112 protein-coding genes, 1 rRNA gene and 1 CRISPR repeat array (1 of these 114 running past the window's edge) are annotated in these 115,343 nt (G+C 30.0%); of the genes, 93 read left to right on the top strand and 20 right to left on the bottom strand.

All coding sequences use genetic code 11. From position 1 onward, the window contains the following. A protein-coding gene (locus tag BN2087_RS01030; RefSeq protein WP_004816177.1) for an ABC transporter permease crosses the window boundary here: on the top strand, positions 1-678 show its 3' portion. It extends 267 nt beyond the left edge of the window; 678 of the gene's 945 nt are visible here — the last part of the coding sequence; the start codon falls outside the window, past its left edge; its stop codon occupies positions 676-678. Positions 679-687: 9 nt separating this feature from the next. Then, complete coding sequence (gene rbsB, locus BN2087_RS01025; protein WP_049690047.1) at positions 688-1,623, top strand: ribose ABC transporter substrate-binding protein RbsB; 936 nt, start codon at positions 688-690, stop codon at positions 1,621-1,623. Positions 1,624-1,722: 99 nt separating this feature from the next. Here rbsB and BN2087_RS01020 read toward each other — a convergent pair whose 3' ends face one another. Both BN2087_RS01020 and BN2087_RS01015 read right to left on the bottom strand, forming a co-directional pair. Next, entirely contained in the window at positions 1,723-2,466 is a 744-nt protein-coding gene (locus BN2087_RS01020) for an SDR family NAD(P)-dependent oxidoreductase (protein ID WP_049690046.1), read from the bottom strand. Beyond that, positions 2,466-3,908, bottom strand: a complete 1,443-nt coding sequence (locus BN2087_RS01015; protein ID WP_049690045.1) for a nicotinate phosphoribosyltransferase — start codon at positions 3,906-3,908, stop codon at positions 2,466-2,468. Before BN2087_RS01015 ends, BN2087_RS01020 begins: the two co-directional genes overlap by 1 nt. A gap of 111 nt (positions 3,909-4,019) precedes the next feature. On the opposite strand from BN2087_RS01015, the gene BN2087_RS01010 reads away from it, so the two are divergent. The 3 genes from BN2087_RS01010 to sdaAA are packed head-to-tail and all read left to right on the top strand — an operon-like array spanning position 4,020 to position 6,208. Beyond that, the gene (locus tag BN2087_RS01010) at positions 4,020-4,667 is read left to right on the top strand and encodes an HAD family hydrolase (protein ID WP_049690044.1); all 648 of its coding nucleotides are present in this window, start codon (positions 4,020-4,022) and stop codon (positions 4,665-4,667) included. After that, positions 4,667-5,323, top strand: coding sequence for an L-serine ammonia-lyase, iron-sulfur-dependent subunit beta (gene sdaAB, locus BN2087_RS01005; protein WP_049690043.1), 657 nt, complete (start codon positions 4,667-4,669; stop codon positions 5,321-5,323). The genes BN2087_RS01010 and sdaAB overlap by 1 nt, the downstream gene beginning before the upstream one ends. A 3-nt stretch (positions 5,324-5,326) precedes the next feature. Further along, positions 5,327-6,208, top strand: a complete 882-nt coding sequence (sdaAA, locus tag BN2087_RS01000) for an L-serine ammonia-lyase, iron-sulfur-dependent, subunit alpha (protein ID WP_049690042.1) — start codon at positions 5,327-5,329, stop codon at positions 6,206-6,208. 508 nt (positions 6,209-6,716) lie between these two features. On the opposite strand, the gene BN2087_RS00995 is transcribed toward sdaAA, so the two are convergent. Continuing rightward, positions 6,717-7,088 carry a hypothetical protein gene (locus BN2087_RS00995; RefSeq protein WP_049690041.1) on the bottom strand — a complete coding sequence of 124 codons (372 nt, stop codon included), beginning with the start codon at positions 7,086-7,088 and terminating at the stop codon, positions 6,717-6,719. A gap of 144 nt (positions 7,089-7,232) precedes the next feature. Between BN2087_RS00995 and BN2087_RS00990 the strand changes: the two genes are divergently transcribed. The 10 genes from BN2087_RS00990 to BN2087_RS00945 all read left to right on the top strand — a co-directional run bounded on the left by BN2087_RS00990 (position 7,233) and on the right by BN2087_RS00945 (position 15,316). Then, the gene (locus BN2087_RS00990) at positions 7,233-8,396 is read left to right on the top strand and encodes a glycosyltransferase (protein ID WP_049690040.1); all 1,164 of its coding nucleotides are present in this window, start codon (positions 7,233-7,235) and stop codon (positions 8,394-8,396) included. Beyond that, positions 8,377-9,384: an LTA glycolipid anchor biosynthesis glycosyltransferase, IagA/BgsA family gene (locus BN2087_RS00985; protein ID WP_049690039.1), complete on the top strand. Its 1,008-nt coding sequence runs from the start codon at positions 8,377-8,379 to the stop codon at positions 9,382-9,384. The genes BN2087_RS00990 and BN2087_RS00985 overlap by 20 nt, the downstream gene beginning before the upstream one ends. Continuing rightward, positions 9,381-10,073, top strand: coding sequence for a hypothetical protein (locus tag BN2087_RS00980; RefSeq protein WP_049690038.1), 693 nt, complete (start codon positions 9,381-9,383; stop codon positions 10,071-10,073). Before BN2087_RS00985 ends, BN2087_RS00980 begins: the two co-directional genes overlap by 4 nt. A gap of 201 nt (positions 10,074-10,274) precedes the next feature. Next, positions 10,275-10,631 (top strand): DUF2089 domain-containing protein, encoded by a 357-nt coding sequence (locus BN2087_RS00975; RefSeq protein WP_049690037.1) that lies wholly within the window; start codon positions 10,275-10,277, stop codon positions 10,629-10,631. Continuing rightward, positions 10,624-11,697 (top strand): DUF4097 family beta strand repeat-containing protein, encoded by a 1,074-nt coding sequence (locus BN2087_RS00970; protein ID WP_049690036.1) that lies wholly within the window; start codon positions 10,624-10,626, stop codon positions 11,695-11,697. Before BN2087_RS00975 ends, BN2087_RS00970 begins: the two co-directional genes overlap by 8 nt. Positions 11,698-12,206: 509 nt before the next feature. Continuing rightward, on the top strand, positions 12,207-12,470 hold the full coding sequence (locus tag BN2087_RS00965) for a glycine zipper domain-containing protein (protein ID WP_049690035.1): 264 nt from the start codon (positions 12,207-12,209) through the stop codon (positions 12,468-12,470). Beyond that, entirely contained in the window at positions 12,471-12,830 is a 360-nt protein-coding gene (locus BN2087_RS00960) for a GntR family transcriptional regulator (protein WP_049690034.1), read from the top strand. Next, positions 12,830-13,519, top strand: a complete 690-nt coding sequence (locus tag BN2087_RS00955; protein WP_049690033.1) for an ABC transporter ATP-binding protein — start codon at positions 12,830-12,832, stop codon at positions 13,517-13,519. The genes BN2087_RS00960 and BN2087_RS00955 overlap by 1 nt, the downstream gene beginning before the upstream one ends. Continuing rightward, the gene (locus BN2087_RS00950; RefSeq protein WP_049690032.1) at positions 13,512-14,324 is read left to right on the top strand and encodes a hypothetical protein; all 813 of its coding nucleotides are present in this window, start codon (positions 13,512-13,514) and stop codon (positions 14,322-14,324) included. The genes BN2087_RS00955 and BN2087_RS00950 overlap by 8 nt, the downstream gene beginning before the upstream one ends. A gap of 65 nt (positions 14,325-14,389) precedes the next feature. Further along, on the top strand, positions 14,390-15,316 hold the full coding sequence (locus BN2087_RS00945) for a type I phosphomannose isomerase catalytic subunit (protein ID WP_049690031.1): 927 nt from the start codon (positions 14,390-14,392) through the stop codon (positions 15,314-15,316). 122 nt (positions 15,317-15,438) lie between these two features. Here BN2087_RS00945 and BN2087_RS00940 read toward each other — a convergent pair whose 3' ends face one another. Further along, complete coding sequence (locus BN2087_RS00940; protein WP_049690030.1) at positions 15,439-15,987, bottom strand: energy-coupled thiamine transporter ThiT; 549 nt, start codon at positions 15,985-15,987, stop codon at positions 15,439-15,441. 166 nt (positions 15,988-16,153) lie between these two features. On the opposite strand from BN2087_RS00940, the gene BN2087_RS00935 reads away from it, so the two are divergent. The 19 genes from BN2087_RS00935 (at position 16,154) to BN2087_RS00845 (ending at position 37,107) form a co-directional block, all read left to right on the top strand. After that, the gene (locus BN2087_RS00935; RefSeq protein ID WP_049690029.1) at positions 16,154-17,092 is read left to right on the top strand and encodes a diacylglycerol/lipid kinase family protein; all 939 of its coding nucleotides are present in this window, start codon (positions 16,154-16,156) and stop codon (positions 17,090-17,092) included. 81 nt (positions 17,093-17,173) lie between these two features. Further along, positions 17,174-17,653: a CarD family transcriptional regulator gene (locus tag BN2087_RS00930; protein WP_049690028.1), complete on the top strand. Its 480-nt coding sequence runs from the start codon at positions 17,174-17,176 to the stop codon at positions 17,651-17,653. Between the two features lie 17 nt (positions 17,654-17,670). Then, positions 17,671-18,771, top strand: coding sequence for a PIN/TRAM domain-containing protein (locus BN2087_RS00925; protein WP_049690027.1), 1,101 nt, complete (start codon positions 17,671-17,673; stop codon positions 18,769-18,771). A 1-nt stretch (position 18,772) separates the two neighbouring features. Continuing rightward, positions 18,773-19,462, top strand: a complete 690-nt coding sequence (gene ispD / locus BN2087_RS00920) for a 2-C-methyl-D-erythritol 4-phosphate cytidylyltransferase (protein WP_049690026.1) — start codon at positions 18,773-18,775, stop codon at positions 19,460-19,462. A gap of 1 nt (position 19,463) precedes the next feature. Then, positions 19,464-19,940, top strand: coding sequence for a 2-C-methyl-D-erythritol 2,4-cyclodiphosphate synthase (gene ispF, locus BN2087_RS00915; protein ID WP_049690025.1), 477 nt, complete (start codon positions 19,464-19,466; stop codon positions 19,938-19,940). Between the two features lie 37 nt (positions 19,941-19,977). Then, entirely contained in the window at positions 19,978-21,147 is a 1,170-nt protein-coding gene (metK, locus tag BN2087_RS00910) for a methionine adenosyltransferase (RefSeq protein WP_049690024.1), read from the top strand. Between the two features lie 8 nt (positions 21,148-21,155). Then, on the top strand, positions 21,156-22,205 hold the full coding sequence (gene mreB / locus BN2087_RS00905) for a rod shape-determining protein (protein ID WP_049690023.1): 1,050 nt from the start codon (positions 21,156-21,158) through the stop codon (positions 22,203-22,205). Further along, positions 22,205-22,894 (top strand): 2,3-diphosphoglycerate-dependent phosphoglycerate mutase, encoded by a 690-nt coding sequence (gene gpmA / locus BN2087_RS00900; RefSeq protein WP_049690022.1) that lies wholly within the window; start codon positions 22,205-22,207, stop codon positions 22,892-22,894. Before mreB ends, gpmA begins: the two co-directional genes overlap by 1 nt. A gap of 75 nt (positions 22,895-22,969) precedes the next feature. Beyond that, positions 22,970-23,827, top strand: a complete 858-nt coding sequence (locus tag BN2087_RS00895; RefSeq protein WP_049690021.1) for a DegV family protein — start codon at positions 22,970-22,972, stop codon at positions 23,825-23,827. A gap of 94 nt (positions 23,828-23,921) precedes the next feature. Then, entirely contained in the window at positions 23,922-24,650 is a 729-nt protein-coding gene (locus BN2087_RS00890; protein ID WP_162489897.1) for a DeoR/GlpR family DNA-binding transcription regulator, read from the top strand. An 18-nt stretch (positions 24,651-24,668) separates the two neighbouring features. Next, positions 24,669-25,949 carry a four-carbon acid sugar kinase family protein gene (locus tag BN2087_RS00885; RefSeq protein ID WP_049690019.1) on the top strand — a complete coding sequence of 427 codons (1,281 nt, stop codon included), beginning with the start codon at positions 24,669-24,671 and terminating at the stop codon, positions 25,947-25,949. Positions 25,950-25,951: 2 nt separating this feature from the next. After that, positions 25,952-26,944: a 4-hydroxythreonine-4-phosphate dehydrogenase PdxA gene (gene pdxA, locus BN2087_RS00880; protein ID WP_049690018.1), complete on the top strand. Its 993-nt coding sequence runs from the start codon at positions 25,952-25,954 to the stop codon at positions 26,942-26,944. 10 nt (positions 26,945-26,954) lie between these two features. After that, a complete protein-coding gene (locus tag BN2087_RS00875) occupies positions 26,955-28,334 on the top strand; it encodes a GntP family permease (RefSeq protein ID WP_049690017.1) in 1,380 nt (459 codons plus the stop codon). Between the two features lie 409 nt (positions 28,335-28,743). Further along, on the top strand, positions 28,744-29,295 hold the full coding sequence (locus BN2087_RS00870) for a fumarylacetoacetate hydrolase family protein (protein ID WP_342399197.1): 552 nt from the start codon (positions 28,744-28,746) through the stop codon (positions 29,293-29,295). Positions 29,296-29,572: 277 nt separating this feature from the next. After that, positions 29,573-30,937, top strand: coding sequence for a DUF438 domain-containing protein (locus BN2087_RS00865; RefSeq protein ID WP_049690016.1), 1,365 nt, complete (start codon positions 29,573-29,575; stop codon positions 30,935-30,937). A gap of 123 nt (positions 30,938-31,060) precedes the next feature. Continuing rightward, on the top strand, positions 31,061-32,710 hold the full coding sequence (locus tag BN2087_RS00860; protein ID WP_049690015.1) for a sigma-54-dependent Fis family transcriptional regulator: 1,650 nt from the start codon (positions 31,061-31,063) through the stop codon (positions 32,708-32,710). A 122-nt stretch (positions 32,711-32,832) separates the two neighbouring features. Then, the gene (locus BN2087_RS00855; protein ID WP_049690014.1) at positions 32,833-34,104 is read left to right on the top strand and encodes a GntP family permease; all 1,272 of its coding nucleotides are present in this window, start codon (positions 32,833-32,835) and stop codon (positions 34,102-34,104) included. 9 nt (positions 34,105-34,113) lie between these two features. Continuing rightward, positions 34,114-35,787 (top strand): dihydroxy-acid dehydratase, encoded by a 1,674-nt coding sequence (gene ilvD, locus BN2087_RS00850; protein WP_209320236.1) that lies wholly within the window; start codon positions 34,114-34,116, stop codon positions 35,785-35,787. Positions 35,788-35,886: 99 nt separating this feature from the next. Then, entirely contained in the window at positions 35,887-37,107 is a 1,221-nt protein-coding gene (locus tag BN2087_RS00845; protein ID WP_049690013.1) for a glycerate kinase type-2 family protein, read from the top strand. 43 nt (positions 37,108-37,150) lie between these two features. On the opposite strand, the gene BN2087_RS00840 is transcribed toward BN2087_RS00845, so the two are convergent. Genes BN2087_RS00840 through panD form a run of 3 tightly spaced genes read right to left on the bottom strand, consistent with a single transcriptional unit; the run spans position 37,151 to position 39,385 of the window. Further along, on the bottom strand, positions 37,151-38,107 hold the full coding sequence (locus tag BN2087_RS00840) for a bile acid:sodium symporter family protein (protein WP_049690012.1): 957 nt from the start codon (positions 38,105-38,107) through the stop codon (positions 37,151-37,153). A gap of 1 nt (position 38,108) precedes the next feature. Next, on the bottom strand, positions 38,109-38,948 hold the full coding sequence (gene panC / locus BN2087_RS00835; RefSeq protein ID WP_049690011.1) for a pantoate--beta-alanine ligase: 840 nt from the start codon (positions 38,946-38,948) through the stop codon (positions 38,109-38,111). A 53-nt stretch (positions 38,949-39,001) separates the two neighbouring features. After that, positions 39,002-39,385 carry an aspartate 1-decarboxylase gene (gene panD, locus BN2087_RS00830; RefSeq protein ID WP_049690010.1) on the bottom strand — a complete coding sequence of 128 codons (384 nt, stop codon included), beginning with the start codon at positions 39,383-39,385 and terminating at the stop codon, positions 39,002-39,004. Positions 39,386-39,846: 461 nt separating this feature from the next. Between panD and BN2087_RS00825 the strand changes: the two genes are divergently transcribed. From BN2087_RS00825 to cas2, 8 genes are read left to right on the top strand one after another with little or no spacing between them, the layout of a single operon-like run. Then, complete coding sequence (locus BN2087_RS00825) at positions 39,847-40,533, top strand: CRISPR-associated endoribonuclease Cas6 (RefSeq protein ID WP_049690009.1); 687 nt, start codon at positions 39,847-39,849, stop codon at positions 40,531-40,533. Positions 40,534-40,544: 11 nt separating this feature from the next. Then, complete coding sequence (locus BN2087_RS00820) at positions 40,545-42,317, top strand: hypothetical protein (protein WP_049690008.1); 1,773 nt, start codon at positions 40,545-40,547, stop codon at positions 42,315-42,317. After that, complete coding sequence (locus BN2087_RS00815; RefSeq protein ID WP_049690007.1) at positions 42,301-43,254, top strand: type I CRISPR-associated protein Cas7; 954 nt, start codon at positions 42,301-42,303, stop codon at positions 43,252-43,254. Before BN2087_RS00820 ends, BN2087_RS00815 begins: the two co-directional genes overlap by 17 nt. 1 nt (position 43,255) lies before the next feature. Further along, a complete protein-coding gene (gene cas5b, locus BN2087_RS00810) occupies positions 43,256-43,993 on the top strand; it encodes a type I-B CRISPR-associated protein Cas5b (RefSeq protein ID WP_049690006.1) in 738 nt (245 codons plus the stop codon). Next, positions 43,983-46,505 (top strand): CRISPR-associated helicase/endonuclease Cas3, encoded by a 2,523-nt coding sequence (locus BN2087_RS00805; protein ID WP_049690005.1) that lies wholly within the window; start codon positions 43,983-43,985, stop codon positions 46,503-46,505. The genes cas5b and BN2087_RS00805 overlap by 11 nt, the downstream gene beginning before the upstream one ends. Further along, the gene (cas4, locus tag BN2087_RS00800) at positions 46,502-46,987 is read left to right on the top strand and encodes a CRISPR-associated protein Cas4 (RefSeq protein WP_049690004.1); all 486 of its coding nucleotides are present in this window, start codon (positions 46,502-46,504) and stop codon (positions 46,985-46,987) included. Before BN2087_RS00805 ends, cas4 begins: the two co-directional genes overlap by 4 nt. A gap of 8 nt (positions 46,988-46,995) precedes the next feature. Beyond that, entirely contained in the window at positions 46,996-47,994 is a 999-nt protein-coding gene (cas1b, locus tag BN2087_RS00795; RefSeq protein ID WP_049690003.1) for a type I-B CRISPR-associated endonuclease Cas1b, read from the top strand. Then, positions 47,994-48,275 carry a CRISPR-associated endonuclease Cas2 gene (cas2, locus tag BN2087_RS00790; RefSeq protein WP_049690002.1) on the top strand — a complete coding sequence of 94 codons (282 nt, stop codon included), beginning with the start codon at positions 47,994-47,996 and terminating at the stop codon, positions 48,273-48,275. The genes cas1b and cas2 overlap by 1 nt, the downstream gene beginning before the upstream one ends. Positions 48,276-48,409: 134 nt before the next feature. Then, a CRISPR array of direct repeats spans positions 48,410-49,356; the repeat unit is 31 nt; unit sequence TGTTGATTACTAACATTAGATGTATTGAAAT. 349 nt (positions 49,357-49,705) lie between these two features. Here cas2 and BN2087_RS00785 read toward each other — a convergent pair. From BN2087_RS00785 to BN2087_RS00775, 3 genes are all read right to left on the bottom strand, one after another. Then, a complete protein-coding gene (locus tag BN2087_RS00785; RefSeq protein WP_049690001.1) occupies positions 49,706-50,485 on the bottom strand; it encodes a Cof-type HAD-IIB family hydrolase in 780 nt (259 codons plus the stop codon). 418 nt (positions 50,486-50,903) lie between these two features. Further along, positions 50,904-51,416 (bottom strand): nitroreductase family protein, encoded by a 513-nt coding sequence (locus BN2087_RS00780; protein WP_049690000.1) that lies wholly within the window; start codon positions 51,414-51,416, stop codon positions 50,904-50,906. 211 nt (positions 51,417-51,627) lie between these two features. Then, on the bottom strand, positions 51,628-52,674 hold the full coding sequence (locus BN2087_RS00775) for an endonuclease/exonuclease/phosphatase family protein (RefSeq protein ID WP_049689999.1): 1,047 nt from the start codon (positions 52,672-52,674) through the stop codon (positions 51,628-51,630). Between the two features lie 93 nt (positions 52,675-52,767). Between BN2087_RS00775 and BN2087_RS00770 the strand changes: the two genes are divergently transcribed. The 16 genes from BN2087_RS00770 to BN2087_RS00700 all read left to right on the top strand — a co-directional run bounded on the left by BN2087_RS00770 (position 52,768) and on the right by BN2087_RS00700 (position 69,505). Continuing rightward, positions 52,768-53,277, top strand: coding sequence for an AI-2E family transporter (locus tag BN2087_RS00770; protein WP_049689998.1), 510 nt, complete (start codon positions 52,768-52,770; stop codon positions 53,275-53,277). 113 nt (positions 53,278-53,390) lie between these two features. Further along, entirely contained in the window at positions 53,391-54,257 is an 867-nt protein-coding gene (locus tag BN2087_RS00765) for a DegV family protein (protein WP_049689997.1), read from the top strand. A gap of 644 nt (positions 54,258-54,901) precedes the next feature. After that, positions 54,902-55,120: a FeoA family protein gene (locus BN2087_RS00760; RefSeq protein WP_049689996.1), complete on the top strand. Its 219-nt coding sequence runs from the start codon at positions 54,902-54,904 to the stop codon at positions 55,118-55,120. A gap of 1 nt (position 55,121) precedes the next feature. Then, a complete protein-coding gene (locus BN2087_RS00755; RefSeq protein WP_049689995.1) occupies positions 55,122-55,346 on the top strand; it encodes a FeoA family protein in 225 nt (74 codons plus the stop codon). Beyond that, on the top strand, positions 55,347-57,497 hold the full coding sequence (feoB, locus tag BN2087_RS00750; protein ID WP_049689994.1) for a ferrous iron transport protein B: 2,151 nt from the start codon (positions 55,347-55,349) through the stop codon (positions 57,495-57,497). 24 nt (positions 57,498-57,521) lie between these two features. Beyond that, entirely contained in the window at positions 57,522-57,713 is a 192-nt protein-coding gene (locus tag BN2087_RS09055; RefSeq protein ID WP_102198204.1) for a hypothetical protein, read from the top strand. A 182-nt stretch (positions 57,714-57,895) separates the two neighbouring features. Continuing rightward, positions 57,896-58,237: a DUF6110 family protein gene (locus tag BN2087_RS00745; protein WP_049689993.1), complete on the top strand. Its 342-nt coding sequence runs from the start codon at positions 57,896-57,898 to the stop codon at positions 58,235-58,237. 1 nt (position 58,238) lies between these two features. Further along, complete coding sequence (locus BN2087_RS00740; protein ID WP_049689992.1) at positions 58,239-60,311, top strand: heavy metal translocating P-type ATPase; 2,073 nt, start codon at positions 58,239-58,241, stop codon at positions 60,309-60,311. 199 nt (positions 60,312-60,510) lie between these two features. Further along, the gene (locus BN2087_RS00735; RefSeq protein WP_049689991.1) at positions 60,511-61,521 is read left to right on the top strand and encodes a threonine aldolase family protein; all 1,011 of its coding nucleotides are present in this window, start codon (positions 60,511-60,513) and stop codon (positions 61,519-61,521) included. A gap of 4 nt (positions 61,522-61,525) precedes the next feature. Then, the gene (locus tag BN2087_RS00730; RefSeq protein WP_049689990.1) at positions 61,526-62,407 is read left to right on the top strand and encodes a radical SAM protein; all 882 of its coding nucleotides are present in this window, start codon (positions 61,526-61,528) and stop codon (positions 62,405-62,407) included. Positions 62,408-62,678: 271 nt separating this feature from the next. Beyond that, entirely contained in the window at positions 62,679-64,160 is a 1,482-nt protein-coding gene (gene gltX, locus BN2087_RS00725; protein WP_049689989.1) for a glutamate--tRNA ligase, read from the top strand. A 1-nt stretch (position 64,161) separates the two neighbouring features. Beyond that, on the top strand, positions 64,162-65,580 hold the full coding sequence (gene cysS / locus BN2087_RS00720) for a cysteine--tRNA ligase (RefSeq protein ID WP_049689988.1): 1,419 nt from the start codon (positions 64,162-64,164) through the stop codon (positions 65,578-65,580). Then, a complete protein-coding gene (gene rlmB / locus BN2087_RS00715) occupies positions 65,580-66,293 on the top strand; it encodes a 23S rRNA (guanosine(2251)-2'-O)-methyltransferase RlmB (protein ID WP_049689987.1) in 714 nt (237 codons plus the stop codon). Before cysS ends, rlmB begins: the two co-directional genes overlap by 1 nt. Then, positions 66,280-66,804, top strand: coding sequence for an NYN domain-containing protein (locus BN2087_RS00710; RefSeq protein WP_049689986.1), 525 nt, complete (start codon positions 66,280-66,282; stop codon positions 66,802-66,804). The genes rlmB and BN2087_RS00710 overlap by 14 nt, the downstream gene beginning before the upstream one ends. A 94-nt stretch (positions 66,805-66,898) precedes the next feature. Beyond that, complete coding sequence (locus tag BN2087_RS00705; RefSeq protein WP_049689985.1) at positions 66,899-67,909, top strand: sigma-70 family RNA polymerase sigma factor; 1,011 nt, start codon at positions 66,899-66,901, stop codon at positions 67,907-67,909. 372 nt (positions 67,910-68,281) lie between these two features. Then, on the top strand, positions 68,282-69,505 hold the full coding sequence (locus tag BN2087_RS00700; protein WP_049689984.1) for an IS110 family RNA-guided transposase: 1,224 nt from the start codon (positions 68,282-68,284) through the stop codon (positions 69,503-69,505). A gap of 387 nt (positions 69,506-69,892) precedes the next feature. Here the strand turns inward: BN2087_RS00700 and BN2087_RS00695 are convergent, their stop codons facing one another. Then, the gene (locus BN2087_RS00695; RefSeq protein ID WP_049689983.1) at positions 69,893-70,915 is read right to left on the bottom strand and encodes a PTS sugar transporter subunit IIC; all 1,023 of its coding nucleotides are present in this window, start codon (positions 70,913-70,915) and stop codon (positions 69,893-69,895) included. A 269-nt stretch (positions 70,916-71,184) separates the two neighbouring features. Between BN2087_RS00695 and BN2087_RS00690 the strand changes: the two genes are divergently transcribed. The 5 genes from BN2087_RS00690 (at position 71,185) to BN2087_RS00670 (ending at position 76,282) form a co-directional block, all read left to right on the top strand. After that, positions 71,185-72,348, top strand: a complete 1,164-nt coding sequence (locus BN2087_RS00690) for a M20 metallopeptidase family protein (protein ID WP_049689982.1) — start codon at positions 71,185-71,187, stop codon at positions 72,346-72,348. 183 nt (positions 72,349-72,531) lie between these two features. Continuing rightward, positions 72,532-73,392, top strand: a complete 861-nt coding sequence (locus tag BN2087_RS00685; RefSeq protein ID WP_049689981.1) for a nucleoside hydrolase — start codon at positions 72,532-72,534, stop codon at positions 73,390-73,392. Further along, complete coding sequence (locus tag BN2087_RS00680) at positions 73,389-73,907, top strand: FUSC family protein (protein WP_049689980.1); 519 nt, start codon at positions 73,389-73,391, stop codon at positions 73,905-73,907. Before BN2087_RS00685 ends, BN2087_RS00680 begins: the two co-directional genes overlap by 4 nt. A gap of 268 nt (positions 73,908-74,175) precedes the next feature. Next, complete coding sequence (locus BN2087_RS00675) at positions 74,176-75,066, top strand: ABC transporter ATP-binding protein (RefSeq protein ID WP_049689979.1); 891 nt, start codon at positions 74,176-74,178, stop codon at positions 75,064-75,066. Beyond that, positions 75,059-76,282, top strand: coding sequence for an ABC transporter permease (locus BN2087_RS00670; RefSeq protein ID WP_049689978.1), 1,224 nt, complete (start codon positions 75,059-75,061; stop codon positions 76,280-76,282). The genes BN2087_RS00675 and BN2087_RS00670 overlap by 8 nt, the downstream gene beginning before the upstream one ends. A gap of 168 nt (positions 76,283-76,450) precedes the next feature. Here the strand turns inward: BN2087_RS00670 and BN2087_RS00665 are convergent, their stop codons facing one another. Genes BN2087_RS00665 through BN2087_RS00655 form a run of 3 tightly spaced genes read right to left on the bottom strand, consistent with a single transcriptional unit; the run spans position 76,451 to position 78,067 of the window. Next, on the bottom strand, positions 76,451-76,738 hold the full coding sequence (locus BN2087_RS00665) for an AraC family ligand binding domain-containing protein (RefSeq protein WP_049689977.1): 288 nt from the start codon (positions 76,736-76,738) through the stop codon (positions 76,451-76,453). A gap of 47 nt (positions 76,739-76,785) precedes the next feature. Then, complete coding sequence (locus tag BN2087_RS00660) at positions 76,786-77,358, bottom strand: uracil-DNA glycosylase family protein (RefSeq protein ID WP_049689976.1); 573 nt, start codon at positions 77,356-77,358, stop codon at positions 76,786-76,788. Between the two features lie 52 nt (positions 77,359-77,410). Continuing rightward, entirely contained in the window at positions 77,411-78,067 is a 657-nt protein-coding gene (locus BN2087_RS00655; protein ID WP_049689975.1) for a hypothetical protein, read from the bottom strand. Positions 78,068-78,281: 214 nt separating this feature from the next. On the opposite strand from BN2087_RS00655, the gene BN2087_RS00650 reads away from it, so the two are divergent. From BN2087_RS00650 to BN2087_RS00635, 4 genes are all read left to right on the top strand, one after another. Further along, a complete protein-coding gene (locus BN2087_RS00650; RefSeq protein ID WP_049689974.1) occupies positions 78,282-78,824 on the top strand; it encodes an ECF transporter S component in 543 nt (180 codons plus the stop codon). A gap of 754 nt (positions 78,825-79,578) precedes the next feature. Beyond that, the gene (locus BN2087_RS00645; RefSeq protein ID WP_049689973.1) at positions 79,579-80,025 is read left to right on the top strand and encodes a PPC domain-containing DNA-binding protein; all 447 of its coding nucleotides are present in this window, start codon (positions 79,579-79,581) and stop codon (positions 80,023-80,025) included. A gap of 1 nt (position 80,026) precedes the next feature. Next, entirely contained in the window at positions 80,027-81,304 is a 1,278-nt protein-coding gene (locus BN2087_RS00640) for an HAD-IA family hydrolase (protein WP_049689972.1), read from the top strand. Beyond that, positions 81,301-82,599: a radical SAM protein gene (locus BN2087_RS00635; protein WP_049689971.1), complete on the top strand. Its 1,299-nt coding sequence runs from the start codon at positions 81,301-81,303 to the stop codon at positions 82,597-82,599. Before BN2087_RS00640 ends, BN2087_RS00635 begins: the two co-directional genes overlap by 4 nt. 109 nt (positions 82,600-82,708) lie before the next feature. On the opposite strand, the gene BN2087_RS00630 is transcribed toward BN2087_RS00635, so the two are convergent. Beyond that, on the bottom strand, positions 82,709-84,670 hold the full coding sequence (locus BN2087_RS00630; protein ID WP_049689970.1) for a sodium-translocating pyrophosphatase: 1,962 nt from the start codon (positions 84,668-84,670) through the stop codon (positions 82,709-82,711). Positions 84,671-84,915: 245 nt separating this feature from the next. Between BN2087_RS00630 and BN2087_RS00625 the strand changes: the two genes are divergently transcribed. From BN2087_RS00625 to BN2087_RS00555, 15 genes are all read left to right on the top strand, one after another. Continuing rightward, positions 84,916-85,731 carry a Cof-type HAD-IIB family hydrolase gene (locus BN2087_RS00625; RefSeq protein WP_049689969.1) on the top strand — a complete coding sequence of 272 codons (816 nt, stop codon included), beginning with the start codon at positions 84,916-84,918 and terminating at the stop codon, positions 85,729-85,731. A 111-nt stretch (positions 85,732-85,842) separates the two neighbouring features. Next, positions 85,843-86,634 carry an MBL fold metallo-hydrolase gene (locus tag BN2087_RS00620; RefSeq protein ID WP_049689968.1) on the top strand — a complete coding sequence of 264 codons (792 nt, stop codon included), beginning with the start codon at positions 85,843-85,845 and terminating at the stop codon, positions 86,632-86,634. Further along, on the top strand, positions 86,634-87,443 hold the full coding sequence (locus BN2087_RS00615) for a tRNA 2-thiocytidine biosynthesis TtcA family protein (protein ID WP_049689967.1): 810 nt from the start codon (positions 86,634-86,636) through the stop codon (positions 87,441-87,443). Before BN2087_RS00620 ends, BN2087_RS00615 begins: the two co-directional genes overlap by 1 nt. Next, entirely contained in the window at positions 87,440-88,324 is an 885-nt protein-coding gene (locus BN2087_RS00610; protein ID WP_049689966.1) for an undecaprenyl-diphosphate phosphatase, read from the top strand. Before BN2087_RS00615 ends, BN2087_RS00610 begins: the two co-directional genes overlap by 4 nt. 344 nt (positions 88,325-88,668) lie before the next feature. Next, a complete protein-coding gene (locus BN2087_RS00605) occupies positions 88,669-89,559 on the top strand; it encodes a YveK family protein (protein ID WP_049689965.1) in 891 nt (296 codons plus the stop codon). Next, a complete protein-coding gene (locus BN2087_RS00600; RefSeq protein WP_049689964.1) occupies positions 89,552-90,157 on the top strand; it encodes an AAA family ATPase in 606 nt (201 codons plus the stop codon). The genes BN2087_RS00605 and BN2087_RS00600 overlap by 8 nt, the downstream gene beginning before the upstream one ends. A 9-nt stretch (positions 90,158-90,166) precedes the next feature. Beyond that, positions 90,167-90,634 (top strand): SH3 domain-containing protein, encoded by a 468-nt coding sequence (locus tag BN2087_RS00595; protein WP_049689963.1) that lies wholly within the window; start codon positions 90,167-90,169, stop codon positions 90,632-90,634. Positions 90,635-91,059: 425 nt separating this feature from the next. Next, positions 91,060-92,100: an anaerobic sulfite reductase subunit AsrA gene (asrA, locus tag BN2087_RS00590; RefSeq protein ID WP_049689962.1), complete on the top strand. Its 1,041-nt coding sequence runs from the start codon at positions 91,060-91,062 to the stop codon at positions 92,098-92,100. Continuing rightward, positions 92,100-92,933, top strand: a complete 834-nt coding sequence (gene asrB / locus BN2087_RS00585) for an anaerobic sulfite reductase subunit AsrB (RefSeq protein WP_049689961.1) — start codon at positions 92,100-92,102, stop codon at positions 92,931-92,933. Before asrA ends, asrB begins: the two co-directional genes overlap by 1 nt. A 9-nt stretch (positions 92,934-92,942) precedes the next feature. Next, entirely contained in the window at positions 92,943-93,968 is a 1,026-nt protein-coding gene (asrC, locus tag BN2087_RS00580) for a sulfite reductase subunit C (protein WP_049689960.1), read from the top strand. Between the two features lie 9 nt (positions 93,969-93,977). Beyond that, positions 93,978-94,448 (top strand): ferritin-like domain-containing protein, encoded by a 471-nt coding sequence (locus BN2087_RS00575; RefSeq protein WP_049689959.1) that lies wholly within the window; start codon positions 93,978-93,980, stop codon positions 94,446-94,448. A gap of 134 nt (positions 94,449-94,582) precedes the next feature. After that, positions 94,583-94,960, top strand: coding sequence for a GntR family transcriptional regulator (locus tag BN2087_RS00570; RefSeq protein WP_049689958.1), 378 nt, complete (start codon positions 94,583-94,585; stop codon positions 94,958-94,960). Beyond that, a complete protein-coding gene (locus BN2087_RS00565; protein ID WP_049689957.1) occupies positions 94,953-95,819 on the top strand; it encodes an ABC transporter ATP-binding protein in 867 nt (288 codons plus the stop codon). Before BN2087_RS00570 ends, BN2087_RS00565 begins: the two co-directional genes overlap by 8 nt. Next, positions 95,800-96,432 carry an ABC-2 transporter permease gene (locus BN2087_RS00560; RefSeq protein ID WP_049689956.1) on the top strand — a complete coding sequence of 211 codons (633 nt, stop codon included), beginning with the start codon at positions 95,800-95,802 and terminating at the stop codon, positions 96,430-96,432. The genes BN2087_RS00565 and BN2087_RS00560 overlap by 20 nt, the downstream gene beginning before the upstream one ends. Positions 96,433-96,620: 188 nt before the next feature. Beyond that, on the top strand, positions 96,621-97,571 hold the full coding sequence (locus BN2087_RS00555; RefSeq protein ID WP_049689955.1) for a magnesium transporter CorA family protein: 951 nt from the start codon (positions 96,621-96,623) through the stop codon (positions 97,569-97,571). A 623-nt stretch (positions 97,572-98,194) separates the two neighbouring features. On the opposite strand, the gene BN2087_RS00550 is transcribed toward BN2087_RS00555, so the two are convergent. The 5 genes from BN2087_RS00550 to BN2087_RS00530 all read right to left on the bottom strand — a co-directional run bounded on the left by BN2087_RS00550 (position 98,195) and on the right by BN2087_RS00530 (position 104,095). Further along, positions 98,195-98,404 carry a TOBE domain-containing protein gene (locus tag BN2087_RS00550; RefSeq protein WP_019117063.1) on the bottom strand — a complete coding sequence of 70 codons (210 nt, stop codon included), beginning with the start codon at positions 98,402-98,404 and terminating at the stop codon, positions 98,195-98,197. Positions 98,405-98,636: 232 nt separating this feature from the next. After that, positions 98,637-98,897 carry a kinase to dihydroxyacetone kinase gene (locus BN2087_RS00545; RefSeq protein ID WP_049689954.1) on the bottom strand — a complete coding sequence of 87 codons (261 nt, stop codon included), beginning with the start codon at positions 98,895-98,897 and terminating at the stop codon, positions 98,637-98,639. A gap of 9 nt (positions 98,898-98,906) precedes the next feature. Continuing rightward, on the bottom strand, positions 98,907-100,013 hold the full coding sequence (locus BN2087_RS00540) for a toxic anion resistance protein (protein WP_049689953.1): 1,107 nt from the start codon (positions 100,011-100,013) through the stop codon (positions 98,907-98,909). After that, a complete protein-coding gene (locus BN2087_RS00535; RefSeq protein ID WP_049689952.1) occupies positions 100,006-101,124 on the bottom strand; it encodes a 5-bromo-4-chloroindolyl phosphate hydrolysis family protein in 1,119 nt (372 codons plus the stop codon). The genes BN2087_RS00540 and BN2087_RS00535 overlap by 8 nt, the downstream gene beginning before the upstream one ends. A 112-nt stretch (positions 101,125-101,236) precedes the next feature. Continuing rightward, a complete protein-coding gene (locus BN2087_RS00530) occupies positions 101,237-104,095 on the bottom strand; it encodes an insulinase family protein (RefSeq protein ID WP_049689951.1) in 2,859 nt (952 codons plus the stop codon). Positions 104,096-104,261: 166 nt separating this feature from the next. On the opposite strand from BN2087_RS00530, the gene BN2087_RS00525 reads away from it, so the two are divergent. The 11 genes from BN2087_RS00525 to BN2087_RS00475 all read left to right on the top strand — a co-directional run. Continuing rightward, the gene (locus BN2087_RS00525) at positions 104,262-105,263 is read left to right on the top strand and encodes a PTS sugar transporter subunit IIB (RefSeq protein WP_049689950.1); all 1,002 of its coding nucleotides are present in this window, start codon (positions 104,262-104,264) and stop codon (positions 105,261-105,263) included. 9 nt (positions 105,264-105,272) lie between these two features. Next, entirely contained in the window at positions 105,273-106,082 is an 810-nt protein-coding gene (locus BN2087_RS00520) for a PTS mannose/fructose/sorbose transporter subunit IIC (protein ID WP_049689949.1), read from the top strand. Between the two features lie 8 nt (positions 106,083-106,090). Beyond that, positions 106,091-107,020, top strand: a complete 930-nt coding sequence (locus tag BN2087_RS00515; protein ID WP_049689948.1) for a PTS system mannose/fructose/sorbose family transporter subunit IID — start codon at positions 106,091-106,093, stop codon at positions 107,018-107,020. Then, positions 107,020-107,388, top strand: coding sequence for a DUF956 family protein (locus BN2087_RS00510; protein WP_049689947.1), 369 nt, complete (start codon positions 107,020-107,022; stop codon positions 107,386-107,388). The genes BN2087_RS00515 and BN2087_RS00510 overlap by 1 nt, the downstream gene beginning before the upstream one ends. Before the next feature lie 476 nt (positions 107,389-107,864). Beyond that, complete coding sequence (gene fusA / locus BN2087_RS00505; protein WP_049689946.1) at positions 107,865-109,925, top strand: elongation factor G; 2,061 nt, start codon at positions 107,865-107,867, stop codon at positions 109,923-109,925. Positions 109,926-109,962: 37 nt separating this feature from the next. Further along, positions 109,963-111,954, top strand: a complete 1,992-nt coding sequence (locus BN2087_RS00500; RefSeq protein WP_049690100.1) for an alpha-amylase family glycosyl hydrolase — start codon at positions 109,963-109,965, stop codon at positions 111,952-111,954. After that, a complete protein-coding gene (locus BN2087_RS00495; protein ID WP_049689945.1) occupies positions 111,954-112,463 on the top strand; it encodes an SGNH/GDSL hydrolase family protein in 510 nt (169 codons plus the stop codon). The genes BN2087_RS00500 and BN2087_RS00495 overlap by 1 nt, the downstream gene beginning before the upstream one ends. Next, a complete protein-coding gene (locus tag BN2087_RS00490) occupies positions 112,464-113,339 on the top strand; it encodes a mechanosensitive ion channel family protein (RefSeq protein WP_049689944.1) in 876 nt (291 codons plus the stop codon). Beyond that, positions 113,326-113,550 (top strand): DUF951 domain-containing protein, encoded by a 225-nt coding sequence (locus tag BN2087_RS00485; protein WP_049689943.1) that lies wholly within the window; start codon positions 113,326-113,328, stop codon positions 113,548-113,550. Before BN2087_RS00490 ends, BN2087_RS00485 begins: the two co-directional genes overlap by 14 nt. Before the next feature lie 18 nt (positions 113,551-113,568). Next, on the top strand, positions 113,569-114,888 hold the full coding sequence (locus tag BN2087_RS00480; RefSeq protein WP_049689942.1) for a glutathionylspermidine synthase family protein: 1,320 nt from the start codon (positions 113,569-113,571) through the stop codon (positions 114,886-114,888). A gap of 378 nt (positions 114,889-115,266) precedes the next feature. Next, positions 115,267-115,343, top strand: a 16S ribosomal RNA gene (locus BN2087_RS00475); the annotation flags it as partial.

The raw sequence follows: 115,343 nt of genomic DNA, 5'->3' as shown, positions 1-115,343 counted from the left end.
AGCACAATATTTGCAATAATAGTTGCAATATTATTGGGAGTTTTATTGGGCTTAATAAATGGTTTACTAATAACCAAAGGAAAACTTGCACCATTTATAGTAACCCTTGCAACAATGACAATTTTTAGGGGTCTAACCTTAGTATTAATGGATGGAAGACCAATAGCTGGACAAAGAGATGACTTTGTATTTCAATTTTTAGGAAAGGGGCAAATTTTTGGAATTCCTTTCCAAGTAATTTTATTTATAATAGTCTATTTAATATTGTGGATGCTTTTGAATAAAACTTCTTACGGTAGAAAAATATTTGCCGTTGGAGGAAATGAAAAAGCAAGTTTCATATCAGGAATTAACATAGCAAAATCAAAAACTTTTGTATATATAATAAGTGCCTTGATGGCAGTTTTATCAGGACTTGTACTTACATCAAGACTAAACTCAGCCCAACCAACAGCAGGTTCTGCCTATGAAATGGATGCCATAGCAGCCGTTGTATTAGGTGGAACAAGTATGACAGGTGGAAGTGGATCATTAACAGGAACATTAATAGGAATTTTAATTTTAGGAGTCTTAAATAACGGACTAAACTTATTGGGAGTTTCAAGTTTTTATCAACAAATAGTAAAAGGAATAGTAATCTTGATTGCCGTTCTAATAGACAGAAAGAGAAATAAATAGGAGATAAACATGAAAAAATTTAGAAAATTATTGGCTGTTTTAGCCATAGCTATCTTTACATTTACAGCTTGTAGCATAGAAGGACAAGATACAAAAGATAATTCATCAAACACAAAAAAAGAAGAAAAAGCAAAAGATGGAAAATTAAAAGTAGGAGTTTCCCTATCAACATTAAACAATCCATTTTTCGTATCAATAAGAGAAGGGGTAGAAGAAGCTGCAAAAGACAAGGATGTTGAAACAGTTATAACAGATGCCCAAAACGATTCATCAACACAAAATAACCAAGTTGAAGATTTAATAACCCAAAAAGTAGATTTAATTATAATAAATCCAGTAGATTCAACAGCAATCTCATCATCAGTAAAAAAAGCAAACGAGGCAAATATTCCTGTAATTTGCGTAGACAGGGGATCAGATGAAGGAGAAATTGTAAGCTTTATTGCAAGTAACAACGTTGAAGGTGGAAAACTTGCTGGAGAATTTATTTTAGAAAAAGTAGGAAAAGATGCAAAAGTAATTCAACTAGAAGGAATTCCTGGAGCAAGTTCAACTCGTGAAAGAGGAGAAGGATTTAAAAAAGCAACAGATGGGAAAATTGACCTAGTAGCAAGCCAAACAGCAAACTTTGATAGGGCTGAAGGAATGACAGTAATGGAAAACTTACTCCAAGCTCAACCAGATGTAAAAGCAGTATTTTGCCAAAACGATGAAATGGCACTAGGAGCAAGCGAGGCTATAAAAGCAAGTGGCAAGGATATAGTTTTAGTTGGATTTGATGGAAACGAAGATGCAATAAATGCAGTAAAAGAAGGATCAATGGCAGCAACAGTTGCACAAAAACCAAAAGAAATGGGAAAAATCGCCCTAGAAACTGCAGTAAAATATCTAAAAGGTGAAAAAGTAGACGAAAAAGTTGACTCACCACTAGAATTAGTAAAATAAAAAAATAAAGCAATAAGATCCTAAAATTAAAAAAATATTAAAAATGAGCGAAGATTATTTTCTTCGCTCATTATTTTTTAAGCTATAAAATTTTTATAACTAATAGATCCCCAAAAATCCCTCAATCCACAAGATAAAAGAATGGGGTAGGATTTTTGAAATTATTAATAAAATTTTTGCGCTTGGGTGGGTGGTTATTAGGTCTTTTTTGCCCATTTTTTTTATAGTTTTTTCTACCATTTTTTCTAGATTTTCATTTCCCAAATTTTTTATTCCAGATGAATTATTGTTTGATTTTTTTAAAAATTCTGTTTGGACCCTGTTTGGACACAAAACTGAAATTTTTATATCTTTAAACTCGCGTCTTATAGCCCTTGAAAAAGACAAAACATAGGACTTACTTGCAGCATAAAGGGCAAATTTTCCTTGTGGAATAAAGGCTGCAGATGAGGAAATGTTTAAAATTATTCCGTCTCTTTTGAAAAAATCTAGGGAAATTTTTGTCATTGCTGTTAGGGCTTTTATATTTAAGTCCAAAGTTTTCATATCATTTTCTAACTTTGTATTTTTAAAATAATCATTTTCTCCCATACCGGCAGAATTTATCAAAAGTCCAATTTTTTTATTTGAATTTTCTAATTCTTTTTTTAAAATTTCAAAAGATTTTTCCTCACACAAATCAAGGGCAAATATTCTTGCCCTTGTTTGTAATTTTTCTGATAAATTTTGAAGTTTTTCGGCCCTTCTTCCGATTATCCAAATTTCTTCATAATTTTTTTTGTCAATTTGCCTTGCAAATTCATAGCCTATGCCTGAACTTGCTCCTGTAATTATGGCTATCATTATTTGCTCATAGCCTTCATTATTAGGTTTTGTTTTAAATTCCACAAATCGTGAGAAAGATCGACGTAATAATTGTGAGGTTGGTCAAATCTTTTTACCTCATCCCACAAAGATTTCACTTCGGATTTGCAATATTCGTTTATTTCTTCGATTTTTGGTGACTTGTAAACTTTTTTTCCATTTTTAAAGATTGGAACTTGCATTTTACGAAGTTCATAATTTTCCATTCTTTTCATCTTCCATGTAAAGTGTGGATCAAAAATTACAAGCGGTTTATTTTCATCAACAACTTCTTCTTTTAAAGTTATATAATCAGCTTCAGCCTTGCCGGTTTTTTTGTCGTATAATCTGTAAACTTCTTTTAGACCTGGTGTTGTAATTTTTTCTACATTTTCTGATACTTTTATTTTTGCAGTTTTGCCTTTTTCATCCTCAACTTGAACGAGTTTATAAACTCCACCAAAAACAGGATCAGATTTTGCAGTGATTAGTCTTTCTCCGATTCCAAATGAATCAATTTCTGCACCTTGTTGGAGAAGGGATTCTATTTTGTATTCATCAAGAGAATTGCTTGCGACAATTTTTGCATCCTTGTAGCCATTTTCATCCAAAATTTTTCTGGTTTCTTTTGTTAGGTAGGCAATATCTCCTGAATCTATCCTAACTCCTCCAGAAATTCCCAAAGGATCCAAAACTTCTTTGAAAACTTTCATAGCATTTGGCAAACCTTGTTTTAAAACATCGTAGGTGTCAATTAATAAAATGCAGTTATCTGGATATAATTTTGCGTAAGCCAAAAATGCCTCATATTCTGAATCAAATGATTGAACCCAGGAATGTGCCATAGTTCCTCCAGCAGGATAATCATACATTTGACTTGAAAGAGTATTTGATGTGATTGGAGCTCCAGCTATAAAGGCAGATCTTGCTCCTTTTACAGAAGCGTCAGGTCCTTGGGCGCGTCTTGCCCCAAATTCCATTACAGTTCTTCCCTTTGCAGCTCTTACAATCCTATTTGTTTTTGTAGCAACCAAAGATCCATAATTTAAAGATAAAAGCAAATAAGTTTCCAAAATTTGCGCTTCAATTATTGGAGCTCTTACAGTTACAATTGGTTCAGATGGAAACATTGCAGATCCTTCTGGAAAAGCCCAAATATCTCCGCTAAATTTAAAATTTTTCAAATAAGTTAAAAATTCTTCTGAAAATCTTGTGTTTTTTCTAAAATATTCAATATCTTCCTCGTCAAAATGAATATTTTCTACATAATCAATAATATCATCTAAGCCAGAAAAAATTGAAAATCCTCCCTCATCAGGATTTTTTCTATAAAACGCATCAAAAACTGCAATCGTATCTTTCATTCCACTTTCAAAATATCCATAAGCCATGGTGAATTCATAAAAATCACTGAGCATGGATAAATTTCTTCTTGTTTTCATATTTCCTTCCTCAAATTTTTCATTTTTTTCGCTTCAATATTGTTTTTATTATACCACTTATAAGAGGTATAGTAATAATGCTTTAAAAAAGCTAGGAAAAGGAGAATATAAATGTATATTTTTGACATAGATGGAACGCTTTTATATACAATTGATTCCATATCATTTAATATAAACCAAACTTTAAAAAAATTTGGTCTTAGCCAAGTTCCCACAGAAAAAATCAGGGAATTTGTAGGAAACGGCCCAAAAGTTTTGATTGAAAAAACTCTTGATTATATTGGATTTGAAAAATCTCGAAAAAGAGAAGAAATTTTAAATTCTTATAACAAAAGATATGACGACAATCCAACTTATCTTACAAGGCCCTATGATGGAATAGTAGAAGAGCTAGAAAAAATTAAAAAAAGAGGCGAAATTTTGGTTGCCTATTCAAACAAGCCAGATTCTACTTGCAAAAAAGTTATAGGGGAGATTTTTGGAGAAGGCTATTTTGATTTTATTTTAGGATACAGGGAAGATGTGAAAAGAAAGCCTTCACCTGAGGGTATGTATATTATAAAAGAAAGATTTGGAGTCGACTATTCAGATATTTTTTATTTTGGAGATAGCGAAGTCGACATGAAGTGCGGTAAAAATGCTGGAGTATTTACTGTAGGATGTGCTTGGGGTTTTAGGGAAAGAAAAATTCTTGAAAATTTAAAGCCAGATCTTATAATAGATAGTCCAAAAGAAATTTCAAAAATAAGGAGAGTATAATGGCAAATTTATCAGTATTTGATATTATTGGACCTGTAATGATAGGCCCATCATCATCCCACACTGCAGGAGCGAACAGAATTGCAAAAATTGCAAGAGATTTGGGCGGAGAAGGATTTACAAAAGTAGATTTTTATTTACACGGATCATTTGAAAAAACTTATCAAGGCCACGGAACAGATAGGGCTTTGGTTGGAGGAATTTTGGGTTTTGGTCCAGAAGATGAAAGATTAAGAAATTCTTTTGAATTGGCAGATAAAGCTGTAATAACTTATAATTTTATTCCACAAGATTTGGGAGATGTTCATCCAAACACAGTAAAAATTGTTCTTCACTATCCAGACGGCCACGATTTTAATTTGAGAGGCTCATCAATTGGTGGTGGAAATATTATGATAAATCAAATAATGGATAATGACGTAGAATATAACGGAAAAAATCCTACAATTATTTGCACCTATCCTGAACAAAAAGGAATGATAGCTTTCATTTCAAATGTTTTGTTTGACCACAATTATAATATTAAAAATATGAAAACTATAAACAAGGGAAACACAATCATGCTAATTGTAGAATTAGATCAAGATTTGGAAGAAGAAATTTACAAGGAAATTGAAGCTGGCAAGAATTTTGACTTTATTAAATATTTGGGGTAATTTATGAAAACAACAATGGAATATATTAAAAATAGATTAAAAGAAGAAAACAAGGAAGTTTGGGAGATAGCTCTTGAAGATGAAATGGAACTTACAAAAAAATCAAAAGAAGAAGTTTTTGCCTTACTACAAAAATCTCTTGATGTTATGAAAGATTCTTCACAAAAAGCACTCGATAAAAAATTAATGTCAATGACTAAGATGACTGGTGGAAATGCAAAATCAATGAATAATTATTTTCTATCAGAAGATACAATAATGGGAGATTTGCCAACAAAGGCTATGGCTATGGCTTTTTCAACATCAGAAGTTAATGCTTCAATGGGAAAAATTGTAGCAAGCCCAACAGCAGGATCTGCAGGAATTGTTCCAGCAAGTTTAATGGCTATGCGCGAAAAATATGGATATTCTGATGAAGAATTAATAAAAGCCATGCTGGTTGCAACAGAATTTGGACAAATTATTGCCGACAATGCAACTTTTGCGGGAGCTGAGGGCGGATGCCAAGCTGAATGTGGATCTGCAGCAGCCATGTGTGCAGCGGCAATTTGTTATTTAAGAGGATGTGACATTTATGTGATGGAAGATGCAGCATCAATTGCGCTTTTATCAATCATGGGTCTTGTTTGTGATCCAATCGGAGGAATGGTAGAATTTCCTTGCAATATTAGAAATGCATCAGGAGTTATAAACGCACTTTCTGCAGCTGATATGGCGATTGCAGGAGTAAAAGTTTTGGTAACATTTGATGAAGCGGTAGAAGCCTTAAAAGAAGTTGGAGATGCCCTTCCAGCAAGCCTAAGAGAAACAGGCGAAGGTGGAGTTGCAGCTTGCCCATCAGCTATAAGATTAAAAAGAAAATATATAGACAAAGAAGAAGATTAAATTTTTTAAAAATAAAAAGCTCAATGTAAACAAATCCTCAAGCATGAATATCGGACTTCAAAAATTGTTGATTTATAAATTTCAAAATTCTAAAATCGCAAACTCGCTAACGCGATGACAGATAAATAGATTAAAGTTGTGCCGGTGGCACGATTTTAATATTTATCCCTCGGAATAAAACGAAGAATTAAAATTTGATGGGATTTAAGTTATTTAATAAATAATCCTAGCTTTAAATTATAGAGTGCGATTTTTCACGAATTTTTAAATTTTAAATCAAATCAATTTTTTCCGTATGATATTCTTAGCGTGAGGATTTGACTACATTGCAAAAAAATAACCCATCTTGACCGACTGAAAGGAGTGGAGAGATCTCATGAGATTTCTCGACTCACTACGTACGATAAATCGGGATAAACAACCGAAATCAACGGTTGTTTATCTGCTCGAAATGGGTGTAAATTGAGCTTGTCGACAGTTTGAGCTATTTTACAAAAGTAAGATAGCTTTATTTTTTATCTTCATCATCTTTTTCATCTTTTAAATTAAATTTTTTTCTCATATGATATCTTAAAATTGTAAGCAAAAGTATAAAATAAAGGATGGTAAAAAGAATTAGAAGGATTACGCATATATTTCTTTTTATTTTGAAATATAAAATTATGGGATAGATTATGCCGAATAAAATTATTCCAAGAATTATTGAAAGATTTCCTGCAAAATTATTTCCGTATTCCCAACATTCTTTATTGTAACAAACTTCCCAAATGTGAAATCCTACTTTCATTTTTGGATAGTCTGTGTGAAATTTTTTGAAAAATATTCCTACATAAATTGAAAAGAATAATAAAAGAACATCACCAACTATTAAATTTCCCAAATCATCACCCTTTCTTTTAAATAATCTAGATAAAATATACCCCATTTGATATAAATTGAAAAATATTTACTTTTTGCATACAATATTAATAGACTTTATATGTTTATAATAAAAAAATGTTAAGCTAATAAAAGAGGTGATTATGTGAAAATTTTAATTACATCTGACTGGTACTATCCTGTCGTAAATGGTGTAGTAAGATCAATTTTAAATTTAAAATCATATCTTGAAAATAATGGATTTGATGTGAGGGTTTTGACTCTTTCAAATTCTACTGAAAGTTATAAAAAAGGAAATGTTTATTATATAGGAAGTCTTGGTGCTGGAAAAATTTATCCTGAAGCAAGAATTTCCGCAACTTTAAGAAATAAATATATTAGGGAAATAAAAAATTGGAAACCAGACATTGTTCATTCTCAATGTGAATTTTCTACTTTTATGATGGCGACAAAAATTGCAAAAAAAGCATCTTGCCCCCTAATCCACACCTATCATACAATTTATGAAGATTACACTCATTATTTTTCTCCATCAAAAAAAGTGGGCAAAAAAGTAATTTCGGTTTTTTCTAAGGCAATTGCTGATAGGGTTGATATGATTATTGGACCTAGCAAAAAAACTATGGAAATTTTAAAATCCTATGATATTGAAGATGAAAAAATAAAAATAATTCCAACAGGAATTGAAATGGCGGAAAAACTTGATGATAAATATAAATTAAGAGATTATTATGGCTTTGATGAGAATGATAAAATCATTTTATATTTGGGAAGGCTTGCTGAGGAGAAAAATATTGAGGAATTGATAGATTTTTACAATAGGCTTGATATGGAAAAACTCAAATTTATCCTTGTTGGCGGTGGTCCTTATTTGAAAAAATTAAAATCTTATGGGGAAAAAATTGACAAAAAAATCTATTTTACGGGCATGGTTAGGCCCGAGGAAGTAAATAATTATTACAGGATGGCGGATGCTTTTGTTTCTGCAAGCAAGTCTGAAACTCAAGGTCTTACTTATTATGAGGCTATGAGCAATGGGACTTTGGCGATTTGTAGGAAAGATACTTGCCTTGACGATGTAATAATTAATGATTTTAACGGCTATCAATATGAAGATTTTTATGATTTTAAAAAAGATTTAGAAATTATTTTTTCTGACAGAAAAAAAAGAGAGGAACTTTCAAAAAACGCGAGAGAATATGCTCTTGAGAATTTTTCTATTGATTCTTTTGGAAAAAAATGTGTAAATCTTTATCAAGAAGCAATAAAAATAAAAAAAGGCAGGATAAATGAAAATTCTTATTTATAACGAAGATTATGAAACTGTGAAGGAATCTGGTGTTGGAAAGGCAATTGACCACCAAAAAAAGGCCCTAGATCTTGCTGGGGTTTCCTATACTCTAGACCCAAATGATGATTATGATATTTGCCACATTAATACAGTTTTTCCCAAATCTGCATCCTTTGCGACTAAGGCAAAAAAAGAAGGGAAAAAAATTGTCTACCACGGTCATTCTACCAAGGAAGATTTTGAAAATTCTTTTATTTTATCAAACCAACTTGCACCACTTTTTAAAAAATGGCTTATTTATTGCTATAAAAAAGGAGATTTAATCCTAACTCCAACTGAATATTCTAAAAATATTTTAGAATCCTACCAAATTGGAAAAGAAATTAAAGTTGTTTCTAATGGAATTGATCTTGATTTTTGGAAGGGGAAAAAGGAAGATAGGAAAAATTTTTACCAAAGATATGGGCTTGATAAAAATAAAAAATCCATAATTTCTGTAGGTCTTTTTATTGAAAGAAAAGGGATTTTGGATTTTGTAGACCTTGCAAAAAGACTTCCCCAATACGAATTTGTTTGGTTTGGAGAATTAAATTTGACACTTGTGCCAGAAAAAATTAAAAAAGCTGTTCAAACAGATTTAAAAAATTTACATTTTCCAGGATATGTTAATCAAGAAGCGTTAAGAGAAGCCTATGCTGGTTCAGACTTATACATATTTCCAACTTTTGAAGAAACTGAGGGCATAGTTTTACTTGAGGCCCTTTCAACCAAGGCTGACATAATAATTAGGGATATAGAAATTTATGAAAATTTAAAAGATGGAAAAGAAATTTATAAGGCGAAAGATATTGAGGAATTTCACCAAAAAATTAAAGCAATTTTAGAAAAAAGCTTACCTTCTTTAAAAAACGAGGGATACAAAATTGCCCAAGAAAAATCTATAGAAAATGTTGGTAAAACTCTCAAAAAATATTACCAAGACCTTTTAAAAGGAGAAGATAAGTGAGAAGCATAGTAAAATTTTTATTATTTGCCCTTTTAATAATTGTTCTTCCAAGTTTTGTGATGCTTTTTGTTGCAAATTTGAGTACGAACAATTTTATTTTGGTATTTGCAGGGCAAATTTTAGTATTTTTAATTTTGATAGGCTTTTATTTTATTATTAGAAAAAAAATCATAAAATACGAAGATGAAACTCTTTCAAAAATTCAAAACGAAAAAAATATTGAAAATTTAAAAAAATTAAGAGAAGAAAGAATTTCCTTTAAATCAAAGGCAAATATTACAAAAAGAATAATTGACCTTGTTTATTCCAAAGAAGAATGCATGAATTTAAGAAAATTTTCATCAACTTATGATGAAATGATTTTTTATTATGCCGCATTAATAAAAAATGAAAGGGCAGAAAGGGAAATTTATAAGAAAAAAAGAGATAATTTTATAAAAAGATACAAAAATAGGCACTTTATTTTCCTAGATTACAAGGAAAATGTAAAAACTTCTATAAAATGGATGGGAGTATTTTTAATATTTTCCCTAATATCATTTTTAAATCCCTTTAAATTTATAAAAAGCGAGGACATTTACAAAATTTTACTTTTATTAAATTTCACCTTTAATCTTTCTATAGTTGTAAATACAATTATCTGGATACTAAGAAGCCTAAAAAGCCACTGGGCAAAAGACTTGGTTTAAAAAATATTATATAAATTTTGACAAAAGAATTTCTTTTGTCTTTTTTTATTGGAAAAATTTACAAAATCAATTTTTAAAATCATTTAATTAAAATAAAATATTAAATTAATTAAGATTTACAATTAAAATATTAAAAATATTAAAAAATAACTTTACAAAAATTAAAAAGCTGGTATACTTATTTTATAAAGGAGGCGGGTTTTGATTAATAAATGTCCTAATTGTGGTGGTGACTTGGTCATCACATCTTATAAATGTAATTCATGTTTAACTGAAGTTAGCGGAGAATTTGAAATGGGAAAATTCCAAAGGCTTGACGCGGAGGATTTGGAATTTATTGAACTTTTTTTACAAAAGCGTGGAAGTATAAAAGACGTTGGTGAAAGTTTGGGAATATCTTACCCGACTGTAAGAAATAAAATTGACAAGCTTGTTAAAAAACTTGGTGGAAAAATAGATAAGCAAGAATCTAGAATAGATATTTTGAACATGGTCAATAGCGGAGAGATTACTCCAGACCAAGCAAGTGAATTATTAAAGGAGCTAAAAGATGAATGAAGAAAAGAAAATGATTTTAGATATGTTAAAAGAAGGAAAAATTACTGTTGAACAAGCAAGTGATCTTTTGGAAGCTGTTGGAAAAGATAAGGCAAAAAACAACGAAGAAAGTTTTATCGACAAATTATCAACTTCTTTTGAAAAAGTTATGAAAAAAACTAGCGAAACTATTTCAAATTTTGATTTTGATTTAGACCTTGATAGTGTAAATATTCCAAATATTTATCACATCAATTCTCAAAAATCTGAAAATCAAACAAAGATTGACGATGAAATCAATGAAATTGAAATAAATCTTATAAATGGTTCTTTGGATATTGAAAGAGCTCAAGAAAATCACATTATGGTTGAAGAAAAAGTATTTTTCAAAAACAAAGAAGACCAAAAAAATGATTATCTAAATATTGAAGTTGTTGAAGATAAACTTCTAATAAACGTAAATGAAAATTATAGCTCTATTGATGCAAGTGCAAATGTAAAATTATATTTGGGCAAAAATATTTACGACAAACTTGATGTAAATATTATAAATGGCCAAGTTGAGATTTGTGATGTTGATTTTAAGGAAAATAATATTGAATCAACTAATGCAAGATTCACCCTTATAAATACTGCGGGAAACATTGACCTAAAAAATACAAACGGAAAAATTGAAATTAGAAATACTAATGGAGATCTTGAGGTTTCAAATGTAAATGGATCAGTTTATCTTACAAATGTTTCAGGTGAAAATGCAAATGTAGAAGTTGTAAATGGATCAATCAGAATTGATGGATTAAACATGGAAAATGTAGACCTAGCTTCAAAGGCTGGATCAATTAGAATTTTCAAAATTATTGATGCAAAAAATGTAAATATGGCAACTCAATTTGGATCAGTTGTTGTTGATACAAATGAATTTAATAAAAACATTAAAGCTTTAATTAAGTCATCATCTTATTCAATTGCAGAAAAATTTAAAAATAAATTGCAAACCAAAGATGGCTATCAAGTTTCAACTGACCCAGAAGAGTCAGATTTAGATTTAGATATAAAATCAGCATTTGGTAGAGTAAATCTTAGATAGATAATAAAAACAAAAAGGTCTTAGGAGAAATCCTAAGACCTTTTTTAAGTGGAGATTCTACAAAAAAGAGGCTTTTGAAAATATTTTTTGCAAAAGGCTATTTGTATTAAGAGAAGTTTACACTTCTTTTAATCTTACATTCCTGAATCAATGAAAGATTAAATATGAAATATTTGTTATTGAGGGATTAATTCAAATATTTCCAAAAGAAAAAAACAATTAATTAAGGAAGAGCACCAAAATATTTGGCGATATTTTTTTGTTTTTTCTTTCAATTAAATAATAAGAAAGTTTTGTTTAATAATTTGAAATTATTTGTAAAATTTAGGTAAAAATTATAAATTTTTAAATTTTTTTATTTAAAAATCATCTAAAAGCTTTTAAAATCAAGGATTTTTAAAATTTAAAAAATTTTTTTAAAAAGTCTTTACAAAAACAAAAAGAGGGGTTACAATATTATTGTATTAAGAGAGTGGTACAATAACACAGAAATACAAAAAGGAAAATGTATGGATATTTTAAAAATAATTTTGCCAATATTTTTATTAGGAATTTCTTTTATTTTTTTGATAAAAAAATTGGACAAAAATTATAAAAATGAAAAAGAAAAAAATCTAGAAAATAATGGAAATTATTTGGCGGAAGGAATAGGGCTTGGGATAGTTTTTGGAGCAGCTTTTGGAAGTATTTTCGATGATATAGGATATTGGATTTCTATTGGAATGCTTTTAGGTTTAACTATTGGCCAAGCGATTGAAAAAAAGGAGGCTTAAATGGAATTTGATAATGATAGACCTATTTATCTTCAAATTTTGGAAGATTTTAAGTCGAAAATTTCAAGTGGAATTTGGAGTCCTGGTGAAAAAATTGATTCTGTAAGAAATTTGGCAAAACTTTATGAGGTTAATCCAAATACTGTTCAAAGGGCTTTGGCTGAACTTGAGCGTGATGGTCTTTGTAAAAGTCAAAGAACTGCTGGAAGGTTTGTAACTGATGATGAGGAGTTGATAAAATCTTTATCAAAAAATGCTTTTGAAATAATTTGTGAAGATTTTATAAACAATGCAAAAAATTTAAAAATTTCAAAAGAAGATGCTCTTGATGGTCTTGATAAATTTTGGGAGGTGGACTAATGTTAGAGATTAAAAATTTGACAATATCTTATAAAAATAAAATTGTTATAGATAAGATGAATTTGTCACTAAAAAAAGGTGAAATTGTTGGACTTTTGGGACCGAATGGATCTGGGAAAACTACCCTACTTAGGATTCTTGCAGGTCTTGAAAAAAATTATGCTGGGGAGGTTAAAATTGGAGGAGAAGATCCAAATAATCTTACAAAATCTTTTGTATCCTATCAACCAGACCACCTTCCCTTGGATAAATCATATAATTTGGTAAAAATTTCGAATTTATATGCTGAATTTTTTGAAGATTTTTCCAAGGAAAAATTTGAAAAAATAATAAGAGATTTTAAGCTTGATATGAATATGAAAATAAAAAATATGTCAAAGGGAATGAAGGACAAGGTTCAAATTGCTCTTTCTCTTTCAAGAAAGTCCGATTTATATCTTTTGGATGAGCCGATGAGCGGGATTGATCCTGCAAGCAGGAAAAAAATTATGGATGTGATAATTGATAATTTTGATTCTGATGGCCTTATGATTATTTCGACCCATTTGATTAGTCAAATCGAAAGACTTTTGGATAAGGTTATTTTCATTTCAGATGGAAAAATCATTTTGGAAGAAAATATTGATGATTTGAGAGAAAAACACAAGATGGGAGTTGAAGAATATTTCGAGGAGGTTTTCAATGGCTAAATTATTAAAACACCAATTAAAAGAAAATATTAGGGACATCCTTCCTTGGATGGTAATTCCTTTAATTATATCAGTCGTATTAAACTTTATAAATTCATATCTTGATTCAGCGTTTTTGGATTTTATAACAGTTATTTCAATGTTAGTTATGTATTCATCCTTTGCGATTTCTATGATAATTGTAATTTTAAATGATTATAAAAAGTTTTATGGCGAAGAAGCTGCCTTTTATGATGTTCTTCCAGTAAAATCAAAAGATATAACTACATCAAGAATTTTAAATATAATGATTATTGCCTTACTTGCAGGCCTTGTATTTCTGATAGAATTTGTCGGATTCTTTTTCATTACAACAGGAGCAAGGGGAGAGGATATAAGCCAAATATTTAAGCAAATAAAAACAATTTTAGACCAAGTACCATCAAAAACTATACTTGTCTTTATAATTACAGTTTTAATTTCCCTTCTTGCAACTCTTACAAGAATTTTGGCATCAATAAGCATTGGATCAAGCAAAACTTTCAAAGATTTAGGAAAATTCGGGCCAGTTGTAGTCTTTATTTTGATAACAATAGTAATTTCAATTTTGGGACTTACATTTGGAGTGAAATTTTTAGAAACATTTTCAATAGATGCAGGAAGAAGCTCAGATCAAATACAAAATGGTTTCTATTTAAGCAATGTGGAAACTGTAGAAGAATTGACAAGAGTGATGGGACTAGGTACTATTTTAAACACAGTAGTAACAGCCGTACAAATATTTCTCACAAATTTCTTCCACAAAAATAAATTAACAGTAGCATAAAGAAAGGCCCAAGCTTTATCCTTGGGCTTTATTTTTTTCTTAGTATAATAAAAAAGAGGTGACTTATGGAAAAAATATTATTTTTAAAAGGAGAATTTGTAGAAAAAATTTGGGGAGGAGATAGGCTAAAAAAAGAATTTCCCTACCAATTTAAATCCGAAAATATAGGAGAATATTGGGCTATTTCTGCAATGAAAGACTTTCCTTCAAAAATTTTAAACGGAAAATATAAGGGAGAAAGTTTAGATTTATTATACCAAAACCACAAGGACCTTTTTGGAGATGAAAAAAAAGAAAACTTTCCCCTTTTAATAAAATTAATAGATGCAAATGATGACTTATCAATCCAAGTTCATCCGGATGATGAAATGGCAAAAAATGAAAATTCCTACGGAAAAAGCGAGTGCTGGTATATTTTAAATGAAAATCAAGCAAAAATAATCTACGGCTTAAAAACGAAGGGTAAAAAAGAGGCTCTTGATTTAATAGATAAGGAAAAATGGGATGATTTATTAAAAGAAGAAGATTCGAAAAAAGGAGATTTTTTTAAAGTTCCTGCCGGCATGGTCCACGCCATAAAAAAAGGAAGCCTGATTTTAGAAATTCAACAAGCATCAGATATAACCTACAGACTTTATGATTACGATAGAAAAGATAAAAATGGAAATAAAAGAGATTTACATCTTGATAGATCGAAAAAAGCCTTAAAATGTCTTGATACAGAGAAAATCCACGAAAATTTAGGGAAAAATACAGAAAATTTGTATGATAACGAATATTTTACAGTAAAAAAAATAAATGTAGAAAAAGAAATTTCATTTGAAAGAAAAGATCCTTATATTTTAGAAAGTGTAATAAAAGGTGAGGGAGAAATTATTGTAGATGATGAAAAATATCCTATAAAAAAAGGAGATTTTTTTATAATCACAAATTATTGTAAGTCTTATTCTTTTAAAGGAAATTTAGAAATTGTAGAATCAAGTTCAAACTAAGTATAAATAAAATAAAAACCATCTCGAGCGAAAGTTAAGAGATCTCATAAGACTTCTCAATTCATTACTTTTTTTCGAAATGGGTTTATTTTTTTCGGTAAGCTTAAAACAAAAATTCTATTTTAATTTTGTTTATTTAAATAAACTTTTAACCTATCAAAAATTAATAAGAATACTATTATCAAAATTAAAGCATCTACTGATAAGAATGAATAGTTGTATGCGAAAGCGTACAAGGTAAAATTATTAAATCCTGCAGCTTTTGCTGTAGTCATATCATTAAAAAAGATAAAAGCGCTAATAACATTGAAAGCACCGCTTACTAAATAAGAAATTATTATTGAAGGTATATAAGAAAATTTGCTTTTGCTTTTTCCAAAAGAAATTCCAGAAATGGCAATTGCTGAAAAGGATAGGATATAATCCAATAAAGCTTGGGCTGGATGGAGTATTGTTGTTGCAGTAAGTAAATTCAAAACTCCAAAAATCAAAGCTGCCCACAAGCCTTTTTTAAATCCCCATCTTATAGCAAAAATTACCAGAGGAAGTCTGGAAGCAAGGGTAACAGAACCTCCAAGAGGCATTTTAAATAAAACCACAAAAGAAAGTATAAAGGAAAGGGCGATTGACACTCCTCCTTCAACTATAAATCTTGTATTATTTTTCTCCATATTTTACTCCTTTTTTTCTGTTATATTTTACATAATAACAATTTTAAGTATATCACGTTAAGAAATAAAATTAAATAATATAAAATAATATAAGCAAAGAATACTTTAAAAATGAAGAAAAATTAGTAAAATGTAGATATATTATTTACAAAAATTGAGGAATAAAATGAAAAAAATATTATATATATATAACCCAATGAGTGGGCAAAGGACTATTGGAAATCATTTAAGCTCAATTGTTGAATATTTCTGCAAAAATTCATATTTTCCTACAGTCTACGCAACTCAAAAAGCAAATGATGCCAGGGAAAAGGTCAAAGAATTTGCCAAGGATTATGATGAAATTTTAGTAAGCGGAGGAGATGGAACCTTGGATGAGGTTGTATCTGGTTTATTAAAAGCAAAAGAAAATTCAATAATTGGATACATTCCAACAGGATCAACAAATGATTTTTCAAGATCATTAAAAATTCCTTCCGATATAAAAAAATCTACAAAATTTGCTATTAAAGGCGAGGTTATGGATGTGGATGTAGGAAAATTTAATTCTAAATTTTTCACCTACGTTGCAGCCTTTGGATCAATCGCCCAAGTTTCTTACGAAACTGACCAATCAATGAAAAATATTTTTGGAAGATTTGCCTATATTTTGGAAGGGGTAAAAACTGTTTCAAACTTAAAATCCTACAAGGCGAAAATAAAAATTGATGAGGAAGTCTTTGAAGGAGATTTTATCCATTTTATGGCGACAAATTCCGTTTCAGTTGGTGGTTTTAATAATTTTTATAATAAAAATATTGGTCTTGATGATGGGATTTTTGAAGCTGTTTTGATAAAAAAACCAAATGGACTTATTGAATTAAACCAAATCATTGATGGGCTAAGAAGTAAAAAAGAAAATGATAATATAATTTTTAGGTCAGGATCTGTTTTTAAAGTTGAAAGCGAAGAAAAAATTGACTGGACTTTGGACGGAGATTTTGGCGGATCTTACAAAAAAAGTGAAGTCAAAGTTTTAAACAGGGCAGTTAAATTTAGGACGGGATTTTCAAAAGATAGTAGAGAGTTAATTAATAATAAAAAATTAATTGACAAAAGAATATAGAGGTAGTATACTATAAAATTATTTGATTTTACTATTTTGCCAAAAAAGGTTATAATAATAGAGAGAACCTAGGAGGTCAAAATGTTTAAAATCGGTGATAAAATAGTTTATCCTATGCACGGAGCTGGGATAATAGATTCTGTACAAACCAAAGAATTTTTAGGCGAGGAAAAAGAATATTTTATACTCAAAATGCCTATAGGTAACATGGATATATCAATTCCAAAAGCAAATATTAACAAAATGAATATTAGGGATATTATATCCAAAAAAGAAGGAGAAGAGATACTTGCAATTCTAGAAGAAGACCCTGAGGAATTAAATTCAAATTGGAACCTAAGATATAGGGAAAACCAAGAAATTTTAAAAACTGGAGATATTTTCAAAATTGCAAATATGGTTAGAGACCTTGTTGCCTTGGATGATGACAAGGGACTTTCAACTACTGAAAAAAAGCTTTTGAATAGGGCTAGAAGAATTATGGCAAGTGAGCTAGTCTTGTCAGGCTCTCTTGAAAAAGATGAGGCCGAAAAAATGATTGATGAATCAATCGGTTTATAAAAAAATAGGAGAAGATAATGTTAAATAGAATATTTCGAATTATGTTTTCTGTAATCGGAGCTATTCTAGGCATATCTGTGTTAAAATTGGTACTATCTGTTGTGGATTTTACAATAGATAGTTCTGTTTTTTTCATTACACTTAATGTCCTAATAGCTTTAGCATTTGCAGGCATATTTTATTTTCTATCAGGTTTAATTTACAAAATGATGGAAGATGTATTTATGAAATTAGAAAAATATTTGGAGGATTTACCGCCTCTTAGTGTAGCAGTTGGAATAAGCGGAGTAATTGTAGGTTTACTTTTAGCCTTTCTCGCAACCAAACCATTAAGCTCTTTGTCATTACCAGTAGTTGGTAATTCGATTTTTGTGCTATTATCCATTATTATTTATTTGGGCTTTGGACTTTTGGGTTGGAGAATTGCATCAAAATATCCAGACAAATACCCTCAAATATTTCAAAAAGTAAAAGAAGTAAAAATATCAAACAGAAGAGAAAATAAAAAAGAAATCGCAAAAGATACATCCTTAAAATTAATCGACACATCAGTTTTAATTGATGGAAGAATTTTGGATATTATTAAGATAAATTTCATTGAAGGAAAACTAATAATACCAGAATTTGTTCTAGAAGAGCTCCAACACATAGCCGACAGTCCCGACGATTTAAAAAGAGAAAGGGGCAGACGTGGGCTAGATGTTGTAAAAGAGATCAAAAAAAATAAGGATATAAATCTTGAAATTAGCTCAAAAGATTTTCCAGAAATAAAAGAAGTAGATTCAAAACTTTTGAAATTTGCCCAAGAAAGTGGAGCAAAAATTTTCACCAATGACTACAACCTAAACAAGGTTGCAGATGTTCAAGGAATAACAGTTTTAAATATAAATGATTTGGCAAATGCAATGAAAACTAAGGTTTTACCTGGAGAGATAATGGAAATTGAAGTTATCAAAGAAGGAAAATCAAGAAACCAAGGAGTTGGTTATCTTGAAGATGGAACTATGGTTGTTGTAGAAGATGGAAAAGATTTGATTGGAAAGAAAATTAGTACAACAGTAACCAGTGTTTTACAAACATCGGCTGGAAAAATGATATTTGTAAGGGCAAAGGAATAATATGATAGATGACAAAAAAATATCAGCAGTAATTACAGCAGCAGGAAACGGACTTAGGATGAAATCCGACAAGGCCAAACCCTACATAGAAATTATGGGCAGAAAAATTCTAGAAATTAGCCTTGATACCATAGTAACTCTTGAAAAAATCGACCAAATAATTGTAGTAATAAGAAAAGAAGACGAAAATTATTTGAAAGATATTTTGAAAAAATATGATAAGAAAATTTCTTATGTTTTTGGAAAAGAAACAAGAGAGCTTTCAAGCTACGAGGGCCTAAAAGCTGTAGACGAAGATTCAAAATTGGTCTTAACCCACGATGGGGTAAGACCTTTTGCGAGCAAGGAATTATTTGAAAAAGTAATAGAAAATTTAAAAGAATACAAGGCTGTAATAAGTGCAGTAAAATCAAAAGATACGGTAAAAATTGTGGACGAAAATTCATTGGTTAAAACAACTCCACTAAGAAAAGAAGTTTACAATGTCCAAACTCCCCAAGCCTTTGACAAGGATATGATTTTGGATTTTTACCAAAAATATACACAAAGTAATTTTACAATAACAGATGATAGCCAGCTTTTTGAAATATTTAGTAAAGAAAAAATTAAGGTAGTCGAAGGCGAATATTCAAATATAAAAATGACTACACCAGAAGATTTGATATTTGCTAGAGGTTTTTTAGAGGATTAAAATGAGAATTGGAATAGGATATGATGTTCACAAATTGGTTGAAAATAGAAAACTAATTTTGGGTGGAGTAGAATTTCAATATGAAAAAGGACTTTTGGGACATTCGGATGCAGATGTTTTGGTTCACGCCATAATGGATGCAATTTTGGGAGCCCTAAACCTTCCAGATATTGGAAATTTATTTCCAGACAACGACGATGAGTTTAAAGATATTTACTCAATCAAACTTCTCGACAGGGTTGTAAAATTAATGGAAGAAAAATCCTATAAAATTGGAAATTTAGACACTGTAGTTATTTGTGAGTTTCCAAAAATTTCCCCAAAAAGAGAAGAAATTCAAAAAAAATTGGCAAAACATTTAAAAACAGACCCAGAAAATGTATCAATCAAGGCTTCAACTTCAGAAAAACTTTCTTTTACAGGACGAGGAGAAGGGATTGAAGCAAGAGCTGTGGTTTTATTAGAAAAAATAGATTAAAATTATTTTATATTTTAAATTATAGGAAGGATTAAAAATGAAAAAATTATTTACTTCAGAATCAGTAACAGAAGGGCATCCTGATAAAATTTGCGACCAAATTTCTGATGCAATTTTAGATGAATGTTTAAAACAAGATAAAAATTCAAGAGTAGCTTGCGAATGTATAACCACAACAGGACTTGTCCTAGTTGTGGGAGAGATTTCAACAAATGCCTATGCACCAATAGAAAGCATAGCAAGAGATACAATAAAAGAAATTGGTTATGACGATCCAAAATTAGGATTTGATTATCAAAACGTTGCAGTTTTAACTTCATTAATAGAACAATCTCCTGACATTGCCCAAGGTGTAAACGACTCAATGGATTTTAAATCTACAAATGATAAGTACGACAAAATCGGAGCAGGAGACCAAGGAATGGTTTTTGGTTATGCAGATGATGAAACAGAAGAATACCTTCCTTTATCAGTTGTTTATGCTCAAAAACTTGCACAAAGATTAACTTATGTAAGAAAAGAAAAAATTCTAGATTATTTAAGACCAGATGGGAAAAGTCAAGTTACAGTTGAATATGATGATGGAGAACTAAAAAGAGTAGATTCCGTAGTTATTTCAACCCAACACTCAGAAGATGTAAGTCTTGAACAAATCAAAAAAGATGTAATCGAAAAAGTTATAAAAGAAGTTATTGATACAAAATACATCGACGATGATACTAAATTTTATATAAATCCAACAGGAAAATTTGTAGTTGGTGGACCAAAAGGTGACTCAGGCCTTACAGGAAGAAAAATAATCGTAGACTCTTATGGTGGATATTCAAAATCTGGTGGTGGAGCATTTTCTGGAAAAGATGCTACAAAAGTTGATAGGTCTGCAGCTTACATGGCAAGATATGCAGCAAAAAATATGGTTGCAGCAGGTCTTTGTAAAAAATGTGAAATTGGAGTAGCTTATGCAATCGGAGTTGCAAAACCTCTATCAATTTATGTAGATAGTTTTGGAAGTGGAAAATATGAAGATGAAAAACTTGCAGAAATTGTAAAAGAAGTTTTTGATTTTAGACCTCAAGCAATAATTGATAAATTAGACTTACAAAGGCCAATTTTCAAAAAAACTGCAGCTTATGGACACTTTGGAAGAAATGATGAAGATTTTACTTGGGAAAAATTAGACCAAGTTGATAAATTGAAAAATAAATAGGAGAGACCATGTCAAGGTTTAGAAAAAGTGTCGCAATAGATTTGGGAACAGCCTCAGTCCTAGTTTTTGTAGAGGATAAGGGGATTTGCCTAGAAGAACCTTCAGTTATAGCCAAAGACACTCTTACTGGAAAAATTCTTTCGGTTGGAAAAGATGCAAAGAAAATTTTGGGAAGAACTCCAGGAAATGTAATCGCCTTAAAGCCTTTAAAAGATGGAGTTATTGCAGATTTTAATGCAACAGAAGAAATGCTAAAATATTTTTTAAAAAAATCCTTAAATAGGTCCTTGTTCAAACCAGATCTTTTGATTTGTGTTCCAAGTAAGGCTACTCAAATTGAAAAAAGAGCAGTCCTTCAAGCTGCAGAAAATGCAGGAGCTCACAGAGTTTATTTGATTGATGAGCCTCTTGCAGCAGCGATCGGAGCTGATATAGATATTACAGATGAAAAAGGAAATATGGTTATAGATATTGGAGGAGGAACTTCAGATATTGCCGTAGTTTCTATGGGACAAATTGTAACAAGCGATTCAATAGAAATTTCTGGAGATACTTTCGATAGTGATATAAAAGATCATATAAGAAAAAGATACAGGATGCTAATCGGCGATGCTAGTGCTGAGATGATAAAAATAAAAGCCCAAGAAGCTGACTACACAGATTCAATAGAAGTTGTTGGAAGACTTATGGATGACGGTCTTCCTTCAAAAATATATCTTCCAGTTGGAGAAATTTATTCATGTTTACTCCCATCAATTGATAAAATTATAAATGGAGTAAAAAATGTTTTAGAGCAAACTCCACCAGAATTAGCTGCAGATTTGTACGAAAGGGGTATATTTTTAACAGGAGGCGGAGCCTTAACATTGGGTCTTGCAAAAAGAATCAATGAAAGACTTCAAATTGATGCAAAAATTGCAGAAGATCCAAGAGAATGTGTAATCAAGGGAACAGCAAGCGCCCTTACCTGGATTGACAATATTGATGAAGAAAAAAATGAGTCAATGAAAGCCAAGCAAAAGCAACTTGAAAAAAAGGAAAAAATGAGGAGAAGATAATGACAAAAAAATTAGTTTTCGTAAGACATGGACAAAGTGAATGGAATCTTGCCAATAAATTTACAGGGTGGGTAGATGTAGATTTATCAGACAAGGGAGTTGAAGAGGCAAAAGAAGCTGGAAGAAAAATAAAAGATGCAGGAATAAAATTCGATATTGCTTATACTTCAATTTTAAAAAGAGCAATTAAAACTTGTAACTTTGCCCTTGAATATTCTGACCAAATGTATGTTCCAGTTGTAAAATCTTGGAGATTAAACGAACGTCACTATGGAGCACTTCAAGGATTAAATAAAAAAGAAACAGCAGAAAAATATGGAGATGAACAAGTTCATATTTGGAGAAGATCATACGATACACTTCCACCAGCTCTATCTGAAGAAGAAGCAAAAGCACAAGCAAGCGAGGATAGGTTTAAAGAATATCCACAAGATATAATTCCAGTTGCAGAAAACTTAAAAGTAACCCTCGAAAGATGTCTTCCATTTTATACAGATAATATTGCAAAAGACTTAATTGATGGAAAAACAGTTTTAGTAGCAGCACACGGAAATTCTCTAAGAGCTATGGCAAAACATTTAGAAAAAATTTCAGATGATGACATAATGGATTTAGAAATCCCAACAGGACAACCATTAGTTTACGAATTAGATGATAATCTAAATGTAATCAAAAAATATTATTTATAAAAAAAGACATAAGGCCTCAAAACTTTTTGTTTTGAGGCTGTTTTTTTTAAGAAAAAATAATTAAAAGAGGAAAAAATGGAAAAAATAAAGATAATAGTTGATTCGGGAAGTTCGATTAGTCCCAAAGAGGCGAAAAAATATAATATCGGGATTATTCCTTTTAAAATTCATATTGATGGTGAAACTTATACAGATCAAATTGATATTGATAGTGAAGAATTTTTTGGCAAACTTGGTAAAAGCGAGAGAAAAGTAACAACTTCAATTCCTGGAGTCGGAGAATTTACGGAAATGTTAAATGAGTATATAAATGAAGGTTATAATAAAATTCTTTGCTTTTCGATAGGATCATCGCTTTCTGGAATGAATAATATGATGAATTTGGCAAAAAATCACATAGAAAATAAAGATGTAAGTATTGATATTATTGATACAGAAATTGCATCCCTACCCATATATTTTATAGCTACTAAGGCCGCAAAATCTGCACTAGCTGGTAAAAGTTACCAAGAAATTTATAAGGATGCTATAGAAGATGTAAAAAAAGCAAATGTATTTGTAAGAGCAGATACACTCGACTACCTTGTAAAAGGAGGTAGATTGCCAAAATCTATTGGAAAAGTAGCAAGTATAATGAAATTTACACCGATTTTTACAATGAAAGATGGGGAAATTAAAATTGCCAAAAAAGTAATAGGTAAAAAGAAATCTTTCAAAGAAATGGCGAAAATTGTTAAGGAAAAAATCCAAGATAAAAAAGAATACATTTTAGCAATTGGTGGAGGGAACAGTCTTGAAGAAATAAAAATAATAAAAGAATTATTAAAAGACGAAATAAAAAACGCAAAACTATTCAAAGAAATGCCAGTCCCACCAGTTTTTGGAGTCCACCTAGGACCCAAATCTCTACTTGTAAGTGTTGTTGATTGCTAAAAAATACCAGGCCATGTATGGCTTGGTATTTTTTTGTAAAAATGTTTGCAAAAAATTTTTAAGTGTGGTATTATATAAAAGTAAACGAAAGGAAATGAAATTAAATAAAATGTTTTTAGAAGAAAGATTGAAATTTATCGAAAGTAAACTTAATAAAGATTACAGGGTTAATGTTTCCGATTTGGCAGATGATCTTAATGTTTCTGAAGTAACTATAAGAAAAGATTTGAAAGAGCTTGAAGAAAAAAATATTGCCAAAAGAACCCACGGTGGAGCTATTAAGATTCAAAAAAATATAAAAGAACTTGCGGTTGATAACAAGAAAACCATAAATATAGATTTAAAAAAATCTATAGCCTTAAAGGCAAGTAAGTTTTTAGAAGATGACATAGTTATATTCTTAGATTCTGGAACTACAACTTATATGCTTGTTGATTATATTAAAAAATATAAAAATATAGAAGTTATTACATATGATTTAGGAATAGCCTACATCTTATCGGATTTTGAAAATATAAAAACATATTTATTAGGTGGATATGTAGATACAAAAACAAGAACCTTATCTTCTATTGATGGACTTGAGAACTTATCAAGACTGCATGCAGACATTTGTTTTATGGGCACAGATGCCTATGATGAAAAGTTTGTTTACTCAACATCAGAAAAAAAAGGAAGGATAAAAAGAAAAATGATTGAAAATTCTAATTTATCCATAATGATGACAGATAGCAGTAAATTTGGGAAAACAGGTTTCTATTCTTTCAACAAGTGTGATGAATTTGATTATTTTATAACTGAAGATTTTAAATCTAACATTTAAAAATTCAAAGGAGGGATTATGAAAGAGGTTATGATAATAGCCGATGATTTGACGGGTGCCAATGCAAATTGTGCCTTGATGAAGGGGATAGGCTTAACAACTGCAAGTATCACTGGAAACGATATTAGTGATCTTCGTGGAGAAATTGATGTATTTGCTTTTACAACCGACTCTAGGGCTATGAGTTCAGCTCAAGCTTATAAAAGAGTTTTTGAAAAAGTTAATAAAGTTAAAAAAGATGAAGTGATTTTATATTCTAAAAGGATAGATTCTACCCTAAGAGGAAACCTAGGATCGGAACTTAAGGCTTATCAAGATGCTTTAGGAAATAAAAGCTTGGCTATTTGTGTTCCATCTTTTCCAGATTCTAAAAGAATTGTAGTAAACGATTTTATGTATGTAGATGGAATTCCCTTGATGAATACAGATGCAGGCAAGGATTCAAAAATATCAGCCGTATCTAACTTGGTTAGCGAGAATTTTAAAAAAGATTATGAAGGAAAAATCAAACATATATCTATAAATGATATTGAAAAGGGTCTTGAAAATATAAAAAAATTAATAATTGAAAATAAAGACTATGACCTTCTTATCTTTGATGCTATAACAAATGAGCAAATAAGAATGATTGCTAAAGCAAGTATAGAAAGCAAAGTAAACTTTATTAGCGTAGATCCAGGTCCATTTACAAAAGAAGTAACAAAAATTCTTTATAAGCAAAGTCACATTAGTACAAAGGCTTTAGCAGTAATCGGCTCAGTTACAAATGTGACAATTAATCAAATGAAACAATTATACAAAAATTTCAATTCTTTTAAACTTGAAGTAGATCCTATAAAACTAATAGACATAAATCTAGCTTTAGAAGAGATCGAAAGAGCAACAAATCTTGCAGAAAAAGAGTTAAAGGAAAGGAAATTAGTTATAATAACTACAACACCAGATGATATTGCAAAAAGACTTGATTTAAAATCAATCTCTGAAGAAAAAAATATGAGTATTGATGACCTATCTCTTATGATTTCTAGAGGACTTGCCAAAATTGCAAAAAAAATAATAGTTAAGGACAAGGCAATATCTGGGGCCTTTACTTCTGGAGGAGATGTAACAATAGCAGTAACAGAAGAGCTTGGCAGCCAAGGAATTGAAATAAGAGAAGAAATAGAACCTCTAGTTGCCTATGGAAGACTTATAGGTGGATGTGTAGATGGTTTAAAAATTGTAAGTAAGGGTGGCATGGTTGGAACAGACCAAATAATGGTAAAATGTATCGACAGATTATTAAGTAAAGGAGAATAAAAATGAAAAGAAGTAGAATAGCAGTAACATTAGGAGATCCAGCAGGAATAGGACCAGAGATAGTAGCAAAAACATTTAATGTAAAAGAATTGTATGACCAAGCTGATATAGTTTTGGTAGGAGATAAGAATGTTTTAGAAAAAGCCTTAAAAGTTACAGGCCTTGATTTAAAAATAAATATTATTGAACATGTAAACGAAGGAAAATATGAATTTGGAACAATAGATTTAATAGATTTAAAAAATATGCCAGAAGATTATGAATTTGGCGAGATAAGTGCAGCTTGTGGTAAGGCAGCTTATGAATATATTTTTAAAGCAGGTGAGCTTGCTATGAATGGAGAAGTAGAATCTGTTGCTACATCACCAATCAATAAAGAATCATTAAGGGCAGCTGATATACCATTTATAGGGCATACAGAAATGTTTGAAAAAATATCTGGAGTAAAAGATCCACTTACAATGTTTGAAGTAGAAGGACTGAGAGTGTTTTTCTTATCAAGACACCTTTCACTAAAAGATGCAATAGATCAAGTTAAATATGATAAGGTTTATGAATACATTGAAAGATGTACAGAAGCTATGAAGAGATTGGGAGTTGAAGGAACTCTTGCAGTTGCTGGATTAAATCCACACTCAGGCGAGCATGGTTTGTTTGGATATGAAGAAGTAGAAGAGATTAGTCCAGCAATAGAAGATGCTAAGAAAAAAGGATTTGATGTTGTAGGACCTGTAGGAGCTGATTCTGTATTTGCCCAAGGACTTCAAGGAAAATTTGGAGCAGTTTTGTCACTTTATCACGATCAAGGACACATTGCTACAAAAACATATAACTTTATGAAGACAATTTCACTTACAAATTCAATGCCATTTTTAAGAACTTCTGTAGACCATGGAACAGCCTTTGATGTTGCAGGAAAAAATATTGCATCAGAAGTAAGCATGGTAGAGGCTGTGAAACTTGCTGCAAAATATGGCCCACAATTTAGAAGATAGTAGGTAAAATATGTCAGATAATAGAATATTAATAGCCTTAATAGTAGGACTTGTCCTACTAATAGGGCTTATTGTAAAAACAAAAATACATACATTTTTAGCTCTTATTATTTCAGCTCTTTTTATAGGAGTAGCCGGCGGAATGCCTTATGAAGAAGTAATAAAAAGTGTAACGGATGGATTTGGAGGTACACTTGGAAGTATAGGAATAATAATTGGATTTGGGGTAATGATGGGGCAGCTTTTTGAAATTTCAAACGCTGCAAAGAGAATGGCCCTAACCTTTATAAAAATATTTGGTAAGGGTAGGGAAGATTTGGCCATGGCCATTACAGGATTTTTAGTTTCAATACCAATTTATTGTGACTCAGGCTTTATAATTTTATTTCCAGTGGCAAAGGCCCTATCAAAAAATACAAGAAAATCAGTTATTACATTAGGACTTGCCCTAGCATCAGGACTTGTAATAACCCATACCTTGGTTCCACCAACTCCAGGACCTGTAGGAGCTGCTGGAATTTTTGGAGCAAATGTAGGTGCTGTTATTTTGTGGGGTATAGTAATAGCAATACCGATGGTTGTAGCAACCTTATTATACGCTAGATACTATGGGAAAAAGGTTTACCAATTGCCAGATGAAAATGGAGATTGGATAAGACCAGAAATTCAAGAAGAAATTAAAATAGTTGATTATAGATTAGATGAAAATGAAAAAATGCCATCAGCAACAATAGCGTTTTTACCAATAATAGTTCCTATAATACTCATCTTAATAAATACAATAATAGGAGCTCTTTCAAAAGTAAAAGGATTTGAAATAAAAGGAATTTTAAGCGCTTTTGTATTTTTGGGAACACCTATAGTTGCTGTTGGAATAGGTTTAGTAATAGCGATTATTACCCTAACTAAAAATATGTCAAGAGATAAGGTGATAAAAGAGTTAGAAATAGGCATCCAGTCTGCAGGAATAATAATTCTTGTCACAGGTGGTGGAGGAGCCTTAGGAAAAGTTCTAACAGAATCTGGTGTTGGATCTGATATAGCAACTTCAATTTCAAAGATGAAAATAAATCCATTGTTGTTGCCATTTATAATATCAACATTAATTAGATTTATACAAGGATCAGGAACGGTTGCTATGTTAACATCAGCGTCAATTTCAGCTCCTATAGTTTTAGAGTTGGGAGTAGATCCAGTGTTTGCAACCCTATCAGCCTGTGTTGGATCATTATTTTTCTCATACTTTAATGATTCATTTTTCTGGGTTGTAAATAGGTCGCTAGGTTTAACAAAGGCCAAAGAGCAAATAAAGGGATATTCAATAATATCAACAATTGCTTGGGCTGTTGGATTTGTTTCAATAGTTATTTTAAACCTACTATTTGGTTAAAATTATAAAACTTCATGATAAATCCCATGGGTATTTATTGTGAAGTTTTTAATTTATGAATATTTCCTTGGATATAGATTATAAACGGAAAATTAAAAGGAGTAGGTATGAAAATTTTATATGTTGAAATAGAAAATAAGAAAAAGATTTTGATAGAAAAAATAAAAAAAGATATATTTTAAATAATCTAAAATATCAACTTTCTGATATAAATGATCTAATAGAAAAAGAAATAAACCCATTAAAGCTTGATCTTTCAAGTTTGGAGGAAGTGAGTGGACCTTATAAAATTTTAAGTCCAATAGAATATCCAAAACAAGATATAATTTGTATAGGGATGAATTATCTAGATCATAAAGATGAGCTTTAACTTGTTTCTAAAGAAGATTTTGCCAAAAATGTTGATACAATTTATTTTTCTAAGGGAGCAAATAAAATTCTTGGAAATGAAGAAAAGATTCTTTTAAATGAAAAAATAACCGATTGTCTTGATTATGAAATCGAACTTGGAGTGATTATTGGGAAAGATTGTAAAAATGTAAAGGCGAATGAGGCTAAAAATTATATATTTGGTTTTACAATTTTTAATGACCTTTCAGCAAGAGAACTTCAAACTAAATACAAACAATGGTACTATGGAAAAAGTTTTGATGGTTCGTCTGTAATGGGGCCTTGTATTTTGTTAAATGATGGAAGTTTTGATTATAATAATTTAAGGCTTAGAACAAAAATAAATGGAGAAATAAGGCAAGAAAATTCTACAAAATATATGATTTTATCTGTGGATAAAATGATTGAAAATTTGTCGGAAGCTATGACCTTAAAAAAAGGCACTATCATAGCAACAGGTACTCCATCTGGAGTTGGAATGGTCTTTGATCCTCCTAGATTTTTGAAAAAATATGATGAAATTGAAATGGAAATTGAAAAAATTGGTGTTTTAAAAAATAAAGTAGGATAAGATATAAAAAAGCAAGATACTTCTTGCTTCAGGTTGTTGACAAACTAAAAATATGCCCATTTCGACCGAACGTAGTGAGTGGAGAAATCTAGTGAGATTTCTCCATGCGTTCGTTTCACTCACTTAGTCGAGATGGTACGTAGCTTAATTTTTATTTTAAAATAAATTATTATCTACATTCATACTTTGGCTACGCTCTGATCAAGATACTTCTTGCTTTTTTTATGTAAATAATAGACATTATCAATTGAAGAGTATAATAATATTGGAGGATATTATGGCTAAAAAAATTGATATTAATAAGGCGATTTATGATTTAGTTAATCGTGATGATAAATTAAAAAAAGATCTTATAGGTCTTGGTTTTAAAAATCTTTCCAATCCTCTTATGCTTAAAACTATGGGCAAAAAAATGTCTATTAGACTCGGGGCAAAGATGGTTGGAATTGATAATGTTGACAAAAAGTTAGAAGATTTGGGTTATGAAATTATTAACTCTTATGATGATTTTGAAGTTAAAAATAGAAGAGAACTCATTAAATCTTATGTAAAAAGATTGTCAGAGGGTGAGGATCTTCAAAGTGTTAGAAAAGATTTTGTAAAAAATTTCGAAAATGTTTCATCTTCTGAAATTATGGATGCTGAGGAAGCTCTTCTTGAAGGGGGAGTTGATAGGGCTGATGTTCAAAGGCTTTGTGATGTACATTCCTCACTTTTTCATGGGAAAACGGAAAGTGAAGGAGGAAAGGATTTGAAATTAATAAATATTTCTGGTCATCCTCTTAGGTTTTTCTTTTTGGAAAATGAAAAAATTAAAGAACTTATCGATTTAGGAGAAAACAGTCAAGATTTGGAAAAAATTAAAGATATTTCTAATAAAATCACTTCACATTATAGGAAAAAGGGGGATTTGATTTATCCTTTGTTAAAGGAAAATTATAAAAAGCCAGGTCCATCTGAAATTATGTGGGGCGTGGATATAGAAATTTCTAAAAATTTCAAAAAAGCTTTAAAAAAATCTGATTTAGATGATGTCAAAAAAGTATTTGAACGAGCAAGGGAGATGACTTATAAGGAAGAAAATATCTTGTATCCTTTGATGGAAGATGTGATTTCAAATGAAGATTTTTTGGGACTTTATGAGGATTTGAAAGATTATCCTGATGATATAATCAAAAAAGAAATTTGGGATGATGGAGAAAATACAAATAATGAGAAAGATTCTATGGATGGATATATTAATTTTTCTAAGGGAAAGATGAAAGTTGATGAGCTTGAGGCCCTTCTTGATACTTTGGAAATTGAGATAACTTTTGTAGATAAAAATGATATAAATTCTTATTATAATGACATAAAAGCTGATAAAATTTTTAAAAGAGCAAAAACATCCTTAGGAAGGGAAGTTTATTCATGTCACCCACCACAAGTTGAGCCAATTGTAAGAAAGCTTATCGGTGAATTTAAGGAAGGAAGCAAGGATAAATTTCAAATCATAAAAAACATAAAGGGCAATGACCACGCTGTGACCTACTATGCAGTTAGGGATAAGAACGGAAATTATTTAGGAGTTTTGGAAACTGTCCAAGATCTTTCTTTCTACAAATCTTATCTTGAAATTTGGGATAAGGCTAAGAAGAAATAAAAAATAAATTGATCCCTAGATTAAAATTTCTTAATATTTTTCTAGGAATTATTAAATTTAGGTCTGTTCTTATATTTTTGGGTATATAGACTAGGCATTGGAAAATATAAATAGGTGGAATTAATGAAGATTTTTATTGTTGGAACATATGAAGCTATGGTAAGGCCCATAGAAGACTTAAAAAACAAATACAAAAATTGCCAAATAGACTATGGCATAGCTATGCTAGAAGATGGCCTTAAACTCGCTATAGATGCTAAAAACAATGGTTATGATGCAATAATTTCTAGAGGCGGAACTGCAAGATTAATAAAAAAACATCTTGATATTCCAGTAATAGATGCAAAACCATCAGGAAATGATTTGCTAAAAAGTATATTAATAGCAAAAAACAACCAGGCAAAAACATCTATAATTGCTTATTCAAATATCACAGATGGAGCAATAGAGATAATCAGACTATTAAATTTGGATTTTAAAATACACTATATAAAAAATGACCTAGACTTAACAAATCTTCTTATAAAATTAAAAGAAGAAGGATACCAGCAAATACTTGGAGATTCCCTGGCTATAAAAGTCGCAAAAGACTTAAATTTTAATACTGTATTATTCCAAACAAGCCATGAAAGTTTAGAAAATTCTTTGGAATATGCAATTATGATTTTAAATCAAACCCAAAAAATAAAGAAAATAGATGCAATTAGGTCAAAATTTTTGACTAAATTTAATAAAGACTATTGTATAATTCAAAACAATAAAATAATATATTCAAAGTTTATAAATTTTGAAAAAATGCCCATATCTTACGAAAAATGTATAAGCCTAAAATACGAATTTGAAAACAAGGAATTTAATACCCCCTATATTCAAGCTAGGATTGGGGAAGTTAACCTTGAAATATCATCTATAGAAATATCTTCAGATAAATTTTACCTATATAATTTTAAAAAAGTAGAAAGTGATTATGAAAAACCTATAGGTGTATATGATTTAGATATAAAAAATAATTTTATGCCTGTAACTAAGTCCGAGTCTATGCAAAAATTATTTGCCAAGGCAAAAAGACTTATAAAAGAAAAAAATCCCATATTCATAATTAAAGATAATGAATACACCCTAAATGAACTTTTAAACTTTACTATAGGTATCAATAAAAATAGCACTTTGTTAATAGACTTAGACAAGGTAAATATTGAAAGTTACGATGAAATTTTAAAATACAAGAAAAAAAACATACTTATAAAAAATATTAAAGATTATGAAATAATTAGCAATATTAGTAAAAAAAATATAGAAGAAAGATTTATAATTTTACTTGAAAAAGATTCTAAAATTATAGACTATATTGATGAAAAACAGACCCTAATAATACCTAACACCAGACAAAGAAAAGATGACCTAAATCTGATATTTAATAACTATATAGCCTATTATCACGAAAAATTTGGAACAATGGCCTTTGGGATTGAGGATTATACATTTGATGGTGAAAATCCCTTACTAAATAAGAATTTAGACTATTTATTGAAAAAATTAAAAAATTATATATTTAGCAGAAATGAATTAATAGTAGGAAAAGATGTCTTTACTAAAAAAATAGAAGAAGGTAGTAAAAAAGAGATCTTTGATTCTAAAAATTTAGAAGAAATTGAAAAAGAGCTTATCCTCTACCACTTAAAAAAGGAAGAATACAATCAAAGTAAGGTCAGTGAAATTTTGGGAATAAGTAGGTCTACCCTATGGAGAAAAATGAAAAAATACAAAATATGAATCGTTTCAAAATGAAACGTTTTTTTTATATTAAATCAATATGTTGCAAAATAGAATCAAACATGGTAAAGTTTAAGTAAATCGTTTACACAATGATTAATAATAAAAAAATGGAGGAAATTATGGCAAGTGTATCAACAATAGGAGCTTTGATAGCTTTAGTGATAGCGATTTCCGTAATTGTAATGGGAGCTCCACCTGCCTATGGAATGATTCTTGGTGCTTTAATAGGTGGGATGGCTGGCGGTGCTAATGCTAAAGAAGTTGTAACATTAATGTTCGATGGAGCTGGAGGAATGTCTCCGACCTTACTTAGAATTATGGCTGCAGGGGTTTTAGCTGGAGCTTTAATTAATTCTGGATCTGCAGATGTTATTGCAGAAAATATAGTTGAGAAATTAGGAGAAGCTAATTCTTTAATAGCTATAGTAGCATCTATATTTATCTTGACTGCTATAGGAGTTTTTGCAGATGTAGCCTGTTTAACAGTTGCACCAATTGCTATGGTTATAGCTAAGAAAACTAATTATTCAAAATCAGTAATAATGATGGCTATGTGTGGAGGAACTCACGCTGGAAATGTCATGTCACCCAATCCACAAGCTATAGCCTTATCAGATTATTTTCAAATTCCTCTAACAAGCGTAATGATAGGGGGAATAATTCCTGCAATATTTGGTTTTGTAGCGACAGTTTATATAACAAAATTAGTACATAAAATGGGCATAGGAAGTGAAGTTTTGTTAGTGGAAGAAAAAGGAAATGTAAATTTTTCTAAACCTAGTCTGCTTGCAGCAATTACAGGACCTCTTATTTCTATAATACTTTTAGCCCTAAGACCTATAATGGGAATTGAGATAGATCCATTAATAGCCTTGCCTTTAGGGGGATTTATTACTTGTGTTTTGACAAAAGAAGTTAAAAATTTTGTGAATTTCTCTACAAAAGGATTAAATATGATGTCAGGAGTAATTTTGTTACTTTTAGGAACAGGTGCCTTATCAGGAATAATAGCAAACTCTGGCCTTAAAGAATCTCTAATACATATAGTTGATGTTTTAGGCTTGTCAGGATTTTTATTAGCTCCAATTACAGGCTTAACCATGGGGGCTGCTACAGCATCAGCTACAGCAGGAAGTACAGTTGGATCACAAGTTTTTGGAGAGACAATCCTATCTTTTGGAGTAAAACCTCTTCAAGCTGCAGTAATGATACACGCAGGAAGCAATACCCTAGACGGCCTGCCTCATGGAAGTTTTTTCCATACAAGTGCTGGTAGTGTAAGGATGAATATCAAAGAAAAATTAAGATTGTTGCCATTTGAATTTTGTGTAGGATTGGTTATGACAATAGTTTCTACTATTGTATATGGTTTAATAGGATTAAATTTTTAGGAGGAAACAATGAGTAAAAAAATGAACAGTCAAAAAGTATATCAAGGACCAGAAAGAATAGAAGCTAGATCTTTGTTATATGCAACAGGAAAATTAGAAAAAGATATAGGAAGAAAACCTTTAATAGGAGTTGTAAACTCATTTAATGAAATTGTTCCTGGACATTTTCATCTAAGAAGTTTAGCAGATGCAGCCAAATTAGGAGTTGCTGCTGGTGGTGGAATTCCTGTGGAATTTCCTTCAATAGCAATGTGTGATGGTATAGCAATGAGCCATGCTGGAATGCATTATCCTCTAGCATCAAGAGAGCTAATAGCAGATAGTATAGAGGCTATGGCTAAGGCTCATGGTTTAGATGGATTGGTTTTAATCCCTAACTGCGATAAGATAGTTCCTGGAATGACCATGGCTGCATTAAGGTTAAATATTCCTTCAATTATTGTAAGTGGTGGTCCTATGGCAACAGGTCATTATAAGGATGAAGTGGCTGATTATTCTACATGTATAGAACAGGTTGCAGCCTATAAATTAGGTGAAAAAAGTGAAGAGGAAATGGAAGAATACGCTCATGCAGCTTGCCCATCATGTGGATCATGTGCTGGAATGTTTACAGCTAATAGTATGAACTGTCTTTCAGAAGTTTTGGGACTTGCACTTCCATATAATGGAACAATTCCATCATATTACGGAGACCGTATAGCTCTTGCAAAAATTGCTGGAGAAAGATCAGTGGCTTTGGTTAAAGAAGATATTAAACCAAGAGATATAGTTACAGAAGAGGCCTTTAAAAATGCCATAGTTGTTGATATGGCCATAGCAGGTTCAACAAATACAACCCTACATTTACCAGCTATAGCTCATGAATGTGGTTTAGAATTATCTCTTGAAAAATTCGATGAAATTTCTAAAAATACTCCGAACTTATGTCACATAAGTCCTTCAGGAGATAAGTTCATGTTTGATCTTCATATGGCAGGTGGAATTCCCGCTGTAATGCATGAATTAGATAAAAAATCCCTATTAAATACTAGCTTGAAAAATATAAATGGAAAAACAATAAAGGAAAATATAGAGGGTAAAGAGACAAGAGACCATGATGTTATTAGACCTATTGAAAATCCATTCAATGACCAAGGTGGTATAGCAGTATTAAAGGGAAATATTGCACCAGGTGGATGTGTTGTGAAATCTGCAGCAGTTAGGCCAGAAATGATGAAACATAAGGGAGAAGCTGTTGTATTTAACAGCATGGAAGCAGCGACTGAAGGAATTTTTGATGGTAAGGTTAAAAAAGGCAATGTAGTTGTTATTAAATACGAGGGTCCAAAGGGTGGTCCTGGTATGAGAGAGATGCTTACTCCTACATCTGCTATTGTAGGTATGCATTTAGATAATGATGTTGCCTTAGTAACAGATGGAAGATTTTCTGGGGCTACTAGGGGAGCAGCTATAGGCCACGTTTCTCCTGAAGCTATGGATGGTGGACCATTTGCTATAATAGAAGATGGAGATGTAATAGAAATTGATATAGAAAATAGGTCTATAAATATAGATTTGACTGATGATGAAATTAAAGAAAGGCTAGATAAACTAGTTAAACCTGAACCAAAAATTAAAGAAGGTTACCTAGTAAGATATGCAAGAGCAGTATCTTCAGCTAATAAGGGTGCTATTCTTGAATAAATTTTGTAAATAAAGTCCCAAGTTTTTGGGGCTTTATTTGTTATATTTGGGTAAATTATTAAATAAAGACTTGTTTAGAAAATTATTTGGGGTGATAGGATGGATAATTTAATTAGAAAAATTGTGGAAGAATCTATTGAATCTTGTTTGCCTGATAAGGCTGTCACTAGAGAGTTAAAAAGCCTACCAAAAGTTAAGGGCAGAAAAATTTTGATTGCTATAGGAAAGGCAGCCTATCAAATGGCAAAAACAGCCTTAGAATCTGATATTAAATTTGATCAAGCTGTAGTTATAACTAAATATAATCATTTGAAAGCTCCTTTGGATAAGGCTATTTGTTTTGAAGCGGGTCATCCAATTTCTGATGAAAATACAATTAAGGCAAGCCAATATGCCTATGACTTAGTTGGAAATTTGACCGAGGATGATTTGCTTGTGATGCTTATTTCTGGAGGGGGGTCTGCTCTTTTTGAAATACCCCTTATTAGCTTTGAAGAAATACAAGATATTAATAAGCAACTTTTGAAAAAGGGTGCAGACATTGTTGAAATTAATACAATTAGAAAGAGACTATCAAAAAATAAGGGTGGAAAATTTGCAAGGCATTGTTATCCTGCCAAAGTTTATAATATTATTTTATCTGATGTTATAGGAAATAGACCTGACATGATAGCATCAGGTCCGACCTATGAAGATTTTTCAACTTGCGAGGATGCTTTAAATATTGTTAATAAGTATGGACTTATTTTATCTGAGGCTGCTAGAAAGTGTTTGAATGAAGAAACTGAAAAAAATTTAACTAATATTACTACAAAAATTTCTGGCAGTGTGGATCAATTGTGCCTAAAAGTAAAAGAAATATTGGAAGATGAAGGCTATAAGACAGATATTTTAACAACTTTTATGGATTGTGAGGCAAAAGAGGCAGGATATATTTTATCATCTATTGCAAAAAGCAAAAGTGCTTATAAGGAAAGGCTTGCTTATATTTTTGGTGGAGAAACTATTGTTAAAATTAAAGGCAATGGAAAGGGAGGAAGAAATCAAGAGTTGGCCTTGGCAAGTGCCAAACATATAGGAGGGCTTAAAAATGTACAAATTATTTCTTTTTCCTCTGATGGGACTGATGGTCCAACCGATGCAGCTGGGGCTTTTGTTGATGGCTATACTATGGATAAATTAAAGGAAAAAAATATTAATTATTATAAGGTTTTGGATAATAATGATTCTTATAATGCCTTAAATGAGATAGGTCAATTAATAAAAACAGGGCCTAGTGGGACAAATGTTAATGATGTATCTATTGTTTTGATTAATTAAAAAAAGTCCTGTAGGATTATAAATTCCTACAGGGCTTTTTAATTTATTTTTCCCTAGCAAGGGCAATTTCTTTTACGTCTTTTCTTCTGATTGATGCAAAAATTGAACCTGAAATATTGTGCCAGATTGAAAAAATCGCTCCTGGGAGGGTTGCTAGTGGGTTTAGGGCAAAATTTGCTGTTGCAAGTTGGATGGCAAGGCCTGAGTTTTGCATTCCCACTTCGATTGATAGGGCAGTTTGTTTGTCGTAATCCATTTTGAATAATTTAGAAACTCCAAGTCCCAACAAAAGTCCCAAAGCGTTATGAATCATTACTATTAATAAAACGATTAGGCCAGATTTTGCAATTTTTTCTGCATTTGCTCCTATTATTCCTGAAATTATCAAAATAATTGCAAGGGATGATATCAATGGGAAAATTGATTTTGATTTTTCCATTTTTTCGGGACTTAATTTTTTTGCAAAAATTCCCATCAAAACTGGTATTAAAACTACTGTAACAACTGATTTAAACATGGCTAAAATTGAAACTTCAACCCATCTTCCTGCCAAAAGATAAACTAAAAATGGTGTAACAATTGGGGCAAGAAGTGTTGATAAAATTGTCATTGAAACTGACATTGAAACATTTCCTCCAGCTATGTGGGTTATTACGTTTGATGCAGTTCCTCCAGGACATGATCCAACAAGGATAATTCCCAAAGCAATATCTCTATTTACATCAAAGCCTAGAGCTAAAATCCAAGCAAGTAGGGGCATAATTGTAAATTGTGCCAGAGCTCCTATAAAAATATCCCTAGGATTTTTCAAAATTTTCTTAAAAGCATCGGCTTCGATTGAAGTTCCCATTCCAAACATGGCAAGGGCAAGAAAAATCGTGGTATAATTTGTCATCCAAGAAAAATAAGCTGGGACAAAATAGGCAACAACAGAAAATATTACAATAATTAAACCAATATTTTGAGTTATTTTATCTGAAATTCTTGAAAATTTTTCCATACTAAACCCTATAAATAAAATTATCGATTAATCTGGTTTTTCCAATGTAAACTGCTATGGCAACCAAGGTATCTTTGTCGAAATTTTCCACGTCTTTTATTGTTTCAAGATCAACGGCACTGATGTAGTCGATTTTTGCAAGTTTTTCTTCTGAAATTATTTCTTCCATTTTTTCCAAAACTTCTTTTACAGAAGATCCCTCTTTTGCCATTTTTTCTCCCTCAAAAATCGCCTTTGAAAGGCAAAGAGCAGCCTTTCTTTCATCATTTGAAAGATAAGTATTTCTTGAAGACATGGCAAGTCCGTCATCCTCTCTTACAATTGGGCAGGGAATAATTTCAACTGGAATATTTAAATCAAAAACTAATTTTTTAATAATTGAAAGTTGTTGGGCATCTTTTTGTCCAAAATATGCCCTGTCAGGGCCTACAATATTAAATAATTTTGTACAAACTGTACAAACACCCCTGAAATGTCCTTCTCTTCTTGCCCCACACAAATTATCAGAAAGACCTTCAATATCAACAAAGGCTTTTTTGTCATGATACATTTCACTTGGTTCTGGATTAAAAATAAAATCAGCTCCCAAATCTTCGCACAATTTGCTATCAGCATTTATATCTCTAGGATAAGCCTCCAAATCCTCATTTGGTCCAAATTGAATAGGATTTACAAAATCAGAAATAACAACAATGTCATTTTCTGAAACTGCTTTTTTAATGAGGCTTGCATGGCCCTTGTGCAAAAATCCCATGGTAGGAACAAGACCAATTGATTTGCCCTCTTTTTTGAAATCCTTTAAAATTTCTCTCAATTCATCAATTTTTTTGATAACTTTCATTTTCTTCTCCTCTAAAAATATTTAGAGATAGCCTAATACACCACTAAAATTATCTACAACAAAGTCCCGTGCTTTTCGTAAGATGAAATTTTTTTGATTTTATTTTCATCATCAACAAAAACAACCTTTGGACTATAATTTTCCAAATCTTTTTCACTATAAGAGGCATAAGCCATAATAATTACCTTATCACCAGGTGCAAAATGTCTTGCAGCAGCTCCATTTAAACAAATGACACCACTGTTTTTCTCACCAGCAATGGTATAAGTTTCAAGTCTATTTCCATTATTAATATCGACTACTTGAACTTTTTGATACTCTCTAATTCCAGCACCCTCGAGTAAAACCTCATCAACAGTAATGGATCCAACATAGTTAAGTTCAGCCTGAGTCACAGTAGCCCTATGAATTTTTCCTTTTAACATTTCAATTTCCATAAAATCTCCTAAAAAAAAAGCAAGGAAAAAGTTTATACAAAAAAAACCAAAATCCTTGCCAAATTACAAAATATTTTGAGTCTCACTAAATATATAAGCTCATTTTTAAAATTAAATATAATGGTGTAAAAGAGTATAGTTTTAAAACTTAAATACTATCTCTAGGGGTATTATAAATCATTAATATAAAATTAACAATATTTGATGGGAGAAATTTTTTTGAAAATAATATAAACTTTTTAAAACAATAATGAACTTGTGGTTAAATTTTTCATAAGAGGTAGAGTATTTATATATTTAATTAGTAACTTGATAAGTATTGAAATGTTAAAAATTAAAATATATAAATATTTGATTACTAACATGAGATGTAAAAAAATTGACATTTTTTAAAATGATGATATTATAAATATATAATCAGTTAATAATTATAATTAAATTTTCTAGAAAGGAGGCAGAAAATGAAGATTTATGAACTAAAAATAAGAACCTTTTTATTAGAAGATATAGATTCTTCAGATTCTTTGGGATTTATTGCTAAGGCTATAATTTCTTATTTGTCAGAAAATGAAAAATTTTTAGATATGCACAAAGCTAAAAATTATAAATCCTACTGTCACGACAATCTTTATCCAATAAAAAAGTTCTACAAAAAAAACATGGTCTATCAGTACAGAATTAGGTCGGTTGATGAAGAATTTGTAAATTATATGTTAAATGGTTTTTCTGAGTATAAGGATAAGGTTTTTAAAAATTTAACTGTTGATGTTAGGATAATTCCAAAATCACCTATTTCAAAATTATTTACCTTAAATCCAATAATTATAAAAAATGATTTTGGATATTGGAAAGATAATTTGACTTTAGAAGAATTTGAAAAGAGAATCACAGACAATTTAATAAAAAAATACAAATTTTTCATTGATGAAAATATAGAAGAGGGGAAATTTTATACAAGCCTTAAATTTTTGAATGAAGGGCCAATCGCTTTTAAATTTAAAAACATAAAACTTTTGGGCGATAAGCTTGAGCTTGAAATTAATATGGATAAAAGAAGTCAGGACTTAGCTTATTTTGCTCTTGGTGTTACATTTAGTGAAAATGCAGCTTATGGTGCAGGATTTTTGGGATACAAATATTTAATTTAGGAGGTGATTATGTGCTAGAAGAATGTTTGGAGATTTTTAAAAAGAATTTGGACGAAGATCCTGATATGGTTTTGAGAGGATATATTCCTAAAGATGGTAAATATTATCTTGTTACTATGAAAGAAGAAGGACCTTGGGAGGTTAGCCCAAGTTTTAAGATAAAATATGATAAAAAAGAAAAGAAAATCGAAAATCAACCATTAAATTATTCTTTTATTAGAGATTTGGATTTTAATTCCAATCTCTTAAACATGAATAAAAGTATTGACAATAAAAAATCTATTCACAGTTCTAATTATTATAGTTTTTTCTTCAAGGAAAATTCTTATGAAGATAAGATTAATAATGAGGCTATTGAAAGGTATTTTTTGGTTTTAAAAAATCCGCTCAAAAAATATAAGGATAAAGAAGCAAAAAATCTTTACTTAGAAAATGAAGGGAAATTGGGTAGCGTCAATGTAGGTGAGGCTGAAAAAATCGAAAAGTGGCTTGTTGAAAATATTGATAATAAAAATATCTTTGATATTGATACAAGCTCAAAAGATTATTTCAAAATATTTTTTATCTATGAAGATGAAGAAAAAACAAAAAAAGCCTATCAAAGAGAGCAAGATAGGTATTTACTTACCAATTTATTTAATAAGAATAAATATAATATAGAAGTTAGTGGAAAAACTTTTGGTGTTTCTGATGATAATTTAGGAATAAATGATAAAAAGCCTTATTTAGAAAATTTATCTAGAAAAGTAAAACAACCCTACCTAATAAGTGCAGATATGGCAAAATTACAAAATTTATTTTTTTCTTATCTTTCATCATCTATCAAAAGAGGCTATAAAAGAATATATTTTAATACTGGAAATAAGGAAATAAGTTTTGAAAAAAATAAAAATTTCATAGGTTTTGAATTGTTCTTGTATCCTGAAAAAAATGAAGCAGCAATTTTAGACTATAATATTTATTCAAAAGATTTTGATGATATAGAAATTCAAATTAATCAATACATTGAAGAATATTTGCCAGAAAATGCTAAAGCCGAAGATTTTTCTAAAAGAGAAGAAAAATACGGTCTTGTTACTGAAAAAAAGATACTTTTAAATAAAATAGATTCAGTTTTTTTCTATAATTACTACCAAAGAAATAAGTATAATTTGGAGAATTTGAACATAAAAGAATTGAATTTTAAAATGATAATTTTAAACTATGGGAAAAGCTTGGAATTTGCCATAATAAATAATAAAAATAAAGAAATAGTTAGGATTTTAAATAGACTTTTGGAAGATTCTATTAAATATTCTCTTTTAAATGATTATAAGACCAAGGCTATAACCCAATTTAATTATTATTTATCTTTGAAAGAATATTATGAAAAAAAGGAGGAAAATTATATGGATTTTCAAGAAAATATGAAAAGAAAGTTGGAATCAGCTGGAGATATTTCTCTTGAAGGTGACGAGGAAATCTTCTTTGCTGTAGGACAAGTTTTGAGAAAATTGCTTAATTATTCAAATATTGGCGATAAAAATTTAACCTTTATTAGGAATTTCTTGGGTGGGCAAAAAACTTCCAGGATAATTGAAAACTTAGAACATTTGCTTGTAACTTATGCACACAATATTAGCGCTAAGGATATAAGGTTTAATATGGCTGTAAGTCAAATTCTTGTTTATGAATTTGAAAAGGAAAAGGCTGATGATAAGTGGATAATGGCAGGATTTTTAGGAGAATCATATCTTTATGGTAAAAAACTAATTGAAGGAGAAGAAGATGACAGAGCTAAATAAAAGAGTTTATGGAATTATTGGTATAGGATCAAAAATGGCAAATTGGAATGCAGATTTTTCTGGATTTCCAAAATCTTTGTCTTCAGGTGAAATTTTTGGATCGGATAAGGCTTTAAAATATACTATGAAGAAAAAATGGTCTGAACAAGGCGAGAAGGTAATTTATATAAAAAGTTACACCATAGGAGATAAGGGAAATTTGATGCCTAGAACCTTAAAAGAAAGATATGAACAAGTTTTTGATACAGAAATTAAAGCTGGTGAATCAGAAAAAATTTTGACTAACTTGTTTTCTGCAACAGATGTAAAAAATTTTGGAGCTACCTTTGCAGAAAAAGGAAATAATATTTCTATAACTGGAGCTGTGCAAATTTCCCAAGGAATGAACAAATATGAAGACAGTAAAGCTCAAGTTCAACAAATCTTATCTCCTTTTAGAGATCCTAATGCAAAAGAAAAAAGTAAATCAGGAGAAGAAGCTCAAAATTCTACTTTGGGAAATAAAATTGTATCTGATGAAGCTCATTATTTCTATTCTTTTGTAATAAATCCAAAAGCTTATGATGATTACAAAAAATTAGGAGTTACAGAAGGCTATAGCGAAAAAGATTATGAAAAATTCAAATTAGCAGCAATTGATTCTGCAACTTCCTATGCAACAAATGCCAAAGAAGGAGCAAACAATGAATTTTCTATGTTTGTTGAAACAAAATTAGATACTTATCTTCCAAGTCTTGCAAATTATATTATATTTGAAAAAAATTCTGAAGAAAACTTTAAGGATAAGATAATTTTCACAGGAAAATCTATTCTAGAAAAAAGAGATGATATAGAAAAAATTCAAATTTATTATGACAATGAAAAAATAGATTTAGTTGATTTTCCAGATAATATAGAAATTTATAATATATACACAAGAGAAAAAATCGAGGCTTAATATGAAAGCTTTGAGATTTAGATTAAGTGGTAAAACAGGTTTTTTCAAACAGCCAGATGTAAATACTTATCTATATTATACTTATGGTCAAATTCATAGAGTCGCCCTTCTTGGACTTTTGGGAGCAATTCTTGGATACAAGGGCTATAACGAAAAGGACAGGGAAAAATATCCTGAATTTTATAAAAAATTAAAAGACCTTAAAATTTCTATAGTTTCAGAGGGAAATGATGGAATTTTTGATAAGAAGTTGCAAATATTTAATAATTCTACAGCTTTTGCTTCAAACGAAGAAGGTGGAAATCTAATAGTAAAACAAGTTTGGCTAGAAAATCCTTCATGGCTAATTTATATTTTATTAGAAAATGACCAAAGTGAAATGATAAAAGAATATATTTTAGATAAAAAAACAATATTTACTCCTTATCTTGGAACAAATGATCATATGGCAAATATTAGTGATTGTAAAATAGTTGATATAGGAAAAGGTGATGAAAATATTATAGATTCTCTATTTTTAGCTGAAGATTTTAAACTAAGGCTAAAAAGTAAGATTTATAAATATGAAGAAAATCTTCCATTTTTCTTAGAGGAAGACACTGAAAGATATATAAGAAAAAAAACCTTGGCAAGTAATGGAGAAGTTAGGAAAAAATCAGATAAAAATGTAATATTTAAAGATATAGATAATAATTTAAAACTTGTCTTTTACAGTGAAGAAGGAATTTATGAAGCTTGATTTTATAGTTAAAAATCCAGATCAATACCTAGGTCACATAGATGGGGTAGGAAATAGTAAAGAAAATTTACAAGACCATATTAATAAAACTTTTGGATATTACCAAAAAATTCTAGATGAAAAAAACTTGGGAAGAGTCTTTGAAAGATTTTTCCTAAGTATTTTCGATGAAAAAGAAGGATATACCCATTTTAAAGATTTAATAGATTCTGTAATACTATTTCACGATTTGGGAAAGATAAATTCGAGATTTCAAAGAAATAAATTAAAAAATTTCGAAATAGATCTTACAGATTTGGGAATAGAAGGAGAACATTCTATACTTTCATCATTTATTTATGTTTATATTTGTGTAGGGAAAATTAGAAATTTAGAAATAGATGATGAATTAAAAGAAAAATTTTATTATATTATTTTTTTAAATGCCTTTATAATTTCAAGGCACCATAGTGATTTGTCTGATTTTTCATATTCAATCAATAATTTTTTTGATTTATTTATTGATGAAAGAAGTAAATTTTATAAAACTTTAAAATATTTAAGAAAAGATAAGAATATAAAGGAAGAATTTTTTGATGATTTTGAAGAAATATCTAATGAAATTATGGATCTGATCTATGATTTTGATATGGATTCTTCTTATATAGATTTCAAAAAATCAAAATCCAAAGAAATATACATCTACACAAGATTAATCTACTCTATTTTAGTTGCAGCTGACTTTTATGCTACAACTGATTATATGAATGGATATAAGACAAAGCTTCCAAAAATAGATCAAAATGACCTTATAAAAATATATAACAATTCAAAACTCATAAAAAATATTAGAAAAAGCCAAGAAAGTAAGTCTTATGAGAAAAAAGAAAATATAAACGACCTTAGGACAAAAATTTTTCTAAATGCAGAAAAAAATTTAAAAGAAGAAAGGGATAAAAATATATTTTTCCTGGAAGCTCCTACAGGATCGGGCAAATCTAATACTGCTATGAATTTATCTTTCAAATTATTAAATGATCAGATTAATAAAATAATCTATGCCTATCCCTTTAATACCTTGGTGGAGCAAAATAAAAATACCCTCTTAAAATATTATAAAAAAACCAGCATTGAAGAAAATATTTCTATAATAAATTCAATTACTCCAATTGGAAAAGGCCAAGATGATGATTTTATGAAAGATTGGGATTATTATATAAAATCTCTCCTAGATAGACAGTTTCTCCATTCTCCTTTTATAATCACATCTAATGTAGGGCTTTTTAATACGCTTTTTTCAAATAAAAGAAAGAATATTTTTGGTCTTTATCAACTTACAAATTCTGTCATTGTTTTGGATGAAATTCAAGCCTACAGGGAAGATTTGTGGAATGAAATTATAGAAATGTTGGAGATTTATGCAAAGATTTTTAATTTAAAAATAATTATTATGTCAGCAACTCTTCCAGATCTATCAGCTTTGTTAGATGAGGATAAAAAGAGAAATATAGGAAAATTGATTAAAAATCCAAGAGAAATTTTTGATGAGCCTTTGTTTAAAAATAGGGTCAAAATAAATTATGATTTGTTGGATTTGGGAAAAATTGACTATGACCATCTTTTAAAACATATGAAAGAAAATATAGGAAATCATCAAAAAATATTGGTTGAATTTATTAGAAAAAAAGATGCTGAAAATTTCTTTAAATTAATAAATGAGGAAGAATTTTTTGAAAATTATAATATTTTAATTTTAACAGGTGATGACAATTTAAGAAGAAAGGCTCAAGTTATTGGAGAAATAAGTGGTGAAATAAGGAAAAAAACCATATTAATTGCAAGTCAAGTTGTAGAAGCTGGGGTCGATATTGATATGGATATTGGTTATAAAGATATATCTATGCTTGAAAATGAAGAACAGTTTTTGGGAAGAATTGGAAGGTCAGCTTTAAAAAATGATGCTGTAGCATATTTTTTTGATATGGCAGATGAAAAGAAAATTTATAAAAACGCCCAGGATATTTTGACATTAAGAAATAAAGATAGGAGAAAAGATCTCCAAACAAAAGATTTTTCCAGATATTTTGCCCTAAAATTACAAAAAGCAAAAAATGATAGGGACGAATATTCCTATATAAATTTTGAAAAAGATCTTATTAAATTAAATTTCGAAAAAATATCCAAACATATGGAACTGATAGATGATAATAGGCAAATGCTTGATATATTTTTAAATAGAAATTTAAAGATAGATGGAAAAGAAATAAGGGGATCTGAAATTTGGGAACAATACGTAAATCTTATTGAAAATAAAGATATGGAATATAGCGAAAAAATTGTAAAACTTTCAGAAAAGAAAGCTCAAATGTCAGACTTTATCTACAGAATTTCAAAAAGAGATTTTTTAAAATATATAGAAACAGCAAACGACATAATAGGAAATCTTGTTTATATAGAAGATGGGGAAAGATATATTTACAAGGAAAGATTAAATTATAAAGATGAAAATGATGAATTTGGGGACATAATATGAATGGAACAATAATAAATTATTATTTTCATTGTAAAAGACAGTGCTATTTGTTTGCCAACAAGTTAAATTTCGAAGATAACAGTGAACTTGTGAAAATTGGAAAAGAAATCCACTTAAATAAAAGCGAAAATAAGAAAAATGCTGAAATAAAAATAGACAATATAGTGGTTGATAAAATTACAGATAAATTTTTAGTAGAAATCAAAAAATCAGATGCAGACAAAGAAGCAGCCAGATGGCAACTTTACTATTGTCTTTATATTTTAAAGAAAAAAGGAATAATCAAAAAAGGAAAATTAGAATTTGTTGAAAACAATCAAGGCAAAAAAATAGAATATCTGGACTTGGACGATAAAAAAGAAAAAGAGCTAGAAAAATTGCTTAATGAAATAGAAGAATTTATTTCAAAAGAAGAGATTCCAAAATTTAAAAAAATAAAAGGATGCACAAAGTGTGCCTATTATGAATATTGCAAGATCTAGGTGAAAATATGGGAAAAACAAAATATCTTTTAACAGATGGACAAATAAAAAGAAAAGATAATTCTTTAGTTTATAGGGTAAATGGAAAAAATATTTATATACCCATAGAAAGCATAAGAGAGCTTTACATACTAAGCGAGACGACAATAAATACAAAATTATTAGATTTTCTTGCAAGTAAGCATATAGTTCTACATTTTTTCAATTATTACGGAAACTATTCGGGAACATTTTATACAAGAGAAAAATATATAAGCGGAAAACTCTTGGTAAAACAAGTAGAAGCCTACAAAGAAAAAAGAATAGAAATAGCTAAAAAAATAGTAGAAGCCATAGGGAAAAATATTTATCAAGTCCTATATCACTACTATAAACATGACAAAAAAGAAGTGAAAACTTTCCTTGATTATTTAAAAAATGAAATTCTAAATGAGCTTGAAAAATCAAATGACATAAAACAAATTTTATATATAGAAGGAAAAATTTGGCAAGGATTTTATGATTCTTTCAAATATTTTCTAAATGAAGATTTTATTTTAAACAAAAGAGTAAGAAGACCTCCAGATAACCCGATAAATGCCCTAATATCATTTGGAAATTCACTTCTATACACAAAAACAATAACAGCAATCTACAGGACACACTTAAATCAAGCTATAAGTTATTTGCACGAGCCGAGTGAATCAAGATTTTCTCTTTCCTTAGATATGTGCGAGGCGTTCAAGCCAATATTAGTATTTAAAACAATTTTTGATTTAGTAAATAATAGAAAAATTAGAGTAGAAGATCATTTTTTAAAAGAGCAAAATTATTGTATCCTAAACGATGAGGGTAAGAAAATATTTATAGCAGCCTTTGAAAAAAGAATAGAAACAAAATTTAAAAATGAAAAATTAAAAAGAAATGTAAGCTATCAAACACAAATAAAGCTAGATTGCTACAAATTAATAAAATATATACTAGAAGACAAAGAATTCGAACCTTATTTATTAGAAAGGAAATATTAGTGGCAAAAAATTACAATTATATATTTCTATTCTATGATGTTGGAGAAAAAAGAGTAAACAAGGTATTTAAAGTCTGCAAAAAATATTTAAATCACCACCAAAATTCAGTATTTAGAGGAGAAATAAGCCCATCAAAAATTATTGCTCTAGAAAGAGAAATTGAAAAGACAATAAAAAAAGAAGAAGACTTTGTAACAATAATAAAAATGTACAACAAAGAAACTTTCGAAGAAGAAACAATAGGAAAATACAAATCACTAGAAGAAGATATAATAATATAATTACCAGCGAAAATAAAATAATTTGAAAAAACAAAGAAAAGAAAAAAATAGAAATAGCTGGTAAAAAATCAAAAAATCTCATAAAATGGGTAATATATTGATGGGATGTATATTTAAAATGTGTATTTTATATTGGTTGATTGCTAACATTAGATGTATTGAAATTCTATAATTCCATCGGCTCCCTCGCTTGTGCCGTCTGTTGATTACTAACATTAGATGTATTGAAATATAAATTTCATAAACTGTACATCAGCATTTTCACTATGTTGATTACTAACATTAGATGTATTGAAATTGAATATTCTTCAGTTTCTTTTGATGTTGGTAGGGTTGATTACTAACATTAGATGTATTGAAATTATACACTATCATAGTGGATACTTTGTCCCACTCCGTTGATTACTAACATTAGATGTATTGAAATTTTATTTCTGCAAAATCTAATATTTGCTTATAACTTGTTGATTACTAACATTAGATGTATTGAAATATTTCCATTAGAATGGTGCCTTTTCTAATGCTTCAAATGTTGATTACTAACATTAGATGTATTGAAATTAGACTTCTTTTTGCTTCAAAAAATCCTTATTTCTGTTGATTACTAACATTAGATGTATTGAAATAAATACGGGGCCCCCCCTAGACCCCCAAATTTTGGTTGATTACTAACATTAGATGTATTGAAATAAGCTAGATGATGATATATTTTTAATCTTATTATGTTGATTACTAACATTAGATGTATTGAAATTAATATTTAAAATCTGGCGTATATTCAGCTTTTCTGTTGATTACTAACATTAGATGTATTGAAATAAAGGGAGCTTTTAAAAATCTGAATAGTGCCATAGGTTGATTGATAACATTAGATGTATTGAAATTCATCTCCAGAAATCTTTTCAGCAAGCTTTAAAGGCGTTGATTGATAACATTAGATGTATTGAAATACGCTATAATAATGCAAGTGATTTTATAGTGTCAACGTTGATTGATAAAATTAGATGTATTGAAATTATTAGGACTATCCTTATAAAACTTTAACTGTAAGGTTGATTAATAACATCAGATGTATTGAAATGTGTTTCCAAATTTTTTGATTTGGTGCGGGATAAAGGAGTCGAACTAATTATTTTATTTAGAGATATTTTATCAATAAATAATAAAAATCCCTAATATTATCGATTTGGTATATTTCATAAGAAAATGCAAGAAAAATTTTGAAATCCAATAAATAATCTTATAGATAGTATCAAAAATCCATAAAATCTCAATTATAATCAATAAAAAGATCTTGATATATAAATTAACATCAAGACCTTTTTTGTTGTAAAAATATTGAAAATTTTATTTATATCAAAATTTGAAATCGTAATTGATTTTGAATTTTTTTAATTTCTATAATAAAAATATTTACACCACAAAACCAACTAAATCAATCCTTTTTCCTTTAAATAATAATAAATCCCATCATCATCTACGCTTTTACACACATCATAGGAAATATTTTTTAAATCATCTGATCCGTTTTCCATAGAAATTCCGTATTTTACGGATTCAAACATTTCCAAATCATTGTTTCCATCACCAAAAGCCATGCATTCGTCTTTTTTTATATCATAAAATGACAAAACTTCTTCGATTGCTCTTCCTTTACCGCCGTTTTTTGGAATCAAATCTACTGCCCTGTCCCACCAAGCTGCGATTTTTGTTGTCAAAACATTGTCCATGGCTCTTTCGTATTCATTTTCTTTTATTGGTAAAATTGCTTGGTAGATTTTTTCATTTTCTATAAATTCTTCAAAATTTTTATAAACTTCTGGCTGACTTCCTCCAAAGGAAAAATATTCTTCCAAATCGGGATTTGTCCCATTACAAGCATAAATTTCCTTGCTTGCAACAGCCAAAGGCTTATCCATAGATTTTCCGTTTTCAAGTAGGGTAAATACATCTTTTTTTGAAAGGGGATTCTTGTAAATATCTTCGTTTTCATTAAAAACTAAAGATCCATTGAAATTTAAATAAATATCAAAATCAATCCCCCTAAATTTTGGAAGTTGAATTGGCGCTCTACCTGTCGCAACGCAAATTTTAATTCCTTTTTCTTTAAGCTTGTTCAAAGCAAAAGCCGACTTTTCTGAAATATCATCCTTATCAAGAGGCACAAGGGTGCCGTCCACATCGAAAAAAACTATCTTTATTTTTTTCATCTTTTCTCCTTATCTTTTCTATATGCCTACTCAACACGCTCTACTATCACTTTATATTTTTCAAAATATCCTAATTATTTATTTTGCAAAATTTTTTTATGTATTAAGTTTCGCGGGTTAAATGGCTTAAAACTTTGCCACTGGCAAACTTTTAAGCCATTTACCATATCAAAGAACACGATTTTTATATTCTTCATTATTTCTCCTAACCTTTTCTATATGCATACTCAATACGCTCTATAATCACTTTTTATTTTTTAAAAATATCATAATTAATTTTTCTACAGTAATAAATATAATCATTTATATTATAACATAAAAAAATTTGCCATATTATAGGAGCTTATTTTTGATTTTTATCGTATTTTTAAAATAAAAAGATACAGAAAAATTATTCTGTATCTTAAAATCGAATTTTTTAAATAAATCTTACAGTTTCTTCGATATTCTTACGTTTATTATGATTTTCTAAAGGTTTTACTCCTTCGTTTTTATAGCCCAAATCAATCATGGCGATGATTTTTTCGTTTTTTGGCAATGAAAATTTCTCGTGAGCCTTGTCTGGATCAAAAAAATTCACCCAACATGAATCAACCCCTTGGCTAGCTGCTGCCAAGACCATGTGACTTGCTACTATTGTCGCATCTTCAACTCCTGAATTGTATTTTTCACCGGGATAAACAAAAGCTTCGCTTTCATCAAAAGCCACAAGCAAAACAAGAGGAGCCTTGTACCTACAAGGAGTAAGCTCATCAATTTTTCTAAGGGCCGCATCCGACTTTGCTACGTAAATTCTTTGAATTTGCATATTTTTGGCGGTAGGAGCAAGCCTTCCAGCCTCAAGAATAAGGTCAAGCTTTTCTTTTTCTACTTCTTTTTCACTAAAATTTTTACAAGAATAACGACTTTTAACAAGTTCAATAAAGTCCATAAAACCTACTCTAATTATTATTTTTATAAACTTACCCAATATTATGATGAAATTGCTTATATTATTTCAATTCAATAAATGTTAATAATTAATTACTTTTCTAATTTGAAATCACCTTAGTAATATTTAAATATAATCCAAACCTCATCTCGAGCAAAGTCGAGAAATCTCTTGGTTTAATTTTAAATAAAATTGTAAAAATTTTATTCTCTTATTTCAAAATAAATTCCATAACAACCGGATTGTGGTCGGAGTATTGGAAATCTTCTTGTGTTTGAGTTTTGATATTTTTTATTTCTATATTGTCTGTTGCCAAAAATCCGTCTATTGTTGAAAGGTAGGCGTCTTTTCCTGTGTAGGGCTTATCGTTTACTACTGATGTTTTCCCGTTTTTATCAAAGTATAATTTTATATTTTCTGTAAGAAATTTTTTTGGGAAAGGACTCGGATTCCAAATTCCTTCTGGCAATTTTTTGTAAATTCCTGTAAGTTCTTGGTTGAAATCTCCTCCAACTATGACGTAATTTCCTTTTTTGTATTCTTTGTTTACAAAATTTATTATTTCTTTTGTTTGGGCAACTCTTCCTTTGTTTCCGGATTCGTAGGCATCAAGATGGACATTTACTATGACAAGTTTTTTGTCGGAATTTTTTATGTCAATATATGATGGATTGAAGGCTCTTTTTAGATTTACCAGCCTTGTTGGGAATTTGTGGGGGATTTCTTGTTGGTATCTTTTTGATTTTTTTATTTTAAAATCACTTTGGGTCATTATTCCTGATTCAACTTTTCCCATTGGTGGGATTGGATATGGAATAAAATCCGTCTTGAAATTTAGGGCAAAAGTTGTATTTCCGCCCAAAATTTTTCTGAGTTTTTCTACTTGATTTATATGGTAGGTTCTTTTTGAATTTATATCTACTTCTTGAAAAAATTTGATGTCGGCGTCAATTTTTTTGCTTGATTTTATTATATGATCTAGGGATTTTTCCACGTGATTTTTGTTTATTGGAAAGACCATTTTTCCTCCATCCATAAAAAAATCCGTATCCTTATCAAGGCCAGCGTAGCCAATATTCCAAGTCATTATTTTGTATTTTTTACCAATTTCTGGAGTTTTTTCACCCAGCCCTTTCACCTTTACATTTTCAATCTTTTCTGGCCTATATTCTCTTATCCAAAGATAGGACAAAAGTATTAAAAATCCTAAAAGAAAAATTCCTAAAATTGAAAAGATTATTTTTATTGCTTTTTTCATATTTCACCTCTTGTATTTTGGCAAATTGCCCAAAAATTTATTTTTAGTATAATATAGATACCCTAATTTTTCTTATATATAAAGGAAGGAAAAATGAAAAAAGAATTTTTAAAAAGATATTTGAAAGCGACTGGTCTTGCTTTAAAAGATTTGATCAGAGCTCTTTTGCTTACATCTGTAATAAATTTTGTTATTTTGGCAATAGGCCTTGGCATTTTTAAAATTAAATATTTTATCCTAATAGCTTTTTTGATAGCCCTAGTAGATCTTTTGCCATTTTTGGGAAGTGGAATTATTCTTCTTCCTTGGTCTGTGATTTTATTTTTGATGGGAAATCTTAGACTTTCTATAGGACTTGCAATTTTATTTGTATTGACTTTTTTAGTAAATCAAATACTTAGACCCATATTTATGGGAAAATCTGTTGGATTAAAGCCGATTTTCACTATATTAATTACAGGAATTTCCATGTTGATATTTTCTCCAGGGCTTGGGGCTCTTGTCGGATCAATTATTTCTTTGATGCTTGGAGTATTTTTTGAAGTTAAAGAGGCTTTTGATATTGAAAAAAATAAAAAAGTTTCAAACGAGCAGGAAAATTAATTATAAAAATTGTTTTAAGAAATGATAAAAGTATAGTGATAAAAAGTTGTAATTATAAATTGAAAAATATATATATTTAATTAATGGTAAATAATATATAAATTGGAGTTAATATGAAGAATGTAAAAATAATAGCAGATTCAGGATGCAATATCGATCTTGATTTGGCAAATAAATATGAAATAAAAATTCTTCCTTTTAATATACATTTTAAAGACGAATCTTACATAGACCTAGTAGATATTTCTAGGAAAGAATTTTTTAAAAAATTTAAGAAAAGCAAGGATAGGGTAAGGACCTCAACGCCGTCGATTGGTAATTTTTTGGAAATTTTGCAAGAGGAGTATGACAAGGGTTATAAAAATTTTATAGGTTTTTCTATGACCAAGAAATTTTCAGGAATGAACCAAATGATGAATTTGGCAAAAGAAATTTTTTCGTCTGACAAAGATGATGTTAAGATTGAAATTATTGACACTGATACAGCTACAACTGCAGCAATTTATCCAATAATAAAGGCGGCTGAACTTTCAAAAGAAGGTTATGATTTAGATTTTATAGTAGAAAAAACTAAGGAAAATTTAAAATATTGTAATGTAAGTGGAGTTGTAAATAATTTTGATGCCCTTTCTCGTGGGGGAAGACTTCCAAAAACCATAGCAAAACTTGCAAATCTTATTTCATTTTCCCCAATTTTATGTATAGAAGATGGGGAAATCAAGATTATAAAAAAAGTTAAGGGTAAGAAAAAATCCTACAAACTTTTTATAGAATATTTAAAAGATTTATGCAAAAAATATCCTTCCTACCATCTTATAATTGGTGGGGGAGATAGTGATAAGGAAATAGAAATTTTAAAAGAAGGATTAAAAGAAGAGATAGAGAAAGCGGAAAAATTTGATGTGATCGACATCACTCCAGTTATAGGAGTTCATTTGGGAAATGGGGTTATAGTTTGTTCAGTTTTTCCAGCTGATTAATAAAATTTTCTAATGATAAAATCAAAATAAAATTTTAAGCTTAAACTCTTAAGAAATAGAAAAAATAACATTTTAAATAATAATTTTCAGTTTATTTCTTGGAGTTTTTATTTTGTAAAATTAAAAAAGAAATATTTTTTAATTCTATAAAAATAAGTAATTATTGATTACTTCGATTTGTAAAAATCGAGGTGATTTTTTTATAAAAATTTATACAAAAATCCTTATAATAAGTCTAGATTTGACCTATTTTGTATTAAATTTAAAAATTATTATGATTATTTTTAAAAGTAAAATTTGAATTTTTTGGCTTTTATTGGATCTAGTAGACGAAATTTAAAAAGAAAACATTTGATTACAAAAATATTTTATATATATTTCAAATTTAAAAAATTAAAACCAATATAATGATATTCATTATCGGGGTTTCATTGTATAATATTCTCGTAATAATGATAATTTTTATCAGTATTTTACATAATTTTTATTCTTTTATAACTTATAAAAATATTTCACAGTTTAGCTTAAACTGATAGCTTTTTTAAATAATCGCTGATATTGACTATTATTATAAAAGACCATATAATTATAATCAATTTGAAATAATAGAAAATAAATAGCAAGGATATAGAAAGAAGGAATATATGCCAATTACATTATTAAATAATGATCAAGAAGCAGAAGTTATTAGAATAGCAGGAAATGATGAAATAAAAACTCACCTTTCAAATTTAGGTTTTGTAAAGGGGAAAAAAGTTAAATTATTTTTCTTTGATGGTGTTAATTATATTATCATGGTAGATAATAGCAAATATGCACTTAATAAAGACTTAGCAAAAAGAATATACGTAAGGGAGATATAAGATGAGAACTTTAAGAGATGTAGCGGTAGGCGAAACTGCCGTTATAAAAAAAATTAAGGGTGATGGCGCAACCATAAGAAGAATTATGGATATGGGCATCACAAAAAAAACTGAGGTTTATGTAAGAAAAATTGCCCCATTGGGTGATCCTATTCAAGTAAATCTTCGTGGTTATGAGTTAAGTATTAGAAAAGAAGATGCAAAAAATATTATAGTGGAGGAATAGATGGTTTATACAGTTGCTTTAGCTGGAAACCCTAACTCAGGAAAAACAACTCTTTTTAATGAACTAACAGGTTCAAGCCAAAGGGTTGGAAACTGGCCAGGGGTTACAGTTGATAAAAAAGAGGGAAAATTAAAAGGACACAAGGATATTATTATCCAAGACTTACCAGGAATTTATTCTCTTTCTCCTTATACAATGGAGGAAGTAGTTTCTAGGGAATATTTAGTTGATCAAAGACCAGATTTAATTGTAAATCTTGTTGATGGATCAAATCTTATCAGAAATTTATATCTTACAAGCCAATTAATTGAACTTGGGATTCCAACAATTATTGCCTTGAACATGATGGATATTGTTAAATCAAACGGCGATGTTATTGATAAAGATAATCTTTCTAAAATTTTAGGTTGTCCTGTTGTAGAAATTGTTGCTAGCAAAAAACAAGGTACAAAGGACTTAATCAATGAGATTGTAAAATCAGAAAATAAATTATCTTTACCAAATCCTTTAAAATATTCTGGAGAATTAGAAGAAGCTTTGGAAAAAATTTCTAGTGAAATTTCTGGATCTGTTGATTCTAAACTTGAAAGATATTTATCAATCAAGGCCTTTGAAAATGATGAGGATATGTTTGGAAATATTTCTTTATCATCTGATAAGAAAGAAAATATTAATAAGATAAGAGAAGATTTTGAAAAAATAGAAGATGACGTAGCTGAAGGTATTGTAACTACTGAAAGATATGAAGCTCTTGGAGAAGTTGGAGAAAAAGTTTTAAAGAAAGCTCCACCAAAGCTTTCAACAACTGATAAAATCGATAAGATAGTTACAAATAGGATTTTGGGACTTCCAATTTTCGCTCTTGTAATGTTTGTAATTTATTATATAGCAATTTCAACTTTAGGAACTGGGGCGACTGATGTTGTAAATGGATTTTTTGAAGACACAATGACACCAGCAGTAGCAGATTTTCTAACAAATATCGGAATTAGTGACGTTTTAGTTGGACTTACAACAGACGGAATCATAGCAGGAGTTGGTGCTGTACTTGGATTTTTACCACAAATGCTAGTATTATTTGCTCTACTTTCAATTCTTGAAGATATAGGATACATGGCAAGAGTTGCCTTTGTAATGGATAGGGTATTTAGAAAATTTGGACTTTCTGGAAAATCATTTATACCAGTAATGATAGGAACAGGTTGTTCAGTTCCTGGAATCCAATCATCAAGAACAATTGAAAATGAAAGAGATAGAAGAATTACAATTATGACTACATCTTTCATGCCATGTTCTGCAAAACTTCCTGTAATAGCTTTAATCGCTGGAGCATTTTTCAAAGAAAACCAAGCTTTGGTGACATTTTCATTTTATATAGTAGGAATACTTTCTGTAATAATTTCTGGAATTATTTTAAAGAAATTTAAAGACTTTGCATCAGATCCAGCTCCATTTGTTATGGAACTTCCACCATATCACGCACCAAGAGTTACTTCAGTTTTAAGAGATATGTTTAATAAAGGAATGAGCTTTGTAAAAAGAGCTGGAACAATAATTTTAGTTTCATCTATAATTATTTGGTTCTTATCAAACTTCGACTTCTCATTTAAATTGGTAGAAGCTGAATCAGAAAACTCAATACTTGCAGTTTTAGGTGGATATTTAGCAGTTTTATTTAAACCATTAGGATTTGGACAATGGCAATCAGCAGTAGCAACAATTACTGGATTTGTTGCAAAAGAAAATGTAGTTTCAACAATGGGTGTTGTTCTTGGAATAGGAGCAGATCTTAATGAAACAAATAGACAATTAATTACAGCTTTCAACCAAGCTATAGGAACACCAGTTGCTGGATATTCATTCTTACTTTTCAATATGCTTTGTATGCCATGTTTCGCAGCAGTTGGAGCTATAAAAACAGAAATGAAAAACAATAGATGGACTTTAATTGCAATAGGATATCAAATGACATATGCCTATGCTATTGCCTTTGTTTTCTATCATTTAGCAAACTTCTTTGTTTACAAACAATTTTCAATAATGACAATACTTTCTTTAATAGTTTTGGCAGGAATCTTATATCTAATATTTAGACCTGTTAAATATAAAGAAGAAAAGAGAACTTATAAACTAAATTTAGCTAGAAAATAGTAAAAAATAGAAAGGGATGATTTTATGAACTTACAATCATGGATATTTTTGCTAGTAATATTGGGCATTTGCTCTTATATTGTCTATACAAGATTTATAAAAGAAGGATCAAATTTTGGATGCAAGGATTGTGCACAAAAAAGTTCTTGTTCATCAGATACTTGCCATAGCAAAAAAGAAAAAACAAAAAAGAAATCATGCCCATATTGTGACTGATTGTTTTTTAAAAGGAGGACTTTTGCAAAAAATAAATTTGCGAAGGTCTTCTTTTTAGAATATAAAATTTTAGATTTTATATTTTTAGCTATTTGTAACTATCAAAATTTTAGCTTTTAAAATATAAAAAATTTTGCTAGAATAGAATTGATATAATTATTTTAAAATCATAGGAGGAAGAGATGATTAAGGTAAACAAAAAAATATTAAGTGCAGGCGCAGGAGTATTAGCAGGAGCAATTGGTGGAAAAATTCTTACATCAAAATTTGCAAAAAAAGCTGCAGTAGCTACAGTTCAACAAGGACTAAAGGCTAAGGGAGCAGTTGATAAAACTGTAGAAAATATTAAGCTTACAACTGATGATATTGTTGCAGAGGCTAAAGTAAAAAACGAAATCGAAGAAAGACTTGAAGCTGAAGCAAAGGCAAATCTTGATATTGAAAATGTAGCTAAAAAAGAAGCTGAAGAAAAAATAAAAGAAGAAATAAAGGAAGATTTAAAAGAAGAAGCTAAAGAGGATTAGGATGAGAGCGTCTATAAAGGCTAGAACCTTAGGTAGGTCTAGATTTTTATTTGAAGATTATCTTAAAGAATCTAACGTTAACAAATTAAAGTACAAAATCGAAAAGTTAAAAGGTGTAAAAACTTGTGAAATTTCTCCTATTTCAAAGTCTATTATTGTGAAATATGATGAGGATTATATTGAAGATATTGCAAGATTTATTCTTGATTTTGATCTTGCTTGTTTAGATGATTTTGAAATAGATGATGCAGATTTTATTCCACAAGTTGATAAATCAATTTTCCATATCCTAAGAAATGCGGCATACAAGAGAATAATTTTTGGGAAAATTATGCCAATGCCACTTAGGCCATTTTTTACAATTTTAAGGGCTTATCCTTTTGTAAAAGAGGGACTAAAATCTTTGAAAAATAGAAAAATGGATGTTGCTCTTTTGGATGCAAGTGCGATTTCAGTTTCAATTGTGACTGGACAATTTGCAGATGCAGCAAGTATTATGGCCCTATTATCCTTAGGAGAAGAGCTTGAAGATTATACTTTGAAAAAATCAAGGTTGAATTTGAAATCTTCCCTTGCTCTTAATGTAGACCAAGTTTTAGTAAAAGATGGGGACAAAAAAGTTTTCAAACACTTAAAAGAAGTTGAAGTTGGTGATTTGATTTATGTTTCTATGGGAACAACAATTCCTGTTGATGGAGAAGTTGTTGAAGGCTTTGGAATGGTGAATGAATCTTCATTTACTGGAGAAGCTAAGGCTGTAGAAAAAAATGAAAAATCTTCAGTTTTTGCAGGAACTGTCCTTGAAGAAGGAGACCTTCTTGTAAAATCTAAGAAAAAATATGATGATTCTAGGTTAAATCATATTATAAAATTAATTGAAGATAGCGAGAAAAATAAATCTTTGGCACAAATAAAGGCAGAATCTATGGCAGATTCTTTGGTAAAATATTCCTTTATTGGTGCAGGCCTAACATATTTATTAACTCGTAATTTTATAAAGGCAAAATCATTTTTGATGGTTGATTATTCTTGCGCCTTAAAACTTACAATTCCAATAGCATATATGAAAGCAATTAGCCAAGCTGGGGATGAAAATATGCTTGTAAAGGGTGGAAAATATTTTGAAAGTATAGCCAAGGCAGATACCATTATTTTTGATAAAACGGGAACTTTGACAAAGTCAGAGCCAGAAGTTAAAAGAGTAATTTCTTTTGATATTGATGAAGATGAGGCACTAAGAATTGCAGCTTGCCTTGAAGAACATTTCCCACATTCAATTGCAAGAGCGGTTGTAAAAAAAGCCAAGGAAAAAAATCTTAACCACGAAGAAATGCATTCAAAACCAGAATATATTATGGCTCATGGAATTAAATCTACAATTGATGGAAAGCCAGCCTTAATTGGTAGTGAACATTTTATTTTGGAAGATGAAAGAATAAAAATAAGTCCTGACCAAGGTGATTTAATTAATTCATTAAAAGAAGAATATTCACTTTTGTTTATGGCATTTGACAATAAATTGTTGGCAGTTTTGTGTATAGATGATCCGATTAGAAAAGATGCAAAAGAAACTGTTTCAAATCTTAGAAAATTAGGCTTTACTCATATTGCTATGTTAACGGGAGATAATGAAAATTCTGCAAGGGCTGTAAGCAAGAAACTTGACCTAGATTTTTATAAATCTCAAGTTCTTCCAGAAGATAAGGAAGAATATATCAAAAAAATGAAAGATATGGGAAGAAAAGTAATTATGATTGGAGATGGAGTCAATGATTCAATCGCCCTATCCCAAGCAGATGTGGGCATTTCTATGTCAAAAGGAGCAGATCTTGCGAAAGAAATTTCTGATGTTTCAATAAAAACTGATTCATTAAAAGAATTGGTCGATCTTATAAAACTTTCAAGAAGTGTTGACAAGAGAGTAAGAAGTGATTATGAAAAAATAATTGCCTTTAATACATTATTAATTGGCCTAGGTTTGGGTTCATTTATAACAAATACCCAATCAGCTCTCTTGCACAATATATCAACAGTTGCAATAGCAAGCGATAATATGAAAAAATATAAAATATAAAAAACCAAAGTTTAAGCTTTGGTTTTTTCTTTGAGAAAATTTAATTAATTAGTAAATAAAATTTTTAAAATATTAAAAGTAAAGAAATGCTAGGAATTAAATTAGACTAACAAAGTGATAGTTGTAAATTTTAAAATGGAAAAAACTTATGAAAAATGTATGATGGGAGTAAGACAATCGGTTTTTATAAGGAGAATTTATGTTTAATTTTAGAAATGACTATTCTGATATTTGTTATCCAGAAATTTTAGATGCTATAAAAGAAAATCTTGACCAAATAAATCCAGGATACGGGGTTGATGATCACAGCAAAAATGCTGAAAAATTGATTAAAGAAAAATTAGAAGATGAAAATGTTGATATTTATTTTATCCACGGGGGAACAGGAGCAAATATTCTTGGGGCAAGTGTAGGAATGTTGCCACAAGAATCAGTGATTTCTGCAACAAGTGGACATATTGAAGATCAAGAAGCAGGAGCAATCGAGGCTTGTGGAATAAAAATTGAAACAATTCCAACAAAGGACGGAAAGATCACAAAAAAATTATTGGAAGAAAAATATAAATCTTTTACCAACGAACACCACACAGTTCCAAGAAAAGTTTATATATCAAACACAACAGAAGTTGGAACACTTTACAGTAAAAAAGATTTGGAAGAGATTTACGATTTTTGTAAAAAACACGACTTATATTTATTTATGGACGGGGCAAGACTAGCACACGCCATGGCAAATGAAAAATCTAATCTAAAATTTAAAGATTTGACCAAGCTTTGCGATATTTTTTATTTTGGGGGAACAAAAAATGGACTTATATTTGGCGAAGCCCTTGTAATTGTAAATGATAATTTGAAGAAAAATTTTAGAAATTTGCAAAAACAGAAGGGAGCTATGCTTGCCAAAGGATTTATCACAGGAATTATGTTTGAAAGACTCTTCCAAGATGATTTGTATATAAAAGGAGCAAAAAAAGCCTACAAAATGGCAGAAAAATTGGCAAAAGGCTTTGAAGAAAAAGGCTACAAACTTGCCTATAAATTTGAATCAAACCAAGTTTTCCTAGAAATTTCAGATAAAGATATAAAAAAATGGGAAGAATTTGCTTATTTTGAAGTGGGAGAAAAAAGAGAAGATAAATTTGTTGCAAGATTTGTAACAACCTACAAGAGCAAAGAAGAAGAAATCGAAGAATTTTTAGAAAGGATTTAGTATTATGCATTACACAGGACAAGTTTATAGACCACCACTTGAGGCCTACACACCACTTTTGGAAGTAACTTACGGCTGTTCCCACAACAAGTGCGCCTTTTGCACCATGTATCATATGACAAATTTTGGAATTTCTCCTATAAAAGATGTAGAAAGTGATATTTTAGAAATTTCCATGACCTATCCAAGGCCAATCGAAAGAATTTATTTATTAAACGGAGATCCCTTTGTACTATCAACAGAAAAATTAGTAGAGATTGCAGATTTAATCCACAAATATATTCCAGAAGTAAAAACAATAACTTCCTACGCAAGTTTTTATAATTTAAAAAATAAAACCAAAGAAGATTTAAAACTCTTAAGAGAAAAAGGCTACAATGAACTTTGGTTTGGAGTAGAAACAGGAAATCAAAAAGTCCTAGACTGGCTTGATAAGGGAGCATACCTTGATGATTATAAAAAAGGGATAGAGAAAATGAAATATGCAAATATGACCTACAACGCTATAGTAATGCAAGGAGTTGCAGGAAATGGAAATTCAAAAGAAAACGCAAGAGAAACAGCAAAATTTTTAAATTTCTATCCACCAATAGGAATTTTTATAATGAGCACAGACGTTCAAAAAGGATCAAAATTATATAAAATGAGAGAAGAAGGAAATTTTAAAGAGACAACAAACAGAGAAAACCTAGAAGAGCAAATAGAATTATTAAAAAATCTAGATGTTCCAGGAGACGTCCTCTACTCATCAGGCCATATAGTAAATTTGGTAAAAGTAACATCTCACATGAGAAACAAAGAAAAAATGATAAAAAAATTAGAAGAGGCCCTGGAAAATTTAGATGAAAAAATTTTAGATTCAAAAAATATGGGCAGGGCTATTTAGAAATTTTTCTAATAGCCTTTTTTATTTTCTGAAAATTTTAAAAAAAATTCAAAAATAAAATTTTTATATAAATCCTTATAATTAATAATAAATCTTGAAAAAATTTATATTTTATGCTAGAATAAAAGCAGTATTTGGGAGGGAGTGAGTTTTGCACTCCCTTTACTTTTCGTTATTTTTATATAAATTTACGAAAAATTTTGAAAAAAATATAAGTTTATAAATTAGTCAAGATATTATATAATAAAAGTAATATTTTTAAGGAGGACTTATGACAGAAACAAGAGTTAGATTTGCACCATCACCAACAGGTTACCTCCACATCGGTGGACTTAGAACAGCACTTTTTAATTACCTTTATGCAAGACATACTGGTGGAAAAATGCTTTTAAGAATTGAAGATACAGACAGAACCAGATTTGTTGAAGGAGCCTTGGAAAATTTATTGAAGACTTTAAAATGGTCAGGAATTGAAATTGACGAAGGTGTTATGCTTGACGAAAATGGTCAAGTTACTGAAAAAGGAGACTTTGGCCCTTATATTCAATCTGATAGGGTTAAGGCTGGAATTTATGATAAATATATTGAAAAATTAATCGAAGAAGGCAAGGCTTATTATTGCTTTTGCTCAAAGGAAAGACTTGATAATTTAAGAGCAAGACAAAAAGCTGATGGACTTACTCCAAAATATGATGGACTTTGCCGTTCACTCACTTTGGAAGAGGCAAAAGAAAAAATTGCAAACGGTGAAAAATATACAGTAAGATTAAAACTTCCAAAAGATACAGATATTTCTTTTGAAGATAGGATTAAGGGAAAAATCACTTTTAATACAAATGATATGGACGACCAAGTTTTGATAAAAGAAGACGGATATCCAACTTATCATTTTGCAGTTATTGTTGATGATCACGAAATGGGAATCACTCACGTTGTAAGAGGGGACGAATGGATTTCTTCAACTCCAAAACACGTGTTTTTGTACCAAGCTTTTGGATGGGAAGCTCCAGAATATATCCACCTTCCTACAGTTTTAAATAAAGATCACAAAAAATATTCTAAGAGAAATGGAGATGGAATGGTTGAAGATTTCATCGAAAGAGGATATTTACCAGAAGGATTAATAAATTATTTAGCTCTTTTGGGTTGGTCACCTGATAGTGAAGAAGAAATTTTTACAATGAAAGAACTTGCTGACCAATTTACTTTTGATAGGGTAAATAAAACCGGAGCAGTTTTTGATGTAAGAAAACTTGATTGGGTTAATGGTCATTATGTAAGAGAAATGAGCGTTGAAGATTTGGCAGCTGCCATAAAACCATATTGTATTGAAGCAGGATTTTTCGGCGAAGATTATCCAGAAGAAAAATTAAATCTTCTTGCAGCAACTTGGCAATCAGCAATCGATAAATTTTCTGACATCAAGGATGAGGCATATGTTTATTATGTAGATGATAAAGATATGAAATGGACTGATGAAGCTGTTGAAGCTATAAAAACTGATGAGGCTAAAACTTTATTTGATGCCTTTATTGGAAAGCTTGAAGAAGTTGATGAAGTTGATCTTGATTTTGCAAAAACCATAATGAAATCTATCCAAAAAGAAACTGGAATAAAAGGAAAGAATTTATGGTTCCCAGTTAGGGCAGGACTTACAGGAAATGTTCACGGACCAGAACTTGTAAATGCCTTTGTTATTATGGGCAAGGAAAAAATGATCGACAGATTAAATTACGTTAAGGAAAATTTTTAAGATGAAAATATATAATACATTCACAAGAAAAAAAGAAGATTTTAAGACAATCGATGAAAACAAGGTAAGAATGTATGTATGCGGCCCAACTGTTTATGATTATATGCACATAGGAAATGCCCGTCCTTTGGTAATTTTTGATACAATGAGAAGATATTTAAGATATCTTGGTAACGACGTAAAATACGTTGTAAATTTTACAGATGTTGACGATAAAATTATAAATAAGGCCATAAAAGATAAGATATCAACTAAGGAAGTTACAGATAAGTATATAAAAGCTTATATGGAAGATGCAAAAGATTTAAATCTTGACGAAGAGCACACCATCCACCCAAAAGCTACAGAAACTATGGACGATATTATAGAATTTGTAAAAGAATTGGTGGATAAGGATTGTGCTTATGAATCGGAAGGAGATGTTTATTTTGATATTTCAAAAGCAAAAGATTATGGACATCTTTCAGGAAAAAATATTGAAGATTTAAGAGAAGGCGCATCAAACAGATTAGATGATAAGGACAAGGGCAAAAAAAGAAATCCTATGGATTTTACCCTTTGGAAAGCTACAAAAAAAGAAGGAGAAATCTCTTGGGATTCTCCTTGGGGCAAGGGTAGACCGGGCTGGCATATAGAATGTTCAACCATGAGCAAAAAATTATTGGGAGAGACAATCGACCTTCATGCTGGTGGAGAAGATTTACAATTTCCTCACCACGAAAATGAAATTGCCCAATCAGAAACAAGATCAGGCAAAAAATTTGCAAATTATTGGATGCACAACGGCATGATCCAAGTTGATGGAACCAAAATGAGCAAGTCTTTGGGAAATTTCTTTACCCTACACGATATTAAAAAAGAATACGACCTTATGGTTGTAAGATTTTGGCTTTTGTCTGCAGGTTATAGACTTCCGATAAATTTCACAAGAGAAATTATTGAACAAGCCAAAAATTCCCTAGAAAGATTAAACAATGCTAAATTTAGGATGGATGATCTTTTAGAAAAAACTAGTGGAAATTTAAAAGACGAAGAAAAAGATTTAGTAAAAGAGCTTGATAATTTTGAAAATAATTTTAGAAAAGTAATGGATGATGACCTAAACACTGCAGATGCCCTTACAGTTTTATTTGAAATTTCAAAATTTGCCAATACCAAACTAGATGAAAATTCTTCAAAAGAATTTGTAGAAAAAACTAGAGCTTTATTTATAAAACTTGAAGATGTACTTGGTATAGAAAATAGGAAAAAAACAGACGATTCTATCGATGAAGATTTGATAAATAAACTAATTGATGAGAGAAAAGAAGCGAAAAAAGCAAAAGATTTTGCTAAAGCTGACCAAATTCGTGACAAACTTTCTGAAATGGGAATTTTAATCAAAGATACCAGAGAAGGAACCAAGTGGGAGCTTAAGTAATGGCGAGTATATATGGAAGAAAATCTGTACTTGAAACCATTGATGCAGGTGAAAATATAAAAAAAGCTCATATTTTGGACAACAAGGGCAAAAATCACAGACTGATTGATAAAATTATAAATAAATTAGAAGAAGAAAATGTGCCAATATTTTATGAAGACAAGGAATATTTTTCAAAAATTTCTGGCAACCACCAAGGTGTTGAAATCGAAGTAGAAGATTACAAATACAAGGACCTTGATGATTTAAAAGATAAAAAAAGACTAATGATTTTAGATCAAATAGAAGATCCTCACAATCTTGGTGCAATAATTAGAAGTGCAGAGGCCTTTGGATTTGATGGAATAATAATTTCAGAAAGAAGATCTGCAAAAGTAAACTCAACAGTTTACAAAACAAGTGCAGGAGCAATCAACAACATTGATATAGCCATGGTTAAAAATATAAATAGGGCCATAAAAGAAATAAAAAATGAAAATTTTTGGGTTTATGGACTAGCTGGAGAAGCGGATGGCGATATAACCCAAACAGATCTTAGAGGAAAAATTGCCCTAGTTGTTGGCAATGAAGGAAAGGGACTTTCAAGACTTGTAAGAGAAAATTGCGATGGACTAATAAAAATACCCATGCTTGGCAAAATAAATTCATTAAACGCATCGGTAGCAAGTGCAATTGCAATCTATGAAAGTCTAAGACAAAATGGCTTTAACTAAAAAAAATATAACCTATGTTGATGGCTATAACATAATAAATTCTTGGCCTGAATTAAATCATATGAAAGAAAATTCCCTAGAGCTTGCTCGTGAAAAATTAATAGACGAGATGGCAGAATACGCATCTCTTTCAAACGAAAAAGTAGTCGTGGTTTTTGATGCCTACAATTCAGATGGTGAAAAAGAAAATATATTTGAAAAATTAGGAGTAGAGATAGTCTATACCAAAAAATTTCAAACAGCAGACACTTACATTGAAAAAATGACCAACAAATACGCACGTCGTCACAATGTAAAAGTTGTAACCGACGATGGGCAAGTCCAATCACTTGCTTTTGAAAGAGGGGCAAGCAGGATTACTGCCCTTGAGCTTAGGAATGATCTTTTAAATAAAAGGGTAAAAATAAAGAGAAGTCAAAAAAAAGATTTTTCAAATAATTTCAAGCAATTTCCCTTATCAGATCACGTAATAAAAAAACTTGATGATATAAAAAAAGACTTGGAAAAATAAATAATGGTAAAGGTAGATAAATTCGGTTTATAAAAATTAAAATCATTTTTATAAGAACTTGGCTGTTTAGGCAGACCAAATTTATGGTGGTTATATGGATAAAATAAATTTTAATGACGAAGAAATCTTTGAAAAATTTAAAGATTTCTTTGATGAAGATGAAATTGATCAAAAAGAAGCCCAAAAAATTTATAAGGGGCTGACAGAAGACGAAAAAGAAGAATTCGACCAGTTTTTGGAAGACGAAGAGCTGGAAGAAGATGAATATAAAGATGAAGAAGACAGGAAAAAAATAAAAAATTCCCTAGTCGCAAGGCAAAGAAGCGATATAATTAGGCTTTCAGATTTAACAAACGAGCAAATTGTAGAACAATTTCAAGAAGGAAATCAAAATGCCCTAGGAGCCTTGGTAGACAAAAACCAAGGACTAGTAAGAAGTAGGGCATCATATTTTTATCGCTCACATGGAAACGATCTTGAGCTTGAAGATTTAGTCCAATCAGGAATGCTTGGAATGATAAGAGCAGCAGAGAAATTTGACCTAACATTAGGATACAAATTTACAACCTACGCCTACAAGTGGATTGACAAGGCAATAAGAAAAGCAATCAACAAAGAAGGCCACACAATAAGAATACCAGCTGGAAAATATTTAAAATTAAACAAATTAAAACAAATATTAAAAGCAAATCCAGAAGCAAGCGAAGAAGAATTATACAAAATTTTAAAACAAGAAGGAATCGACAAAAAACAAGCTGACGATTTATTTTTGATAAACAGAAACCAAGTAAATTCTACAAGCCTAAATATAAATTTAGATTCAGAAGATTCAACAGGCGATGAGCTAATGGATATGGTAGGAGACGATTCAATCCCGGTAGATGATCAAATCCTAAAAAAGGATATGGAAGATTTCCTAATGAAAGCCCTAGACCAATTATCAGATAGAGAAAAACAAATAATAATCTACAGATATGGCCTAGACAACGAAAAACCAAAAACCCTAGAAGAAATAGGAACAATCTATTCCCTATCAAGAGAAAGAATCAGACAAATAGAAAACCAAGCCCTAGGAAAATTAAAACAATACAGCGATCAAGACTAGCTTAAAAACGTGCCGGTGGCACGTTTTTAATATTTACCCGCGGAATAGAAAAATTCTAAAAAATAAAAAAATAATTAGATAAAAATAAAAAAATCAGACTAAAAAAAGTATGATTCAGACTGTTGACAAACTAAAAAATTTCCCATTTAGTACCATAAAAGTGTAAGTAGAAAAAACTTTCTACCTGCACTTTTTTTAATATAATGAAGGTAACGGACGCAGCCCATTTGGGATAACACACCCGTACTCGAAACAGTCCGCTACCTTTCATTATCAAGAATTCGATTAAGCAGGTTGGGTTAATACACCCGTGTAACGAGCTAAACTGAGTGGATAATTGTGTAGGTAGGTAAAAATTTATTGGAGGTATTTATGATTTCAATAGGAATTGATGTATCAAAATCTAAAAGTACAGTTGCAGCCTTAGGATTTGGAAAAGAAGTCATTTTTAAACCATTTGAGATTTACCATGTAAAAAATGATGTAAATAAATTAATTAATAAAATCAAATCATTAGGATCTGATTTAAAAATAGTTATGGAAGCAACAGAAATTTATCATATTCCTATCTTAATTAGTTTAGTAAATGAAGGATTTTTTGTAAGTGTAATAAATCCATTAAAAATGAAAAGATTTTGCCAAGCCTTAAGTTTTAGAAATGTAAAAACAGATAAAAAAGATGCCATACACATAGCTGAGTATGGTTTAATGAACTGGAATGATCTAATAGAGTACAAAGAAGATAAAGAAGAATATGTAAGATTAAAACAATTAAACAGATCCTATCAACATTACCAAAAGATAAGAATAAATCACTTAAACTATCTAGACAAAGAAATAGAAAAAAGACATCCAGGACTAAAAAAACTAATCCCCCATGCAAATGGTAACTATCAAAAAGATAAACTAATAGACTTTGTAGAAAGATGGTCAAATAGTGAAAAGATATTAAAAAGAAGTCAAGATCAATTTGTAAATGATTATGAAAAATGGGCAAATAAAAAGGGATATCATCCAAACGCACAAAAAGCAATAACCATTTACCAAAATGCCTTAGAATCAATCCCAACAATCTCATCTAGTAATTCAAAAATAGATGCGAATGTCCTAGACTCAATTGAATTTCTAAGAGTAATAAACAAAACTCTCAATAATATTCTATCACAAATGAAAGAAATCGCCACAGAATTAGAAGAATACAAAATAGCAAAAGAATTTTCAGGCATAGGAGAAAAATTAGCACTACAAATAACAGCAGAAATAGGAGATATAAGAAAATACAAAAACAAGAAAAGTCTAATATCATTTGCAGGGATAGATTCACCACCATATCAATCAGGAAACTTTAGTGCAAAACAAAGAAAAATATCCAAAAGAGGAAATCCAATACTAAGAAAAGTACTATACATGACAATATTATGTATGAAAAAAGCAAAAGATGAAACCAATCCAGTATATAAATATATAATAAAAAAAGAAAGAGAAGGCAAGGCAAAAAAAGTATCAAACATAGCAGGAATAAACAAGTTTTTAAGAATATATTATGCAAAAGTAATGGAGGAAAAAAACAAGGAAGAATTACAAAAAGCTGCATAAAAAATAGAAAAAAAGCCCAAACAAGAGGGCTTATTTCCTATGGTCAAATTTAGTAATAAAATTATTTGATTTTTTTTAAAAAAAAGACTTGATTTTTCCTAGCAGGTTTCGACCGAGTGCAACGAGCGGAGAAATCTCATGAGATCTCTCCATGCGTTCGTTTCACTCACTTAGTCGAGATGGGTTTTAGAGTAATTTTATTTTTAAATCATTAATGAATTATTAAACTAATCTCATGAGATCTCTCCATGCGTTCGTTTCACTCACTTAGTCGAGATGGGTTTTAGAGTAATTTTATTTTTAAATCATTAATGAATTATTAAACTAACTTTGTCTACGTTCTGAATCAGACTAAAAACAGTCTGATTTTTTTATGAATTTTTAATTTTATTTAGAAAAATCCAATTTCATATCCCCATCTTTTATCCAGCCGATTTTTTTTACGAAATAATAAATTATTAATGAAACTAGGGCTGGTAAAATTATGTGCATGATTATTATTGTTGATAATAATTTAAAAAATGGGACTGAGCTCATTGCTGTGAAGGTTGAAATTTGTCCTACCAAACCGCAAGTTCCCATGCCGGCTCCTATTGGGGAATTTTCTAGTTTGAAAATTATTGTTGAAAATGGGCCGAGTATTGCTGAGGCGAGGGTTGGTGGGATTAAAATTTTTGGATTTCTCATTATATTTGGCATTTGGAGCATACTTGTTCCAAGTCCTTGGGCAATTAAGCCTTGGGTTTTATTTTCTTTAAAGGAAATTACTGCAAAGCCAATCATTTGACAACAACATCCAATTGTCGCAGCTCCTGCGGCAAGTCCTGAAAGACTTATGGTCATGCAAAGTGCGGCTGATGAAATTGGAAGGGTCAAAACAATTCCTACAATTACTGAAACAATTATTCCCATAATAAAGGGTTTTTGTTTGGTTGCATCCATTATAATTATTCCGATTTTTGTCATTAGTGCCTGGATAAAGGGTCCGACTAAATTTGCAATCATTACTCCGACTAAAACTGTCACAACTGGGGTCAAAACTATGTCGATTTTTGTTTCTTTTGAAATTAATTTTGCAATTTCTACTGAAATTAAGGTCGCTATAAAAACTCCCATTGGTCCGCCCAATTTGTTTGCTGCAAGTCCTACTATAGTTGATGAAAATAAAATCAACCTATCAGCATTAAGGGCGTAGGCGATTGATACTGCGATTGCAGGGCCTGTGGCTTCCTGGGCAAGTGGCCAAATTGTTTCTGACAAAAATTTTATGTCAAAAGATTTGCCGATTGTGTTTAAAATTGTTCCAACCAAAAGTGTGGCAAAAAGTCCAAAGGCCATTGATCCAAGCGCGTCAATAAAATAAACTTTTGCCGATAAACTTATTCCTTTTCTTTTTAAAAATTCTTTCATTTTTTCCTCCTATATTAAAAACCATTTTAATATATAAAGTATTTTTTGTAAATATTCACAAAAAATACTTATCTTCTTATATTTATGTAATTAATTTGTATTTTGTCAAACAACTGTAGTTGAAAATGAGAATATAATTATTGAAAAATTAAAGAGTTCATTGTAGATTTTTTTTAGAAAATAAATTTATGTAAAAAATTTCGGGTATATTTATTTAGTAAATAATATTTTTTTGTAATAAATTTTTAGAATATAGAAAGGACGGATATATGACAAATTATTTTAAAGAAGCTAATGAACTTAAAGACGAACTTATAAAAAATCGTAGGCATATTCATGAAAACCCTGAACTTGGTTTAGAACTTCCTAAGACTAAGGAATATGTTATAGATAAATTAAAAGAAATAGGCATTACTTATAAAGAAGTTGGCGAAAGTGGAATTCTTGCAACTATTGAGGGCGAAAAAGGGGAAGGGAAAACTATTCTTATTAGGTCTGACATGGATGCCCTTCCAATGGATGAGGAAAGTGGTCTTGAATTTTCTTCAAAAAATAAGGGACTTGCTCACACTTGTGGTCACGATCTTCATGCAGCAGTTGGTCTTTCTACTGCAAAAATTATTTTTAATCACAAAAAAGATTTTAAGGGCAGGGTTAAATTTATGTTCCAACCTGCTGAAGAAATTTTTGCAGGCTCAAAAATGATGATTGAAAATGGAGTTCTTGATGGAGTTGACGTGGCACTTGCTCTTCACACAAATTTAAATCACGAATCTGGATCAATTTCTTATTATGAGGGTTACATGGCAACAAGCTGTGATAATTTTAAAATAACAATTAAGGGTCAAGGAGGTCACGGCGGATATCCTCACACCACAAAAGATCCGATAAATGCGGGTGTAATGATTTACCAACAATTTAATCAACTAATAAGTCGCGATGCAGATCCTTCAAAACATACAACTTTAACATTTGGACAATTTTCATCAGGTTCAAATTCAAATATAATTCCAGATTTTGCCATTTTACAAGGAACAATGAGAACTTATGATCCAGAAATTAGGGAAAAATTGATGAAAAGAATGGAGGAAATTGTTGAAGGAGTTTCAAAAGCTACAGAATGTGAAATTAATTTAGAATATTTTGCATCAGTTCCTTCTCTATATTCTGATCCATCACTTACAAAAGAGTTTGTAAGATATATGGAAGAGAATTCTGATATTGAAATGATTTCTGGTGAAAGGCTAATGGCTAGTGAGGACATGGCTTTTGTTTCAAGAAAAGTTCCTACAGTTTATTTTCTACTAAATTCAAAAATTCCTGGAAATAATTACTCTCACCACAATCCAAAAGTAGATTTTTCGGAAGACGCCATGCCAATTGGAGTAGGTTTATTTGCTACATGTGCGATTAATTGGCTAAATAATAATTAATTTTTTAATTCAAAGAATTTTTTAAATTTTACGCCTTATTCAATCCATGAGATCTTTCGGCTGGGCTTTATATGGGTGGGTGATTCGCTTAATCAAAATTACTTTTATTTTTTTTAATTCTTAGTATTTATCAATAGAAAAATCCCTTTATATTAGTATAATTTCTATTAAAGGAAGTGAATTATGGAAAAAGAAAAACCATTTGTTTATATAGATACTAATTTTAGTTTGTCTGAAATTTTGATGCTTAAGATGGCCTTTAATTCTAATGAATTTGAAATTGTTGGCATTTCTTCTGTAAGCTCTTTTATGGATGCTGATTTTGCTGCAAAAAATATTCTTTCTATGACAAATATGGAGGATTTAATTTTGCCAATTTGCTCTGGGGCTTTTTCTAATTTGAAAAATCAAGAGATTTTGATTAGGGGAGAAAATTCTGTAATTTTTGATAAGTCAAAGGATTATTTGTCTGATGAAAGGTGCGAGGATTTTTTGTATAATTTGGCGAGAGATTGTGGAAGACTTGATATTGTTGCGACTGGTCCTCTTACAAATATTGCAAAAGCAATTGTAAAATATGATGATTTTCTTTCTTATGTTGACCATATTTTTGTTTTGGCTTCAAACTTTTCTCTTGGGGATGTTACAAAAAATTCTGAATTTAATTTTTTCACCGACCCAAAGGCTGCAAATATTGTTTTGAAGGAAGATGTTGAAACTTTTATTTTGCCTATTGATATTTCAAATTCTTTGACCTTGCCTGATGAGATTTTGGAAAAATCGACTTCTGACCCAGTTTTTGAGAAAATAAAAGACTTGTACAAAGCTTATCCAAAAAATGAGAGAGAAATCAAGGCTGCAATGCTTTTATATATGCTTGTTAAGCCTCAAGCCTTTATTTTTGAAGAAAAAGCTATCAAGGTGAATGAAGATTTTGACAGGGGAAGTATTGTTGAAACAAATTCTAAAAACAAAAAATATTTGGCAAATAGGGTCAATGACCAAACATTTTTTGACTTTATAATTGATAGGCTTGGTCTATGAAACTAAAAAAACCAGGACAAAGAATTTTTAAAACGGCCTTGGCTGTGTTTTTGTCTTTCACTTTTTCTCATTTTAGATCTCCCCATGCCCTTCCATTTTATTCGGCAATTGCTGCAATAATTTGTACAAAAAATGATGTGACGGGTTCAATTAATATTGGTTTAAATAGGATTTTGGGAACTTTTATTGGTGGCTTTGTTGGATTTTTATATCTTTTATTTGTAAAGAAAAATTTGACCAATGAAATAGAAAATTATTTTTTATTATCGGTAATTATGGCTTTTTTGATTTGGATAGTTTCTTCCATGGAAAAACCAAACGCAATTTCAATAATGTGCATAGTCCTAGCTTCGGTTTCTATAAATCATGCTGGAGAAAATTTTGGGGCAATAGATTTTGCAGTAAACAGGGTTTTGGATACCTTGGTTGGAGTTGTAATTGCAATTTTGGTAAATTCTCTTGATTTTGAAATTTTAAAATTTATTAAATATGAAAAGGAAAAAGATGAGAAGTGATTTCTCATCTTAGAGCGTAGACAAAGTATGAATGTAGATAATATTTTATTTTGAAATAAAAATTAAGCTACGTACCATCTCGACTAAGTGAGTGAAACGAACGCATGGAGAGATCTCACGAGATTTCTCGACTCACTACGTTCGCTTGAAATGGGAAAAAATTTAGTTTGTCAACAGTCTGAGATGAGAAATAATTTCTCGTCTTTTTTTAATTTGATTTTCTATGGTAAAATAATAGTGAATAGATATTTATAATTAAGGAGTATCCATGCTAAAAGTAGAAAATTTAAGTAAAAGTTTTGGAGAGCTCGTTGCTTTAAATCGTTCTAATTTTGAAGTAAAAGACGGCGAACTTTTTGGAGTTATAGGCCAAAATGGTGCGGGCAAATCCACACTTTTTAGGTGCATAATGAACTTTTATTCAAAATATGACGGAAATATTACTTATAATGGCAAAAAATTTTCAAAAGTTCCTTTGGAAAAAATCGGTTTTTTGCCTGAAGAAAGATCTCTTGATCCTAAAAGAAAAGTAGAAGACCAAATAAGATATTTTGCAAAATTAAATAAAATGAAAAATATTACTGATGAAAAGTTAAAAGAATGGTTTGATTATTTTGAAATTGATGGGAAATTATCATCAAAAATAAAAGAGCTTTCAAAAGGAAATCAACAAAAAGTCCAACTTCTTTGTGCTTTAATTTATAAGCCAGAATTTGTAATTTTGGATGAGCCTTTTTCAGGACTTGATCCATACAACATCAGACTTCTTGAAAAAATAATCAAAGATGTAAACAAAGAGGGAACGACAATTATGTTTTCATCTCACAACATGGAAAATGTTGAAAGTCTTTGCCAAAAACTAATTATGCTTAAAAAAGGAAATATAGTTTTGAATGGTTCTCCTCAAGAAATTAGAAATTCTTACGAGAGAAAAAAACTTGTGGTTGAATCAAGTGAAGATTTATTTTTCTTAAATGATGAAAATATTGAAATGATTAGTCAAGATGAAAATATTTGGACATTTATTTTAAAAGATGAAGAATATGCCAAGGTTATTTTCAAAAAAATTGTAGATAATGTTGGCTTTGTTCCATATTTTGACCAATCACCTCCAACATTAAATGAGATTTTTGCAAGAAAGGTGGAAGAAAATGAATAGATTTATGACCGTATCTACCGATACTTTAAAAAAACACCTTAAGTCAGCTTCTTTTTGGATTATGGTTTTGATGCCTTTTATTATGGCAGTAGTAATTGGAATAATTTCCTACATTTCCTACTCAACCAAAACTCCAGATACAATTGCAGTTGTTACAGAAGAAAAATATAAGAAAAATTTCCAAAATAATCATATGGTAGATTTTGAATTTAAAAGTAAAAAAGATGCCAAAAAAGCTCTGGACGATAAGGACATTTCAGCCTATCTTGAAGTTAAAAACAAAGATGGACTTTTAAATTTTGATTATTATGGGGATACAACTGCAAAAACTCCAATGCTTGTAATAAATTCTTTGGCAGAGTCCATGCAAAGAAAAGAAAATTTGAAAAATTCAAATATTGACGCCAAGCAAAATGCAATAATTAGCCAAAAACCTGCTATAAATCTTCACGAGATAAAAGATAATTTAAAAAACCCTGGAAATATGGTTGCCCTTTTTGCAACTATTTTTATAATGTATTTTGTATTAATTTTTTATTCACAAATAATTATGCAAGATATAGCCATAGAAAAGGGTTCAAAAATGCTAGAATTTATTTTCTCATCAGTAAGGGCAGGAACCTATATGGCAGGAAAAATTTTTGGGACAATTCTTGCCATGCTCGTTCATTTTGGAATTTATGTGATATTAGGACTTGTGGGATTTGCTGTAATTAAATTTACAGGCTTGTACGATAAGATAAGTTCAATGCTAGATATAAATATTTCAGATTTATTCAAGGGAATAAACACAAACTTGGTTATTGAAATAGTTTTATTTATGGTTTTGGGATTGATTTTATATATAATCCTTTCAGCCATGCTTGGATCTTTGGTACAAAAACAAGAAGACGCAGGAAAAATGGCAACACCAATTATGCTAATAATTATGTTTTGCTATTTCATTTCCACATCATTTGTAGGAAGCGAACCAAATTTATTTATAAAAATCCTTTCCTATATCCCATTCTTGTCAACATTTTTCATGCCAATGAGATTGATCTACGAAAATGCAAGTCTTTTCCAAGGAATGATTTCTCTATTGATTTTATTAGGAGGAATAATCCTAATGTATATAATTGCAGCAAGAGTTTACAAGAAAAATATCCTAAATTATTCAACAGACAAGTTGTTTGGAAGAGGAAAAAGATTAAAAATTAAAAAGAAAAATAAATAAAAAAAGAGGATGTTGCAAATTGTGAATTGCTATCGTCCCGAAATCATAGATTTTTTTCAAAGTTTCATGTCAAGCCTTCTGGCTTATTAGTGCGAAACTTTAAGAGAATTTCCTATGATATATTGGGACGATTTATTCATTTTGTAACATCCTTTTTTTAAAAAATTTTTAAATTTTTGCTTTTATAACCATTAAATCACTATCTTCGATTGCCTCTAAGGCGTGCATTTCATTAGGATTCATAGTTATTATATCCCCTGGCACAATAATTTCTTTTCCATTTTCTCCAGTGAAATTAACCTTGCCCTTATAAATTACAACTACTACATTTTTATCTGACTTATGACTTGGAACTTCTTCACCTTTTTTGATTTGTAAGTGGGTGATTTGTAGTTTGTCTTCATCTAGTAAGTGTTCAAATTTACCATCTAAAATATTTGCACTTAATTTTTTCATAAAGCCTCCTTATTATAATAAGCATTATTTATTTCATTTAAAATTTCTCAAATTATTTCTTGAATAATTTTTTTTAGCTCTGGCAGGGTTTTATCTTCAAAAAACTTATTTTTTGCTATCCACCTATTATTTAAAGGACTTGGGTGGACTAGAGGAAAATATTCTGGAAGATAATCTTTAAAATTTTTTACGGTCTCTGTTAGGTTTTTCTTAAAATTATCTTTTAGGTAAAATTTTTGAGCATAGGCTCCTATCAATATAGTTAATTTTATATTTTTTAGCTCTTCGAAAAGAAGGGGGTGGTATTCCTTAGCTATAAATTTTCTAGGAGCCTTGTCACCACTTTTTGCCTTACCCGGATAATAAAAATCCATGGGAATTATTGAAAAGTTTTTTCCGTGGAGAGTATCCATACTTATTCCCAGCCAATCAACAAGATTTTCTCCACTTTTATCATTAAATAAAATCCCGCTTTCCTCAACTTTTTTTCCAGGAGCCTGACCAATAATCAAAATCTTAGAATCTTTATTTAACTGAAAAATCGGATCAATTCCCCTGTCCGTATAGGATTTATTTCGAGGATCATCTTTTAATTTTTTAACTACATCTTTTATTTGCATAAAAATTCTTATCCAATTACAAAATAGGTTTATACTTTTTAATTAGTAATTTTTATTTTTTATAAATCTTATAATTAATTCCACCAACAAGGTCAATTCCATAAGGGGAATTTTCAAAATATCCTTTCAAAAATTCGTACCTATATTCATGATATGGAGATTTTTCTTCTTTTAACTCAAAACCATTTTTATTAATTTCAAAAGCTTCGTGGTGGTCGTGGCTGTGGCCGCCTTCACAAGTATTTGAAAGAGAATCTTCTGGATTTATAAAATCTTTAAAATATTTTTCGTGAGTATTTACATTTGTAATTAAAAATAAATCTCCGTTTTCATCAATTGTTGCAGAAAGGCCATTATCACAAGGCATTCCATCAAGAAGCATTTTGTTTAAATCTTGAAAAATTTCATTATAGTCAGAGAAATTTTTTCCTTCAGCCTGTTTTTTTCCAAAATTAAATAATTTTTCTTTTGTTTTTTGACTATTCTTTATAGCAAAGGCAAGCCTATTTTCTACAACATCAATTTTTGAATCAAGCCAGCCGTGAATATTTTCTTGGTCAATCAAATTTTCCAAATTATCAGTTGAAACTGGGGCGATTTTTTCATCAATTTCTTTTGTATTTCCATCCAAAAGAAAATTTGTAATTTTATCTTGAAACTTTATTTTTTCATACATCATGTAATGTATTGGTCCTAAAAATTCGCTCATTTATAACTCCTTTAATCTTTTTATTTCATTATATTATAAAAATAAATTTTTTTCTGTAACCCATGTTACATTCCTATATTTTACAAGAAAATTTTTAAATTTAAAGATTTGCTCTTTGAATATTTATAAGAATTTAAAGGGGAAAATGATATATTTACACAATTTACAATATATTATATAATTGTTGGGTAATGTAAATTTATTAGGAGGACTTATGAATAAATTAACTACGAAAAAAATTACATATACGGGACTTTTTATTGCCCTAGTATTCATTTTCTCAGCATTTTTCCAAATTCCATTAAAAACTCCAATGGGAGATACAAGATTTCATTTGGGAAATGTATTTTGCTTATTAGCAGGAATTATTTTAGGACCAACTCTTGGTGGACTTGGTGCAGGAATAGGATCTGCAATTTTTGATCTAACAAATCCACTTTATTTTGCATCAGCTCCATTTACTTTTATAAATAAATTTATGATGGGCTTTGTTGCAGGTTTAGTTTTTCACAAAATTAAAATGAAAAACGAAAAAATAAAAGCAGTTCTTGCAGGATTATGCGGACAAGTAACCTACATTGTTCTTTACTTGCTTTACACATTTATAAAAAATAAAGTAGCTATGGGCTTGTCATTTGAAGCAAATATGGTAGAAGTTGTACAAAAACTCGGAGTTTCCTCAATAAATGGAATAATTTCAGTAATAGTTGCAGCGATTTTTTCAATTGCAGTTGCAAAAAGAGTAAAAATGGACTAGAAATAGTCCTTTTTTAAATGCTGATTTTTTTATTTTTTAATCTTATATTTTATTTTAAAATAAATTTAATTCTTCGTTATTAAGGGGACAAATTAGGGGACTTCCGATTGTCCCCACAATTTTTCCCCTTAGACCCCTTTCAACGAACCCCCTTAACCGGCCCTTGCAGGGAGCAAAAATCAGAAAGAAACTAAAGTTTCTTTCGTTTTTTTAAATTGATTAGCCAAATTTAATAAAGATAAAATCACAAAATAAATTCTAAATTTTAAAAATAAAAAAATAACTCACTAAGGTTCAAACAATTTTTTCTCTAATAATTCACTTGAATTTATAATTATTTTTAAACATCAGTCAGCTTATAAAAACTTGAAAGAAGCGTCAGCTTCTTACAAGAAAAGCTCCATGCAATGGTCGGTTGCGGGGGGGCAAAAAAGTGGGGTTTTAGGGGATATAATTAGCTTGAAATTGTGCCAGTGGTACAATTTCAATAATTATACCGCGGAGTTTATTCGTAGTTTTATTTTTAAATTGAATTTTAATTTAAGATTTTGTTAAATTTTAAAAATAAATTAGCGTGGAAAAAGGGGGAGAGTCGAAACTCCCCCATTTCCTCCCCCTAACATTACGAAGAATTAATTTAATAAAATATATTATTTTAAAATTAAAAACAAAAATAAAAAATTAAAATTCAATACCTTCCTCTTGTTTGGGTATAATTATTAAAGAAAAGATAAGAAAAATGAAAGGATTTTGTATGGTTTATAAAAGATTTGATGATAAATTAGTTATTAGATTAAAAAAAGGCGACAAGCTTGTGGAATCTGTTATGGAAATTCTTGAAAAAGAAAATGTGAAGGCTGGATTTTTAACTGGAATTGGAGCTACTGATAATCTTGAGGTGGGTCTTTTTGATCCTGAAAGTAAGGATTATAAAATAAAAAAATATGAGGAAGATTTGGAAATTGCAAATCTTTGTGGAAATATTTCAAATAAAGACGGAAATCTTTACACTCATTTTCATATAACTTGTGGTAGGGCAAAATCAAATGTTGAAAAAGGAAGTCTTGCAGGTGAAGCCATTGCAGGGCATTTGAATGAGGCTGTTATTTCTTTGACTGCAGAAATTTTTGTAACTATAATTGATGGCGAAATTAATAGGATTTATGACCAAGATTTGGGTCTAAATTTGATTGAGTTTTAATATGAATTATTTTATTTTTGACATGGACGGAACCATTTTTGATACGGAAAAAATTTACTATCAAACTTGGCTTGAAATAGGCCAAAAAAATAATTTCACTTTTACAATTGAAGATAAAATTGTTTTGTCTGGCAGAAAAAAAGATGAAGCCAATTTATTTATGATGGAACATTTTTCAATGGATGAGGAAAGGGTCAAAAAAATTCGTGAAGATTTAAATGATTTGAGAGAAAAAAGATTTGAAGAACTTGATTATTCTCTAAAGAAACCAGATCTTTTAGAACTTTTGGATTATTTGAAAGGAAATGATGAAAAAATTGGCCTTGCTTCATCTTCTTACAAGAAAAAAGTAGATTTTTTGGTGGATAGGGAAGGTGTAAGAGATTATTTTGACCAAATAATTACAGCTAATGATATAAAAAATGGTAAACCTGATCCTGAAATTTTTAATTTGACAATGGAAAAGTTGGGTGCAGACAAGGAAAAAACCTATATTTTGGAAGATTCTCTTTCTGGAATTAGGGCTGCAAAAAAAAGTGGAGCAGTCGCAGTTTTAATTATAGATTTGGACGATAGCGAAAGGACAAAAAATGAAGCTGACTTGGTATTTTCATCATTGGGCGAATTTTTATCATTTTTAAAAGAAAAAAAATCAATTGATACAAGAAATAAGGATTTTTCTTTATCATGCCCTTCTTGCAAATTTAAATTTACAAAATCTTTGCCAACTGCAGTATTTTCTCAAAACGACAAAGATTTTATTGAAAATATTGGCATAATCGAATGTCCTTCTTGTAAAAAATTGTTCAAATTAAATTATAGGTATGTTTATACCGACAGCGACAAAAAATTAATGTTTGTAAATGATCCAAAATTTGTACAAAAAAGAAATCAGCTTGCCTTTAAGTCTTCGCTTAAAATTTTGGATAGGCTAAATAAAAACAAGGCGGAAGATTTTTTAATTAGAATGTGCAAAGATGACTTGGATTTAAAAGAAAAAATTTCTATATTTGAAGACGGAAAAATTGATAATATAATAGAAATTATGAAATTTGTCCTAATCCAAAGTCCAGATTTTAAATTTAAAAAAGAAGATATTTTGCAAATGACCTACAAAAACAAGGAATTTATAATAAGAACAAAAGACGGGGCTTTTAAAATGCCTTTTATTGATGATTTGTATGAAAGTTTGTACGACAAATATATTTCCTTTATAGATGTAAAAAGTGCGGAGATGGTCGATGAAAATTGGGCAAGGGAAATTGTAAAAGAGATATGAAAATATATTTAGAAAATGAAAATTTAAGAAAAATTGTATATGATATTTTAAATATTTTCTACGAGAAAGAAGAATTTGTTTTTGTAGAAGAAAATCCTAATATATCAATAAAAAATGGACTTATTGAATTTGAAAATAAGTCCTACTTTTTTGATTCTAATTTGAAATTAAAGCAAGTCCTTTTTGAAATTTTAGAAAATAAAAATAACAAATCTTCTGATTGGGGAATTTTGACAGGATCAAAACCTTCAAAACTTTTGAAAAATCACAGCCTTTATGATTTGAAAAATACTTATATAATTAAGGATAATAAAATTTACCTACTAGAAAATATTAAAAAAAGTCAGGATAAATTAGAATTTGATCCCAAAGCCTTCAATCTTTATATAAATATTCCCTTTTGCCCTCAAAGGTGCAGGTATTGTTCCTATCCTACTATTGTGTCAAGCACAGTAGAGAAAAATCTTTATGTGGATTTTTTATTAAAGGAAATTTCCCAAATAAATTTGCCAAAAAAATTGGACACAATTTATCTTGGGGGAGGAACTCCATCAAATTTATCCTTGAACGATTTGGATAGGATTTTAACTTTAATCAACGAAAAATTTATTTTTGACGAATTTACTCTTGAGGCAGGTAGGGAAGATACTCTTGATTTTAATAAGCTTGATTTATTTAAAGAAAAAAATGTAGGAAGAATCTCTTTAAATCCACAAACTTTCACATCAAATGTATTGGAAAATATAAATAGGCCGATTGATTTTTATAATTTTGTAAAAATTTATACTTACGCCAAAGAGCTTGGCTTTATTGTAAATATGGATTTTATTGTGGGACTTTTTGGAGAAAATAGGGAAAGTTTTTCTAAAAATTTTGAAATTTTAAAAGATTTAAGGCCAGACAATATTACTTTTCACGCCCTAGCCCAAAAAGTTGGGTCAAAATATTTTGAAGAAAATATTAATGGAGATGAAGTAGAAGCGGAAAAAATTTCCAAAGATATAGAAAAATTTACCAAAGAAAATTCCTACAAGCCTTACTATCTTTACAGGCAAAAAAACATAATAGGAAATTTGGAAAATATTGGCTATGAAAAAGGAAATACTCCTCAAAGATACAATATTTTGATAAATGAAGAGCTAGAAAATATTATAGGCCTTGGTATGAACGCAAATTCTAAACTTACAAACGGTAAAAAATATAGAAACGAAAGAAATCTTAGAGATTATTATAAAAGCATAGAAAAAGAAATTTCTGATAAAAATAAATTGATAGAAAATTTTATAGAAAATTAAATAGAGAAGTTAAAATTATTTAAGTGAAATGAAAATATTAAAATTTGTTTTTAAATTTTTTCAAAAAAATAAGCTGTTACAAAACATTTTGTAACAGCTTTTATTTTTATTAGATAAATAATCCTGCACAAACAACAGATACTACTGTTATAAGTTTTACTAGGATGTTTAGTGATGGGCCGGATGTATCTTTGAATGGATCTCCTACTGTATCACCTACTACTGCAGCGTGGTGAGATGGTGAATTCTTTCCACCTTCAGCTCCAGATTCTATAAATTTCTTAGCATTATCCCAAGCTCCACCTGCGTTTGACATAAATATTGCCATTAATACGCCTGTAACTAGGGCTCCAGCTAAAAGTCCTCCTAGAGTTTCTGGTCCAAATGCTTTTCCAATAAATAATGGTACTACAATTGCAAGTGCTCCTGGTATTATCATTTCTTTTAGAGAAGCTTTTGTTGAGATGTCTACACATGAAGCGTAGTCTGGATCTTCTGTTCCTTCTAGGATACCTGGTTTTTCTTTAAATTGTCTTCTTACTTCGTTGATCATTTCTGTTGCAGCTTTTCCAACTGAATTCATTGTTAAAGCTGAGAATAAAAATGGTAACATTCCTCCTACGAACATTCCTGCTACTACTTTTGAATCAAGTAATGAAAGATTGTCAAGGTGTAGGGTATCTGTGTAAGTTACAAATAGTGAAAGTGCAGTTAAAGCTGCAGAACCTATTGCAAATCCCTTACCAATTGCTGCTGTTGTGTTTCCTACTGAATCAAGGCTGTCTGTGATTTCACGAACTGATTCGTCAAGTCCACTCATCTCTGCAATTCCACCGGCATTGTCTGAAATTGGGCCGTAAGCGTCAACTGTTACTGTTGTTGCTGTGATTGATAACATTCCTACTGCTGCAAGGGCAATTCCGTACATTTGCATTGTGTGGAATGAAACCAAAATTCCAATAGCTATAAGAATGATAGGTCCAACTGTTGAAAGCATTCCGCTTGATAATCCTGCGATTATGTTTGTAGCTGCTCCTGTTTGACTTTCTTCTGCTATTCTTTTTACTTGGCTATATTTTTCAGATGTAAATACTTCTGATAAAAATCCTATTGCAATTCCTACAAGTATTCCCACAACTATACAGATTGCTGCTTTCATATTTCCAAAAAATATTGGTGAAAGGATAAATGATGCTACAAGAACTATTGCTCCTGATAGATAAATTGTCATCATTAGTGCTGATTGTGGTGATTTTTGTTTTTTTCTTAAGAATAAGAAAGCTGCAAGGATTGATGCGACAATTCCTATTGATGAAAGTACCAATGGAAATCTAATTCCTGCATCTCCAAAGATTGAAAAACCTAGAACCATTGATGAAAGGATTGCTCCCGCATATGATTCGAAAAGGTCAGCTCCCATTCCTGCAACGTCTCCTACGTTATCTCCAACGTTATCGGCGATAACTGCTGGGTTTCTTGGGTCATCTTCTGGAATTCCTTTTTCAACTTTTCCTACAAGGTCAGCTCCAACGTCTGCTGCTTTTGTGTAGATTCCTCCACCAACTCTTGCGAAAAGTGCAACTGAACTTGCTCCAAAAGAATATCCCATAAGGGTTGCTGGGTCTTTAAAGATTAAATAAACAATTCCAACCCCCAAAAGTCCAAATCCTGTTACTGCAAATCCCATTACAGATCCACCAGCAAAAGCAACTTTAAGGGCAGATGGAAGTCCACTCTCCATAGCTTCGTTTGTACATCTAGCATTTGAGGCTGTAGAAATTCTCATACCTACATAACCTGCTGCCATTGATAATAAGGAACCAAGGATATAACAAATCATGGTATTAATGTTAATAAAAATTGCTATAAGAATTGAAACAATAATTACAAAGATAATAACATATTTATACTCACGAGATATAAATGCCATAGCTCCTTCTTTAATATTTCCTGATATAGTTCTCATTTTATCGTTTCCTTCGCTAATTGGAAGTATATTTGTTTTAATTTGCAAAGCCATAAAACAAATTGCGATAATTGCTACTATTACAGGTAGTAAATCAGATAACATAAATTCCTCCTATTTTTAATTTTTACGTTTACTATTATATAACATAATATAGATATAAACAATTGTTTTTGATAGAAAAACTCAAAAATACAAAAATAAATGATATTTTTATGAAAAATAAATACATTTTGCCCTAAAATTGAAAAATTTTTTGTTTTTTATTATTCTTAGCGAATGGTAATTTGTATTTTAGAATAAATAATTTTATATGATAAAATAAAGGTAGAATTAAGTTAGGAGTAAGTATGGACAAAAATATAAAACTTGTAGCTATAGATCTTGATGGAACTCTTTTGGGTTCTGATAAAAAAGTTTCTGAAAAAAATTTTGAAATTATAAAAAAATTAAGAGACAAGGGGATTTTTGTGGTTATTGCAACCGGAAGACCTGTTGGTGGATTTTCTTGGATTCTTGATCATTTGAATTTATTTTCTAATGACGATTATTCGATAACAAATACTGGATCTCTTGTAATAAAAAATAAGGATAAGTCAGATATTTCAAAAAAAATTCTTAATATGGACGATTATTTAAATCTTAAAAAATTAATAAATGATAAGCTTCAAATTGGAATTTACAATAAATATAATTTGTACAACAACAGCGAAAGCATAAATAAACATTTTTTATTTGAATCAAAAATTTTAAAAATGCCAATTGAAAAATTTGATGAGAAAAATAAAAATCAAAGTGTTGAGAGAATTTCTATTATGGGTGATAGGGAAGTTGTTGATGAGTTTGAAAAAACTTACAACAAAAATCTTTTGAAAACTTATCAAACTGTAAGAAATGTGCCGGAAGTTTTTGAGGTTTTAAATAAGGAAGCTGATAAGGGGCAGGCTCTTAAAAGGCTTTGTAATTTTTTAAATATTGATACTAATTCAACTCTTGCCATTGGAGATTCTAATAATGATAAGTCGATGCTTGAAATTGCTGGAATTTCTGCAACTTGTTCAAATGGAAGAGAAAGTGTTAAAGAAATGGTAGATATAGTTTCGGATTATTCAAATGATCAAGATGGAGTTTTTGATATTTTGGAGAAAGTATTTTTTGACAAGTGATTGAAAGCTTTCGAAAATAAAGTATTATATGATTAGTTCTTATGTAAGATTTTTTTAAAATCTTACATATTTTTATGTTAAAATAAAATTTGAAAAAAGATAGGAAGTATTATGAGTAAATTTTGCTCTCTAGCTTCAGGATCTTCGGGAAATTCTGTTTTTGTTGAACACAAGGGATCTAAAATTTTGATTGATTGTGGTTTTTCGGGACGAAAAATTGAAAATCTTTTATCTCAAATTGGCGAAAATCCAAAAGATTTGGATGCGATTTTTCTAACTCATGAGCATGTTGATCATGTAAAGGGAGCTTCTGTCATGAGCAGAAGATATGATATTCCAATTTATGCTAACAAGGGAACCTGGCTTTCTTTTATTAAAAGTGCTGGGAAATTGAAGGAAGAAAATATTAAAATTTTTAGGTCAAATTCTTTTTTAAATTTTAATTCTTTTGATATTTTTCCCATATCAATTCACCACGATGCAAAAGAGCCGGTTGGTTTTATTTTGTATTTGGATAATAAAAAAATTACGGTTTTGACTGATACGGGAATAATTGATGAGAGAATTTTAAATGAGATTAAGGGATCGGATGTTTATTATTTTGAGGCAAACCACGACCTTGATGCTTTAAAACGTGGACCCTACACTTATCCTATGAAAGTTAGGATTATGGGGAAGATGGGACACTTATCAAATGACCAATCGGCAAAATCTTTGGCAGATGCCCTTCAAGGGAAAAATGAAAAAATTTTTCTTGCACACTTGTCTGAGACAAATAATTCAGAAGAACTTTGCAAAATAACTGTAGATAATTACCTAAAATCCTGTGGACTAGATACAAGTAGAGATATAAAATTAGAAGTTGCTAAAAGAAATGAACCTTCAAGCATAGTGGAGTTGTGATGGAATTAGTAGAAATTGAAAGATCAATTATAAAAAAATATAGGAAAGAGCTTTGGTCAAAATTTGTAAAAGCTGTAAAAAAATATGAATTAATAAATGAAGGCGATAAGGTCGCTTGTGCGATTTCTGGTGGAAAAGATTCGCTTTTGACAGCAAAACTTGTTGAAGAATTGCACAAACATTCAAATGTAAAATTTGATGTAGAATATATTTGCATGGATCCAGGCTATGATAAGGAAAACAGAGATTTGTTGGAGAAAAATTTAACATATTTAAATATTCCTGTAAAAATTTTTGATTCAAATGTTTTTGAAATAAGCGAGAAAATTTCTGGAGAATATCCTTGTTATATGTGTGCAAGAATGAGAAGAGGATTTTTGTACGCCAAGGCAAAAGAGCTTGGTTGTAACAAAGTCGCCTTGGGTCATCACATGAACGATGCAATCGAGACTACTTTGATGAATGTTTTGTATGCTGGAAATTATAAAACAATGAAGCCAAAACTTATGGCGCAAAATTTTGATGATATGGAACTTATTAGGCCCATGTATTTTATTGAAGAAAAAGATGTAATAGCTTGGCGTGATTATGTAGGTTTAGATGCCTTAAATTGTGCTTGCACCGTTACAAAAAAAAGTGAATCCTATACAAGAAAAAAGATAAAAAATCTTATTGAAGAATTAAAAGAAGATATACCAAATGTAGAAAAATCAATCCTAAGATCAGCAGAAAATGTAAATTGCGATATGGTTTTGGGATATAAAATAAATGGAAAAGAACATTCGTTCATGGAGGAATTTGAAAAATGATTTTAGATTTGTTAAAAGTATTTATCCTTTCAATAGTAGAAGGGGTAACAGAATTTTTGCCTGTTTCATCAACAGGTCACCTTATTTTGGTTAATGAGTTTGTAAAACTTGAACCAGAAAAATTTGCCAACGCCTTTAATGTAATAATTCAACTTGGTGCAATACTTTCAGTAGTTGTTTTATTTTTTTCTAAGTTAAATCCTTGGAATTTAGAAAAAACTCAAAAGTATTTCCCAAAAAATTATGCCAATTTAAATGGCCAATCAAAAATATATTACAGATTAACCCACCCACACAAAGAAACAATTGAGCTTTGGAAAAGAGTAATTATTGGAGTAATTCCTGCAGGAATTTTAGGATTTTTGCTTGATGATATTATTGATGCTTATTTATTTAATCCAATGGTTGTTGCCCTTATGCTTTTTGTTTGGGGTATTGGAATAATTTTACTTGAAAAGAAAAACAAAAATGAAAATAGACAAAGAATCGATAACCTTTCACTAATTTCTTACAAAACTGCATTTTTTATTGGATGTTTCCAAGTTCTTGCCATGATTCCAGGAACTTCAAGATCAGCTGCAACAATAATTGGAGCAATGATTTTGGGTCTATCAAGATCAGCCAGTGCAGAATTTTCATTCTTTTTGGCAATTCCAACCATGCTTGGAGCAACTCTTTTAAAAGTTGTAAAAAATGTATCAGGATTTTCAGGATATGAATGGATTTTAATTATTATAGGCATGATTTTAAGTTTTATAGTTGCTTATATAGTAATCAAGAAATTTATTTCCTACGTACAAAAAAATGACTTTATAATTTTTGGAAAATATAGGATTGTTCTTGCAGTGATTGTATTTTTATATTTTCTAATTATTAAATAAATTTTTTAAAGGCGGAATGGACCAAACTTTATATACAAATCCTAAAGCACGAATATCTGACTACAAAAATTGTTGATTTCTAAATTTAAAAATTCTAAAATCGCAAACTCGAGCTACGCTCTCAAACAGTGCGATTTTTAACGAATTTTTAAATTTGAAATCAAATCAATTTTTTCCGTATGATATTCTTTGCATGAGGATTTGTATATTTTTAGTATTATAAGGCGGATTATTCCGTCTTTTTAAATGCTTAAAACTTTAAAAAAACTTACTTATAGTGTAAAATTAGAATAAGAGATTTTAAGAAGTTATAAATAAAAGATATAAAAATTTCGGAGGAGATAATGAAAAAGAGACAAACAATTTTTAGCATAATGCCAAAAGCTTTGATTTTTGGATTAATTTTGGGAATAGGATTTTATTTTTTGTCTGACAAATTGGGTTTAAAAAAATACACAGCTCAGGCTAAAATTCTTACAACTTCAAATGAAAAAATAAAAGAAGATGATAAAACTGCCTACACCTATGCAGAAACTGTAAATTCAAATGCTATTAAAAAAAGAGTTATAGAAAATTTAAAACTTAATATGGAAGCAAGCGAGCTTGATAAAAAAATGCAAATTCAAGCAATTCCAAACACCCATATTTTAAATATTAATGTAGAAGATTCTATAAAGCTTAGGGCTGAAGATATAGCTGATGAATATGCAGAAATTACAGTTTCAGTTATAAATGAGCTTTATAAGGCTGATGCCATAGTAATTGATCACGCTTATCCAAACGGAAGTCTTTTGAAAAATAATGACAAAGATTCTTTTAAAGTTGGACTTGCAGGATTTTTAACTTATATGATTTTTGGATCTTTGGCTTTAACTATTAGAAATTCAAAAATTGATGATGAGAAAATAGTTGAAGAAAAAGAAATAAGAAAAGTAGTTTTTAAAGACGACAATGAAGAAGAAAACTATGAGGATGATTCTTTTGACCAAAGTTTTTATGAAGATGAAGATTTTGAAATGGAAGATCTAGAACCTGTAAAAGAAGAAGAAAACATTGTTGAGCAAGAAGATTTAGAAGAAGTTGACTACGATAATTCTTACAAATACGTTGACAGCATCGAAGAAGATCAAAATTTGGATGATGATTTTAGACTATATCAAAATAAAGAAAATGATAAGGACTATACAATAATTGCAGATATGCCAAAATATGACGATGGTGATTTGAATGTTTAATAAAAATAAAAAAGAAGAGATTGAAAGATCTTTTGTATCCTTAAAAAATAAATTTTTAAGAATTAGTCATAAAAATTCTCTAGTTCAATTTGTATCATCAAACGAGAGAATAAATAAGTCCTCACTTATACTAAATTTGGCAAGGAAATTGGTAAAGGATAATTACAAGGTTATAATCATTGAGGCAGACTTTAGAAATCCAAGGATGGGAGATTTGTGTGATATTGATTTTGATAGGGGATTTTATGATATTTTAGACCAAGAAAAACCTTATGAAAATTTTATAGTAAAAGACCATTTCCAAAAAAATCTTGATTTAATTCTTGCCCCAAGTCAAAAAGATGATAGCCAAAATATCCTAGCCTATGATAGGATAAAGGCGATTTTTGATTCATTAAGAGAAAAATATGATTTTATATTTTTGGATACAGCTTCTAATGAAAAATACGACGATGCAAATTTTTATCCAAGCCTTGCTGATTCAGTAATAGTTTTGGCAGGAAAAAAAGATTTTAGGAAGAAAAAATTAAATGCATCACTAAGAAAGCTTGAAAATGTAAATGCAAAAATTTCTGGAATTATAACAACAGATAATTAAGGAGAAAAAATGAAAAAGAAAATTTTATTAATACTGGCCCTATCTCTTAGTCTTACAGCTTGTTCAAAGGAAAAATACATCTCTCAAAGACATCCTGAAGATAACAAACAATCAAACCCAGTTTCAACAAAAATAGATATTAAAGAAAAAAAATCAAATGACAACGCGTCAAACGCAAGTCTAAAAACTGTTGAGAAAAAAGAAGACAACAAAAAAGAAACAAAAGAAAATAAAGAAAATAAGAATACAACAGAAAATAAAAATACACAAGAAAATCCTCAACAAGCCTACGGAGTATTTACTGTAGGAGATATTTCAAATATAAGAAGAGAAATGAATACAGATTCAGAAATAGTAGCAACAATCCAACCAGGAACCCAAGTCGAAAGATCAGAAATTGTAGGAGAATGGTCAAAAGTAAGCTATGGTGAATATGAAGGATATATTTTGACAGAACTTTTAGAAGATGTTCAATAAAAATTAGCTTGGTTTTAACCAGGCTCAGACTGTTGACATACTAAAAAATTTTCCATTTCGACCGAGTGCAACGAGCGGAGAAATCTCATGAGATCTCTCCATGCGTTCGTTTCACTCACTTAGTCGAGATGGGTTTTAGCGTAATTTTATTTTTAAATCATTAATGAATTATTAAACTGACTTTGTCTACGTTCTGAGCTTGGTTTTAACCAGGCTTTTTTTTATTTGAAAAATATAAAAAAATAAATAATTATAAATTAAATTTTATCAGGAAAATACTTTAATTTTTTAAAATTTAATGATATATTAAATAAGAAGAAGTTTATATTATAGTAAAAAAATTTGTAGCCAAGCTGCAAGTTTTTTTAAATTGTGAATAAATTTGATAAAGCTTATCAAATTATTCGAAAAAATCAGGAGGAGATATGGCTTATAAAGATTATCTGGTAAAAAAGGATGAGGCCAAGGATTTATTTGAAATCCTAAAATCCAAATACACAATTTTTGCCCCAAAAAGAATCACAAGAGGCGGAAGATATTGTGATATGGATACAATAATGTATGAAAACATAAAAAGTTTTGATGAGCTTGAGTACAAAGAAAAATCTACATATTCAGCCAAGGAAGCTCTCCTTCCAATGACTGAGAACTTATTTTATTTTACTGAAGACGATTATACAGAAACTAAAAATCCATACAAAAAAGAAGTTTTGGTTTTTGCAAGAGCTTGTGACATAAATGCTATAAAATATTTGGACGATATGTTTGTGAAAAACGGACCTTTCGAAGATATGTTTTATTTAAGAAGAAAAAATAAAGTTCACTATGCTCTTTTGGAATGTCAAGAAGACCTTGATAGAAATTGTTTTTGCGTATCATGTGGTGCAAATAAAACCGAAGATTTTACTTATGCCTTTAGATTTAATGATGATGGATCTATAAAAGTAAAAACAGAAGATGATTTAGATCTATCAAAATTTTCAAATGAAGAATTTGATTTATTATTCCCAGAAGAAAATAAATTAAAGGTAAATTTCCCAGAAATAAAAGATAATGAAGAAGCAAATAAAATTGCAAACTCAGATATTTGGAAAGAATATAATTCAAGATGTATAGGATGTGGATCTTGTACAACTTCTTGTTCAACTTGTACCTGTTTTACAACAAAAGATATTACCTACACTCTTAACAGACGTGTTGGTGAAAGAAGAAGAACAAATGCATCTTGCATGACAAAAGATTTTGATCTTGTTGCAGGCGGAGGACATTTTAGAAATCAAATCAAGGAAAGATATAGGTATAAAATAATGCACAAAATTTATGCTCACAACAAAAGATTTGAAGATGGTCCAATGTGTGTAGGATGTGGTAGATGTTCAGCTCATTGTCCACAATTAATTTCTTATCCAGAAACAATTAATAAGGTTAATAAGGAACTTGAGAAAATTAGAAGTGAGGTAAAATAATGGAAAAAAATGAAATAAAAAGATCAAATAATGATTATTTAAATTATGTTTTACCAAAATCTTATGAAATTTTGGATATCAAAAAACACACAAAAACTGAATGGACTTTCAAAGTTGCTTTTGACAAAGAAGTTAAACCTGGACAATTTTTGCAAGTCTCACTTGCAAAGATAGGGGAAGCTCCAATTTCTGTTTCAGGAATGGGAGAAGGTTTTGTTGAAATGACAATTAGAAATGTTGGAGAAGTTACATCAAAACTTTTTGAATCAACTCCTGGAGATAGTATTTTTCTAAGAGGACCTTATGGAAACGGATGGCCAATTGAAAAATTAAAAGGAAAAAATGTGGTAGTAGTTGCAGGGGGAACAGGAGTAAGCCCTGTAAAAGGATTGATAGAACACATAAAAGAAAATCCAAATGAATTTGAAAATTTACATTTGATTCTAGGTTTTAAAAATCATGATTCTGTTTTATTTAAAGAAAATTTGGATGATTGGAAAAATCAAGAAAAAATCAGCACTGTTTATTCATTGGACAATGAAGAAAAAGAAGGGTTTAAAAAAGGAATGGTTACAGCCTTTATACCAGATTTACCTATAAAATCTTTTGAAGATAATTATGCGGTTGTTATGGTAGGTCCTCCAATTATGATGAAATTTACATCACTTGCCTTGATAAAAGAAGGCGTTACAGAAGATAAGATTTGGACAAGTTTCGAAAGAAAAATGTCTTGTGCAGTTGGGAAATGTGGACATTGTAGGATAAATGAAACTTATGTATGTCTTGATGGACCAGTTTTCCCATACACAATTGCAAAAGACTTACTAGATTAAGGAGATAATATGACATTAGATATAGATGTAGCAAAAGTTAGAAATAATTGTTATCGTCAATCCAAAATTCCTGGAGAATTTTTACTACAATTAAGATCTCCTGGAGCTTTGGTAGATGCAAAATGGTTAGAAATGGTACAAATGATTTGTCAAAAATATGGAGACGGAAATTTTCATTTTGGTACAAGACAAACTTTCAACATTACAGGAATAAAATACGAAGATATACCAAAAGTAAATGAAATTATAAGACCATATATAGAAGAAATCGAAGGCAGTCGTGATGTAGAAATTGTATACAATGACCAAGGATATCCATACATAGGACCAAGAAATATTATGGCATGCATTGGAGGAAGACATTGTATAAAGGCTGCCCAAAATACTCAAAGGCTTGCAGATAAATTAGAAAAAATAATTTATGAATCACCTTACCAAATAAAAATCGCAGTAACAGGATGTCCAAATGACTGTGTAAAAGCACATTTTACAGACTTTGGATTTATTGGAGTAACAAAACCAATCTATGATATAGATCGTTGTATAGGATGTGGAGCTTGCGTTGATAGGTGTAAGGCTGTTGCAACAAGAGTTTTATCACTAAACGATCAAGGAAAAGTTGATAAAGATCCATGTTGTTGTGTTGGTTGTGGAGAATGTGTAACAAGATGCCCAAATTCTGCATGGAGAAGACCAGATAGACAAATGTGGAATGTAATAATTGGTGGAAGAACTGGAAAGCAATATCCAAGAATGGGTCAAATGTTCGCAAGATGGATGGATGAAGATACAGTAATTCAAATGATGAAAAATTGGAAAGATTTCTCAGCCTATGTTTTAGATAACAAACCAGTTTACATGCACGGTGGACATTTAATAGACAGAGTAGGTTTTCCAACTTTCAAAAAAATGATGTTAAAAGATGTCGACTTAAATCCAGAATGCTTAATAGCTGACAGAATAAATTGGACAGAAAAAGAATATAGATCTTCAATAAATGTAATGAAAGTAGAAGATCACAAAACTGCAAAATAAGGAGCTTATATGAGATCACAATTTCAACCAAAAGATTTACTAGAAACCCTAGTAAAATTAGAACAAAATGGTCAAAAATTTTACCAAGAAATGGCAAAAAAATTCTCAGATGATAAAAAAAATAAGGAATTTTTTGAATTTTTAGCAGAACAAGAAACTCACCACGAAGCACTTTACAAAAGTTTGTCTGAAAAAATAGACAAGAATCAAGAAATTGATAAGGAATACGATGATGAGTACAAGGCTTACATCCAATCAATGATAGATCAAATATTTAATTTTGATTCATCAAATGTTGGAGATGATCCAATAGATATCTATAGATTTTCTATAGGAATTGAAAAAGATACGATTCTTTTTATTAAAGAAGTAAGAACAATAGTTCCAGATTTTGAACCAGAATTAATCGATAGAGTTGAGGTAGAAGAAAGAGGCCACATCAAATTAATTCACCAATGGTACAATGATTTTATAAAATAATAAAATAAGACCCATTTCGAAAGAATAAAATTTTTAAAATATTCGCCCGAAATGGGTGTTTTTTATTTATAAAGAAATAAAAAGCTTGACAGTTTTTAACTGTTAATGTACACTATGAACAGTAGGAGGAATAAATGGATATTAAGATCAAATACTCGAGTAAAGATCCCATATATTTACAAATAAAAAATCAAATAAGAGATGCAATTTTAAATGATGAGATAGAAAAAGACAAAGCCCTTCCTTCTATTAGACTTTTGGCAAAAGAGCTTAGAGTCAGTGTAGCTACAACGAAAAGGGCTTATGATGAACTTGAAAAAGATGGACTTATTAATTCTGTTCCTGGAAAAGGAAATTTTGTAAAAGATCAAAATCCGGAATTAATCAGGGAAAAATTTTTAATAAAAATTGAAGACCATATAAAAGAAATCATCAAATTATCTAAACTTGCAGGAATTTCAAAAAAAGAAATTATTTCTCTTATAGATATATTGGAGGAAGAAGATGAATGATATATTAAAAATAAAAAGCCTTAGCAAATCTTTGAATGATTTTTATCTTGGACCTTTGGATTTAAATATCAAGAGAGGATCTATTGTAGGATATATTGGAGAAAATGGAGCTGGAAAATCTACTACGATCAAATTGATTTTGGGTGATATGAAAAAGGATTCCGGTGAAATTTATATTTTTGGCAAAAAAATTGAAGATTTGACTGAGGATGAAAAGAAAAAAATTGCCTTTGTTTTTGAGGATTTTTTCTTTCCCCAAGAGCTTAATATTAAAGAAGTAGAAAAATTTCACTCCATGTATTATGGAAATTATTGGGAAAAAGAAACTTTTGAAAGGCTTTTAAAAAGATTTAATCTTCCAGAAAAAAAGAAAATTTCTACTTTTTCAAGGGGAATGAAGATGAAATTGTCTTTGATTTTGGCTTTAAGTCATAAGGCAGAGCTTTTGATTTTGGATGAGGCGACAAGCGGACTTGATCCTGTGGCAAGGGATGATATTTTGGATATACTTTTAGAATTTATCCAAGATGAAAACAAGAGCATTATGATTTCGTCTCATATTTTGTCAGATTTGGAAAAAATTGCGGATGAAATTGCCTTTTTACATAGGGGAAAGCTAATTTTTATGGAAAATAAGGATAAATTAAAGGAAGATTATGGTCTAGTTTCTCTTTCAAAAGAAGAATTTGAAAGTCTTGATAAAAATTCCATAATCGCAGTTAGAGATCATAAATTTGGGAAAGAATGTTTGGTTAAAAAAGAATTAATTCCTCAAAATCTTGAAGTGGAAAATGTTAGTATAGAGGAAATTATGGTCTATATGATAAAGGAGAAATACAATGAAAGCCTTGATATATAAAGATTTGATTTCGATAAAAAATGCTTTGCTTTTACAATTTGTAATAATAGTTGGCTTGGGGATTTATTTTTACAAAGAAAATCAATTGGTTTTAATTCCCTTATTTTTTATCCTAGTTCCAGTAATACTTTTGGGAATGGTCTTTGGAATGGATAACCAATATTCTACAAATAAATATTTGATTTCAAGTGGGATTTCTAGGAAAAAAATAGTTATTTCAAGGTATATGATAATTTTATTTATGTCACTTTTTGCAATAGGTCTATCCTTTGTAGTTGGATTTGATAAAAATCCACTTACAAAAGAAATTCCTTTAATTTTGATTTTATCAGCCCTATTTTTTATAACAAGCATAGTTGGAGTTGTTGAACTTCCCTTGATGTATAAATTTGGGGCAGAAAAAGCGAGACTTGTTTTTGTAATCTTATACTTTATAGTATTTGCATTTTTCTCAACTGTTTCATCAAACAAAGAATGGCTTTTGGAATATATAAATAAGGGCTTGACTATGAACAAAACTCTTCTAGCCTTATTAATCTTTATTTTAACAATAATAATACATGCACTTTCAGTTTTTTCTTCAATTAAAATTTTTGAAAATAAAGAACTTTAAGGATTTTATTAAATAAATAAAAATAAGAATCCTTTAGACTATTTTAAAAATTGTCCGAGAATTCTTATTTTATTACTTTTAAATTTTATATCAGCTTATCAAGAGATAGAATTAAAAGCATTGAAATTCCGTCAATAATACATATAGTCATAATGTAAAAGAAATTTCCCTAATTTTAAGGAGAAAAAATGGATTATATTTATAAATTTGACACGGATATGGGTTTTGAGCAAACCGATATTTCTAGTTTTTATGATGTTATAGAAGATGATGATTTTTATTTGATGTATTTGGGCAAGGCGAGTTTTATTGAATTTGCAAAGACATATGATTTGGACGATGCAATAATTGACTTGCTTTTGTCAGAAACTGCAAAAAAATCTTATATGGCTGTTGAAGATAATTATACCTTTGCAATTTTAGAATTGCTTGATATAATGGGAAATCTTGAAACTTCAGATCTTATAGGATTTTATATAGAAAATAATAGGCTTATAATTGTTGATTTGTACGACAGAGACCAATCGACGACTGAGGCTTTTAGGAAAATGCTAACAAAGAAATTTTCAGCAAGATCTCCAGGAAGACTTTTGAAATATTTCATTACAGCCTTGGTAAATAACCACACAAGGATTTTTGATCAAATTAAAAATTCAACAGCAGCTGTGGAAGATGCGATAATAAAAAATAAAAGAACCAGAGATAGCATAGAAATAATTTCTGATAACAGGCACAAGGCCCTAAATTTGTATGCATCCTACGAGAGGCTTCTCGATACCTTGGAAGTTTTAATGGAAAATGAAAATGAAATTTTCGATGATGATGATATAAAACACCTAAAATCAGTTTTGTTTAGAGTTGAAAGATATTCTTCAAATATTTCCTACCTAAGCGGATACATTACAAATGTAAAAGATTCCTACACATCAAAAATGGACCTTTCCATGAATAATACAATGAAGGTTTTGACGGTAGTAACAACAATTTTCACACCAATTACAATAATAACAGGCTGGTACGGAATGAATTTTGAAAATATGCCAGAATTAAAATGGGATTTTGGCTACATGTATGTTATTGGAATTTCTTTGATTAGTGTAATTTTAGGATATTTATTATTTAGAAGATTTGATAGGTGAAAAGAAAGCTAAGATTCGTGTATTTTTAATATCTAAATTTTATCGATAAAAAAACTAAATAGCAACCCATCTCGAGCGAATGAAATGAGTCTAGAGATTTCGGGGATGGATAGGAATTTAAAGATAAAGCAAATAAAAGAGATCTCTCGACTGCGCTCGAGATGGGTTAGATTTTTATTTACGTTAATTTCTAAAGAATAGATTTTAATTATATTTATAATAAAATTTGTTTGGTTATAGATAAGTTAATATTTTTATTTTAATAGATTATTTCAAATTAATTTAGTTTGGACTAAATTATTAACTGGCAGGATTAAACATTTAAACTTTAGCCAAAATCAAATAAAGCAAAAATCCATCTCGATTGAGCGAAGCGAGTGGAGAGATATCATGGAATAGGTTAAATTTAAAGATAAAAAAACTAAATAGAATTATCAACCAATCATTAAAATCTAAACTTTAGACATAAAATAAATCAACCAAAAACCCATCTCGACCGAGCGAAGTGAGTGGAGAGATCTCATGGGAAAAATAAATACCAGAGCTAATTTATTTCTAACTCTGGTATTATTATAACTTTATGGGTCTTTTTATTATAGACCTCTTTTTCTTATATATAATTATTAGTCAACAGCTACCATAACGTTGCTTGCTTTAATTACTGCATAAGCCTCTTTGCCTTTTTCAAGGCCAAGTTCTTTTATAGCGTTGTTTGTAATTGATGATGTTATTATGGTTCCGTTTCCGATATCGATTTTAACAATTCCATTAACTGCACCTTCAACAACTTCTACAACTTTTCCTTTAATTGTATTTCTAGCTGAAATTTTCATAATTTCCTCCTTAATCTTTATTTTCCAAGTTATTATACCCTAAATTTCTAATATAAAACTTTTTTAAATTTTATGGACCAAATTTAAAAAAGGTCTAATATTTAGAAAGAAAAATTAGAATAAAAAATTCGATTCCTAGGGATAGGAAAGAAAAAAATACCAGAGTTATTTATTTTTAACTCTGGTATTAGGTACAAATTTATGGTGAGTTTAAAATTTTTGCTTTTTATTTTTATCCTTGTAGCCCGTCTGCTTGTCTTTGCATATTTTCAACAACTACATCAAAAATATCTCCGATTGATTGAGCGTATTCTAATATTTCCCAAGGTTTATTTGTGTGAAAGTGGATTTTTATTAAATCTTCATCTCCCACTGCAAGTAGGCTATCTCCTTCAAAATTTTCTGTTATGTGATCGAAAATTTCGTCTTCGTCTAAATCTTCTCCTGCTATTAAAAGCTGGGTGTCAAATTTAAATTCTATTTTTTCTGCCATTTTTTTCTCCTAACTATTTTTCAATAAATTTCTTTTTAATTCTTCTTCAAGACGGCCAAGTTCATTTTTGGCATCTTCTCTGTTTTTCTTTCCTTCGATTTGGATTGTCCTTACTTCATCAATCGCCTCGATTAGTCTATCGTTTGTGTATTTTATTGTATCAAGGTCTATTATACCACGTTCGGTTGCCCTTGCTGTGTCGATTGTATTTTGTTTTAATTTGTCGGCGTTTGATTTTAACAAATCATTTGTAAGATTTGTTACGGCTTCTTGGGCACGGATTGCTTGTTCGGTGTGGCTCATGCCAAGAGCTAGGACCATTTGATTTTTCCAAAGTGGAATTGTATTTACAATTGTTGTTTGGATTTTTTCTGCCATAATTGAGTTTGATGATTGAACCATCCTAATTTGTGGGGCCATTTGCATTGAAACCATTCTGGTTAAATCTAAATCGTGCAATTTTTTCTCAAACCTGTTGGCTTGGGCCTTCATATCATTTGCTTTTTGGGCATCCATTGGGAGGTTTGAAATTCTTGCTGTATTTTCAAGAGCTGGTATGTCTTCTTCAAAAGTTCTTTTGAGTTTTCTATTTCCAGCTTCTATATACATAGAAAGTTCCTTGTAATAATCCTCGTTTAATTCATACATTTGATCAAGCAAGGAAATATCTTTTAATAGGGTTATTTGATGGTTGTCCAAGGCTTTGGCAATTTCGTCTATATTTTTTTCAGTTGATTGGTATTTTAATTTCATAGTTTCAAGCTTTGATTTTTGCTTTTTGAAAAATCCAAACATGCCGCTATCGTCTTGGTCCATTGTTTTTATTTCTGTAACAACCTTATCCAAAAGACCCCCAACTTCTCCAAGGTCCTTATTTTTTACTGTATTCAAAGTTTTTTCTGAGAAATTTGAAATCTTTTTTTGGGCTCCAACTCCGTATTGAAGAATTATATTTGAATCTTCAAGGTCAATTTTTTGTGAGAAATCGTCGATTTGCTTTTCTTCTTCTGGAGAAAATTTAATTGACTGATCAATTTGAATTTTTTCCTTGTATTGGACGGATTTTAATTCTACTTCTTCATTTTCTCCGTCTAATCTTAATTTAATATCACTCATTTTTGCTCCAATCTTTTTCTAGATAGCCTTCTTGGTTTAATAAAATTTTCATCGTTTCTATATCAGTTTTTATATCCATTGTCTTATCTTCCATAAGTTCCAATTGGATTTTTCCAAAAGCCTCGTTGATTGTTTCTATGGAAGATTCAATTTCTAAAAGAGAATTTTTAATTTTTGGATCGTTTGATTCCATAACTTCATATTCTGTGTAGGCGTCGATTAATTTTACGGTTGTTGGCAAATAATAATCCATAAATTTGTCCAAAGCATAGGCTTTTTCCGGATATCTTTTTATGATATTTACAATATTTTCAATTGTTTTTTTAATCTCTATTACTTTTTCAAGAAAAGACCTAGATTTTATCCTTGAAATATCAAGATTTATAGAATTTATTTCCTTGCTTGAAATCTTTATTATATTTTCTGCCTTTTCAATGTTTACATCCTTGTGGGCATCTTTTTCTATTTGTTTATTTTCTTCATAGGACAAATTTGGCATTTGATTTTTTTGGTCTTTGTATAATTTGAAAGTTGGAATATCAAGTAAAAATAATGAATCATTTTCTACAATTCTTGCTTGCTTAAAATATCCCTTATTCATCATATACATTAGCTCTTTTATTGTATCTTTTTCAGTTTTTTGAACTGATGATGCCAAATCTCTTATGGCAATTACAGTATTATGGCCAAGCTCTCTTAAAAATCTAGTGTAATCTTTTGAAATTGAATTAATTTCTTTTGCCCTTTTCCAAGAATAAACTCCTAAAACTCCAAAAACTACAGCCACAATTAAATTTGATAACATATCAGGATCACCGTCAATAAAGGAAAGGCCGCTTGCAAAAGTTACAATGAAGGAAAAAATAGCTCCAGCTTTCAAAAAGCCAGCCTTAGATTTTTCTGGTAAATTTTGGGCACAAACTTGGGGATTTTTGGTTTGAAGGACAGGCTTATTATTCGGCCTATAATTTACAAAGGCCATAGTCTTATCAATAAAATTATCCAAACTATTTTTTAATTTTTCACTTATATCAGAAAAATCCATGTCAGAAATAGCTTTATTTAGGCTATTTTCCAAAGATTTTTCATTTTCTTTATCAAAATTTGTCATACTCACTCCTTAATAAAATTATACCCGAAAGCTTGTAAACTTAAATTATATTTAACATTTACTTAATAAAAATATTTAAAAATTAAATAAATTAAAAATAAAATTAGGATATTTAAGAATCTAAATCTATAATTTTATCAAAATAATTTTCATTTTCCCTTATTTTTTCTCTATTTCCAAAAACTGTAAGATTGTTTTTGTCCAAAATATTTTTGTAATCATCTTTCAAATTTCTTATATCATCTAAGCTAGCATTTTTTATATCAAGAAGTTTTTCTTCAAGCTCTTTATAAGAAAATCCTTGCAAATATCTTAAAAAATCCAAAGAAGTCTTGGCTTGAAGAGATTGAGGCTTTAAATATGAACCCATTTTTGAAATTTTTTGGTTTTTCAAATCATTTGGATAAAGATTTAAATTTTCCAAAATCTCAGGGATTTTTTTATAATTTTCAACAGTGTTTTTTATGTGAGGGTCTCTGTAAGAATAGGTCCCAATATTTCCATACTTATCAACCATAAGACCTGCCCCGTAGGCTCCGCCTTTTGCACGAATTAAATCGTGAAGGTAGGGATTTGAAATAATTGATGAAGAAAGGGCCAAAAGATTTAATTTTTTATCAGAAAATTCTTTTAAATCTCCTCCCACAGACACATAATTTACATTTGCATCAGATAAAATTCCTTCTTTGTAATAAGACTTTTGAAAATCAATTTGAGCTTTTTCTTTTTCTGTTTTCTCAAGGTTTGAAAATTCTTTTTTTATATAAGCCTTAGCTTTTTTATAATCTTCATTTGAACCTGTAATATTTATATAAAGATTTTTTGAAAAAATTTGTCCATACAAATCTTCTAATTTCTCCTTGAAACTATTGAAATCTTCCTCTACATTTTTGGAAATTTTCTTTATAAATTCAAAATATCTAAAGCCATTTAGCTCATCTTTGATGTATGAAAGTTTATCAAAATGTGAAAAAGAACGGGTTAGGGCAAGGCTGTGACCGGAATCATACATGTTCATTTCAAACAAGGCCTTAATTTGTTTTAAAATATCCTTAATTCTTTTTTCATCATCAAAAACAGATTCATTCATAATCTCTTTTATAAGAAGTAGGGATTTTTCGTACCTATCAATAGTAGTTTTAAAGGAAATTTTTAAATAATTATTTATTTCCCCATCCTTGTTTTTTATATTTTGAACAGTGAAATTAAGTCCTGCCATATTTATTGGGATTAAATCATCCAATTTTTGGTAGGAATGATCTTTTGTATCAATTGATCCCAAAAAATCTGAAATCAGGCAAAGATATTTGAGATTTTCAAGGCCCATGTGATTTACGTCAAAGAAAAATTCATTGTAAATCATACCAGCACTGTCAAGGTCGTGGTAGATAAATTTGAAATTATCATCCTCGATTTTTCTTGGAACTTTTTCGATATCAAGGTCTACATCGCTAATTTCAAGAGTTGGAATACTAGCCTTCTCTTCTTTCGAATCTTCTTTTTCTTGGAAGGCTTTTAATTTTTCTTCCTTTTTCTTTAATGTATCAACTTCTTCATCTGATAGGGATTTTTTCAAATATTCCAAATCCTGGTCGATTTTTTCTTCAATATTTTTGAAATAATCCTTATCAGGCTTTGCTACAAGAACTAATTTAGTCTTGTTCTTAATAAAATATTTCCTAACTTGTTTTTCAAAATAATCAGTTTCAATCAAATCACCCAATTCGTTTATATAGTCAATCAAATTTAGGCTATCAAAAATTTCATTGTCCAAATTATGCATGAGTATATATTCAATTCCCTTTGAGGCTGAATTTATTTGATCTCTTTGGGAAAAATCAAAAAGGGCGTGGGCAGCTCTTAGGGAATCTTTTGGAATATGGTTGGCATAATTTTCAAGCTCTTCTTCAATTATTTCAATGAATTTATCCAAATTTTCAAAAGAAGTTCCTTGGGCTGTAATTTGAATTGAAGATCTTTGACCATAGCCCGTCCTTGCATAAAAACTTTCAGGGGAAATTTCCTTGTAAATTCTTTGGGAAATTTCAGAAGAATCTGAATTAAAAAGGGCAATTGATAAGATTGCATTTGCAAGTTGATCTTTTATATCTGCTCTTTCGTTAGTTAAAAATGAGTAGGTAAGGTAGGATTTGTTTTTATCTTCATTATTTGATTGAAAAGATGTAAAAATTGGCTTTTCATAATAATTTTCACTAACTCTACAATCAGCTACAATTTCTTTTTTCTCATAATGGGATAAGTATTCTTCATCAAGATTTTTTAAATATTTCCCAATATCCATATCTCCATAATAAAAAATTTCTGCGTTTGATGGGTGATAAAATCTTTTATAAAAATCCAAAAATTCCTCGTAGGTTAATTTTGAAATATCATAAGGATTTCCACCTGAAACATATTGGTAGCAGGAGTTTTTATAAAGATATTTATTTATTTCATTTATAATTATGGTGTCAGGATTTGTAATAGCTCCCTTCATTTCATTGTAGACAACTCCCGATACAGAAAATTCTCCATTTTCATCAATTTTTATGGATTTTCCCTCTTGTAAGAAAATTTCTTCCTTATTTAAAACTCTTGGATTAAAAACTGCATCCAAGTAAACATCTTGAAGGTTGAAAAAGTCCTTGTCATTTTCACTTGCAACAGGATAAACAGTTTTATCAGGATAGGTCATGGCATTTAAAAAAGTTTGAAGACTTGAAGAGATCATATCCATAAAAGGTTCTTTGGTCCTATATTTTTTTGAACCATTTAAAACAGAATGTTCCAAAATATGGGAAATTCCCTTGGAAGATTCTGGTGGAGTTTTAAAAGCAATTGCAAAAGTTTTGTTTTTGTCATCAGTTTTTATATAATTAATTCTTGCTCCAGATTTTTTGTGTTCATACAAAAAAACATCAAGACCAAGATTTTCATATTTTTTATTTTTAATTAAAATATATTTTTCCATTAATAAATCCTTTCATTATCTTTATTACTACAACTATACTCTTAAAAAAATTTTATCTCATTAATAGAAAAAATGATTTAAAAAAATATTTAATAAATTTAGAAAAATAGTGTAGAATTAGATTAGGTTTATAAAATAAATCAATTTAATTTAAGGAGGGAAGTAAATGATAGGTATTATACTGGCAAGTCACGGCGAATTTGCCCAAGGTATAAGACAATCTGGTGAAATGATTTTTGGAGAACAAGAAAAACTCGAAACAGCTGTTCTCTTGCCTTCTATGGGTCCTGATGATTTAAGAAAAGACCTTGAAGAAAAAATCAAAAAACTTGATTGTGAAGAGATCCTTTTCTTGGTTGATCTTTGGGGCGGAACACCTTTTAATCAAGTTTCAGCTCTTATGGATGGAAACGAAGAAAAGTGGGCAGTTCTTACCGGACTAAATTTACCCATGCTAATTGAGGCACTTGGCTCAAGATTAATGGAAGAAAAATCACACGATCTTGCAAAATTATTATTAGAGCCTGCCAAAGAAGGAGTAAAAACTAAACCAGAATCCTTGATGGACGACTACAATAAGTCAAATGCAAAAGATGAATCAAAAGAAAATCTTCCAAAACACACTGGATCAATTCCAGAAGGAACTGTAATTGGAGATGGAAAAATTGATGTTGTTCTCGCAAGGATTGATACAAGATTACTTCATGGACAAGTTGCAACAAGTTGGACAAAAGCAACAAATCCGTCAAGAATTATTGTTGTAAGTGACAATGTAAGTGAGGATGCTTTGCGTAAGTCAATGATAATGGAGGCTGCTCCTCCAGGAGTAAAGGCTCACGTTGTGCCAATATGGAAAATGGCAGAGATTTTCAAAGATCCACGTTTTGGAGATACAAGGGCGATGTTATTATTTGAAACACCACAAGATGCCCTAGAATTAATCGAAAAAGGTGCAGATTTAAAAGAAATAAATCTTGGATCTATGGCTCACTCACAAGGAAAGGCCTATGTAACTTCTACAGTTTCAATGGGCAAGGAAGATGTTGAAACTTTTGAAAAATTACTCGATAAGGGAATAAAAATCGATGTAAGAAAAGTTCCAGCAAATCAGCCTGAAAATTTTACAAATATTATGAAAAAAGCAAAATCAGAACTTGGTTTGGCTTAAGGAGGAATTATGTCAGCAATTAGTATTATTTTAATTGTTATAGTTGCTCTACTTGCAGGTATGGAAGGAATCCTAGACCAATTCCAATTTCACCAACCAATCGTGGCTTGTACTTTGATTGGACTTGTAAGTGGACATTTAAAAGAAGGAATTATGCTTGGTGGAGCGCTTCAAATGATTGCTCTTGGTTGGGCAAATGTAGGTGCAGCAGTAGCACCAGATGCAGCCCTAGCATCAGTAGCAAGTGCAATTATCATGGTTTTAGCTCTTCAAGATGGAACAGGAAATGTAAATAACGCAATAAACACATCAATTGCAGTTGCAATTCCACTTTCAGTAGCAGGTCTATTTTTGACAATGATAGCAAGAACTTTATCAATTCCAATAGTTCACGGAATGGATGCAGCAGCAGAAGAAGGAAATTTCAGAAAAATTGAAGTTCTTCATATGCTTGCAGTTTTAATGCAAGGACTTAGAATTGCTGTTCCTGCAGCAGCACTTTGCTTTGTTTCACCACAAGTTGTAACAGGAGTTTTAAATTCTATGCCAGATTGGTTAAAGCATGGTATGGAAGTAGGTGGAGGAATGGTTGCAGCAGTAGGTTATGCAATGGTAATTAATATGATGAGCACAAAAGAAACCTGGCCATTTTTTGCCATTGGTTTTGCAGTTGCAGCAATCCCACAAATAACCCTAATAGGACTAGGTGTTTTAGGATTCTCATTTGCACTTATCTATTTAAAACTTAAAGAATCATCTTCATCAAATGGATCAGCAAATACTGGAGATCCACTTGGCGATATTATAAATGATTATTAGGAGGAAATATGACTGAAGTAAATGAAAAAAGAATAGAATTATCAAGATCTGATAGGATAAAAGTATTTAATCGTCATCAACTCCTACAAGGTTCTTGGAATTATGAACGTATGCAAAACGGTGGTTGGTGTTATTCAATAATTCCTGCTATCAAAAAATTATACAAATCAGAAGAAGATAGAAAAGCTGCTTTAAAAAGACACTTAGAGTTTTATAATACCCACCCATATCTTTCAAGCCCAGTAATGGGAGTTACCCTTGCTATGGAAGAAGAAAGAGCAAATGGTGCTCCAATTGATGATAAAACAATAAACTCAGTAAAAGTAGGGATGATGGGACCTTTGGCAGGTGTTGGAGATCCAGTTTTCTGGTTTACAGCAAGACCAATTATTGGAGCTTTAGGTGCATCAATGGCTTTAACAGGAAATATAATCGGACCAATTTTATTTTTTGTAGTTTGGAATATTATAAGAATGTTATTTGAGTGGAAAACTCAAGAATTTGGTTACAAGGTAGGAAATGAAATAACCAAAGACTTATCTGGTGGACTTTTGGGAAAAGTTACCTTGGTTGCATCAATTGTAGGTATGTTTATAGTTGGAGCTTTGGTACAAAGATGGGTAAATGTAACATTTACAGTAAATGTATCAGAAGTAACCCAACAAGCAGGTTCATTTATTGATTGGAATTCTCTATCAAGTGGAAGCAAGGGACTTCAAGAAGCCTTCAAACTTTACGATCAATTAGGTTCAGCTGGACTTGACCAAGTAAAAGTTACAACCCTACAAGATAACTTAAACCAATTAATACCAGGACTTGTTCCAATGTTATTAACACTTGGAATTTGTAAATTACTAAAGAAAAATGTATCACCAATCGCTATAATCGTAGCCCTATTTATAATAGGAATAATTGCATCTGTACTTGGAATTATGTAATGGTTCAAAGCCAAAACAAAAAAGTAGATTTATCCATTAAGGCGAGATGCCTTAATGGATTTACCTCAGATGGAAATATAATGATAGGCGATGAGGCCTTTGAATTTTATAATGAAAAAAATATTGATGACTACGTACAAATTCCCTACAAGGAAATTTCTTTTGTGAGTGCATCGGTTATATTTGGCAAAAAAATATCTAGATTTGCAATTCACACCAAAGAAAACGGAAATTTTATTTTTACGACCAAGGACAATAAAAAAACCTTGCGAGCTTTAAATAATTATATAGATTCAAATAAATTAAGAAGGTCCTTATCATTTTTTGAAGTAATTAAAAGAGGATTTAAAAATTTAATAAAAAAATAGGCTCAGATTTTCTGGGTCTCAGACTGTTAACAAACTAAAAAACATCCATTTCGAGCGAACGTAGTGAGTCGAGAAATCTCACGAGATCTCTCCGTGCGTTCGTTTCACTCACACTAAAACACGTTTGCTTTGCAAACTTCTTCGTGATTTCTCACTTAGTTTTAGGGATTATTGTGCCAAATCAAGGCACAATAATCTAGTCGAGATGGGTTAATATTAATTTAATTCTAAATCACTAATAATTCTTAATAATTAGACTTTGTCTACGCTCTGAGGCTCAGATTTTCTGGGTCTTTTTTTGTAGAAAATTTTAATTTGCTATGATTTTTTAGAATAAATTTTAACAATAAAAACTTTTTCACCAAAAAAATCTGACTTCTTTATAAAAATTTATAAGTTAAATTTAATAAATTGGGTATATAAATATACATAGAATGAAAAAATGTTTTCATCGACAAAACGGAGGTTATTTTATTATGAAAGATTATAAAACAAACAAATTGAGGAACTTAGCTTTAGTAGGGCATTCAGGAGCAGGGAAAACTTCCTTGACCGAATCTTTACTATATTTTACAAAGGCTATTGATAGGGTTGGAAAGGTAGAAAACGGAAATACTGTATCTGACTATGAAAAACAAGAAATCAAAAGAAAAATTTCAATTCAAACTTCAATAGTTCCTGTGGAATATAAAGATTACAAGGTAAACTTTATCGATGCTCCTGGATTTTTTGACTTTGAAGGAGAGGTATTAAACGCTCTTAGAGCAAGCGAGTCAGCTTTGTTTGTAATTGATGGAGAAAATGGAATTGAAGTAGGGACTGAAAAGTATTGGAAATATACTGAAAATATTTCTTTGCCAAGAATTATTTTTCTTAATAAATTAGACAAAGAAAATGCTAATTTCAACCAAGTAGTTAGTGACCTACACATAGATTTCTCCAAAAAAATAATCCCACTAACCTTAACCCTTGGTGAAGGCGAAAATTTTGAAGGTTTGATCGATGTTATAGATAAAAAAGCTTTTAAATATGTTGACGGAAAGGCCGAAGAGGTTGAAATACCTGAAATTAGACTTGAAGAAGTAAATGCAGTTTATGAGGAAATCCAAGAAGTTGTTGCTGAAAGCGATGATGAACTTATGGATAAATATTTCTCTGGTGAAAGTTTCACTGAAGAGGAATTTAAAGAAGGATTTAGAAAAGCAATTATTAATGGTAGTGCAGTTCCTCTTGTTGGAGGAAGTTTGGATAAAAAAATTGGTCTTGATTTATTGATGGATATTATTACAAAATATATGCCATCTCCAGACCACGCTGAAGCTAATATTGGATTTAGAGTTAAAGATGAGTATGAAGCTTTTGATGTAAAAGAAGATGCGCCTTTTTCTGCTGTTGTTTTTAAAACAATCGCTGACCCATTTTTGGGTAAAATTTCAATTTTTAAGGTTTTATCTGGAGCTATCAAAAAAGACCAAACTTTCTATGATATAAGTAAGGACAAGGAATTAAAGGCTTCAAATATATTCTACTTAAGAGGAAAAGAACAATTTAAAACTGAAAAAGTTGTTGCTGGAGATATTGGGGCATTTTCTAAACAAGAAAGTCTTCAAACTGGAGATTCTTTGTGCACAAAGGAAAATCTTATTGAATATAAGAAAATTAAATATCCAAAACCTGTTTTATATTATGCAATTGAGGCTGAAAGTAAAAACGATGAGGATAAAATCTCAGCTGCTTTGAAGAAATTATCTGAAGAAGATCCTACTTTTGAGGATAGAAGAGATGCTGAAACTAAGCAAGAAGTTTTGGCAGGACTTGGCAATGTTCAACTTGAAGTTTTGATGGATAAATTAAAAGAAAATTATTCTGTTAATACTAAAGTTGTTGACCTAAAGATTCCTTACAGAGAAACTATTAAGGGTAAATCTGATGTTCAAGGTAAACACAAAAAACAATCTGGTGGTGCTGGTCAATATGGTGATGTTTTTATTAGATTTGAACCATGTGATGAAGAATTTATTTTCGAGGAAGAAGTATTTGGTGGAGCAGTTCCTAAAAACTACTTCCCAGCTGTAGAAAAAGGTCTAAAAGATTCTATGGACGAGGGTCCTCTTGCAGGATACAAGGTTGTTGGAATAAAGGCTACTTTATATGATGGATCTTACCACCCAGTAGATTCAAACGAACAAGCTTTCAAATCTGCTGCAAGACTAGCTTTCAAAAAAGGAATTGTTGAAGCAAAACCAATTCTACTTGAACCTATAATGAAACTTGAAATTAGTGTTGATGACAAGTACATGGGCGATGTTATGGGAGATATGAACAAAAGACGTGGAAAAATTTTGGGCATGGAACCACAAGAAGACGGCTCACAAATAATTTCTGCTCTTGCTCCAGAAAGTGAAGTTTTAAAATATTCAATAGATTTAAGATCAATGACACAAGCTCGTGGATCTTTCTCAATGGAATTTGAAAAATATGAAGAAGTTCCAAAGGAATTAACAGAAAAAATAATTGAGGCTAACAAGAAAGAATAAAATAAGTGGTAAAAAATATATAGAAAAGGGGCAAATAATGAAAGATTGGAAGATTTTGGAAATTGATCCTTGGATTAAGGATTATAAAAATGATATAGATCTTAGGATGGATGAATACAAAAAACAAAAGGCTAGACTTTTGAAAAAAGGCGAAAAGTTAAAAGATTTTGCCAATGCCCACGAATATTATGGCTTTCACAAGGTGAAAACTGGTTGGATTTACAGGGAATGGGCCCCAAATGCTAAAGGACTTTACCTAATTGGAGATTTTAATAATTGGGATAGACATGCTCATCCTCTTAAAAAAATCAATGATGAAGATTGGGAAGTTTTTATAAAGGGCATTAGGACCATTCCTCATAAGTCAAGACTAAAAGTCATGGTTGACTATGGCGATAGTTTCCAAGATAGGATTCCTCTTTTTGCAAGAAGGGTAGAAAGAGATGAAAATCTTGAATTTTCTGCAATCTTAGAAAATCCTAGGAAAAAATTTAAGTGGACTGACGAAAAATTTAAAATTAAAAACCAAGACCTTCTAATCTATGAGGCTCATATTGGTATGGCGGAAGAAAAAGAAGAGGTTGGATCTTACAAAGATTTTGAAAAAAATATTCTTCCAAGAATTAAAAAAGAAGGATACAACACAATTCAACTTATGGCTATAGCTGAACATCCATATTATGGATCTTTTGGCTATCAAGTTTCAAATTTCTTTGCCCCATCTTCATGGTATGGAGAAAATGATGATTTAAAATCCTTGATAAACAAGGCTCACGAAATGGGTCTAAATGTAATAATGGATTTAGTTCATTCACATGCAGTGAAAAATACTATTGAGGGAATAAATCTTTTTGATGGAACAGAATACCAATTTTTCCATGAAGGAGATGAAGGAAACCATCCTGATTGGGATTCAAAATTGTTTGATTATCACAAACCTGGTGTATGCCATTTTCTTCTTTCAAATATAAAATATTGGCTAGATGAATTCCACTTTGATGGATTTAGATTTGATGGTGTAACTTCCATGATTTATAAAAATCACGGTAGAGGCGAAAATTTTGACAACTATTCAAAATATTTTTCTATGAATACTGATATTGAAGCTATAAACTACCTTCAACTTGCCAATGAACTTATTAGGGAAGTTAAGAAAAATGCCATAACCATTGCTGAAGATATGTCAGCTATGCCTGGAATGTGTCTTCCAATAAAAGATGGAGGAATTGGTTTTGATTATAGACTTGCCATGGGCATTCCAGATTTTTGGGAAAAAGCTTTGAAAAAACGTGACGAAGATTGGGATATGGGAAGAATGTGGTATGAACTTTCAACCTATAGGCCTGAAGAAAAAAGAATTTCTTATGTAGAAAGTCACGACCAAGCTCTTGTTGGATCAAAAACTACGATTTTTAGGCTAGCAGATTCTGCTATGTATTGGGATATGGAAAAGAAAACCCACAACATTGTAATTGATAGGGCTATTGCCCTTCACAAAATGATAAGATGGGTTACAATTTCAATGGGAGCTGAAGGATATTTGAACTTTATGGGCAATGAATTTGGCCATCCTGAATGGATAGATTTTCCTCGTGAAGGAAATAATTATTCCTTCCATTATGCAAGACGTTTGTGGTCTTTGGCAGATAATGACCTATTAAAATATGATTGGTTCTTAAAATGGGATGGAAAAATGCTTGATCAAATCACAAAAAACAAGCAATTAGGAAATGATATTTTTAGGCTCTGGCTTGATAATGACAGAAAAGTTATAGCCTACAGAAATAAGGATATAGTTTATATTTTCAATTTCCACCCACAAAATTCCTACGATTCTTTCCAAGTGCCAATCCACGATAAGGGAAAATTTAAGGTGATTCTTGATACAGATGATGAAGAATTTGGTGGACTTGGTAGGATTTCAAAAGAATTTATTTACGAATCTAAAAATTTAGAAAATACTGACTACGATGGAATTGAAATTTATATCCCATCAAGAACAGCCCTTGCTTTAAAGAAGGTAGATTAATGAGAATACTTGCTCTTGGAGATTCCTTTACCCAAGGGTATCTTGTAGAATGCAGTAATTACACCCGCTTTTTAACTAAAGCGGGTTTTGAAGTTATAAATTTTGGCATAAATGGTTCTACAACAGATGATATGGTTAAAAGGTATGAAAAAAATAAAAACAAATACGATAAAATTGATTATTTAATAATTTTTGGTGGATCAAATGACTTTTTGAATGGTGAAAGTGTGAATCTTGCATATTCAAATGTCAAAAGTATACTAGATTTATCGGATGCCAGAAAAAATATTATAATTATTCCGCCCCTAATTGAGGAGGAAGAGGCCTATCCAATCTATGGATATGTAAATGAAAAATTAAATGATTTTGCCCAAAAACTTTTAAAATTAGATTCTTTAATAGTTGACGGAAGAAAAATAGAGCCATCCTACCTAGATGGTCTTCATATGGGCAAAATTTTTCACCAAAAACTTGCCGATGAAATTATAAAACTAATAGAGGGGGATTAGATGAACGAATTAGAAGATATAGAAAAAATTGACAAGATGGTAGAAAAAAGCTCGCTTTTACCAGAATTTTTGAGAAACAAACTCGCTATAAATATAATTTCTGTTTTAATTGTCTTGGTTTTATGTTTTGTTGCCCTTAAATTAGTTCATAAGATAATAAGGAAATTTTTAAATAGTAACAAAAATAAATTAAAGAGAAATCCGGCGAAATTAGAAACCCTATCAAGAATTTTTTATTCTATAATAAGGATAATAATAATTTTTATTGCAATAACCATGATTTTGGATATGTTTGGAATAAACACATCAAGCCTAATAGCTACAGCTGGAATAGGTGGTATCGCCATTGCTCTTGGAGCCCAAACCGTGATAGCAGATTTTGTAAAAGGGGTTTTGATAATTTTTGACGATAAACTAAGAGTTGGAGAATGGGTTGTCTGTTCGGGAGTTGAAGGAACTGTAGAAGAAGTAAATCTTAGAATTACAAAAATTAGAGATTACAACGGATCTCTTCACATAATTCCAAACTCAAACATAACAAATGTTCAAAACTATAACAGGGGAGCCCAAAAAAGTGAGGCATATTTTTGTGTATCAAACGATACAAAACTAGAAGATGTAAAAGAAATGATTGAGGCAGTGTCCCAGAAAATAATAAGTATGCCAAAATATAAAAAAGCCTTTATAGAAGACTTAAGTTTTTTTGAAATAACAGAATTTAAAGATTTCTCCTACAAAGTAAGAGTAACCTCCCTTGTAAAAATGGGAAAACAATGGGAAATTTCAAGAAAAGTAAGAGAGCTAATAAAAATTGAAATGGAAAAAAGAAATATAAAAAGCAGTTTATTAGAAGAGGAAATTTATGAAAAAATATAAATTAAACGACATAGTAAGCCTAAAAAAACCCCACCCATGTGGAGAAAACAAATGGAAAATAGAAAGAATGGGCGCAGACATGAAACTTAGGTGTTTAGGCTGCGACAAATTAGTTTGGCTAAAAAGGACAGACTTTGACAAGAGGGTTAGAAAAATACAAGACAAAAATGGAAAATTTGTATCAATAGTAAACTATAACCCAGAAGACTAGAGGAGAAAAAAGGAATTAATGATAAACGATAAAATAAAAAACGATTATGAAAAAATAATTAACGAAAACTACCAAGAATATAGAAAAGATTTCGAAAAAATACTCGAAAAAAGAAAAGAATACGGGGCAACCTATAAAGAAGAAGAACTTCCTACCTTATATGATGCATATTTTTATGATAAAAAAGATTTTAAACTCTACGATGAAATGATAAATATATTTATGTCCATAGTAGAAAAAGTCACAAAAGAATATGTAGAAAACGAAAATTACAGAAAATTATTCGACCTAGATCCTTTGACAGAAAAATTAATCCTAAAAAATCCAGGCTATGATATCTCGACACCCATAGCAAGATTTGACGTGATGTATGACGGTAAAAAAGACTATAAATTTTGCGAACTTAACACAGACGGCTCATCCGCCATGTTAGAAGATAAATCTTTGGCAGATTTGATGAAAGATACAAAAGCCATAAAAAAATTAAAAGAAAAATACCAAATAGACCACGTTAATCTACTAGAAACACTGGTAGATTCAATAGAAGAATTATATTTTTCAATAAAAGGCAAAAAGGAAAAAATAAACATAGCCATAGTTGACATAATAGAATTTGACAATATAGAATTTCAAACCATAAAAAAACTGTTCAAAAAAAGAGGTCACAATTGTAAAATTGCAAACCTAAAAGATTTAGAAAGAAAAAATAAGGGCCTATATATAGAAGATATGAAAATCGACCTTGTATACAGAAGACTTGTAACAAGTGATCTAATAGAAAATCAAGATATAGGAAAAAATCTGATAGACGCCTATCTAAACGATGAAATAATAAGCATAGGCTCATTTAGGTCAACACTTTTTTACACAAAAGATATATTTAGAATCCTAAGGCTCGAAGAAAGTCAAAAAATCCTATCAGAAAAAGAAAATGAATTTATAAAAAATCACATACCATACACAGAAAAATTAAACTACCAAAAAGACAAAGAAAAATTAATAGAAAACAAGGACAAATATATCCTAAAACCAATCCAAGGTTATGCCTCACACGGAATATACGTAGGAAAAGAACACACAAAAGAAGAATTTAGGAAAATATTAGAAGAAATAAAAAACAAAAACTATATATATCAAGAATACTACACAGTAAAACCCTTAAAATTTATAAAAATGGAAGAAAAAGAAGGGAAATTAGAAAATTTCTCATATGTAACAGGATTATTTGCCTACAATAAAAAATTTATAGCCCCATATATGAGGATAGGAAACAAAGCATTAATAAGCTCAGCAAGAGAATATTACGTAGTAAGTTCCCTAAAAATAAAAGAAAAATAAAAAATAATAAAAATATTTGACAAAAGAAAAAAATAATAATATACTAATATAGCTGTTTAAGACAGCTATATTTTTTTTAACTCGTTCAAGTCAAAGTTGAAAGAAGATTGAGAAAAAAGATTCAAAAAACTTTCAAAAAAAACTTGACAATAAAAATGAACGAGATATAATATAAAAGTCGACACCAGAAAAGCAGTCGAGAAAAGTAAATAAAAAGAAAAATATTTACAAAAAAACTTGACAAGCAATAAAAAAGGTGGTAGACTTTAATAGTCAGCAACAGCTGACACATGAACCTTTAAAAACAAATAAATAATACTACAAAGTTAATTACTTTGAGTAAACCAAACGAAAAATGACAATAGTCAAGATCAAACTTTAAATGAGAGTTTGATCCTGGCTCAGGATAAACGCTGGCGGCGTGCATAACACATGCAAGTCGAACGATGAAACTT

The organism is Anaerococcus jeddahensis, assembly GCF_001182725.1.
Taxonomy (GTDB): domain Bacteria; phylum Bacillota; class Clostridia; order Tissierellales; family Peptoniphilaceae; genus Anaerococcus; species Anaerococcus jeddahensis.
The sequence above is the reverse complement of the archived record's forward strand: the minus strand, read 5'-3'. Positions and strand labels throughout refer to the sequence as shown.

Bases quoted from the DNA above. Each gene is read 5' to 3' on its own strand.
- rbsB (WP_049690047.1), top strand. From the start codon at position 688: ATGAAAAAATTTAGAAAATTATTGGCTGTTTTAGCCATAGCTATCTTT.
- BN2087_RS01020 (WP_049690046.1), bottom strand. From the start codon at position 2,466: ATGATAGCCATAATTACAGGAGCAAGTTCAGGCATAGGCTATGAATTT.
- BN2087_RS01015 (WP_049690045.1), bottom strand. From the start codon at position 3,908: ATGAAAACAAGAAGAAATTTATCCATGCTCAGTGATTTTTATGAATTC.
- BN2087_RS01010 (WP_049690044.1), top strand. From the start codon at position 4,020: ATGTATATTTTTGACATAGATGGAACGCTTTTATATACAATTGATTCC.
- sdaAB (WP_049690043.1), top strand. From the start codon at position 4,667: ATGGCAAATTTATCAGTATTTGATATTATTGGACCTGTAATGATAGGC.
- sdaAA (WP_049690042.1), top strand. From the start codon at position 5,327: ATGAAAACAACAATGGAATATATTAAAAATAGATTAAAAGAAGAAAAC.
- BN2087_RS00985 (WP_049690039.1), top strand. From the start codon at position 8,377: ATGAAAATTCTTATTTATAACGAAGATTATGAAACTGTGAAGGAATCT.
- BN2087_RS00970 (WP_049690036.1), top strand. From the start codon at position 10,624: ATGAATGAAGAAAAGAAAATGATTTTAGATATGTTAAAAGAAGGAAAA.
- BN2087_RS00965 (WP_049690035.1), top strand. From the start codon at position 12,207: ATGGATATTTTAAAAATAATTTTGCCAATATTTTTATTAGGAATTTCT.
- BN2087_RS00960 (WP_049690034.1), top strand. From the start codon at position 12,471: ATGGAATTTGATAATGATAGACCTATTTATCTTCAAATTTTGGAAGAT.
- BN2087_RS00955 (WP_049690033.1), top strand. From the start codon at position 12,830: ATGTTAGAGATTAAAAATTTGACAATATCTTATAAAAATAAAATTGTT.
- BN2087_RS00950 (WP_049690032.1), top strand. From the start codon at position 13,512: ATGGCTAAATTATTAAAACACCAATTAAAAGAAAATATTAGGGACATC.
- BN2087_RS00945 (WP_049690031.1), top strand. From the start codon at position 14,390: ATGGAAAAAATATTATTTTTAAAAGGAGAATTTGTAGAAAAAATTTGG.
- BN2087_RS00940 (WP_049690030.1), bottom strand. From the start codon at position 15,987: ATGGAGAAAAATAATACAAGATTTATAGTTGAAGGAGGAGTGTCAATC.
- BN2087_RS00935 (WP_049690029.1), top strand. From the start codon at position 16,154: ATGAAAAAAATATTATATATATATAACCCAATGAGTGGGCAAAGGACT.
- BN2087_RS00930 (WP_049690028.1), top strand. From the start codon at position 17,174: ATGTTTAAAATCGGTGATAAAATAGTTTATCCTATGCACGGAGCTGGG.
- BN2087_RS00925 (WP_049690027.1), top strand. From the start codon at position 17,671: ATGTTAAATAGAATATTTCGAATTATGTTTTCTGTAATCGGAGCTATT.
- ispD (WP_049690026.1), top strand. From the start codon at position 18,773: ATGATAGATGACAAAAAAATATCAGCAGTAATTACAGCAGCAGGAAAC.
- ispF (WP_049690025.1), top strand. From the start codon at position 19,464: ATGAGAATTGGAATAGGATATGATGTTCACAAATTGGTTGAAAATAGA.
- metK (WP_049690024.1), top strand. From the start codon at position 19,978: ATGAAAAAATTATTTACTTCAGAATCAGTAACAGAAGGGCATCCTGAT.
- mreB (WP_049690023.1), top strand. From the start codon at position 21,156: ATGTCAAGGTTTAGAAAAAGTGTCGCAATAGATTTGGGAACAGCCTCA.
- gpmA (WP_049690022.1), top strand. From the start codon at position 22,205: ATGACAAAAAAATTAGTTTTCGTAAGACATGGACAAAGTGAATGGAAT.
- BN2087_RS00895 (WP_049690021.1), top strand. From the start codon at position 22,970: ATGGAAAAAATAAAGATAATAGTTGATTCGGGAAGTTCGATTAGTCCC.
- BN2087_RS00890 (WP_162489897.1), top strand. From the start codon at position 23,922: ATGAAATTAAATAAAATGTTTTTAGAAGAAAGATTGAAATTTATCGAA.
- BN2087_RS00885 (WP_049690019.1), top strand. From the start codon at position 24,669: ATGAAAGAGGTTATGATAATAGCCGATGATTTGACGGGTGCCAATGCA.
- pdxA (WP_049690018.1), top strand. From the start codon at position 25,952: ATGAAAAGAAGTAGAATAGCAGTAACATTAGGAGATCCAGCAGGAATA.
- BN2087_RS00875 (WP_049690017.1), top strand. From the start codon at position 26,955: ATGTCAGATAATAGAATATTAATAGCCTTAATAGTAGGACTTGTCCTA.
- BN2087_RS00865 (WP_049690016.1), top strand. From the start codon at position 29,573: ATGGCTAAAAAAATTGATATTAATAAGGCGATTTATGATTTAGTTAAT.
- BN2087_RS00860 (WP_049690015.1), top strand. From the start codon at position 31,061: ATGAAGATTTTTATTGTTGGAACATATGAAGCTATGGTAAGGCCCATA.
- BN2087_RS00855 (WP_049690014.1), top strand. From the start codon at position 32,833: ATGGCAAGTGTATCAACAATAGGAGCTTTGATAGCTTTAGTGATAGCG.
- ilvD (WP_209320236.1), top strand. From the start codon at position 34,114: ATGAGTAAAAAAATGAACAGTCAAAAAGTATATCAAGGACCAGAAAGA.
- BN2087_RS00845 (WP_049690013.1), top strand. From the start codon at position 35,887: ATGGATAATTTAATTAGAAAAATTGTGGAAGAATCTATTGAATCTTGT.
- BN2087_RS00840 (WP_049690012.1), bottom strand. From the start codon at position 38,107: ATGGAAAAATTTTCAAGAATTTCAGATAAAATAACTCAAAATATTGGT.
- panC (WP_049690011.1), bottom strand. From the start codon at position 38,948: ATGAAAGTTATCAAAAAAATTGATGAATTGAGAGAAATTTTAAAGGAT.
- panD (WP_049690010.1), bottom strand. From the start codon at position 39,385: ATGGAAATTGAAATGTTAAAAGGAAAAATTCATAGGGCTACTGTGACT.
- BN2087_RS00825 (WP_049690009.1), top strand. From the start codon at position 39,847: ATGAAGATTTATGAACTAAAAATAAGAACCTTTTTATTAGAAGATATA.
- BN2087_RS00815 (WP_049690007.1), top strand. From the start codon at position 42,301: ATGACAGAGCTAAATAAAAGAGTTTATGGAATTATTGGTATAGGATCA.
- cas5b (WP_049690006.1), top strand. From the start codon at position 43,256: ATGAAAGCTTTGAGATTTAGATTAAGTGGTAAAACAGGTTTTTTCAAA.
- BN2087_RS00805 (WP_049690005.1), top strand. From the start codon at position 43,983: ATGAAGCTTGATTTTATAGTTAAAAATCCAGATCAATACCTAGGTCAC.
- cas4 (WP_049690004.1), top strand. From the start codon at position 46,502: ATGAATGGAACAATAATAAATTATTATTTTCATTGTAAAAGACAGTGC.
- cas1b (WP_049690003.1), top strand. From the start codon at position 46,996: ATGGGAAAAACAAAATATCTTTTAACAGATGGACAAATAAAAAGAAAA.
- BN2087_RS00785 (WP_049690001.1), bottom strand. From the start codon at position 50,485: ATGAAAAAAATAAAGATAGTTTTTTTCGATGTGGACGGCACCCTTGTG.
- BN2087_RS00780 (WP_049690000.1), bottom strand. From the start codon at position 51,416: ATGGACTTTATTGAACTTGTTAAAAGTCGTTATTCTTGTAAAAATTTT.
- BN2087_RS00775 (WP_049689999.1), bottom strand. From the start codon at position 52,674: ATGAAAAAAGCAATAAAAATAATCTTTTCAATTTTAGGAATTTTTCTT.
- BN2087_RS00770 (WP_049689998.1), top strand. From the start codon at position 52,768: ATGAAAAAAGAATTTTTAAAAAGATATTTGAAAGCGACTGGTCTTGCT.
- BN2087_RS00765 (WP_049689997.1), top strand. From the start codon at position 53,391: ATGAAGAATGTAAAAATAATAGCAGATTCAGGATGCAATATCGATCTT.
- BN2087_RS00760 (WP_049689996.1), top strand. From the start codon at position 54,902: ATGCCAATTACATTATTAAATAATGATCAAGAAGCAGAAGTTATTAGA.
- BN2087_RS00755 (WP_049689995.1), top strand. From the start codon at position 55,122: ATGAGAACTTTAAGAGATGTAGCGGTAGGCGAAACTGCCGTTATAAAA.
- feoB (WP_049689994.1), top strand. From the start codon at position 55,347: ATGGTTTATACAGTTGCTTTAGCTGGAAACCCTAACTCAGGAAAAACA.
- BN2087_RS09055 (WP_102198204.1), top strand. From the start codon at position 57,522: ATGAACTTACAATCATGGATATTTTTGCTAGTAATATTGGGCATTTGC.
- BN2087_RS00745 (WP_049689993.1), top strand. From the start codon at position 57,896: ATGATTAAGGTAAACAAAAAAATATTAAGTGCAGGCGCAGGAGTATTA.
- BN2087_RS00740 (WP_049689992.1), top strand. From the start codon at position 58,239: ATGAGAGCGTCTATAAAGGCTAGAACCTTAGGTAGGTCTAGATTTTTA.
- BN2087_RS00735 (WP_049689991.1), top strand. From the start codon at position 60,511: ATGTTTAATTTTAGAAATGACTATTCTGATATTTGTTATCCAGAAATT.
- BN2087_RS00730 (WP_049689990.1), top strand. From the start codon at position 61,526: ATGCATTACACAGGACAAGTTTATAGACCACCACTTGAGGCCTACACA.
- gltX (WP_049689989.1), top strand. From the start codon at position 62,679: ATGACAGAAACAAGAGTTAGATTTGCACCATCACCAACAGGTTACCTC.
- cysS (WP_049689988.1), top strand. From the start codon at position 64,162: ATGAAAATATATAATACATTCACAAGAAAAAAAGAAGATTTTAAGACA.
- rlmB (WP_049689987.1), top strand. From the start codon at position 65,580: ATGGCGAGTATATATGGAAGAAAATCTGTACTTGAAACCATTGATGCA.
- BN2087_RS00710 (WP_049689986.1), top strand. From the start codon at position 66,280: ATGGCTTTAACTAAAAAAAATATAACCTATGTTGATGGCTATAACATA.
- BN2087_RS00705 (WP_049689985.1), top strand. From the start codon at position 66,899: ATGGATAAAATAAATTTTAATGACGAAGAAATCTTTGAAAAATTTAAA.
- BN2087_RS00700 (WP_049689984.1), top strand. From the start codon at position 68,282: ATGATTTCAATAGGAATTGATGTATCAAAATCTAAAAGTACAGTTGCA.
- BN2087_RS00695 (WP_049689983.1), bottom strand. From the start codon at position 70,915: ATGAAAGAATTTTTAAAAAGAAAAGGAATAAGTTTATCGGCAAAAGTT.
- BN2087_RS00690 (WP_049689982.1), top strand. From the start codon at position 71,185: ATGACAAATTATTTTAAAGAAGCTAATGAACTTAAAGACGAACTTATA.
- BN2087_RS00685 (WP_049689981.1), top strand. From the start codon at position 72,532: ATGGAAAAAGAAAAACCATTTGTTTATATAGATACTAATTTTAGTTTG.
- BN2087_RS00680 (WP_049689980.1), top strand. From the start codon at position 73,389: ATGAAACTAAAAAAACCAGGACAAAGAATTTTTAAAACGGCCTTGGCT.
- BN2087_RS00675 (WP_049689979.1), top strand. From the start codon at position 74,176: ATGCTAAAAGTAGAAAATTTAAGTAAAAGTTTTGGAGAGCTCGTTGCT.
- BN2087_RS00670 (WP_049689978.1), top strand. From the start codon at position 75,059: ATGAATAGATTTATGACCGTATCTACCGATACTTTAAAAAAACACCTT.
- BN2087_RS00665 (WP_049689977.1), bottom strand. From the start codon at position 76,738: ATGAAAAAATTAAGTGCAAATATTTTAGATGGTAAATTTGAACACTTA.
- BN2087_RS00660 (WP_049689976.1), bottom strand. From the start codon at position 77,358: ATGCAAATAAAAGATGTAGTTAAAAAATTAAAAGATGATCCTCGAAAT.
- BN2087_RS00655 (WP_049689975.1), bottom strand. From the start codon at position 78,067: ATGAGCGAATTTTTAGGACCAATACATTACATGATGTATGAAAAAATA.
- BN2087_RS00650 (WP_049689974.1), top strand. From the start codon at position 78,282: ATGAATAAATTAACTACGAAAAAAATTACATATACGGGACTTTTTATT.
- BN2087_RS00645 (WP_049689973.1), top strand. From the start codon at position 79,579: ATGGTTTATAAAAGATTTGATGATAAATTAGTTATTAGATTAAAAAAA.
- BN2087_RS00640 (WP_049689972.1), top strand. From the start codon at position 80,027: ATGAATTATTTTATTTTTGACATGGACGGAACCATTTTTGATACGGAA.
- BN2087_RS00635 (WP_049689971.1), top strand. From the start codon at position 81,301: ATGAAAATATATTTAGAAAATGAAAATTTAAGAAAAATTGTATATGAT.
- BN2087_RS00630 (WP_049689970.1), bottom strand. From the start codon at position 84,670: ATGTTATCTGATTTACTACCTGTAATAGTAGCAATTATCGCAATTTGT.
- BN2087_RS00625 (WP_049689969.1), top strand. From the start codon at position 84,916: ATGGACAAAAATATAAAACTTGTAGCTATAGATCTTGATGGAACTCTT.
- BN2087_RS00620 (WP_049689968.1), top strand. From the start codon at position 85,843: ATGAGTAAATTTTGCTCTCTAGCTTCAGGATCTTCGGGAAATTCTGTT.
- BN2087_RS00615 (WP_049689967.1), top strand. From the start codon at position 86,634: ATGGAATTAGTAGAAATTGAAAGATCAATTATAAAAAAATATAGGAAA.
- BN2087_RS00610 (WP_049689966.1), top strand. From the start codon at position 87,440: ATGATTTTAGATTTGTTAAAAGTATTTATCCTTTCAATAGTAGAAGGG.
- BN2087_RS00605 (WP_049689965.1), top strand. From the start codon at position 88,669: ATGAAAAAGAGACAAACAATTTTTAGCATAATGCCAAAAGCTTTGATT.
- BN2087_RS00600 (WP_049689964.1), top strand. From the start codon at position 89,552: ATGTTTAATAAAAATAAAAAAGAAGAGATTGAAAGATCTTTTGTATCC.
- BN2087_RS00595 (WP_049689963.1), top strand. From the start codon at position 90,167: ATGAAAAAGAAAATTTTATTAATACTGGCCCTATCTCTTAGTCTTACA.
- asrA (WP_049689962.1), top strand. From the start codon at position 91,060: ATGGCTTATAAAGATTATCTGGTAAAAAAGGATGAGGCCAAGGATTTA.
- asrB (WP_049689961.1), top strand. From the start codon at position 92,100: ATGGAAAAAAATGAAATAAAAAGATCAAATAATGATTATTTAAATTAT.
- asrC (WP_049689960.1), top strand. From the start codon at position 92,943: ATGACATTAGATATAGATGTAGCAAAAGTTAGAAATAATTGTTATCGT.
- BN2087_RS00575 (WP_049689959.1), top strand. From the start codon at position 93,978: ATGAGATCACAATTTCAACCAAAAGATTTACTAGAAACCCTAGTAAAA.
- BN2087_RS00570 (WP_049689958.1), top strand. From the start codon at position 94,583: ATGGATATTAAGATCAAATACTCGAGTAAAGATCCCATATATTTACAA.
- BN2087_RS00565 (WP_049689957.1), top strand. From the start codon at position 94,953: ATGAATGATATATTAAAAATAAAAAGCCTTAGCAAATCTTTGAATGAT.
- BN2087_RS00560 (WP_049689956.1), top strand. From the start codon at position 95,800: ATGAAAGCCTTGATATATAAAGATTTGATTTCGATAAAAAATGCTTTG.
- BN2087_RS00555 (WP_049689955.1), top strand. From the start codon at position 96,621: ATGGATTATATTTATAAATTTGACACGGATATGGGTTTTGAGCAAACC.
- BN2087_RS00550 (WP_019117063.1), bottom strand. From the start codon at position 98,404: ATGAAAATTTCAGCTAGAAATACAATTAAAGGAAAAGTTGTAGAAGTT.
- BN2087_RS00545 (WP_049689954.1), bottom strand. From the start codon at position 98,897: ATGGCAGAAAAAATAGAATTTAAATTTGACACCCAGCTTTTAATAGCA.
- BN2087_RS00540 (WP_049689953.1), bottom strand. From the start codon at position 100,013: ATGAGTGATATTAAATTAAGATTAGACGGAGAAAATGAAGAAGTAGAA.
- BN2087_RS00535 (WP_049689952.1), bottom strand. From the start codon at position 101,124: ATGACAAATTTTGATAAAGAAAATGAAAAATCTTTGGAAAATAGCCTA.
- BN2087_RS00530 (WP_049689951.1), bottom strand. From the start codon at position 104,095: ATGGAAAAATATATTTTAATTAAAAATAAAAAATATGAAAATCTTGGT.
- BN2087_RS00525 (WP_049689950.1), top strand. From the start codon at position 104,262: ATGATAGGTATTATACTGGCAAGTCACGGCGAATTTGCCCAAGGTATA.
- BN2087_RS00520 (WP_049689949.1), top strand. From the start codon at position 105,273: ATGTCAGCAATTAGTATTATTTTAATTGTTATAGTTGCTCTACTTGCA.
- BN2087_RS00515 (WP_049689948.1), top strand. From the start codon at position 106,091: ATGACTGAAGTAAATGAAAAAAGAATAGAATTATCAAGATCTGATAGG.
- BN2087_RS00510 (WP_049689947.1), top strand. From the start codon at position 107,020: ATGGTTCAAAGCCAAAACAAAAAAGTAGATTTATCCATTAAGGCGAGA.
- fusA (WP_049689946.1), top strand. From the start codon at position 107,865: ATGAAAGATTATAAAACAAACAAATTGAGGAACTTAGCTTTAGTAGGG.
- BN2087_RS00500 (WP_049690100.1), top strand. From the start codon at position 109,963: ATGAAAGATTGGAAGATTTTGGAAATTGATCCTTGGATTAAGGATTAT.
- BN2087_RS00495 (WP_049689945.1), top strand. From the start codon at position 111,954: ATGAGAATACTTGCTCTTGGAGATTCCTTTACCCAAGGGTATCTTGTA.
- BN2087_RS00490 (WP_049689944.1), top strand. From the start codon at position 112,464: ATGAACGAATTAGAAGATATAGAAAAAATTGACAAGATGGTAGAAAAA.
- BN2087_RS00485 (WP_049689943.1), top strand. From the start codon at position 113,326: ATGAAAAAATATAAATTAAACGACATAGTAAGCCTAAAAAAACCCCAC.
- BN2087_RS00480 (WP_049689942.1), top strand. From the start codon at position 113,569: ATGATAAACGATAAAATAAAAAACGATTATGAAAAAATAATTAACGAA.